The following is a 109,715-nucleotide window of genomic DNA, read 5'->3' on the forward strand; positions in this document are numbered from 1 at the left end:
GGACGACGTGTTTGATACGTTTGTCTGTTCGACATTCTGCCTCAAATCGAACGTCCTTTTTGATATCTGGCTTCTTCTTTCCGTCCTTATCCGATGTGTCGGTTTCCGTTTCCGTGTCGGTTTCCGTTTCCGTGTCGGTTTCAGTTTCGGTTTCAGTTTCAGTTTCAGTTTCCGTTTCCGTGTCGGTTTCCGTTTCAGTTTCCGTCTCAGTGTCGGTTTCCGTTTCCGTTTCCGTGTCGGTTTCAGTTTCCGTGTCGGTTTCAGTGTCGGTTTCCGTCTCAGTGTCGGTTTCCGTTTCCGTGTCGGTTTCAGTTTCCGTGTCGGTTTCAGTTTCAGTTTCAGTTTCAGTTTCAGTTTCCGTGTCGGTTTCCGTTTCAGTTTCCGTCTCAGTGTCGGTTTCCGTTTCCGTGTCGGTTTCCGTGTCCGTGTCGGTTTCAGTGTCGGTGTCGGTTTCAGTGTCGGTGTCGGTTTCAGTGTCGGTGTCGGTCTCCGTGTCGGTGTCGGTTTCCGTGTCGGTATCGGTGTCAGTTTCAGTGTCGGTGTCGGTTTCCGTGTCGGTATCGGTGTCGGTGTCGGTATCGGTGTCGGTGTCGGTCTCCGTGTCGGTGTCGGTGTCGGTTTCCGTGTCGGTATCGGTGTCGGTGTCGGTTACCGTTTCGATAGGTTCGCAGCCGGTAACTGTCGCCATCTGCAGATCGACCCTAGTCTGTGCGTACAGGCATCCGTCGACCCTCGCATCAGTAAGCACGTTGATTTCCGTTTCAGACAGTACAACTCCCGAAAACTGCGCGTTCGTTCCGATCTCTACACCGGCACCGCCAGCAACCTGCCAGAAGATGTTCTCGACCTCGGCACCGCCAGTCAGGAGGACGTTGGTGCCGCTGGCCGTCGTAAGATTGCCATCGATCTGGAAGATCCAGACATCATCTGGACCGCCCGCGAGGGTAATGTCATCGCTCATTGAAACATCCGTACTCCAGTTGTAGATTCCAGGGACCAGGGTCAGACCGCCGATTTCGCCACCGTTCAGGTCTTGAAAGTCAGGAGGTGAGCGGCCGGCGGCGTCGGTATACGCAGATTCCATATCGCCCACAGCTGTGGTCAGGATGGACGGGGTCGGTGGCGCGTAGTCAGCCGCGTATACGCGTCCGCTCACTTGATCCGATGTCGCGAATTCGCCCGATGAATCCAACACTAAATCGAAACCGGTGATGGCGGTCGAGTCAATTGGGCTCACGGCGATATTTCCCGTCACATCGGAATCAGGTACCGTTGAAATTCCTGATTTCGCCAGAATCGTATAATTACTGGCTTCTCCGAGGTCGACTGGACTTCTGTGTTCTTCGCTTAAAGCAGTTGATGCCCCAAACACAGCCAATCCGCTTGCTGACAACAGTTTGAGGTAGGTTCTTCTATTGGTTTTCATTGACCTTTCCAGATCAACTTTCAGTCATTTCCAACCTTGTTATTAGTAACTTACTGGGGCACCTCATGTGTTAACCTCCGTGAAAAACGGCCACTCATGTGTAGTACATTGCGGATTTCAGTCTCCGTCCAGAATCGTCGGATAAAGACGCTCTACGTTCATAGTTGAACGAGTCGAGTACACCGCGAAGAGTCACAGAAACGGGAGATCGTCCCACCAAACTAGTTCATCGAGGTGAGCGTAGTGGTCTCAATAGCAACCCGTGCGCTGTCCGCGTCAATCGGGAGCTATCGCTGACCTAGATCCACAATCTCCGACAGAAGAGCGAGTTGAGAAAGTCTGTAGGATTACCGAGGACTGCTAGAGGTGATGCGTCTCGACACTTGGGTCAGCGGAGTCGAGACCGCCAGGCTACAGCAAGTAACCCGATCATCGCGAGAAGCCCAGCACCGGGCAGGACCAACCGATCGACGACGCCGCTGGACACGGACTCGTGGTCCCTAGTACCGTTGTCGTGATCCACCCTTGCTTCACCGTTCGATAACGGTGTACTGGTGTCTGAACCAGTCGAGTCGTCTTCCTCAGACGACTCCGTGTCGTCGCTAGTCTGTTCCGACAACTCCGCCGACCGTTCGTCGCCCGTCTCTTCAGTACCGAGTTGCAGAACCACGACGACTTGCCCGTGAGACGCCTGTGGCGTGAAGCTCCACCCTCCGCCCGTTTCCCGGTAGGATACTGTGTCCGCGGTCGGATCCACCGCCGAATCCCAGGTCTGTCTAGACTTTTCGATGTACCCAACCAGTTCGATTTTGTGTGCGGATGGTCCATCGATTGACGCCTTCCCGTACTTGATCGTTGCGTTGCTCGACAGCCCGTGGAACTCGATACAATGCGAATCGAGGTATCCATCTCCCTGCGGGAGATCCGGGTTCGTACCGAACTGATCGGCATCAAGCGGACGATCGTAGTGCTCGGTAAGCGGGAATTGGACCGTGATTGGATCCGCCGAGCTATGCCACGCAGTAGAATCACCAGTGGGGACAGTTACTGTCGTATTCGGCACGGTCTTACCGACGATCGGGTTGCCGGCCTCGTTAAGAAGGGTGAGACAGATTTTCGCGGAACCGTTCCCGATGTACGGGCTGCGATACTCGTCGCGCGGGTTGACGTAGCTGATCCACTCACCATCGGGATCTTCGGCTTCGAAATATGGATCACCCGGGGTGGGGACCGGCTCAGCGTACGCTTCTTCGCTCACGTTCTCGGCGGAGATCACCGTAGCGGCACCCCCGATCAGGGAGAAACTCGCGGCGATCAACAGTGCCACGCAAAATGGGACGAGAGAGAAACGCAAGATCTCTCTAGACGGCATCGTTACGGAACCCCCGTTCCGCAACCTTCAGCGGTTCGCGCTTCGGAGCGCGATGATACCACGTGCAGGCGATCCGAATCGTTTGGGTACGCTCCAAGGAGGGGTATCGCTTGAGCTGGTCCCACCTTGAACACTGCGGGGAACTCAACGTCGTTCGGCAGTGAATACATGCGTTGAAACAGCAATCAATTACTTGGCAGATAAGTATGGGGTTCCTACCAGTTCGGAGACGAGAACCTATATCGAGAGTAGTCACAGATACCGGCTATCGTTCTCGTCGAACAAGCTCGTTGCTGGGAGAGCAGGGGTTACAACAGCGATCCGTACCTTGGCCACTTCGACCGAGAGCCAGCGCTGAAACTGATCCCAATCTCCGACAGAAGAGCGTTTTCGAAATCTCGTCCGGGCCTACTCTTCAACAGCGAGAGAGTTCTCGCCGTTCACGGCAGTCGAGGGGGAGAACACTCCCCATGGTAACTGAGGTCCCTTGCTTCTCGTTCGCGCCCCCGGCTGGCGATCTCGATGCGCATCGTCATCACCCAAACGAACGCCGATCTTGTTCAAAGGCTGATATAGGCCAGTGGATGGCTGGTGACTCGAACTCTTGGGGCCTCCGGGGGGTAGCAACGAATCTGGAATTCACTGATCACAATCCTCACGAGACTGAGAATTCCCCAGGCTAGAGTCTCGCTGAGAGGCCGATATTCGTGGGGGCAAGTTAAATCGGTAATGTAGGTGCGGGGGAGTGGAGCGCCATCGCGTGATTACTGTACATTACATCACGAGAACTGCAGTATTTCGGGCATCAGTCCGTCCACGTCGTGTGGTTTAGTGGTACATCAGATTAGAGTCAATGAACGAGGGGCCGTGGTTCAGATGAGAGGGTTGTCCGGCAAACTCGTATGTACCTGAGGTATCGGCCTCTTCCACCGCTGGTTTCGCTCTCGCTGCTCCAGGAGGAGGACGCCAACATCTCGTCGCTAGCTGAGGGCGTAGATGGCGACGAGCCGGCTATTCGCGAGCGGCTCCCGAAGCTCGCCGACAACGGGCTAGTCCTCCGGGTCCGCGACAACGTCTATACGACCACGGGAGACGGTGAGGAGACGGACGAAAGACGAGGGATCTGGGAGTATCAGCAGTCCGTCGAGAGACCGGTATCGAGTGGTTCCGGCGGTCCGGACGACGGCTGATCCGAGGCTGTTCAGCCCGGTCGCTCATCCGGCGTCGGCGGCGTCGCCACCGCTGGACCCGTCGCCGTCCTCATCCGTTCTCTCGCCCGACCGCGAGGATTCGTCGCGCTGGGGAACCTCGTCGAGTTCGGACCGGGGATTGGTTCCGACCGAATCGCCCATCTCCACGGTGGGGGTGACGTCCTCGCCGTGGATCAGCGAGGGGAGCACGATGCGGACGACTTCGAGCATCAGGATGAACAGAATGGGGAGGAGGAAGAAGCCGTACCAGCCGAACAGCACCGGGCCGAGCAGGTAGGCGAACATCAGCACGACCACGTCGAGTTGCCGGCCCGTGATGTAGGGCTGGAGGAACGTCTGCGGGAGGATGTCGAGGACGAGGAAGTAGGCGACGAGGGCGGCGGCGACGAACCCGAACTGGCCGCCGCCACTCACCGCCTGGAACGCGAGCAGGGCCACCACGGGGAGGTAGATCACCTTCCCGACGACGACGGGGATCAGGCTCGTGATGCCGGTGAGAAAGCCGAGGACGAAGATCATCGGGACGCCGAGTCCCTCGGGCGCGAGGAGGTTCGTCACCCAGTACGTGACCGTCGCGATGACGGCCATCAGCAGGAGGAAGAGGAAGTTGCCGAAGAAGACCGACTCCAGGTCCTCGTCGACGGCCGAGGCGTAGGCGTAGGCCGTCGCGTCGCGGCCGCCGACCAGCTGGCGGAACCCGTCCTCCAGTTCGTGGTCGTTCTCCAGCAGGAAGTACGACAGCGTCAGCGCCAGGCCGACGAGCAACAGCCCACCGAAGAGAGACGACGCCGCCTCCACCCCCGTCTGCAATATCGTCTGCGTTGTCCCCTGGGGATCCGCGAGGATCTGTCCAGGGTTCTCGAGCAGCGCGGGCAGCGACGAACTCCCCTCCGCCGGGAGTATCCCGAGCCCGTCTTCGAGCGCGCCGAGGGCAGTCGCCCCGCCCAGTGCCTCCCGGGCCTGCGTGAATATCCGGGCGCCCGCGTAGAACAGGACGGCGACGAGCGGGACGAGCACGACGAGCACCGTCAGCGAGGCCGCAAGCCCCTCGGAGTCGACGACCGACTCCATCCGCCGGTCGATCGGTCGCGTCGCGTAGTAGCCGAAGACGCCGAGGACGATCATCCCGACGAAGGAGTAGGCGATGAACCCCGCGACGGCCGTGAGCGCGAGGACGAACAGCCACCAGCCGATCCGTGCCCGGTCCGGTGGGTCGTCGAGTCCTGATCCGTCCATTTTCGTCTCCACCTACGGCGCTCACGCTGAAATGGTTTGTCGGCGAGAAGACAGTTCTGCGTTCGTGCCGGCCGGGTCAGTAGTCGCTACCGACGTGGCGCTCGATGGTCCCCACGTTGCGCACGTTCACCTTCAGGAACGCGTCGACGACGGTCCCCAGAACCGGGACGGACCCGACGGTGAAGTCCAGTGCCACGTAGGCGACCATCTTGGCGAGCGCCAGCCTGGACACGCCGAGTCGCAGGCCGACGAACACGATGTACAGCGAGGCGACGGCGGCGACGGAGTCGCCGGCGATCGGGAGGATCCCCAGGATGGGATCGAGACCGACCTTGAACCCTGTCCCGGGCACCGTAATCGACTCGTCGAGGACGGTGCCGACCACGCGGGCGCGCTCAAGCGCTGCCGGTTCGGCGGCCGCCGTCTCGGCGGTGTCCGTCGCAGGCTGGGACGTCTGGGCCATAGCCACGATTGGGACTGGACGCTGATAGAGGTTTATCGTTTGACCGCTAGCTGTCCATCTTGTGGCTCATCCGCGGCGCGACCGCCCGGTCGGGGCGCTGGAGTTTGCGGTACAGCATGTTGGCGATGACCGTCTGGTGGCCCCGGCGGAGCCGCTCCGAGAGGGCCTGGTGGGAGACGTCGAAGGACTCGGCCAGTTCCTCCTGGTTGATGCGCCGCGGGACGTCGTAGTAGCCCGCCTCGTAGGCGTGGGAGATAGCCTGGTACTGTTCCTCGGTCAGTCGGATCCCGTCCTGCTGGTAGGAGTCGGACATGTCGCAGATCCGTTCGAGGGTGACGTCGATCCCGTACTCCTCGCAGAAGTCGTACACCGTCGACACGGAGTCGTGGTCGGGGAAGAATATCTGGAGGCGCCAGGTTCCCTCGCGGGCGTGGGCGTCGAGTATCGTCGCGTCCTCCTCGCTGACGATGGAGACGAGCACCCGAATGCGGGCCTGCCAGTCCACCTGGACCAGGCTCTCGTCCTCGAACTCGGCGAGGACGTCGACGTCGCCGACGGTGGGGTCGTCCTCGAGCGCCGCCGTGAGTTCCTCGTCGTCCGCTGGCTGGGCCCACAGGAACGGCATCACGCTGTCGCCACCGTGCGCGACGAGTCGGACCATCCGGAATTCAGCGTCGGGAAGCGCCCGCAGGGTCTCCGACAGGGCGAACTGCTCGGCCGGCACGTGCGCCTCGACGATAGTACTCATTGACAGTTTACTTTGCAAGGACCGGGTATATGCGTACGCCCTAGCTCTTTAGGATAGCGTCGTGCACTCGCAAGCCGCCCGGAATCGACCGACGGCGCCGTGATAGCTGGCAACTACCTGGGATGGGCTTCATCGCGGAAGCCGCAGCTCACGACGGCGACTCCGGCGGGCCCTGTTACAGGGTTCGGAATGGAAGTGGGGCGTACATCGCCGGGATCAGCGTTCAGATTCAGACGCTTGTAGAAGTTGACTGTCCATACCACAGTGTGGAAGCAATGGACATAAGTTACGGCGAGGATCACCTTAACGTAATTATTTAGTTCGGATGCGTAATCGACGACTCGCGGTTGGTATAGCGTTCGTCATCATTGCCGTCGGTAGCCTCACGGTCGCAGGCCTCGGTTTGCACAAGGGACCGTTACAGGGCGAGACGTATCCAGAAGGGACGTATCACGTGACACAGGTCCCGCAATCGGAGGTCCTCGAAGAGATGAACTCGTCGTCGACCGAGACAGTAACGGTCCTGCAGTGGAGGGCGATCAACGAGACGCGGGACTCGACGCTTCTGGGGACACTACTGAAGCGCGCCTCAGTGAACGAAACGACCCGTATCGAGACGACGTCGGAACAGACGCGAGCCATCACGCAGACGCTCGATCCGTTCCTACCGGCGGGAGACGACGTGTCCGTCGTCCTGTTCGTCGAGTACGAGGGCACGATCTACCGGATCACCGGTGGGTTGGATATCTGAACGGGCCAGTTGATTCCTTCAGATCGTTCGTATTCAACCACGATTGTAGGGGGGACAGCCGCGACGTGCTGATAGATAGTGAACTCCGTTGAGATGTGGATTCAGTGACTGCAGAATAGTACCTACGCGAACGACCCCCCGAACTCGCCGACAACGGGCTGGTTCGCCGCGTGGGCGAAGACGCCTCTGTCATCACGGCCCGCGGCGAGCGGAGCGTCGTCGCGCCGAGGGACGGGTCAGCGGACGAGCGGATATACACTCCCGGGGCGGTCGAACAGCGCATCCAGTCCTTCGACCTCTGTCCCCGCCGGGAAGAGGCCGTCCGGAACGCCTTGACCTTTCTCCAGTACTGGGGCGCGGTGACCCGTGGCGCCGTGACATCTTGCGACTATACTGGAAACTACCTGGGAGGCGATTCTGGAATTTCCGGCCTGCTTAACACCGAAACCCGTGTGAAGAGTCAGCGAACTTACCCTAGGCGAGGGCCTCGTCCATCACGACCCGCTCGTAGTCGTCGTCGAGCGCCTGGGCGTCCTCGGGCAGTAGCGCGACGACGAGGAACGGGGCGTAGTCGGCGAAGTACTCGACCAGCGCCGCGATGCGGTCGGCATCGATAGCCTCCAGCGAGTCCAGCACCATCACCGGCACCGACTCGTGGACGTCGTGGACCAGGTAGCCCGCCAGCGCGACGACTAGCCCGATGACCTCGCGCTCGGACTCCGAGAGGTGGTCAACGGTGTCCTCGTACACCGCGCCGTCCTCGGCGGACCGGACGACGTGCAGGGAGAACGTGCTGTCCGACCCCGAGCCGCGCCCGCTCTCGGCGGCTTTCCGCTCGATCCAGACGCGCTCGACGTTCTCGTAGCCGAGGCGGTCGAGCACGGTCTCCATGTGGTCGTTGAACGTCTCGATTGCCGACCGCTCGAGGTTCTCGATCCGGTTCCGCAGCGAGGTCAGCTCCTCACGCAACTGCTCGCGCTCGCTCTCCAGTTCCTCGCGTTCGTCGTCGAGTGCCTCGATCGTCTCGATCTCCGACTCCAGCGAGTCGAGTTTCTCCTCCAGCTGGCCGCGCTCGTACTCCAGTTCGGAGCGCCGTTCGTACCGGTCGAGCAGTTCGCTGTCGCGGAGACTCTCGGACTCGCTGGCCTCGTCTTCGAGGGCCGAGATTTGCGCCTGGAGGTCGTCCTCGCGGGCCGACAGCTCCTCGATGCGGGCCTCGCGCTCGTCGAGCTCTCCGTCTATCTCCTCGACCTTCGCTTCGAGGGACTCCTCCTCGTCGACGGCGTCCTGCAGGTCCGACAGCGTCGCGCGCGTCTCGTCGATCCGCTTCCGAAGTTCGTTTCGCTCGCTGCGGTGGTCCTCCACGACGTCGCGCAGGCCGTCGAGTCGCTCCTCGACCTCGCCCCGGTCGACCGTCGTCCCGCAGGTCCAGCACTCGATCTGTCCCGAGCTGGGGTCGAGTTCGTCGACCACGCCACTGCCGTCCGCGTCGGCGCCGTCCTCGCCGACCCCTGACAGCGCGGCCGCGCCGTCGTCGACGAGCCGCTCGTTGAACTCGACGATGGAGACCAGGTCGTTGACGGTGTTCTCCAGCCCGCGCCGGCGCCGCTGGAGTCGTTCGAGTTCGTCCTGCGTCGCTTCCAGTTCCGCCTCGGGGACGGACAGGTCGTCCAGTCGCTCGCGGGTCTCTTCGCGCTCGGTCTCCAGGGACTCGACCGCGCTGCGCTGGGTATCGAGCTGGTTCCTGACCGACTCGTAGGCCTCGCGCGTCTCGGTGAGCTCCTCGACGACGGCCTCCGCCTCCTCGGCGGTCTCGGCGTCGGCCTCGAACTCGGCGACGGCCTCGCGCACGTCCGCAAGTTCGGACTCCACGTCGGCCAGGTCGTCTTCGGCAGCCACGCGGCGTTCCTTCAGCGCCGCCAGGTTCGACCGGCGCCGTTCGATCTCGTCGAGGCGGTCCTCGATCTCGCGGAGTTCCCGCTGGGTCGACTCGACCTCGGCGGTGATCGCCTCGGTGTCGACCGGCTCCATGATGATCTCCCGCAGTGCGTCTCCGTCGCCGCGCTCGACGGCGCGGCGGGCGGGGTTGACCTCCAGGAGGCTGCTGAACAGGTCGACGAGCGACGCGTCGTCGGCGTAGGGGTCGCCGCTGACGAGGACGCCGTCGCCGTCACGGCGGAAGCGGCGGTCGTAGGTCTCCTCGCCGACGGCGAGTTCGACCTCGCCCGACTCGGCGTCGCTCTTGAGTTCGCCGTACGACCCGCCCAGTCCCGCGGTAACCGCCTGGAGCAGGGACGTCCGGTTCGTGGCGTTCCGTCCCGTGAGCACCGTCACGCCCGGCTCGAACGTCAGTTCGCGTGAATCGATCCCACCCAGGTTCTCGACGGCGACCCGCAGCGGCTCCGATTCGGCGTTAGCTACCATTCATCCAACACTCGGTCAGGAGTTCGTCACATCTCCATTTATACCTTGCCAGTTATCCACGACCGAAGTCGCGACTGCCTCCTCGTTCTCTCCGTGACGACCGCGAGGGCGATAACGTCGGCTTACTCCGCGTTCAGTCGCCGCAGTCACAGCCGCCGCGGTCGACGAACCGGTCGACGGGGTAGGAGGCGCCACAGTCCGAACAGTCGATCCGGACGACGTGGGAGACGTCTACGTCGCCGGCAGCGACCTCCTCCGCCGCGGCGAGTCGCTGGACCGTCCGCTCGACGATGCCCTCGCTGCGCGAGCGGGCCCACTCGATGGTCCCCCGGGCGTCGTCCACGGAGAGCCGGCTCTCGCGGGCGGTCTCGACGTCGAGACACTCCCTGAGGTGGCTCCGAACGGTCTGGTAGGAGACGAACGCCGCCTCCACTGCACCGACGTCGACGCCGGCGTGTTCGAGACGCTCGCGGACCTCCGTCCGCTTCCCGGCGCTGACGTCGTCGCCGGTCAGCGCGTCGTAGATGCCGTCGACGTCGCCGATGACGTCGGCGCCGGCCTCGCGCAGCGCGGCGTCGAGCAGCGACCGGTTCACGAACCGTTCGAGGTCCCGGAGGCTGTCGCCGTCGGCCCGCCGCTGGCGGACCGTCGCGTGCAGGTCCTCGAGCCCGTAGGCCGCGAGGTTCCGTCCGAGCTTGCACGAACAGGGCTCGACGGCGGCGTCGACCGGTTCGCTCTCGTTCATACCGCGGGCTAGGGCCGCCCGGGCTATAAGTTTAACACGAAGTTATCGCCCGGTAACCTCTCTCTGACCGGTGGATCCCGCCGTGACTGCGAGGCTTCTCCGTGACCGCGGGAAGGTCCCGCCGTGACTGCGAGATTCCCCCGTGACCACTGGGCGTCTCTGCGGTTCGACAGGGGGCACCAGAACGTGCAACTCGGAAGAACTCGATAGAGGCGGACTCCACGCCCGTGTTATCGCCAGCCGGATCGAAGTCGGTCGGCCGGCCGTCCGGCACGCTACCACCCCTGGTCCCGGCGCTCTCGTCCAGACTGCTGACCTCCCCTCTTTCGGTCGGACTGCCGGTCGTTCTGTCGGAATTGCGGGTCCTGCTGCGGGAACTGCTGGCCGCTCCGACGGGACCGGGGCTGTCCGCGGTGGGACTCCTGCTGGCCGGTGTCGTGCTGACGCTGGCCAGATTGCGGGTCCTGGCTCGACTGCTGGGGCTGGAACTCCCGATCTGTCGGTCCAGTCCGCTGCTGCTCCGTGGACTGGGACGTGTACCGGAACGAGTACTGGGGACGGGCTGCCTGGTTTTCCTGGCCCCAACGCTGGGGCTGCTGTGGCTGGCCCTGGAACGGCTGCCGGGGCGACTCGCCGCGTTGCTGTGGCGGCTGGCCGGGCTGCTGGGGCGACTGGCTGGACTGTTGCGACGGCTGGCCGGGCTGCTGGCGCTGGGTACCCGGCTGTTCGGGCTGTTGCATCACCGACTGCTCAGGCTGGTGCTGGGCCGGCGCGTCTCGCTGGTGGCCGGTCGACTGTCCAGGCTGCTGGCGCTGCGAACGCTGTTGGGTCTGCCGGGGTTGCCCGGACTGGCCGTGGGACTGGGGCTGTGACTGCCAGGTTTGGGGCTGTGATTGCGACGGCTGGGACTGTGGCTGCGATTGCCGGGGCTGTGTCCGGGACCGCTCGGGCTGTGGCTGCGCTCCTCGCGGCTGGTTCTGCCGGCCGGGCTGGTGCGACTGCCAGCCAGGCTGGTGAGACTGCTGGGACGGGGGCTGGCCCTGCTGCCGGGCTCGCTGTGGTCGAGCCTGGGCGTGGGGCTGTTGCTGGGCCGTCGGTTGTGGTTGCGATTGCGCTCGCCGTCCCCTGACGGCAGGTTGATCCTGCTGGTATTGCACTCCCTGTTTCCGTTGCCGGGGCGCCCGTTGATCTTGCTGACTCTGCTGGGGCTGGAAACCGGGATCTGACGGTCGGCGCTGCTGCGGGCGCTGGTTCGACTGTGACCCGTGGCCCTGGTTGGGGTGCTGGCCGCGGCCCGACTGGGCGGACTGCTGGCCCCGGTCGAAGTGAACTGGCTGCTGGCCCCGGTCGAAGTGGTCCGACTGGTGGACCTGGTCCCCTCGACCCGTTCGGACGCCGCGACGGTGGTCGGCATCCCGCGTTCCCGCGTCGTCAGTCTCGTCGGTCTCCTCGGCCCGGTCCTCACCGTCGATCCGTCCCTCGCGTTCCGATTTCGGGACGAACTGGCCGGTCTCGGGGTCACGCGGCGGCAGCCCCCCGCGCTGCTCCCCCTGGGACGCCTCCTCCCGCTGGTCGTCGTCACGGTGCTGGTCGCCACTGCGGCCCGTCTCGTCGCCCTCGGTGGAGTCGTCTGAGCTCATGCGGATCCGCCAGCCACACGCGTGCTGACAGTTGACAGTGCCGGCCGCGTCTATTAAACGGGGGTGATGGTTCCGGGGTTTCAACGCGCCCGACCCGCGTAAGCGGGAGTTACCGGCGTCGAGCGGCGCGCCGTCCGTCGGTCACTCCGCGTCGAGGTCGTCCGTCTCGAACAGCGTGGCGAACTCGCTGGGGAGACGATCGCGTGCGTCCTCGAGTTCGGTCCGGACGCCGGCGTCGGCCAGGGTCGCCATCACGGCGCGGCTGTGTACCACCGCCTCCTCCTCGCTCACCTCGCCGCCCTCCCGCCTGACGACCCGGTCGACGAACTCGGCGACGTCGTACTCCTCCGGCGAGTCCGTGCTGCGGCTCGTCATCGCGTCGCTGATCTCCGGCGGGAGCTGTGCGGCCATCTGCTGTGATTCCTCCTTCGAGACGTGCTCGCCGAGCGTCGTCATGGTCGCGAGCACCGCCCGTTCGGCGGCTCGCTCCGAGTCCAGACCGGCACGGCGTGCTGTCGCGTCGAGGATGTCGTCACGGTCCATAGTGTGTCTGCGCCGCGAGGCGCTACGTGGGCTATCGGCCCCACGTCTGTTCAATCTACTGTTACGTCCACCGAGGTCGGACCGGCACCTGAAAGCCCGGCCATTATGCCGATTGCAGTCCAACCTCGGGCGAGGAGCTCGACGATGGACATAGCAGAGGCTCTCACGACCGAGTACTTCGAGTTCGACCCGTCGACGGAAGTGTCGAAGTTGATGGGCGCGTTCAAAGAACACGGCTCCAAAGCACTCTTGATCGGGACGGGCGACGATATCGCGGGCGTCGTCACGCGGAAACAGCTCGTCTCCTCTCACCACAACCCCAACGAGAAGGCCGCGAACCTGATGCGAGACGACGTTCCGCAGGTCGACAGGCGCGACGACATCAGGGAAGTCTCGCGCCTGATGGTCGAGAGCGACCTGAACCTGCTGCCCGTGTACGACGGCGAGGTCTTCGAGGGCATCGCAACCGCTTCGAGCATCGTCCGGGCCGTCCGGCCCAACCTGGACGCGCTAGACGTCAACGACGTCTACACGCAGGACCTGGTCTCGGTCGACCCCGACACGACTCTCGGCGAGGTGATCAACACGCTCCGGACCCACGGGATCTCCCGCGTTCCCGTCATCGAAGAGACCGGCGAGGGCGACCGGGCGGCGACGTCCGGACGGACGAGCGACGGCGCCGAGCGCGAGGAACCGACCAGGCGGGAGGCCGTCGGGATGGCCAGCTACTACGACGTCATCGACTTCATCGTCCGCGAGAACCAGCGGATGGAGGGCGGGAGCACCGCCGGGTTCGACGGGCACGGCGGCAGCGGGTCGCGGGGCAACTACCGCACCCACACGGGCTACGGCGACCGCGCCGGCGACGAGCACCGCCTGCTCGACCTCCCGGTCGGGAACGTCATGAACTCGCCCGTGAAGGTGACCGGGCCGACGACGTCGCTGGGCGACGCCGCCGGCGAGATGCTCGACAACGACTACACCTCGCTCGTCGTCGAACTCCCCGAGGAGGGCCCCGACGGCATCCTGACGCTGACCGACGTGTTGCGATCGCTCACCTGGACGCCCGACGAGGCGGAGACGCGCCTCCAGGTGTTCGGCATGAATCTCCTGACCGACCTCTCCCGGGAGGACGTCGCCGAGATGATCGAGGCGGTCGACGACAAGTACGACGAGATGGACGTCATCGAGGCCTACGTCGTCCTCCAGAACCACCGCGAACGCCAGCGCGGCATGCCGCTCATTCGCGCGACCATCCGGCTGTTCACGAACAAGGGCCGCTTCGCCGGCACTGGCGAGGAGTACGGCGCCGCGCCGGCGATCAGAGCGGCCCGTGACCGCCTCGAACGCACCGTCCTGGACGACAAGAGCCACACTATCGAGGAACGGCGTTCCCCCGGCGAGCGCGAGGCGGCCGAGCACCTCGTCAGCTGGTGGCTCGAATCGTAATACGACGTCAGTAAACGCATACACGCGTAACCAGTCAGCCACCGCATCGACACCATCACCATGACACGAGACCCCTACCGGTCCGACGACGAATCGTTCCACGAACAACAGAACCAGACCGACGCTCCCCACCATCGCCAGCAGCGGGCGGGTCAGCAACCCCGCTCGGGCAACCACCACGGGGACCAGGACGTGAGTCACCAGTCCCGCAATCGGAGCCCCGCCCCCCACGAGGAGACGAAACAGCATCACCACGCAAGTGGGCACCAGCAGCACCACGGCGGCAACCAGCAGCGTCAGCAGCATGGCCACCAATCCCAGCGGGCCCAGCAGTCCGGGCAGCACTCCTCCCCGCAGCAGTCCCACCAGCGAGGGGGTGGTCACCAGCAGACTCGGTCCGGACACCACCAGGGACAGTCCAGTCACCAGCAGGGTGACCAGTTCCAGCGCACGTCCGAACAGCAGCCGCCGAACCAGCAATCCGGACAACCCCAGCGTCACCAGCAGCAGGGTCGTCAGCAGCAGCGCCACCAGCAGCAGCGTCACCAGCAACAGGGGCAACGATATCAGGGTGGTCAGCGGCTGTACACCGGCCACGAACACGGGGGCGAGAGCGATGGGCAGGTCCGAATCGCATCCGGGAACTGGCAGCAGAACCCGCAGTCCGACCAGCACCAGCGCGGCCAGGGGCGCGGGCAGGGACACCAGCAGTCTCAGCAGCACCAGCAATCCCACCAGCCCCCCAGCCAGCAGCAGACCCACCGGGGAGGTGACGAACCCCGGAGTCGCCAGCAGGCCGACGACCCGCAGGGCGGCCAGCAACGCGGCGACCTGAGCCACGGCCACCAGGGCCAGCACCGCGGCCACCACGGCGGGAAGCGCCAGCAACAGGGCGGCCACCGCCAGAGCGGCCACGGCCAGGGCAGTCATCACCAGAGCGACCAGCAACGAGGTGACGAGGGGAACGTCCCGCAGGCGCGCGGCGACCGGGAGGCCGACCAGCACCCCCAGCACCTCGCAGAGGAGGGACTGGCTCACCAGCGGCCCGGCGACCACCGCGACGACAGAGCCCGCAAGGGCGAGCGCGGGCCCTGAGGACCGGCGACGAGTCCCGCCTGAAACCCGTTTCTCTCCCTACGTTCCCGCCAGCTCGGCGACCCGTTCGAGGTCCGCCGCCAGCCCCGCCTTCACGCTGTCGTCGTAGAACGTCGCGGCGGGGTGGTACGTCGGGACCACGACGTAGCCGTCCCGCTCGTAGGTCTCGTCACGGAGGTCCGAGATGGGGGCGTCCCGCTCGACGATCTCGCGGCTGGCGAACGCGCCCAGCGGGACGACGACCGCGGGGTCGATCGCCTCGATTTCGGCCCACAGCACCGGACGCCAGGCCTCGATTTCGCCGCTGGTCGGGTCGCGATTCTCCGGCGGGCGCACCTTTACGAGGTTCGTGACGTACACCTGCTCCCGCTCGATGCCGACGTCTTCCAGCAGCGAGTCCAGCACGCGGCCGGCGTTGCCCACGAAGGGTTCGCCCTGCTCGACCTCACTGGTGCCGGGTGCTTCGCCCACGAAGACGACGTCCGCGTCCGCCGGGCCCACGCCGCCGACGAATCGCTCCCGGTCGAACAGGTCGTCGGGAATCTCCGCTAGCTCTGCTTCGAACCGCTCCCGAATGTCGAGTGGCATGGCCGTTCACCTCGGGATTGGGTCGCGCCGGGCTACGGTCTTTCGCCGGGACGGCGGACGAGAGCCTCGCCCCCAGCGGGTTCGGGAACAGGTCTTTCAGTCCGCTGACCCTACCAGGACGTATGAGTAACGACGGGAGCGGTGGCTACGACCCCGACCACGAGCGCGTCCAGGACAGCGCGAACGAGCGGCGCCGCGACCGGACCGAGACCGTCGAGGACGCGCTCGGCGACGTCGGCATGCTCGAGGAGTCGAAGTACCCGGCGACGAGCGAGGAACTGGCCGTCGAGTACGCAGACCAGGAACTCGACCTGGTCAACGAGACGGAGTCGCTGGGCTCGGTCTTCGACCGGCTCGTCGACGAGCGCTTCGAGTCACCGGACGAGGCCCGCGAGGCCGTGCTCAACGAGCTGACCGGCGAGGCGGCCGGCGACGAGGAGTACAACGACGAGCGGGCGGTCGACCCGCTGGACGACGAGGCCGAACCGCTCGGAACCGGGGAAGCGGGCGAAGAGCGACGACAGTAGCCGGCGTCGGTCGCCCCGTCACGCCGCCCAGACCAGTTCGAGCGATAGCTTCGCGCCACAGCCCCCTTGCTGGAGCTGTTCGTCCTCGGACTCGACCTCGGCGGCGTCGTCGTCGAGGACGCCGGTACAGCGCCCCTCCTCGACGATGCTGACGAGGGTGTTGGTCGCGCCGCACTGGGGACAGTCGATGGACGGGCCGCCGTCCCCTTCGTGGATGGCGTCGGGTTCGAGCATCATTCTGGCCGCGTCGCTCTCGTCGGGGGATGACTCTGCCATTGTCTCACCCGTGACGTGGAGCGGCGCGCCGATAAACCTCCCGGCGTGGCAACCAATTTATAACTGGAGAGTGAACATATCCCATGGAAATCCGCACCGCAACGGGGAACGACGACGAGGACATCGCGCAGGCCGCCCGCGCCTCGCTTTCGGAGTCCTACAGCCACTTCGTCGACGAGGAGACCATCGACGAGATGGTCGAGCAGTGGTACGCATCCGAGCGCATCAGGGAGCTCCTCGACGACGACCACGTGGTCTTCGACGTCGTCGAGGTGGACGACGAGGTCGTCGGGTTCGCCCAGGGCGCCACCGTCGAGACGGAGCCGGTCGTCGGCGAGATCCACTGGCTCCACGTCGTCCCGGGCGAGCGCGAGGAGGGGATCGGCGTCCAGCTCCTCGGTCACGTCCAGGAGACGTTCGAAGACAGCGAGGCCGCCGTCCTCCGCGGGCTCGTCCTCGAAGGGAACGAGGCGGGGACGGGGTTCTACACCGACCACGGCTTCGAACGTGCAGAGGCGACGACGATCGAGATCGGCGACCAGGAGTTCGACGAGGTCGTCTTCGAGAAACAGCTGGACGACGAACCCACCGAGCAGGTACTCGAAGGGGTCGCCGGCCCGGACGACCGGGAGCTGTTCGTCAACTTCAGCGAGGGTGAGCGCGGCCTCCGCGCGCCGTTCTACCCCGTCTTCGGGACCCGGAAACTGAGCGAGCGCTACGGCTGGTTCTGCGGCGACTGCGACTCCATCGACAACACGATGGACTCGATGGGCCGCATCGTCTGTAACAACTGCGGCAACAAGCGGAAGGCGACCCGGTGGGACGCCTCCTACCTCTGACCGGGCGGCGATCTTTCCCGACCGCCGTCAGTGGTCGTCGGCACTCGTCGGTGCTCCCCGTTCGTCCCCGCTCGTCCCCGTTCGTCCCCGACACGGCAGCGGAACAAGCGTTTAGGGCGAGACGCCCGTAGCTGGAGTGATGGCACGGTTGCGCGGACTCGTCGAGTCTCGCTCGCTGAACGCCGCCGTCACCTGGACGCTCGTCGGGGTGCTCGTCGCCGGCACGCTCGCGAGTCTGGCCGTCGGTGATCTCCTCTGGGCCGTCTTCGGCGCCACCGTCGTCGCGGTCGCGCTCGTCCCGACCGTGCTCCGGTGGGACGCGACCGTGCTCGTCGCCTGGGAGCCGCTCGCGCTCGCAGCGGTCCCGCTCGTCGCCCAGTGGGCCGGGCTGTTCGTCACGCCGCTGACGTACCTCTCGGTGGCGGCGCTGGCGCTGCTGGTGGCCGTCGAGATCGATTCGTTCTCCGCGACGGAGATGCCGCCCTGGTTCGCGGTGCTGTTCGTCGTCCTGACGACGCTGACCGTCGCCGCACTCTGGGGTATCCTCCAGTACTTCTCCGACGTGCTCCTCGAGACGTCGTTCCTCGCCGGCCGAGTCGCCCTGATGTGGGAGCTCGTCGGCGCGACGGGCGCCGGGGTCGCCGCGGGCGTCCTCTTCCACCTCTACTTCCAGCGCTACGGGTCGATCAGTGGATCGTCGGCGGAGGTGGGAGGTTCGTGATGGATCTCGACCTGGGTCGGGCCCTTCGACTGGCGACGTACGCGATGCAGCTGGCGCTCGGTGCCATCACGGCCTACGCCGTCCTGCAGGTGAGCGCCGGAATGCTGGCCAACGCCGGCCTCCCGTTCCTGATCGCGCTCTTTCCGCTGTACGTCCGCTACCGCTACGACAACCAGCTCAGCCCGGTGCTGTCGCTGTGGATCGTCACGGCGGCGTTCCTGCACGCCGTCGGGATGCTCGGCCTCTACCGGACGTTCGGCTGGTACGATCAAATCGCACACGGTGTGTCCGGAGCGGTGGTGGCGGGGGTCGGCTACGCCCTCGTCCGGGTGATCGAGAACGAGTACGACAGCGTCGAGATTCCACCGAACCTCCGGTTCGTCTTCATCGTCGTCTTCGCCGGTGCGCTCGGCGTGATCTGGGAGGTCGCCGAATTCACGCTCAGTGAACTCGCGGTGGTCTTCGGCGGCAAGCCGCTACTGGCCCAGTTCGGCCTCGGCGACGTCGTCCTGGACATGCTGTTCAGCATCGCCGGCGCCGTCCTCGTCGCCATCTGGGGGACGCGTTACTTCGACGGCCTGCGGTCGGTAGTGGACCGCCACGTCGACGGGACCGGGGAACGTGCTGCGGACCGCGACGACAGCGCGGACCGTCCCGCCGACTAGTCCGACGACACCTCGTCCGCGACGAGTTCGAGGAAGTCGGCGACCCCGTCCTGGTCCGGAACGCGTACCGACGCCGCGGTATCGGGAGTGTCCCCGACTGCCACGCCGAGTCCCTGGGGTTCGACGACCTCGAAGGCGTCCTCGTCGGTCGTGTCGTCGCCGACGTAGACGACGTCCCAGTCGTCGGGGACGTCCTCGGCGAGCAACTCGACGACGCGGCCCTTGTCCCAGTCGACGCGGGGGCGTATCTCGCGGATCTGTTTGCCCGCGAGCACTTCGAACGGCTCGCCGGGGGCGTCCATCCGCGCCGCGACGTCGGCCACGCTCGCGTCGACCGACTCGACGACCTCCGGGACGCGCTCCTCGGGGACCTGCCGGTAGTGGACCGTCGCGGTGACGCCCTTGTGCTCGACGTGGGTGCCGGGGATCGACTCCGTCGCCGCTTCGATTTCGGCGCAGACGTCGTCGATGGCGTCGCGCTGCTCGTCCGCCTCCGGGACGATCTCCGTCTGGTCGCGTCGCTTGAGTTCGAGGCCGTGGTTGCCCGCGTAGACGACGCCGTCGACGTCGACGCGGCCCTGCAGGTCGTCGATGGCCCGGCCGCTGATCACCGCGACGTCGACGGACGGATCCCGGACGAGTCTGCCCACGACGGATCTGCAGTCGGGCGCCATCGCGGCTTCGTCCGGCTGATCGACGATGGGCGCCAGCGTCCCGTCGAAGTCCAGGCAGAGCAGGGCACCGGCCGCGTCGACGAAGCGGTCGTGGAGGACAGCGCGGCGGTCCTCGACAGTCGGCGGCGGGCTAGACGCTCGCATGGTGCTGGTCCTGCGGGGTCGGCTCGCGGAGCGCCTCGACGGTCGCGAAGATAGTGCGGATCCACGTGGAGATGTCGTTCGTCGCGACGTGGCGCCGGAGCGCGTCCATCCGGGGGCGACGTTCCTCCCGGGGCATGGCCAGCGCCTCGTCGATAGTCTCCTTGAACGCCGTCGTGTCGTGGGGGTTGATCGACATGACCCACTCGTGGAGTTCGTCGTGGGCGCCCGCCTGGTCGCTGAGGACGAGCACGCCGTCGTCGTCCTGCTGGGCGGCGACGTACTCCTGGCAGACGAGGTTCATCCCGTCCCGGATCGGGCTGACGATGGCGACGTCGGCGAAGCGGTAGAGCGCGTACAGCGCCTCGTCCGCCAGGTAGTCGGTCGTGTAGACGATGGGCTGCCAGTCGTCGGTGCCGAAGCGCTCGTTGACGTCCGCGACGGCGTCCTCGACCCGCTGCTGGTAGTCGTCGTAGGCCGTGATCTGCGAGCGCGTCTCGGTGCCGACCTGGACGTAGGTGAACGACTCGCGCCACTGCGAGGAGCTCTCCCAGAGGCGTTCGAGCGCCTCGATCCGCTGGGGGATCCCCTTCGTGTAGTCGAGGCGGTCGACGCCGACCCCGACCTTCATTCCATCGTCGATGCCGTGGGTGTCCCTGAAGTCACGCCAGAATTTCTCGGCCCCGGGGCGCTTGGCCTGGCGGTTGATGTCGTCGGCGGGGACGCCCATCGGGAACGCACGAACCGTCGTCACGGACTGCTCGTGGACGACGCGCCGATTCTCCCAGTCGACGTGGGCCTCCGGGAGCGCCGCCGAGACACAGCGCAGGAAGTTGTCGCAGTACCGCGGGACGTGGAACCCGACGAGGTCGTTGCCGAGCATCCCGCGGAGAATCTCGCGGCCGTGCGGACAGGCGCGGAACACGTCCCACGACGGCCACGGGATGTGCCAGGTGTGGATGCAGAACGCGCCCTCGGGGATGCGGTCCCGGACCATCTCCGCGGCGAGGCCGAGGTGGTAGTCGTGGAACCAGACGGCCGACTGGGCGTCGGCGGCGTCGACCACGGCGTCGGCGAAGCGCTCGTTGACGCCCTGGTAGTGGTCCCAGAACCGGGCGTTGCCGTCGACGTTGGTCAGCGCGGAGTGGCAGATGGGCCACAGCACGCGGTTGCTGAAGCCGTAGTAGTAGTTGTCGACCTGCTCGTCGGTGAGCCAGAGCCGTTCGAGGGTGTACTGCCCGTCGCTCTCCCCCGGCGGGACCGTGACTCGCCCGCCGTCGTCGACGACGGCGGCGTCCGCGTCGCCGTCGCCCCAGGCGATCCAGGTGCCGTTCACCTGCCGCATGACCGCGTCGAGACCGGCCGTCAGCCCGCCGGTCGGGGCGTCGACTGTTATCCCGCCGCTGTCGTCGTAGGAGTGGCGATAGGGCTGGCGATTCGAGAGAACGAGAAGTTCCTCGCCCGGGACGCCGGGCGTGGGCCGGGTCGACCCGCGGTCGACCGACCCCTCCGAGAGATGTGACTTCTCCATAGCGGCTACACCATGGTACCTCCTCGACCCAGGTAGACCCCGCCCCTGCACACGCGGGGCATTTAATACGGGGACGACGGCGAACCGCCAGACGGGAGCGGTGCGGAGAGCCACAGAGACGGCGTCCCGCCGCCCGCTGTGTGTCCTTCAAGCGCATGCACTCGCAAGCGACAGGGGTTACCTGTTTCGTGGCCAACACGTACCCGTATGCCAGTCAACTCTGGCGCGAACGGTGCGGACGAGGCACTGAGCAGCGAGCGCCGGCGGTCGAGCCCGCCAGACCGCGCCGACGACGCGGAGGTGGTCTGAGATGTACGCGACGCTGACAGACCTGGCCCTGCAACTCGGCGGCGGTGACTTCCTCACGTGGGCGATCGCCTTCTTCGTCCTCGCCATCGTCGCCGCGGCCCTCGGGATGGGCGGCGTCGCCGGGATCTCCATGGACATCGCGAAGATACTCGTCGTGGTGTTCCTGATCCTGGCAGTGATCGCCTTCGTCCTCTAGCCGGCCGCACCGTTTCCCCGCTAGCCGACGGGCGAACTGCCTGCAGTATATTACCCCGACGTCCGTACAGTTCGGTAGCCGGATGAGCACTATCGTCGAGGCGTCAGTCCCGACCGAACAGTTCGCACTGCAGGAGACGTGTCGGCGACTCCCCGACGCCGTCTTCGAGGCCGTCCGGGTAGTGACCGACGGCACCGACGAGGTGATGCCGCTGGTGTGGGGCTCCGGCGCCGACCGTGGAACGCTCACCGAGACCCTCGACGAGGACCCGAGCGTCGACGGAGTCTCCGTGTGCACGCAGGTCCACGAAGCCTCGCTCTACCGACTGACGTGGACGACGCGAGTGCCGGTCGTGACCGGGCTGCTCGTCGCCGGCCGGGGTGTGATTCTCGGCGCGCAAGCACAGGGCGGCACCTGGACGTTCCGGCTCCTCTTCCCCCAGCGAGATGCGGTCGCGGCCATCGTCGAGTCCTGTGACCGGTACGGCGTCGACGCGCGGATCGAACGGATCTACCCGATGACGGAGTCCTCGCGTGCCGGCCAGTCAGATCTGACGGAGCACCAGCTCCAGACGGTCGAAGTCGCGCTCGAACGGGGGTACTACGACGTCCCCCGGGGGACGACGCTCACGGAACTGGCCGAGGAGCTCGACGTCTCACACCAGGCGCTCTCCGAGCGGTTGCGTCGCGGCCACCGACGGCTGGTGGCGGCCACGCTCGGCGCGCACCTCGACCGCGAATCGCGCCCCTGATAGTAGTGGTTGTAATCCCGTACCGGCGTCCACGCGAACGGAGCGAGCGTGGGCTCGACGGACGAGCAGAGCGAGTCCGTCGGCGTTCGTCGAGGCCGGTGCCACCGAACGCCGGTGAAAAGTTACAACCACCACTACGAATCGCTGTCGCGTCCGGGTCGTCGCCGTGTCGCTGCCCGTTACCGCTCGGTCGCCGGCGAACCGGCGCTCTCGTCGGCGGTCTCGGCGGTCTGCATCTCGCCTTCCGAGACGTAGCCGCCCTCGGCGTCGTCCCTGGCGACGTCGCCGGCCGACTGCTCGGACCAGGCCGACCCGCTGGTCGAGGACATCCGCCTTCGGGCCATGTACGTAATCGCGACGATCGCGAGGACGATCCCCATCGTGGCGAGTTTGGACCGCCCGCCGCCGCCGGAGTGGTCCTGCTGTACGGACTCCTGACCGTGCCAGTCCTCGTCGGTCTCGTCGGCCGTTCCAGACGAGGAACCGGACTCGTCACTCGCGACCGAGACCGAGTCGGCCTCCTCACGGATAGCCTCGCGGACGGCCTGTTTCATCGGTTCCCGGAGGAGTTCGGTCGCTGCGAACCGCGCGCCTTTTCGCATCATCGCTGACGACTTGGATTGGGGGGACATTGCTCCGTTCGTGTAGACGAGCCGAAACCTCAAAGAAGTCCGGGTGGCGGCTATCCCGTGGACGGCACCGGCGCCCCGTGGGGAACGCCGCCGGGCGGACGACCAGCACGCGACAGACGAACGGGTCGGCGTCCGGCCGAACTGCGTGAGGCCGGGCTCGGGAGACGATCGGAGTGAGTCTGCCGGCGCCCACGCGTCCGGGACACGCGCGTTCAGCACGTCCGGAACAGTTGGCTCAGCGGGCTACAGTTCCGCCCCTTCGACCGTCAACACGAGGAGTAAGCTCGTCTTAGGACCCTGAAAGCTTACGTTGAACGCCAGTGTCGAACCGTCCGACGTGAACTGGTACGAAATCTGTTATAATCCGGCGAAGACGGTCGATTTCGGGCCGCCAATGGCCGTACGGCGGCGGGTCGACGTAGCGGAAGAAAACCCATACCGGCAGTAAAACTTTTACTAACACACCGACAACGAACAGAGTGACTCAATCAATGTATCGCAACGGACAACACGTCGAACACAACGCCCCCCAGCAGCAGGCCCGTGATACCCGCAACTACTTCGTCAGGCACGACTTCGACGGCGCCGCGGAGCTGACGACGACGCTCGCCCACGCCATCTCCGACGTCACCGGCATCGACGTCACCGACACCGGATTCACGCTGAACGACCACGTCGACCCCGAGGCGCTGGACCGCCTCTTCGCGCCCAAACCGGACGGGACCCCACGGACGAACGGCCACCTCAGTTTCACCGTCTGGAACCACCAGGTAACCGTCTACAGTAACGGCCAGATCGCCATCGTCCCGCCGCGCCAGTCGCCGCCGGTCCAGCGGTAGCAGCCGATTTCACTCTGCGGTCTCTCTTCTCTCCCCGTCGCGGTCACGTCACCGCTCGCGTCAGGAGCGTCTTACTTCCGGTATCGCCGTCTCCACGCCGCCTCCCACGGGCCCGTCGCGCCCTCCTGGGCCGGACGGACCGGCCGAGAAAACGTCCGTTTTCCGGGGACGGCGCCGACTACTCCGCTGAACGGTATCGGCGATTTATACGGACACCAGCAGTCGAACGGCCTGTCGACGCCCGCGGAGTACAGGCGCCACGAGCGACCGCGCGACCCACCGCCTCCGCCTCGCGTACCCGCGGCCCGGGAAGGAGCGGCGTCGCGCGACCAGGCAATCGACCAAGACCACGTCACTACCAATGAGTCACTCCAACGACCTCGTCAGCAAGGCGATAGAGATGCAACAGGATACGATCGAGAACGGCCAGCGCGCCGTACAGCAGGCAGTCGAGTTCCCCCTGGAACAGACCGTCGAGTTCCAGAAGAGCGCGGCCGAGATGATGCTCAACGGGCTGGAACTCGGGAGGTGGGCCCAGCGCCAGGGCATCGACTTCACCAACGACGCGCTCACCACCTACATCACGACCGTCGAGAACGCGGTCCAGAACACGGAACAGGCCACCGAGTCCGGGATGGCGGCGATGCAGTCCCAGGCCCGGCAGATCCCCCAGCAGATGCAGCAGTTCCAGCCGCCCCAGTACCAGCCTGAAGCGTCTCAGTACCAGCAACAGTCACAGCAACCACTCCAGCAGAGTCGACAGTCTCAGCAGTATCCGCGGCCCCAGCAACAGCAGCCGATGCAGCAACCGCAGTCCCAGCAGCCCCAGTCACCGCAGTTCGGCGAGCAGTCCACACAGGGGATGCAGCAGCCACAGGGCCAGCAACAGCCTCGCCAGCAGCAGCCACCGCAACAGTCCCAGCAGTACACACAGCCACCCCAGCAGTCCCGGCAATACACACAGCCGCCCCAGCAGCCCCCTGCGCAGGAGGCTCAGTCGCAGCCACCGACCCAGCAATCACAGCAACCGCCAACCCAGCAGTCACAGCGACCACCGACCCAGCCGACGCAGACACCCTCCGCGCAGACACCGCCGGGTCAGCCGGAGTCACGGGGGCCCCAGCAGGAACCGCCGACCGACCAGCCCTCACAGTCCCCGACCGGCGGGGACCAGCGCTCCGAGCAGGAGCCCAAGACGTCGGAACTGACCCAGGAGACGTAGCCCCACCGTCCTCGCTGACGCTCCCTGCAGTCCACCGGTCGACCGCTGGCCCCGCTCAGTTGCGTGACGGCCCACCGCTTCCCAGACGCTCCAGTTTTCACTCGGACTGATCCGTGGTGGTGTGACGGAGCGCGCCACTGGACGCTTCAATCCTCACTCGGACTGAATCGCGGTGGTGCGACGGAGCGCACCACTGGGCAATTCAGTCCTCCGTCCAGTACATCAAGTCTTCCTTCTCCGACCCGCAGTTGGGACACGTGTCCGGGAGGCCGCCCTCGATGTCGCCCATCTCGCCGCACTGCGTGCAGCGCCACATCAGTTCGGCCTCGCCGAAGGATTGGCCGGACCTGGCGTGTTCGATGCTCATCCCCTCGATGTCGTCGCGAGTGGTCAGGTACACGCCGCTCTCCTCGATCCCGCGGACGGTCCCGACGGGTTCGCCCTCCTCGTTGTAGAGTGTCTCGCCGATCGAGATGCTGAGCGCCTCCGATTCGTCCTCGGCGTCGGGTTTCTCGCCTCGACCGCTCATACATCTCTCGTAGGAGTTGGTACCGTAAAACGTTGGCACCAAACTACTGATCAGGCGGTTCTCACGTGGGTATCGAAACCGACGAACGGGCAACGCACGAGTGGACTGCCTCAGCTGAAGGATGGCAGTATCTCCGACTCGTAGAACTCGAAGAAGTCCGCCTGGTTCGGACCGATCTGGTGGACGTAGACGTGGTCGAAGCCGGCGTCGACGAACTGCTGGATCTGGTCGAGGTGGTCGTCGGCGTCGGGGCCGCAGACGACGCTCTCGGCGATCTCCGCCTCGGTGACGTCCGCCGCCAGCGCCTCGAAGTGCTTCGGCGTCGGGAGCTCCCAGCTGACGTCGCCGGGGATGGCGCTGTTGGGCCAGTGCTCCAGGGCCGTCTCCCTGGCAGTCTGCTCGTCCTCGGCGTAACAGACCGTCACCTGTCCGTAGCGCGGGCCCTCGCCCGACTCCCGGAACCGATCGACCAGGTCCTCGGCGGGCGCGGTGCTGACGAAGCCGTCGCCGAACTCGCCGGCCTTCGTCGCGGACCTGGGGCCAGTCCCCGAGACGACGACGTCCGGAGGCTCCTCGGGGAGCGTGAACAGCTTCGCGTTCTCGACGGTGTAGTGCTCCCCGCGGTGGGTGACGTTCTGGCCGGTCCAGAGCTTGCGGACGACGTCGACCGACTCCTCGAGCATCGACATGCGCTCGTCGAACGCCGGCCAGCGCTCGCCCGTGACGTGCTCGTTGAGCTTCTCGCCGGTGCCGACGCCGAAGAAGAATCGGCCCTCGAACAGCGACGCCGTGGTCGCGGTGGCCTGGGCCACGATGGCGGGGTGGACGCGGATGATCGGCGCGGTGACGCCGGTGCCGACCCGCAGGTCCTCCGTCTCGCGGGCGACGCCGCCGAGCGTCGCCCAGACGAAGGGCGCCTCGCCCTGGTTCTGGACCCACGGGTGGTAGTGGTCGGAGGCGACGGCGAACTCGAAGCCGACCTCCTCGGCACGGACGGCGTGGTCGACGAGCGCGTTCGGACCGTGCTCCTCGCTGGAGATAGTGTAGCCGAGTTCAGGCATCGGGATCACTCCGTCCGGAACCTGGCGTTTCGGTGCTGTGCGACGGGTGGGTCCGTGACGGCGGCTGGCGTCGAACGGATCGCTGGGGTCGTGACATGGGCTGGGTCGTCGGTCGGTGGGTCGCCAGTCGGTGGGTCGCCAGTCGGTTCAGGTGGTGAGTTGGGGTGGTGACTCCGTGCGCAGCGGGTCGGCCGCACGGGTAGTTCGACCGCGTCGTCCTACGGGGCGCGGTGCTGGCGCTGGTCGCCGGTCCCGCCCTGGAGGTGGGCCTCGACGAGCCACAGCGCCTTCGACACCTCGCGCGAGACCTCGTTGAGCAGGTCCGCGGTGTCGAGGTCGCCCTGCTCCGAGACGGCTTTGATCCGGTCGTACAGGGTCGCGTCGAACCGCGCGAGGCTGGCCGCGAGCGCCTCGAGCAGCGCCTGTTCGTCCGAGAGCGTCGGGGACATCTGGGGGACGTAGGACTGCTGGGCGACGACGGGTGCGGTGCCCTGGGCCCGGCCGCCGAGCGCCGTGGCCCGCTCGGCGATGTCGTCGATGAACGGTTCGAGCGTGTCGGCGACGTCCTCGAACAGCTCGTGGAGCTGGTAGAAGTTCGGCCCGCGGACGTTCCAGTGGGCTGTCTTCGTCTGCATGGTGACCGCCGTGATGTCCGCGAGGACCTGGTTGAGCGCGGTGATGCTCGTCGTCCGGACCTGTTCGTCGAGATAGTTCCGCGTCGAGAACAGCCGCTGGCCCTGCTGCTGGGGCTGCCTCTGGCGTTGCGTCTGCCCGCCCTGGGACTGCATCTGCACCTGCTGCTGGGAGTGCTGTGGTTGCTGGGACTGCTGGGCGTGCTGGGGCTGCGGGGACTGCTGGTCGTTCGGTAGCTGTTCGGACTGCTGGCTCTGGGTGGGTGGCTGTTGCTGGCTCATGGATATCGCCCGACCGCATGCCGACTACTCCGGGCGGCCGTAAGAAAGTTAGCGTCAACGACAGGTACTTAGAGGGATTCCTGGTTTCCGTCTCCCTCGCCGTCCCCGCCGCCACCGTCGCTGTCGCGGTTCTCGCCGGCCATGGACCCGCCGCGGTCGGAGTACTCTTCGCGGCCCTCCGCCTCGTCCCCGACCATGTTGAGGATCGACTGGTGGATCTGGTCCTGTCCCTCGAACTCCTCGCGCCCGAGCGGACCGAGTACCTCCTCGACGGTGCTCTCGCCGCCCGAGTGCGTGACTGTCCGGTCGCCGTATTTCTCCAGCAGTTCCGCTTTCGAGATGGGATACGACTCCTGTTCGAGGTCTTCCTGCAGGTCGCCGAACTCGATCCCCATGTCGCGGTTGTCACTCATGCGAGTTGCCTCGGTCGATTTTGGTGCGGTACGGGCAAAGTAGTTGGGGTGTTGACAGCCGCGACGTTCGGACGAGCCGTTGCAGTTCCAACTCACTGTCCCCTCAGCGTCGAAAAGCCGGCGTTACTCGGGAGTATGGCGACGCATTCACCCAGTATGTTACATTGGGGCGCAGATGACCCCGTGTATAACTATTGGTCGCTGCGGCGAAGCGTCGTCCCGCATGAACTCACTAGTGGTGCTCGCGTTCGACGACATGAACGGGGCCGAGGAGATGCGCGAACAGATGTACGACTTCCAGAAGCGCGAACTCATCACGCTGGAAGACGCTGCGGTCGTGGTCCGCAAGGAGAACGGCCACGCGAAGGTCAAGCAGGCCCACAGCCTCGTCGGGTCCGGTGCCCTGGGCGGCGCGTTCTGGGGGATGCTCATCGGCGTGCTCTTCCTCGCTCCGTGGCTCGGAATGGCCGTGGGCGCAGCGAGCGGCGCACTCGCGGGAAAGCTCGGTGACGTGGGAATCGACGATTCGTTCATCAAGGAGGTCAGCGAGACGATCGAACCGGGGATGTCGGCGCTGTTCCTGCTGACGCGTGACGCCAACATCGACCGGATCCAGGAGGAGCTGTCGGACGCGGAGTTCACCATCATCCAGACGAACCTCTCGCCGGACGACGAGACCCAGCTCAAGGAGACGTTCGCGGCCGAGGAAGTCGCGGGCTGATCCGGTCGTGAACGAACAGCGTCCCGCCCGAGGGGACGGATGAGGCTCGTCCAGGTCCTGATCCCCGAGGGAACCCGCGAGGCCGTCCTCGACGTCCTCGACGACGACGGGGTCGATTACGCCGTCTTCGAGGAAGTCGGCCGCGGCGACTTCGAGGCGATGGTCCAGTTTCCCGTCCCGCCGAGCGGCGTCGAGCCAGTGATGGAAGACCTGGTCGGGGCGGGCATCCGGGAGGACTCGTACACGATCGTCTTGCCGACGGAGACGGTGGTGTCCCAGCGCCTCGCGGCGCTCGTGGAACGGTTCCCGGGGCTGCGGATATCCAGAGAGGAGCTCTACGCCCGGGCGCAGGACCTCGCGCCGGCGAACTCGACGTTCTTCGCCTTCCTGGTGCTGTCGACGATCATAGCGACGACCGGCCTCTTGCTCGACTCCGCCGCGACCATCATCGGGGCGATGGTCGTCGCGCCCCTCATGGGCCCCGCCATCTCGGCCAGCGTCGGGAGCATCCTCGACGATCCGGACATGGCCTCTCGCGGCGTCACACTCCAGGTATCGGGGCTCCTCGCGGCCGTCGCGACCGCCGCGGTGTTCGGCTGGTTCGTCCAGCAGACGATACTCATCCCGCCCGGACTCGACATCCGGACCATCCCACAGGTCGCAGAGCGGACGAGCCCGAACTTCCTCTCGCTCTTTCTCGCGCTCGGGTCCGGCATGGCCGGTGCGATCAGCATCATGCGGGGGGCCGGCTCCGCGCTCGTCGGCGTCGCTATCGCCGTGGCGCTCGTGCCACCGGCGGCGACGTCCGGGCTCGGAATCGCGTTCGGGCTTCCCGGGGTCGCGGTCGCCGCCGCCGTGCTCGTCGTCGTGAACCTGCTGGCGATCAACGTCTCGGCGCTCGTCCTGTTCTGGTTCGCGGGGTTCAAGCCGCTCGAGGCGGGTCGGTACGAGGGCGTTCGCGCGTCAGTGTACTCCCGGATCGTCGTCATCGCCGTCGGCATCGCCGTGCTCTCCGTGGCCCTCGGCGCCGTCACCTGGACGACGTTCCAGACGCAGTCCTTCGAGCAGCAGACCAGGAACGAATTGCACCAGCGCTTTGCCGAAGGGAACGTCGAGGACGTCGAACTCGTCTCGGTGACCGTCGACTACGAACCCGACGACCTGCTGCTCGGGAACGAACCGGTGGTGAACGTCCTCCTTGGCGTCTCACGAACGCAGGAGGTGCCACCCGACCTCGCCCAGCGATGGGACGACGAACTGACGCGGGAGTTCGGGCGGGACGTCGAGGTGCGCGTCGGGTTCATCGAGGCACAGGTCTCGGAGTCAGAGCCGCCGGAGCCACCGCTCGGCTGGCCGAGCACCAGCACGCCGTCGCCCGGCGCCGCGTTGCGGTAAACGCCTCACCGAAGCATAGTCGCGGAACCGCGGTCGTTTCGAGGGCTGAATCACCCAGTCGTGGGCCCTGGACGTTCTTCGCGGTGGGCCTTCCACCAGCCGCCCAGGGCCCCGGCCAGCGCGCCGGGGATCGCCTGGACGAACAGGGCGATCAAGCCGACGCCCGCGACGCTGACCGCCGGGACCAGTCCGGCGAAGAGCGCTCCCGCGAGCGTGACGACGGCCAGCCAGACCAGCCCGCCGAACACCGTGGCGAGGCCGCCGTTGAGGGCGCCGTTCCAGACCCCCGTCACGATGTATCCGGCGATGAACCCACCGACCAGTCCGGGGACGGCCAGGAGCCAGACGGTTCCCGCCGTGATCGGGACGACCCAGACGACGAACAGTCCGAGGACGATCGCGATGACGAATCCAGTTATTACTGCGCTCCAGTTTACACTCATGATACGAGAGACGGTACGCTAGCGACGTCCGTAGTACAACGTTCCTTACACTATCGGTAAGCGCACGAGCAAGGCGAGAATTGAGTCCGTCGAACATGTGATACGTGCATCACATTCTCGAAAGCATACGAGCCACATACGGTGGCGAGTACGAGCCAGTTACGAGACGGGGACGACGTCGAACCGAGGGGGACGCGCGAACCACGGAACGTGACGATGCGAGATCGATCGGTCTGCTCGATGAATCTCGGACTGCTGGCCGGTCGGATTCACCCGGATAATCTCACGTCTTCTCGCACGTACGTAGAGAATACTCGCCCGCGTCCGTCGGCCGAAAAGTGTCGGATCGATTCGATTTATGGGCGCTCGAATCGAATTTTCGCTCTATGTCCTTCGACAAGGCAGAGACGGGATCGGTCCGGGTCGGGATGGCGCGGGAACACCTCGCCTGGTGGGTGCTCGGCGTCGTGTTCCTCGGCGTCACGGCGTTCGTCGCGTTCGAGTACCTCCCCTGGATCGTCTTCGGACTGTTCGTCTACTACGTCGCGCGCCCGATCACTCGCTGGCTCGAATCCCGTATCGGTTCGGCCGGACTGGCCGCCGCCGCGACGATACTCCTCATCGTCGTGCCGTTCGTGGTGTTCGTCGCGGCGTTCTTCGTGATCGCACTCGGCCAGTTCGTGGACGCCCTCGCCGGCGTTCCGGTCCAGGCGATCGTCGAACGGCTTCCGTTTCAGGTTCCCACTCCGGTCCCGAACACGCCCGAAGACGTGTACCAGACCGTCGTCGTCCTGGTCCAGGAACCGTCCGTCCAGTCCACCGTCGTGACCATCGGCGGGGCGCTCGGCGCCGTCGGTGCGACGCTCTACAACGTGTTCCTCTCCGTGCTCCTGGCGTTCTTCCTGCTCGTCAACGACCGCCGCCTCGCGGGTTGGTTCACCACCGAGGTCTTCGACGAAGACAGTCTCGCAACCGACTACTTCCGGGGCGTCGACGCGGGATTCAATTCGGTGTACTTCGGCTACACCCTGACGATATTCGCCATCATGGTTCTGACGGCGCTCATATACACCGCGTTCAATCTCTTCGCACCCGGCACGCTCGCGATTCCGTCGGTCGTACTGCTGGCCGTCGTCACGGGTCTGTTCACGCTGGTTCCGCTCGTCGGTCGGTCCATCGTGTACCTCTTCATCGCGGCGCTCCTCGGGATTCAGGCCGCTTCGGCCGATCCGGTACTGCTCTGGTACCCAGTTGTGTTCCTGCTCGTGATGGCGCTCGTGTTCGACAACGTCGTGCGGACGTACATCCGTCCGTACCTCTCGGGACGGCTGTTCGCTACCGCACTCGTCATGTTCGCCTACCTCCTCGGTCCGGCGCTGTTCGGCTGGTACGGCATCTTCCTCGGGCCCCTGCTGCTCGTGCTGATCGTCGGGTTCATGCGACAGATCCTCCCGGTACTCGCCCACCCGGAGCGAGAGCGGACCCGCGTCTCGTTGAAACGGACTCTGGACGAGTACGTCGAGGAGACGCGGAAAGAACCGCGCACGCCGTCCGAATCGGGAGTGGAAGAGGGGACGCCAGGATGACTGTGCGTAAGTCCACCTGTCGTCGTCGGTCGACCGGATCGGGATCCAGACGGACGCCCTCCCCCAGCAACCCAGTGAGACGGTCGCCGCTCGCCAACCGACGGGGCAGTTTCCGACCGGTTTGTGAGAGGGAACTGCGCTGGCAGGGGCGCCGCTTATATTCGTCTAGAGCCTACCCGATTCACCGAACGTTCCGGCGCCGGGAACCGCTATCGGACCGGCGTCAGCAGTATCCGGCGTGGGCCGTCGAGAACCGGATCCGCCGGTCCTCGCGCCCCGAATCAGCGCACGACCTGTGGGAACCCGAAGAAAATGAACACCCACGACGACAGATCCACCGCACCAGCGTATCCCGACGCGACGCCAGTCGAACAGCACCTCGTCATCGACAGGACGGACTGGGTCCCGGGGAAACATCCCGACCAGCACCGCCGGTGGGACGGCCAGACGGCCTACCGCGAGCGCTACTTCCGCTGCATCAGATGCGGCGCCGAACGCTCCTCGAAGGCCGACTTCCCGCCCGAGTGCGACCCCGAGGGCTGAGCCCCGCGAACGGTCGCTTCGCGGCCGTGTCCCGACGAGACGTGAAACCGCGAGTCAGCGAGCCTCTGGCGCCACGGGTGCGATACGCCCCCTGAGCGCCAGTGCAGGGAGCCGCGCGACCTGCGGTCGGAACCGCTCGCCCGTCCCTTGGTTCCTCCCTTCGGTCGGAACGGCTGCTCGCGGGTCACTTCGTTCCCCGCTCACTCGTCCCTTGGTTCCTCCCTTCGGTCGGAACCAAGCTGTCTACGCCCGCTCCAGGTCTTCCTCGCCGGCCAGCTGCACCTCGTCGTCGGTGATACTGGCGATGTTCTCCGGCTCCAGCGGGTAGGCGTCGTCGTCGTGGCCGCCCCAGTCGAGGACCGACTTGATGCGGTCGGTGAGCGACGGGTGAGCGTCGACGTACATCGTGCCGCCCTCGACGTCGGTGACCATCCCGACCTCCTCGCCGGTGGCGTCGACGACCATCTTCCCCTCGTCGGCCTCCGTCGGCATCACTCTGTGTTCGCCGGCGTCCGCGTCGGCCGACGCGGTGGGGGGTTCCGTACCGGCCGTGGCCTCCGAGTCAGCGGTCGTCTCCATGTCGTCAGCCGTCATATCGTCGTCGGCCATTTCCGTGTCGGCCATCGTCTCCGACCCGCCGATCGTTCCAGTCGTCCCGGTGTCGGCCATGGCCTCCCGGTCGAGGAACTCGCGGTCCTCGTCCGTGGCGATCTCGGTCTCGACGTCCCGGCTGCTGATCGTCTCGGCCGAGAGCGTACTGCCGGTGGTGAGGTCGCCGGTGTACTCCCGCCGGACGCGCAGCTCCTCCTCGACGGTCTTGCGTTCGAGCAACGTCGTCTCGACGACCTCGCCCTCGCGGAACTCGCTCTCGATTGCCCCGCTCTCGATGACCTCGTTGGCACGCCCCCCGGAGGCGAGCATGTCGCCCTCCAGGATCGTCTCCTGGACGCCCTCGATGTCGACGCGCTCCTCGATGGAGTCCGTCTCGACGGTCTCGGTCTCCGTCGCGTCCGTGTCGACGATGCGGCTCTCGATGGTCAGCTGTTCGAGGACCTCCCTGGTCACCGCCCAGTCCTCGTCGACCTCGACCGTGACCTCGATGTCGTCGTCGGTGCTCTCGTAGCCCGTCTCGAACAGCTCGTCGTCGACCATCTCGTCGTCGATGTCGACGGCGGTGACCTCGCAGTGGTCGACCTCGCGCGAGACGAGTTCGGCGTCGACGATGCTCTCCTCGACGACGGCGCGGTCGACGACCTCGCTCTCGACGGTGGCCTCCTCGACGATGGTCTCCTCGATCACCGTCGTCTCGGTGATCGTCGAGGTGACCGTCTCGCCGGCCATCAGCCGTTGCTCGACGTCCTCGGCGTCCAGCCGGCTCACCATCTCGTTCCGTGCGAGGACGTCGAAGGGACGCGAGTCCCGGTTCCGGCGGATCACGACCATCTCGTTCTCGTCGATTTCCCGGTGGAAGTCGTCCCACGTCATCTCTTCGTGGTGCTCCCGTCGGTCCGATTCCGGGAGGATCTCCACGGTGTCCTCCCCGCCACTTTCGCGCCTGACCGGCGTCGCTTCGTGTTCGTCGGCCCAGGTCTCGATGCGGTCGGGATCTGTCGTTACCTCGCTCTCGCTCGGTGTGTCGTCGTCTCGGGGCATGGCTACACACATCAATTGATCTTCACGATTCATAAGTATGCGCCCACCCCCGTACCACCGGTAAAATTGCGAGACGATATCGGTGTGCTTACTGAATTTTGGCGACAAATACGACCTGCCGTATTTATCTGGGTCGATAGGTTAGTGTGTAATGGAGACACAATGACACGAACGACAGCGCTGGCGTTACAGGTCGACGTTCCGCAGTATCTGGAGAACACCGTCGCAGACATCGTCGCGTTCCTGCCGAGACTCGTCGCGGCACTGGTCGTGTTGCTCATCGGCTGGGTCGTCGGCGTCGCGGCGGCCAGAGTCGTCAGCAGACTGACCGATGCGGTCGAACTGGACAGAATGGTCCTCGATACACCTCTCGGCCGGATAATGGGCGGATCGCGCCAGGCCGTCTCGGACACCTTCGGTGCCATCGCGAAGTGGTTCGTCTACGCGCTGGCCATCCTCGCGGCGGCGAACGTCCTCGCGATCCCGTTGCTGTCCCAGTGGATAGGGACCGCAGTCTCGTACCTGCCCGCGTTCATCGCCGGCCTGGCGGTGATCGTCATCGGCTTCGTCGTCGCGGACTTCATCGGCGACACCATGATGAAGACGCGGGCAGCGACGGAGACGGCCTACACGTCGTGGTTCGCCACCGGAACGCGCGTGTTCCTCTACTTCACCGCGATCGTGATCGGGCTGGACACGATGGGGATCGACGTCAGCATCCTCTACGTGTTCGCCAACGCCATCGCGTGGGGCGTCGCCGCAGCCCTCGCCCTCGGCGTCGGTCTCGCCATCGGCTGGGGCGGCCACGAGTACGTCGCCAACAACATCAACCAGTGGATGGGACGCGCGTCCGAGGGGACGCCCACCCCGGAGGAGCCACGCCAGACCGACGGGGGGAGCGAATCGCGCAGCTAACGACGACGAACGCGCAGCGGCACCGAACGCGGCGCTGGCTCCCCCACAGCCAAGGCTCACTCCTCGGGGCGGAACCTCGCGTCCCCGTCCTGGGAGATAGTGATGCGGAACCCCTCGTAGGAGAACGACACTTCGACGTCGGAACCGGAGCGTGGCGGTTCGGAGAAGATGTCGTCGACGACGTGGCCGACGGCGTCGTACAGCGGCGAGAGCTCGTCGCTCTCGACCCCTTTCAGCGCAGCGACCGTCTCGGTGACGTCGACGTTGGGCTGGCCCCGCGCCGGGTCGAACGTCGTCTCGTACCCGCCGCCGTCGGCCACTTCGTCTGCCATAATCTACTGTCCCATCCATTCGTTTTAGTTCTTGTCCGTCGCGGAACGGCCCCACCGTCCCGCGTTCACCGCCGCTCGACCCGGCCAACTCACTCGTGGCGCCGGACGTCGAGAGAGACGCCGTCGGCAGACCGCCACTATCCGGTCGAAGATACAGCCTCGTCGGGATCGAGCAAACGCGAAGCGTTTGCGATGTGTGACGAGTCTCCGGCCGACCTCGTGTCATTCTGCAAGCCTTTATTGGGGTCTGGGGCGAACCGTCAGATAGTCGGCCGCCCCAGCAGCAGCGGCCGACGGAGACCTATGACACCGTACCAGGGAAATTCCCCCAGCCAGCCACGGGGACGGCGACCGTCGGGTACCGAGTACCAGCAACCGCCAGCGCGCGGCCCGCAGCAGCCGTCGGGCGGTCAACCCCAGGGCCAACCCCAGCAGGGCCGACCGCCACAGGGCGGACAGCAGGGGCCACCAGGACAGCCGATTGGTAGCCAGCCGCAGGGACAACCACCGCAGGGACAACCACCGCAGGGGCAGGGACCGATACCACAGGGGCAGCCGCCACAGGGACCGCCCCAGCAACAGCCCGGCGGAGGACAGCCACAGATGCCCGTCCAGGGCGCGCCACCGCAGGGGAGCGCCCGGATGCAGCCACAGCAGGGGCTCCAGGGGAGCACGCAGATGCCTCAGCCCGGCGGCCAGCCTCCGCGCAGTAGCGGAATGCGCACGCGTCCGATCCGGGTCGAGGAGATCGTCGAGGACGACGTCGTCACGGCCAAGCGCGACACGCCCATCTCGGACGTCGTCGCGAAGATGGCCGCGGAAGACGTCGGCAGCGTGGTCGTGGTCGAGGGCGAACAGCCGGTCGGCGTCGTCACCGACCGGAGCGTCGCCCTCGCGCTCGAGAATACCCCCGACATCGCCAGCAAGCAAGCCGGCGACCTCGTCAGCGGTGACCTCGTCACTGCCACGACGAGTATGAGCGTCTTCGACGCCCTCCAGCAGCTCAGCGACGAGGGGATCCGCCGGTTGCCCATCGTCGACGACAGCGGCGACCTCCAGGGCATCATCACGCTCGACGACGTTCTCGTCCTCCTGGGCAGCGAACTCAACAAGGCCGGCGAGACGATCAAGAAACAGTCGCCACGACTGTAGCCGGCGGTCGACCGAACGTGCAGTCACTTCCCCGCTCGTGACGCCCCGACCAGCGCCTCGATGGGGCGCCGACAGTCGTCCGGTGGTCCGCCCCGGATTCACCGTCTTCCGGCAGCGTCTCCGCCTCGAATCGACCGGGCCGACTAGACGCCGGGGATGCCGATGGCGGAGAACGACGTGATCCCCAGCAGCGCGAGCACGTAGAGGATGACGACCGTGGCGATCCAGGCGATCAGGGCGATACCGATGGCCTCGACCCAGCCGCCGGGGTAGCGGTAGTTGATCACGGCGATGTACGCGAGTAGCGCCAGCAGCGCCCCGAGCAGCGGGACCCAGCCGAGGAACGCGGCGACGATGAACCAGACCAGCGACGCGATGAGCGCCGTGACGATGGCGTAGGTGTAGTCCTCGACGTCGGTGAGGATACTCGCGCCCAGGTAGATCCCGGCCGCACCGATGAGCAGGCTGACGACGAAGCCGATGATGGACTCGACGAGTGCCATACGCTCGTCTGCGGCGGGACCACCTTTAGTTATTAATCGGTTTTCGCACTGAGAGGTACGCGACGGTCCCGGTCTACAGGTACTTCCCCGTTTCTGAGCGGATTGTCGTCGGCTGCATCGACCTGGTTTCGGGTTAGTAGCGGCGTCGTCTGGCGATCCGGGTCGACCCTATCTCCTTAGGCATCCTGAATTTGACGATGGGAGGGAAATAGTGAGATATGTACTCACGCGTCGGTGACAGCATCGGCCGAACCGAGAGAACGGACGCCACCGGACCGCCCGCGGAGGAACTCGCGGACGTGCTCGACGACCCGCACTGCCGACACCTCCTCGACGTCCTTCAAGAGGAAGACGGCCCGGTCCAGGAACCCGACCTGGCGAGACGCGTCGTGGCCCGGATCACCGGGACCACCCCCGACGAGGTGGACGACGACGTGCAGCGCCGGGTCCAGACCTGGCTCCACCACGGCCAGTTGCCGGTCCTCGACGAGTACGGCGTCGTCGAGTTCGACGCCGACGCCGGCGAAATCGGCCTCGGACGAACGCCGCGTCCCTGACCCGACGCGGTCGCGCTGTCACCGACTCTTTTCGCGCCGGTAATCGATTATTATCGCGAGACGGCGATCCATCGCTCGGAGCGCCACCGGGTCACCGGACGCCCCGCCACCCGGCCGGAAAGCCGGCCGTATCGGCGTGGCGGTGGCGATTTGCCGTCGCGTCCGGGCGGTCCGACGCGCCGACGGGACCGACTGGTAACCTGCTGGGGCGAAGCCGACGGCCCAGTGGTTAACAGTGATATCGTTGTTAAGCGGTGGGCGGTGACGAGAAGGGAGCGGCGCTATCTGTCGAGGCGACCGCCAGTGCTGTACACGGACGTCGCCCGCCGCCAGCGGCGGTCACTGTGCGTGCTGTTCCTCGTGGACCGGGAAGGCGACCTCGACGGTGGCCCGGTACTCGGTGACCTCGCCGTCTTCCACCGTCGCCGTCTGGTCCTCGACCTCGACGCCGCGGATGTCGTCGATGGTCTTGCTCGCCTCTCGCACCGCCTCGTCGGCGGCGTCGTCCCACGATTCCGCTGACGTCCCGAGAACCGTGACTACTTTGACGGCTGTCATACCGACTCGAGATACGCGAGCACGAGACTATAAGGTCGGTACAGAGACAGTTTCGCCGGCGCCGAGAATTGCCACGTCGGCGCGTCAGCTGATCCGCCGCGTGAGCACGAACACCAGCACGGCGACGAGCAACTGGCCGAGCAGCGCCTCGATGCCGGCCAGTCCCCGGGCGAAGTCGCCGACGGGGCGGACGTCGCCGTATCCCAGCGTCGTGAACGTGACGATGCTGAAGTAGAGGCTCTTGTAAAACGCCGCGACCAGGACGAACTGCGGCGCCGTCTCGGGGTCGTCGATGGACCAGGTGATCGACTCCGGTTCGCCACCGCCGCCGCTGACCGTCTCCACCAGGCCGCCGGTGAGCGGGTAGAGCAGCGCCGAGGCGACGATGATCACGGCCGCCGTCGCCAGGACGCGCCACGGACTCATGCCGTAGCCCGTGATCCAGCGCGCGCCCTCGGCCATCACTGCTCGCGTGCGGTGCCCCGACTCCCAGGCGAGACGGCGGCGGACGTCCTTCTCCTTCAGGTAGTACTGGCGGGCCTCGTAGGGCAGCGCGTTGTTCTCGTGGATGTTGTGGATCTCGCGATAGGCCCAGACGGCCGCCTGGGCGTTCTCCTCGAAGGTGGCCGCGTCCTCGGCCGCCGCCAGTTCCTCCTCGTAGACGACGGCGTCGCCGAACCTGGTGTCGCGATTGATGCGGACGTTCGAGAGCACCGTCTGGTCGAAGCGGGCGTGCCGGAAGTCGGCACCGCGCAGGTCGCAGGTCCGTATCGACGCGTCCTCGACGTTCACCCGCGAGAGGTCGGCCCGGCGGGCGTCGACGTTGTCCAGCGTCGACTCGCGCAGGTCCGCGCCCGCCAGCGACGCCGCCCGCAGGTCGACGTGGCTGAACTCGACGCCGATCAGGGAACACTCCTCGAACCAGTCGACGCCGTCGAGGTCGGCCGTGTCGACCGTCGCACCGTCGAGGCACTCCGGCCCGTCCGGGGCCTGTGTCGCGAAGTCGTCGTGGAACTTCGGAACGCCGGTCGCGTGCCAGACGCAGCGGTCCTCGCCGCTCCAGGTGGGCCGCCAGCAACAGGAGTCGCCGATGTCGTGGAGCGTGCTCACGCTGTACTCGTAGCCACATCGGTCCGCGGGAACTGCGTCGTCGTCCATCGGTGCTACGGGGTCTGACCAGTCACGGGTCGCGCACGAGGTGCGTCATTCTGGCGATCGATTCCCCTCCGGGTTCGGCGTCGGTTTCGCCGCCTCCGACTGCCCGGCGAGTACGACGTTGACCGCGACACCGAGCAACAGGACGAGCGCGCCGAAGTAGAGCCAGGTCACCAGCAGGATGACGCCACCGATGGCCCCGTACAGTTCCGCCGTCGAGGAGTACGACGTGTACACCCGGAAGAGGCTCTGGAGCAGTGCCCAGCCGACGGCCGCGACGACTGTCCCGGGAAGCACGTCGCGCACGGAGACGTCCACGTCGGGGAAGACGTAGTATATCGGGAAGAAGGCGAGCGTCAGCGCCCCGATGAGGAAGACGAAACTCAGCGCGCCGATGTACGGGATCTCGGGGAGAAACCTGACGAGGAAGCCGGCGGCGACCATCGCGCCGATCGCGACGGTGACGCCACCCAGAACGATGACCCCGTCTTTCACCTGGTCGAGGATACTGGTATCGCCTGGCGAGTGGTACAGCGACGAGAAGGCGACGTCGAGCCCGCGGAACACCTTCAGCACCGACCACAGCAGTGCCGCGATCCCGATGATCGAGAAGCTGGCGGCGTTGCTGGCCTGGGTGATAGAGTCGGTCACTATTCCCTGGGCAGCGGGCGTCAGGTACTGCTGGGTCAGGCCGATCACGGCGTCGGCGAACGCCTGGCCGCCGACGACGGACGCGACCAGCAGCGCGAGCAACAGCAGGGGGAACATCGAGACGAACGCGTAGTACGCGATGGAACCGGCCATGAAGGTGATGTTCTCCTCCTTGAACTCGGCTGCGATGGCCCGCAGTACGGACGTGGCGCGCCCGCTACTGCCGCCGAGACTCAGCGACACGGCGCCCGATCACCCCGTTCCGGACCGTCCCGACTGGCGCTAAGCATACGTCCGAAGTGACGGGCGCCTCACACTTATACTGTCGGCCCGGAGTCGTCGCTCGCGAGCCACCCGGAAAAGGCCCCTGCGACGGCCGGGTCAACCTTCAATGGCGCTCCGGGCGACCGTACACGGGCATCGGCCGACGGAGCGTGTGGTCCCCGACCGCCGACAGTCGGGGCCGCCGCGAGCGGCGTCGCCGGAGGCGACCGATGAACTCTGACACAGCATCCCGTGACGGTCACCGGGGAACGCACGAACCGATCTGGATAGACCGGTCCGAATCGACCGACTACGACCCGCTCGACGGCGGTCTGGACGTCGACGTCGCTGTCGTCGGCGGCGGCATCGTCGGCGTCACGACGGCCCTGAAGCTGAAAGAACGAGGGAAGTCGGTCGCGCTGCTCGAACGCGACCGGATACTGCTCGGCGTGACCGGCCACACCACGGCCAAGGTCACGGCGTTACACGGGCTGATCTACGACTACCTGACCGACCACGTCGGTGAAGAGCAGGCCCGTCTGTACGCCGAGGCCAACGAGGCAGCCATCGACGACGTCGCGGAGACCGTCGCCGAGTACGACGTCGACTGCGACTTCGAGCGGGCGCCGGCGTACACGTACACCCCCGAGCGGGCCGAGGACCCGGACTACCGCCGGCACCGGCGAGAGATACGGGCGGAGGTCGAGGCCGCCAGGCGCGCGGGCCTGGACGCGTCGTTCGTCGAGGAGACCGACCTGCCCTACGACGTCGGCGGTGCGGTCCGCGTCGCCGACCAGGCCCACTTCCACCCCCGGAACTACCTGCTCGAGCTCGCCCGGCGAGTCCCCGGCGACGGCAGTCACGTCTTCGAGGAGACGACGGTCGAGGACGTAGACGGGGGCGATCCCTGCACCGTCGAGACGGGTCGGGGAACCGTGACGGCCGACGACGTCGTCCTCGCGACGCACTTCCCCATCCGCGACGACGCCGTCTACTTCGCGCGGCTGACCCCGAAGCGCTCCTACGTCGTCGCCGCGACCCTGAACGAGGACGCGCCCGAGGGGATGTACTACCAGCCTTACGACCCCTACTTCTCCGTCCGTCCCTACCCGGCCAGCGACGAGCCGATGGTCCTCGTCGGCGGCCAGAACCACCGAACGGGCGAGGGTGGCAGTACGGAGACGCGGTACGAACGCCTCGAAGCCCAGGCCCGCAACCACTTCGACGTCGACTCGATCGAGTACCGGTGGTCGACGCAGGACTACCGGTCGGTTGACCGGCTGCCGTTCGTCGGTCCCGCCGGCCCGGGGACCAGCAACGTCTACGTCGCCACTGGCTTCGGCGGGTGGGGGATGACCAACGGCACCGCCGCGAGCATCCTGCTGGCCGACCTGATCACCGGCCGAGGGAACTCGTGGGAGTCGGTCTACACGCCGACCAGATTGCGGGCGGGTGCCTCGAAGACGGAACTCGTCTCGCACAACGCTCACTCGATGACCCACCTCGCGAAGGACGTCGTGCGGCAGCGCCCGGACGTCGACCTCGATTCGCTCGACGCCGGCGAGGCCGACGTCTTCGACGGCGGGGACGACCCCGTCGCGGTGTATCGCGACGACGACGGCGATATCCACGCGGTGTCGGCCGTCTGCACGCACATGGGCTGCCAGGTGTCCTGGAACGACGGCGAACGCTCGTGGGACTGCGCCTGCCACGGCTCGCGGTTCGACGTCGACGGGACGGTCCTGGACACGCCCGCCAGCGACCCGCTCGAACCGATCGACCTCAGTGACGTGGCCCGTCGCGAGCCACCCGCCCGCCGACCGGACCCCGATGCCCCAGACCGCGACGCCCCGGGTCCCGACTCGCCTGACTCGACCGCCGGCGACGATTAAAAGGGGTCGCTGGCTAAGCTCGCCTTTCCAGCGACGTGTCGCTTCGCGTGACGGTTGGCCCGACCGAAGCTGTTTTTACGCCTGCCGTAAACAGAACCATAATGGCACGACGCGAAAGGGATTACCTCGGTAGGATGGTCCGAACCCATCCGGTCAGAACGGTACTGTTCACGGTCGGTCCGATCGTCTTCGGCCTGCTCCAGTTCTTCAACAGCTTCCTCAACGACGGCTCCATCCTGTTCGCGCTGGCGTTCTGCGTGGCGATGGGAATCTTCTCCGCGATGGTGACGCGCTATCACCTCGTCACCTTCCGACTCTCACAGCTGACGGAAAATATCGACCTGGCGGAGTGAGCGGTCCCGCCGCGCCAGACGAACCGCCCGCCGCCTCGCCGGCCGGGCCATCTTCGGGCCTTCCTCCTACGTGCGCGCGGGACGTGCGACGTCGGCGTCGCGGGCCTCGTACGCGCTGTACGCGCCGAGTATCACCACGAGTGCGCCGACGACGACGTCGTTCCAGAACGTCGCGCCGGTCGCCTCGGAAGCGCCGCCGTCGACGCCGAACACGAACGGCGCGGCGAGAAGCCACAGGCCGAGCAACGCGACGAACGCGCCGACCGCGACGCTCCCGAATCGCTCGTCCGCGCGCCGATAGTAGTTGTACGCCCCGAGCGCGATCAGCGCCAGGCCGACGATGACGTCGTTCCAGAAGTTCACCGCCGTCATCTCGAACAGGAACGGCTCGACGACGAGCCACAGGCCGAGTAGCGCGACGAGGGCCGAGATCCACGTGCCCCGTTCGGTGGGATTGGTGTCGACCGCCGGCGCGTCGGAGTCGTCGCGGTCGTAGTCGTCGTCGCGGTCCCGCACCTCGGTTCTGTCGTCGTATGCGTCGCTGTCGCTCATGGTTCTGCCTCCAGGTCCAGGTAGGGATTCGACGCGTAAATACAGTGACAGCCGTCCAGGCTCTCCCGCACGGAAACGCCGGCTTAGGCGACCGGAACGATCGTCCCGTCTCGTCGAACCCCGCTCACGGTAGTGGACGAGTTGCGGGAGTGACCGACGGCGAGCGTCGCCTCGTCTCAGCGGCCCGTGGAGAGCCGGGGAACGGCCCGTGGGTCACCGGCCGCTCAGAACTGCTGGTCGCGCTGCTGGCTCTGGCCCTGCTGTCCCGGACGCTGGAGGAGTTGCTGGCCGCGCTGCTGCTGGGACTGCTGGTGCTGTTGCTGTGGCTCCTGGCGCTGCTGCTGGGATTCCCGACGTTGCTGATCGTCGCCCTGCTGCTCTCCCGGGAGGAACCGACCGGTCTCCGGGTCACGCGACCGCTGCTCGGCCAGGTCGTGCATCCGCTGGCGGAACTGCTGGGAATGGCGCTGGTCCTGGGAGCGCTGGCCCCCTGAACGACCCTGCTGCCCTGGAAGTTCGGTCTGCTGGCCGAGAGGCTGTTGCTGCCCGGGGGCCTGGCGCTGCTGGCTCTGGGGCTGTTGCTGGATGGGCTGTTGCCCGGCCTGCTGCGCCTGGGGCTGCTGGTGCTGCGGTTGCTGTGACTGGTACTGTTGGGATTGCGGTTGCTGCAGCTGCTGGCTCTGGAGCTGTGGTTGCTGCATCTGCTGGCTCTGGGGCTGTGGTTGCTGCGTCTGGGGCTGTGGTTGCTGCGTCTGGGGCTGCTGGGCCTGCGGTTGCTGCATCTGCTGGGGCTGTCGCATCTGCTGGCTCTGGGGCTGCTGCATCTGCTGGCTCTGTGGCTGTGGTTGCTGCGTCTGGGGCTGCTGCGTCTGGGGCTGTTGCAACTGCTGGTGTTGCGGTTGCTGGGACTGCTGGCGCTGTTGCTGGGGCTGTCGCATCTGCTGGGCCTGCGGCTGTTGCAGCTGCTGACCCTGGGACTGCTGACGCTGTTGCTGTGGCTGCTGGCCCAGCTGACTGCCAGCGAACTGACTGCCCTGCCCGCGTGTGGGCGTCTGTTGCTGGTATTCCGACGGCGCGCCCGACAGATCCGGGGCGCCTTGCTGCTGGCCGGCCTGTTGCTGGCCGCTCCGTCGTGTCTGTCGCTCCTGTCCCTCCTGGCCGAACTGGGTCTGGTTGTCCTGATAGCTCATAGTTTGTCACCTGTCGCTGCGTGCCGGTTCGCAACGGACGGTTCGAACGACGGGCTCGACACCGGCAAGCCCGACAGCGGAACGCCCCGGTGGGCGCCCGCCGTCCGGGGATCCATCCGTCGATCCCACTGGGCGCAACGCGGGAAGTCGTTAAAGTGATGGCGTCAGTTCAGCAGGTCTAGAATCGTCGTTACCGCCGCAACACCGCGTTAAAACGCCCGTCGGTGTGGAAGGGAGCCGGTACGAGCGTCGCCGGTCGCGGACCAGGACGGCGCGTTCGCTCGCTCCCGGCGTGAGCGATAGCGGATGGCACCGGCTACTCCCCTGCAACGCGATCGACGCCGTCGCGCGGCACCGTCGTGCGGCGAAATCCGGCGCCAGCCGTCGCGTTCAGCCGGCGGGAACGCCGGAGATCGTGACAGATAATTAAAGAGTGGCGCCCGTTTCTCCGGACGATGATCCGATCGAGGTTGACGGTGGACGAGCGGCATCGCGAGTTCGACGACAGCGGCCGACGCGGGCCCGGACGGCAGCTCTGGGTCGGCGTCACAGGCGGGCTCGTCGCGACACTCGTCATGACGGCGTTCCGGCTCCCGATCAGTCGGTCACTCCCGCCGGCGGACGAGTTCTGGCGGCGGTACGTGCGCAGGGGCGGGTCGGACAGCGCGACGGTCCCGGCGTTGCTGTTGCACCTGCTCTACGGCGCGGGGGCGGGCGTCGCGTACGTGGCGCTGGAATCGCGATTCGCCGGGACAGACGCCGACCGGCCGTCCGAGGCCACCGCCGAACTGCGCGGGGTCGTCACGGCGGTCGGCTACAGTCTCGTCCTGTCGGCGTTCGGACTGCGAGTGCTACTGAACGGGCTGCTGGACGAAGAGCTATCGCCCGACGAGGAGCTGATCTTCCACCTCGGGCACGCGATCTATGGCATCACGCTCGGGGCGTGGCTGGGGTCGAGAGGGACGCCGGAGTGAGCGGCTGAGGGTGCCTCGGCGCGCTACCGCATCGCCATCTGCTGGCTCTGTTGCTGGGGCTGCTGCTGGAGCGACTGGGTCGCCTGGATCACCTGTGAGAGGACCTGCGCGCACTCCTGGCAGTGGGCGTGCTGGTGGCGGCCGCACTCCTGGGCACAGGCCTGTAGCGCCCCCTGGAACGCCTGGAGGACCGGCTGGGTGTACCGCGAGTTGCGCGGGGCCAGCGCCAGCACCGTCTCGCCCAGCTCCGCGACGTCTTCGCACAGGCGGATGCACTCTATCATGCTGGGGTCGGCCTCCTGGACGCACTGGTCGGCGCACCACTCGCACACCTCGATGGCCTGGGTGACGTTCGTGAGCGCGCTCCGCTGCTGGGCCGAGAGGCGTCCCTGCATCTGCTGTCCGCCTCTCCCCTGGCCACCCATCTGCTGGCCACCTGTCTGTTGACCGCCCGTCTGCTGTCCGCTCATTCGCTGGCCGCTCATCTCCTGACCGCCCGTCTGGTGCTCGAACTGTGCTCCTGGCTGGAACTGTGGGTTTTGCTGTGACATTGGTACTCGTGGCTCCGGGGAGCCATCCGGCGGTACTCCGATGAGTCCGGTATAACGGACCGATCGTTCGCAGTCGTAGTCGAGCGTTAGACCGAGTAAGTGTGGTCGTGGTCGGCGAGCGGACCGGTCGCTTCGAGGGGGGTCGGGACCGCTGGTGGAGCGGTGCGACGGCCGACGACACCGAGCAGTGAGCACTCGAACGTACACGAGAAAACCGGGAGACGGCGAGGTGTTCGCAGGGTAGTTTCCAGTTGCTTCCGACCGTCGTCGCATACCTAATTGGTTACGGGAAGGGCTTACCTCCCCGTCTGTTCTCTACCCAGGTACACCACGCGATGGGTGTGGACGAGAGCAACAATGAGCAACACTGTACCCACGGACTCCGACGTCCGATCGGTCGCGACCGACGAATCGTCCGTCGACGAACTGTTCGACGTACTCACCACGGAACGGCGTCGTCGCGTCCTCTCGATCATGGGGGGCTACGATTCGCCAGTCCCCGTCGAGCGGCTGGCACAGGACGTCGCCGCCCAGGAGGCGGACGTCGCCGCGATGACCGTCCCGGAGTCGACGGTCCGCGACGTGCACGTCTCCCTTCACCACCGGCACCTCCCGAAGCTCGACGACGCGGGACTCCTCGACTACGACCACGACGACCGCACCGTCGCTCCGACGACCGCCACCGACGGCGTCCCCATCGACATCGAGTGACGCGGCGACCCATCGCCAGCGAACGAGGGGGCGCTCCAGGGCCTCCCAGGCTTGGTACCCCCTGTCACGTTTGTCAGCGCAACCCATTACTCTAGAAACTGAGAAGTCCGACGTTCGGTGGTGCGCGACTGGCGAGGGCCACGACAGCGTCCGTCGTCGTGGAACGCCCGTTGAACTGCCGTGAGATGGGATTTCGGTGCGAGATTTTGGAGGGGCCACCTACAGCGGACGGGCCGAACAGACCGGGGGTACCACCCATCGAGGGGAAGCGACGGGGCGTCGACAGGGCGGTTCTGCGGTCGATGTGACCCGGTAGCGGAACGGTGACGGGCCTCTCCGTGGCCCGCTGTCGGTGGTGGTCTACCCGCGCGGGCCGCGTGTCGGAACGTGTAATTCCAGCTTCAGTAATTTTTAGACGTAATCGAAACTAGATATTGGGGCCGCCCGTCACGCTCCGTCGAACAACGACGTTAGGGAAGGGCCCGTCTGGAGAGGGCCTGTCAGGGCCGATCAGGGCACGGAACGACAGTCTCAGGTCACGGCAGTCCCGGGTTACGGTAGTCCCGGGTCACGGCAGTCCCGGGCCGGTCGTAGGCAGGGCGTACCCACCGGCGGCGACGCCCCGGCACGACAGGAGCACTCGGCGCCCATCCGGCCGCCTTCCCGTCCTATGGCGAGTGTACTCCCGGATAGCGACTGAGTAACCAAACGGGCATCGCGCGTCGGTTTGCGTGCGCTCTCTGCGCGATCCATCGATGCCCGACCCTGTTCAGGCGGACCACGCCACGACGCAGCAGACGACGAACGACTCGCCCCCGGACCGGTCCGGCTGGGGGGTGTTGACGACGACTCCCGTCGTCGGCGCCGTCTGCGCCCTGGGCGCCGCCGCGGTCCTCGGCGACCTCGTGACGACCGTCTACGGGCTCGGAATCGGGTTGCGCGAGCAGAACCCGTTCGTCCTCGCCATCCTCTCGCAGTACGGGGTCGCCGGACTGGTCGGGCTCAAACTCGTCGCCGTCTCCTGGGTCGCGACCATCTGGCACGTCCTGGGGCGGCGCTACGGCGTCGCCGCGATGGCAGGCCTGGCGCTCCCACAGGGAATCGCCGTCACGCTCAACGTCCTCACCATCCTCAACGCCGGCTAGACCTCCTCGAAGGCGAGCGACGGGTCCGCGTTCCCGTTCGCGGCCGACTCGAGCGACCGGACCCCGTCTGCCAGCGACTTCACGGTGCCGTCGACCTGCCGGGGATACACCTCCTGCAACTGGCCGTCGTCGTAGAGCGCGAGACATCGCTGGGGGAGGACGACGCGCCGGAACGAGTCACCCGAGAGCGACGACTCGACCGTCGACCAGGTGAAGAACGGGTCGATCGACGTCCGTCCGTCCACACACCAGCTGTGGAACTCCCGGACGCGGTCGGCGACGTGCCTGCCCGTCCCGACGGTCGCGCTGGCACCGTCGAGACAGACGGCGTCACCCCACACCGTGAGGTCGACGTCGTCGACGACATCGCGCCGTTCGAGGTCGCGCAGTCGCTCGACGATCTCGTTCTGTTCGGTACTCGTTCCGCACGGCGCGAGCGAGCGGACGTACAGTTCGACTCTCCGTTGTGTAGTGCCTTCCATCGTCGGTGGTCCTCCTGGTCGCGTTCGCAGTCGGTTCGGCCACGTGAGTCCTCGGTCCCGGCCCGCACGACTGCGGGTCGCGCCGAGGCCGTCGTCGGAGCGCTCGCATCCACGTCTCGCTCGGCGAGTCCGAGGCGACACCTCGCGGCCGGACGGAACGGGGCGTCGCTGTTCGTTCACGGTCGAACTGGATCGAGCGCACTGGCCCACGTCAGCGCGAACGTCGTGCCCGACACAGGGGGACACCGTCTATTAAACGCGCCCCACTGTTCAGTACACCTGGTGGATACTACTGGACCCTAAGCCACGGCTGACGTTCGTGAGCGTTTCGAGTAGGTGCGGGAAAACACGAACACGTGACGGAATCGGACGGACGCGGTGGGGGATCAACGCTGTCACCCCGGCCCTGGATGGGGTGGAACCGGATATCGTGAGCGCAGCCGCGGACACGAAAGAGCGGTAAAAAGGGGCACTTGGGGTGGGATTCAGGGTGGGGTGAGAGCGTGCTGGGGTGGGCAGTCACATCGCGCAGGGAAGCGATAGCCGACTTCCCCAGTGGGGGACAGGCGAGCCATCCCTATTGTTATAACTCAGTTATCCGAATTCGTGCGGTGCTATGGGCTGATTTCGACCTGGCCGTCCGCGATCTGTCCAGCGTCTCGGTAGTCCGTGACACGGTCGCTTCGAATGAGGTCAGGCGCCGAACATCCCACGAATTGGGGCTTCTCCGTAGCGATCTCCGGTATCTATAAGGCAGCGTTACCACCTCGAAAAAGGCGTCATAACAATACCCCGCCGTCTCTGAGGAGGTTCCAATGGGTCAGGATACTACGGCGCAGCGTGACGTACCAGACCGACTTCCGAGTTCGGTTCTTCGGTTACTCGCGCCGGAACGCCGTCGGGCAGTCATGCGGGCGCTGATGGACGAGCCCAACACGACACATCGCATCGACGACATCGTCAACGCCATCGAAGAGACCTACAGCGACATCGGGCAAGAATCGTCGAACCGCACGTACCTGCGGTCCTCGCTCCACCACACCCACCTGCCGAAACTCGACGACGCGGAAGTCGTCGAGTACGACCCCGACGACGGCACCGTCCAGTACCGCGGCGACCCGCACATCGAACAGTGGGTCGACCAGATCGACCGGATCGACGAGGACTGACGGTCGGCCGAACGCGAGAAGCTCTCTTTGTGACGCGGCCACGGCCAGAACAGTCAGCAGAAGCGGCTGTCAGCGGAACCCGTTCTCAGCGGAGCCGCTTGTACGTCTTCGCTGCGAGCGACATGCCGGGGCTGGACTTCTCCAGGCCGTCGTAGGTCTCGAGCGTCGGCGCGAACTTCGCCTTGTACCGGGAGAGTCGCGGCTTGTTCGCGCCGACGAGGTCGTACCGGGTGACGCCGCGCTCGGCGGCCTCGTTGATGACGTGCCAGTGGACGACGTCGTTGACGTCGAGGTCCACGTCGGGTTTGACGACGCCCTGCCACCCGTAGGCCGTGTCGCCGTGTTCGAGCGTGAGCGAGCCACCGACGGCCCTGCCGTCGACCTCACAGACGTAGGGCCGGACGACGCCCTCGGGCGCCCGCTCGTACAGGTCGGTGACGAAGTCGGTCGTCAGGGGATACCACTCGTCCTGTTCCTCGTGGCGACGGCGCACCTGGTCGACGATCGTGCGAGCGGCGTCGGCGCCGCGCTCTTCGACGACGCAGTCGGCGTCCCGGGCGTCGCGGACGTTCTTGCGCGCGTCGCGGCTGAACCGGTCGAACAGCGCGTCCGGCCCGTCCGACAGGTCGACGACGTAGGTGAAGTTCGGCGTCGACTCGTACCCCTTCCAGGTGAACGGGCGGGTGTCGCGGTAGCGCGTGTGCGTCCGCACGTGGACGTAGCGCGGGCCGAACTGCTCGTCGACGTAGTCGAGACAGCCCTCGACGAACCGGCGATTGCGACGCTCCGCCTTGCTCGGTTTCAGCTTCGCGACGTTGAGTAGCGTCGGGCCCAGGTAGGTGATCTTCAGACTCGGTGGCGGCGAGAACGCCGTCGCGACGGGCCCCTTCCGCACGACGAAGACGGGGAAGAGCCCGACCGGTTCCTGGCCCTTGTACCCCACGAGGGGGTGGAGGGTCGCACCCGCGTGGTCGGCGACGACTGCCAGGAGCGCGAACCGGTGGAACGGCGTCGCGCCCGGCGACTGCTCGACCAGCCGGTCCCACTCCGAACGCTGCTCGCGCGTGAACTCCTCGATCTCGATACTCATCGCGTGGCCACCCTACGTCCTGGCCGGTGTCGTGAAGCACCCATTCAACACACTGTCCCACGCCCCCCGGTAGAAATGTTATTTGCCGGCGTCTCCGGCGAAGGGTATCTATAACAAAACGCTCGTTGCGACTAGGTCGTCGTAACCACTGATGATCGGGACACAGCAGTCGTACGCACCGACCGCAGCGGCCACGGGCGGTTCCGGGGCGGGTGATGACCGATGACGACAGCACCGTCGACTGACAGCGAATCGGGGCGGATCCGCTCGCTCCTGACGGGGTTCCCACTCGACCTCCTGGCCGTCATCGTCCTGGCCGCGCTCGTCTTCGCGGTCCTGCTGGGCTCGGACGCCGGCTACTCGTGGCCGCGGGCGCTCGTCGGTTCGGTGTTCGTCCTCGTCTTGCCCGGCTACGCGCTCGTCTCGGCGCTGTTCCCCGGACGCCCCACCGGAACGCGCTCGCACCCGGTGAGCGCGTCGGCGTACAGCCCCGGGACCATCGAGCGGTTCGGGCTCTCGTTCGGCTTCAGCCTCGCCCTCCTGCCGATTCTCGCGGTGGTCCACGGCCTGCTCGGGATCCCCTTCGAGACGGCCACCGTCGTCACCAGCGTCACCGTCCTGGTGGTCACGCTCTCGGTCGTCGGCATCGTCCGGCGGGTCGCGCTGTCGCCGAGCGAGCGGTACAGCCCGCCCTCGCTACTCGGCTACGGCGCGCGGACCCGGGACTGGCTGGCCGCCGGCACGGCGACCGACACCGTCCTCAGCGCCGTCCTCGCCGTCGCCGTCCTGCTGGCCGTCGGGAGCCTCGCGTTCGGGCTGACGGGGCCGACCCAGGGCGAGTCCTACACCAGCGTCTCGCTGGTCACCGAGACGGCCGACGGCGACTACGTCGCCTCCGGCTACCCGACGAACCTCACCGCCGGCGAGGCCCGCGACCTCACGCTCGAAGTCGAGAACCACTACGAGGAACCCGCCGCCTACACCGCCGTCGCCGAACTCCAGCGAGTCGACCGCAACGGGACCGACGGCGTGGCGGTGACCGAGCGAGAGCGCCTCCAGACGCTGGAGTCGCAGGTCCCGGCCAACGAGACGTGGCGGGCAACCCACCAGGTCGAGCCGTCGATGTCCGGCGAGGACCTCCGCCTCGCCTACTACGTCTACCGCGGCGAGGCGCCGGAGACGCCGTCCGCGGCGAACGCCGAGGGCCACGTCCACCTCTGGGTGACGGTAGAGTAAGGCGAGCGTCTCACGCGGCCAGAAGCGGTTTTCTCGTCAGGCGCCATCGTTCCCCAGCTTCTCGGCGACGTGTGCGGAATCGCGCCGTCGCTCCTCCCGGAGAGTCACCGATGGGTACTCCTCGTCGTCCAGGTCAGCACTCGTCGCGAGTGCCCCCCTGATCTCGGCCGGAGGCTTCACCCGTCGAAGCACGACTTCCCCGTCGTCGGTCTCCACGAACGTGATTCGGCCTGTTCCCTCCAGGCCGAGAGTGTCGCGAACCCGCCGAGGTATCGTGACCGTCCCGTCGCAAGCGACGGATGCTGTCGGTTCGTTCGATGACCCAGTCATACGCGACGGCTCGTCGCCCTCCTACCTGGGTCCACCTGTGGCCCCGGTCCCTGGTCGCGCCGGTACCCGAAACGACCCGTATCGGCGGAACGACAGTGAGCGGCCGGCGAACCGACTGCTGCGGCGAAAAAGAGGAACGGGAGCGACTACAAAATCCGGATCAGTCCCACGGCGCCGATTACCAGGATGCCGAGGCCGGCGAGGGCCAGTTCCGTGCTCTGGCTGCTGGTCGGCGCAGCGTCCGTGCTCTCGGTATCGGTGCCCGAACTCTCGGCGTCGCCCCCGGTGACGGTGTCGCCCTCCGTGTCGGTGCTACCGTCGGCCGACGCGACGGTGATCGTCTCCTCGGTGCCGGCCACCGAGACGCGCGCGTCGCCCGCCGCGTCGAACGACGTCTCGAAGGAGACGGTCACTGTCTCGCCCGCGGGGACGGTAACGTTCCGCGAGTCGACGAGCGTCCCCTCGACGGTGAGATTCACCGTCCGGTTGGCGTCGAGGTGGCCGTCGTTGGCGAGCGTCGCCTGGACGGTCGCTGACTCGCCGGCCGTCGCCGTGCCGTTGGTGCCGATGGCCGTCGCGGTCACGTCGGACGCGACGGCCGCGACCACGACTCGATCGGCGTCGGCGGTCGTCGCATCGAGGACGGTCGTCGACCCGTGCTCGACGACGGTGTGGTTCAGCGCCGTCACGTTCGAGCCGTCACTCGCCAGGACCCGGAGTTCGCCCGACTCGCCGATGGCGGCGCGGTCGACCGCGAACCGGTAGGTGACGTTCGCGACGGTCGACCCGTTCTCGGTGCGAACCTCGTACAGCCCGGCGTCGGTTCCAGTGGGTGCGCTCACCTCGTCGCTGGGGACCAGCGTGAGGTTCAGCTGGTCGGCGTCGGTGTCGGGAACGAGTTCGACGGAGCGCAGGCCCGTAGCGTTCTCGGCACCGAGGACGTCGGCCGAGACGGCCTCGCCCTCGGCGGCGTTCTCGACGGTGACGACGAGTCGCCCGTCGTCGGTCTGGGAGACGCTCGCGCTGGACGACTCGGCAGCGGGTGGCACTGCGCCGCCGGTGCCCCCGGAGCTCCCGTCGCTGCTGGGGCTCCCGCCACTCGGGCTACTGCTGGGACTGTCGTCACCGGAATCGTCCGTCTCGTCCGACCCGTCCGAGTCGTCGCCATCGTCGGCGTCGTCGGCGTCCTCGGAGCCGTCCGACTCGTCGTCACCGCTCTCGTCCTCGGAGCCGTCGTCGGTCTCCTCGGCTTCCACGGTCACCGGCACGGTTGCGTCGTCGGTGTTGTTCGCGTCGTCGGTCACCGTGAGGGTGGCCTCGTACTCGCCCGTGCTCGCGTACGCGTGTGAGACCGTGGCGCCGTCGCTCGCGTTCCCGTCGCCGAAGTCCCACTCGTAGGCAGTTATCTCGTCGTCGTCCGTCGACGCGGTACCGTCGAACGCCACCGGCTCGCCGGGTGCGACGGTCGTCGGGTCGGCGCTGGCCGCGGCCGTCGGGGGCGCGTCGGGTGCGGTCTCGACGGTCACTTCCGCGGTCGTTGCGTTCGTCTGGTCGCTCCCGTCGACGACCGTCACGCCGACGGTGTGGGTGCCGGCGTCCGCGAAGGTCCGTTCCAGCGTCGGGCCATCGGCGTCGACGGTCGCCCCGTCGACTGTCCACTGGTACGCGACGATCCCCTCGTCGTCGGTCGAGCGGCGCGCGTCGAACGTCGCTGGCTCGCCGGCCGTCACTGGCTCGGGGGCGTCGAGGACGGCCGTCGGTGCTTCGTCGGTGTCCTGGGCCTCGACGGTGACCGGGACGGTGGCGGTGTCCGTGTTGTTGGCGCCGTCGGTCACGGTCAGCGTGGCCTCGTAGGACCCGTTCTCCGCGTAGGCGTGCGTGACCGTCTCGCCGGTGACCGGCTCGCTGCCGTCGCCGAAGTCCCACTCGTAGCCCTCGACGCCGAGGTCGTCCGTCGACTCGCTCGCGTCGAAGGTGACGTCCTCGCCGGGCGCGACGGTGGTCGGCGAGACGTCCGCGTTCGCCTCGGGGGCCGTCTCGTCCTCGCCGCAGATACCGCGCTGGATCGTGATCGGCTCGGTCATGTCGAGTTCGGTCTCGGTGCCGTCGCCGGAGCGAGCGACCCAGCTGGTCGTCCGGTTGTCGTCGTCGCCGGACCAGTTCCACTCGCCCCAGGCCCGGGCCTCCTCGTTGAAGGAGGGATCGACGGTGATGGCTCCCTCGGCGTCCATCTCGTGGAGGCCGCGGTAGGCACCGCCGTCGGAGCGGTCGGGCTGCCACATCCAGTCGACTGTCGTCGACGAGTCGTCGATCTCCCAGTTGTCGTCCTGACTGTCGTTCTGGTACGTGTCGTCCTGGACGGCCCACGCCCCCTCGGGGAGGTCCGAAATCTGCATCGTGATGGTGCCACCGAAGGGCTGGGGTTCGCCGTCTTCCCGCGCGTCGTGGAGGAAGACGAGGCTCGTCCCCTCGGACCCCTCGTAGACGAACACCTTGCTCACCTGGTTGTCCTGCAGGTGTTCGGTGCCGTAGGAAGAGTAGTCCCAGGCAAACGCCTCCGTGTACGGAGTGCGATAGTCGTAGAACGCTTCGACCGTCTCCGTGCCGTCGCCGTGGGGTTCGAGCAGGACGCACTCGCCGCCCTGCTCGACGACGTACGTGTCGGCCGTGTCGGAGGTGTTCGCTGCCGTCGCAGGCGCGCTCGCAAACGTGAGCGCGGGTGCGGCCACCACCAGGATCAGCACTGAGACGACGCGAAGAGAGCCGGGTTTCGAATGTGTCATTGTTTGGAGGACACGCCGCATCGGGCGTTAACGGGTAGTTGTCACTGAACATCCCTTTGTTATGGTTAGGTGACCGCAGCCAAGGGACGTGAACGTCGCATTAAACACGCACCTACGACCGGCACCCGCCGCCGTCAATCCTGGTCCATCGGCCGCTGGGCGACGACCCTGGGCTCGTCCTCCACGGCGCTCTCGCGGATCGTCTCCATGATCTGGATGGTCCAGTGGGCCTCCTCCAGCGGCGAGGGTAGGTCCCGATCCTGGATGAGCGCGGCGGCCTCGGCGTCGAACTGGTAGTAGTGCGGGACGGCGTCGCGCTCGACCTCCCAGCTGTCGTCGCGCTTGCGCTCGACGACGTCGTAGACGTTCTCCAGCGTCCCCCTGACCCGGTCGATGACGTGGTCGACGTTCGTCATCGCGCGCATGACCGGCGAGGACTGGTAGTCCCGGTCGAGCGTCGTGACGGTCTGGGAGACGACGTCGACGACGATGCTGCCGTCGTCGCCGTGGATGGTGAGCGTCTTGTGGGGGATCTCGCTGGCGACGATGGTGCCGCTGCAGAGCACGTCGTCCTCGCTCGTGAACTGGAACTGGACGCCGTCGTAGGCGAACTCGCCGTCGTACTCGCGCCGGCGCTGGGAGCTGGCGTCGATGTCGTCGGCGCTTCTGGGATACCCCCCGAGATTCAGCAGCATGTAGATGGGGTGGGGGAACCCCTCCTCGAACTCGCCGCCGGGGAGTTCGTGGGCCCAGGCGCCGCGTTTGACCTCGTCGGGCCAGGTCTCGCCGGCGTACAGCATGTCGACCGAGCGGATCTGCCCGATGTCGCCGCGCTCGATGGCCGCCCGGGCCTTCCGCATCGCCGGGTCGAAGTTGTGGTTGTGGACCACGGAGACGGGCACGTCGTGGCGCTCGGCGACGCGGGCCAGCTCCTCGGCCTCGGCCACCGTCTCGGTGACTGGCTTCTCGATCTGGACGGGGACGCCATCCTCGATGATCGTCGTCGCCAGGTCGAGGTGCGTCTGGACGGGGGTACAGAGGTGGACCCAGTCGAGGTCCTCCCGCGCCAGCATCGCCTCGACGTCGGTGTAGGCCTTGAGGTCGTACTCGCGGGCCTTCTCGCGGACCGTGTCCTCGTCGACGTCGCAGATGGCGACGAGGTCGGTCATCGCGAGTTTGTCCAGCCCGTCGAGATGCCTGTCTGAAACAGTCCCGCCACCGACTACCGCAGTCGTGAGTGACATTGTAGGCATCAGCGCCACGTGAGGCCATTGTTATGGTGGGGGTTGCGTCCGATAACCCCGATATACCGCCACTGCGTCGCGTATCGGTCGCCTTCGTATACGAAGTCCTACAGCGTCACACGCTTCGCGGGTCGACGGCGCGGACGATCGACGCGACCCCCGGCCAGCCGTCCCGACGCCACAGCAGGAGGGCGACGCCGAGCAGCGATAGCTCGACGAGGAGGAAGGTGATCCCCTGTGGCGTCCGCAGGAAGGCGAGGAACTGGACGACGAGTTCGAGGACCCGGCCCGCGAACGCGTCCGTCTGGGACGGCGGGATGTCGACGAACGGCCAGAAGAGAAAGGCCAGGTTCGGCGGGTCGCCCAGCACCATCGGGTAGACGACGTCCGCCGGGAGGTGGACGAGGTACGCCAGCGAGAACGCCGCGCCCACGTCCGCCCGCCCGTACCGGCGTGCGACGAGGTAGACGACGACGGCGGTGGGGGCGGCGACGGTCAGGGAGTGAGCCAGCGAGTGGCCCGAGGGGAGCAGCGACGTCCGCCAGCCCAGTGGCTTGTCGATCAGGTCGGGCAGCTGCGAGCCGACGACGGCCGCGATAGCCTCGGCTTCACCCGGCGGGCGCCTGCTCCGTCCGCGACGCCACAGCGAGACGGCGAGGTAGCCGATGGCGAGGTGGTCCCACGGCCACATCGCTACTGGCGGCTACTCACCCTGCTACGGTCGGAAGTGCTCATCGTCGTCTCCTGGGTGACGGAGCGGTATAGTTAGCTGGACTGTACACGCACGCGGCGGATGGCGTCGGCGTCCGGGCCTGCGGCAGACGGCGTCGCTCGCACCCATTTCGCGAGCCAGGCGACTAGACCCACCTTACCGGGCCTCCCGAGATGGATAACAAAGGGTACAGCCCGCGCGCTGTCGACAATATGCCCATCGAACGGACGAAGTTCCAGGAGACGGCGGGGATGGTGCCGACGGGGGTGGCGGTCGTCACGTTGCCGCCGGCCGCCTGCCCGCACGGGGTGACGGTCAACTCCTTCGACATGGTGTCGCTGTCGCCGCCGCTGGTCTCCATCGCACTGCCCGACGGGACGAAGGCCCACGAACTGCTCCGGGAGACCTCCATCGACGGGTTCTGTCTGAACGTCCTCACCGCCGACCAGCGCCGCCTGGGCCGGTACTTCGCGGACGTCTCCGACCTCTCGGAGAACCCCTTCGTCGCCGAGCCGGTCCGGACGGCGGCCTCGGACGCGCCCGTGTTCGAGGACTCGCTGGCCTACATCGACTGTTCGGTCCACGACAGCTACGAGACCGGCGACCACACCATCTACGTCGGGGCCGTCGAGAGCGCGGACGTGCTGAACCGGACCGCGACGCCACTGACCCACTTCCGCAGCGACTGGCACGCCGCCCCGGAATGAGCGGGGAAAGAGCCCGTGCGACCCTACAGGTCCTCCATAACAAACCACCTCTCACGGCCATACAGACACCAATGACGCGACTGAACAGATCGACGGTCGACGCGCCACAGACGACATCGTCGTTCACGCACAGGGGGTCCGATGTACAACGATAAGACCGTCGCCGTCGTGATCCCGGCGTACAACGAGGAAGCGTTCATCGCCGGCGTCGTCGAGACCGTCCCCGACTTCGTCGACCGCGTCTACCCCGTCGACGACTGCTCGACGGACGGCACCTGGGCGGCGATCCAGGGGGCCGCCGAGCGAGTGAACGACGCCGGCCTCGACCGGGACAGCCCCTTCGAGGACCGCGTCGTCCCCATCCAGCACGCGGAGAACCGCGGCGTCGGCGGCGCCATCAAGACCGGCTACCTCCGGGCGCGCGAGGACGCCATCGACGTCACCGCCGTGATGGGTGGCGACGGCCAGATGCGCCCCGAGGCCCTGGAGCTGATCGTCGAACCCGTCGCCACGGGCCGGGCCGACTACGCCAAGGGCAACCGCCTGCTCGACGAGCAGTTCCACGAAGACATGCCGCGCTTCCGGTACGTCGGTAACCGCATCCTCACGCTGCTGACGAAGATCGCCAGCGGCTACTGGAACGTCGGCGACCCCCAGAACGGCTACACGGCCATCTCGCTCGAAGCGCTCGAACGGGTCGAGATCGAGGAGATGTACGAGTTCTACGGCTACTGCAACGACCTGCTCGTCAAACTCAACGTCGCTGGCATGCGCGTGGTCGACGTCCCACGCCAGGCCGTCTACGACGACGAGGAGAGCCACATCGACTACCGGACGTACATCCCGAAGGTCTCGGGGATGCTCGCCCGGAACGCCCTCTGGCGAGTCTGGGCGAAGTACGTCGTCAGCGAGCGCCACCCGGTCGCGCTGCTGGCCGGCGTCGCGGCGCTGGCCGGCGTCGCCGGCGTCGGCAGCCTCCTCAAGCGCATCACCGGCTTCGGCGACGGGGCGTCGCGTCTCGGGACGCTGGCGACGCTGTTCGGGACCGCCGTGTTCGCCATCCTGGCCATCGACCGCGAGCACGACGACCACCTCGACGGCCAGACCGAGTGGAAACCGGAACCGGACTCCGTCGAGCAGTCGATGGTCGAGGAGGCCGACCAGCGGACCCAGATTCGCCACCAGGATTGAACGGTAAGGTCGTTTCCGACACGGATTGCCCCATCATAACAATCAGGGATCGCACCAGAGAGACGGACAAGTGACTGACGACAACCGAACCCGGCGTCGATACCTGAAAACGCTCGGCGGCGTCGCGGGCCTCGCAGCGCTAGCGGGGTGTTCCTGGCTCGATCCGGGTCCGGGGCCGTCGGAGACGGAGACGCCGACGCCAGACGGGGGGACAGAGACGCCTGGGCCCGACGGGACGGAGACGTCGTCGGAGCCGCCCAGCGGCGAGAACGTGATCGACATCGTCGAGGCGGGGGCCAGCCCCGACGGCGACGAGCCGACCGTCCCCGTCCTGGAGGACGCCGTCGGCGACGGGAAGACGCTCTATTTCCCGCCCGGCGAGTACCTCCTCACCCAGGAGTGGCGTGTCAGGGACCTCACCGACCTCAGCGTCGTCGGCCGGGACGCGACGCTCCGCGTGGAGGAGGGGTTCGACGACTCCCTGTTCGTCCTCGGGAACGCGGACAGCGCGACCGGCCTGACCATCGAGGGCCTGGCGTTCGACTTCAGCGCGCCGAACACGGGCGGTCGGCCTATCCACGGCATCGTGACGGACGGCCTCTCGGTGACGGACGTCAGCGTCACCGGCACCGTCGACGTCGACATGGACGTCATGCGCTTCGACGTCACCGACCCGCAGGGGAACGGCGTCGTGAAGCGGATGAATCTGCCCGACGGCGCCTCCGCCGAGTACCCCATCACGGGCTGTTACGTCGGCGAGAAACACACCGGGACGTTGCGGTTCGTCGACTGCCACATCGCCGGCTTCCCGGACAACGGCCTCTACGCCTCCTCGGCGACCGGCAAGGTGGTCGTCGAAGGAGGTCTCTACGAGAACAACAACGTCTCGAGCGTCCGCGTCAGCGGCCCCGCGGAGGTCCGCGGCGTCACCGTCCGCTGTGACCGGGCCCCGAAGGGGTTCGGCAACATGCGCGGGATCCGGCTCCGCGAGGGCTCGAACGTCCTGGTCGAGAACTGCGAGGTCGAGATGAAGAAGGTCACCGGGAGCGACGGCGCCATCACCATGTCGAGCTGGCTCGACCGGGCGACCATCCGCGACACGAACGTCACCGTCGACGCGAACGACGTCGCGGCCATCCTCGCGAAGTCACCCAACGACCGCCCCGACGGCCCGGACGGCGACGGCGACGACTTCCGCATCCGCGTCGAGAACGTCACCATCTCCGGGTCGGCCGAGAACACCGCCGCCGTCCGCCTGCTCGAACGTGAGGGCTGTCTCGTCGACAACGCCTGCATCGTCCAGACCGGCTCCGCCCGCGACGGCATCCAGTGCACCCGCGTCAGCGACTCGACGCTCTCCAACAGTTCGATCAGCGTGACCGGCAGGCCGGTCGTGCTCAACGACGCCACGGTCACCCGCGAGGCGCTACGGACGAGCCGACTCGGCGCGAACGCGGCCGCCAGCAGTGGGAACTGCCAGCGAGAATAGGCGGACAGCTAGCCGCTGCTCGTTCCGCTTTTCTGCTTCGTCACTCCCCGGAGAGGTAACCCAGGTGCGCGAGGCGCTCCTCCACGTCCTCGTCGTCGGTGTCGGTCCGTTCCGTCGCTTCGAACTCGGGATAGCGGCGCACGGGCGTCTCGTCGACGACGGGGAGGGGGTCGCCGTCCATCCGGTCGCTGCGCGGGACGCCCAGCGACGTGAGCACCGTCGGGGCGACGTCGAAGAGGTGCGCGTCCGCGAGCGACGCGGTCTCGTCGAAGGCGTCGCCGGTGGCCGCGACGATGCCGTCCCGTTTGTGATTCCAGGGTTCGAACGGCTCGTCGTCGAACAACTCGCCCAGCAGCGAGACGTTCAGCGTGTGCTCGAAGTCGGTCGGGACGGTGACGACGTCCGGCGCGCGCTCGACGAAGGGGCCCGAGAACACGTCCTCGCGGGGGAGGACGTCCTCGAAGGCGGGCTCACCGTCTGGCGTCTCCAGCGCGCTGAGCGCGTCGATCAGCTCGTCCCGGTGGTCGTCGTAGGCCTCCGGCGGGACGACGCCGTCGGGCTCGCGGCCCGCGACGTTGAGCCGGACGCCCAGTTCGATGCGGTCGCGGACGAACGCGCGCGAGCTGGAGAAGTCGACCTGCTCCGTTCCCGCACGCACTGCGTCGGTGGGCGCGTGGCGCGCGACGAACTCCGCGAGGCCGAGCGGTTCGAGGACGGCCTGGATGCGCTGGCTGGTCACGCCGAGCTTCGAGGCCGTCGCGGCCAAACGCTCGGCGGCGCCGGGGGACGGTTGGCCGCCCTCCTCGCCGTCCTGGAGCTGGTTGCGCGCGATGGCGTCCCAGGACGGCATTCCCGTCCCTTCCGTCGTCGATTCGACGAACCCGGTCTCGCGGAGGTACTCGTTGAGGCGGACGTCGTACCCGTCGTACTCCCCCATCCCGTGGTCGCTGACGAGGACGACGTTGTCGGGGTCGCACTCGTCGAGGACCTGCCCGACCGCGTCGTCGACGGCGCCGTAGATTCGCCGGACCGCCTCGTCGTCGTCCGGGCACGCGTGGAACACGCTGTCGGTCTGCTGGAACTCCAGGAAGCCGAAGTCGGGGTCGTACCGGTTCGCGAGGAAGCAGAACGCGTCCCCCCGGCTGCGTGCGTGGGCGGCTGCCTCGTCGAGGTCCGTCTCGCCGGGCCTGTCAAGCGGACTGTACACGTCGTAGTCGCCGACGGCGTCCTCGACCTCGCCGAGGATCCCCTCGGGGTGGCACGCCGGGTTCTCGGGCGCGATGTAGCCGGGCAGGAGCGCGCCGTCGAACTCGCGCGCTGGATGGGTGACCGGGACGTTGACCACGACGCTCGTGAGGCCGTGCCGGTCGAGCAGTTCCCAGAGCGCGAACTCCTCGACGTCGGAGCGGTTCACCACGTCCCACTCGTAGCCGTCGAAGCGGAGGAAGCCGAACACGCCGTGCTTGCCCGGATTCACGCCGGTGTACAGCGACGGCCAGGCGCTCGGGGTCCACGGCGGGAGTTGTGACGTGAGCGGACCGCTGGTCCCGTCACCGAACAGCGCCTCCACGTGCGGCATCACCCCGTCCTCGAACAGCGGCGCGAGGATGGACCGGCAGGTCCCATCCAGCCCCAGTAACAGCGTCTGCATCTACCAGAACTGACGGCGGCCAGCGGTTTGTAATGGCCGTCATTCCGACCGTTCAGACCGCGTTAATCCGCCCTTAGACCCGGCTCGGATCCGCAGTACGACTGCCATACGGACCGCTCCGATCCGGTAATACGATCCTAGCGCGGGGAGTCCGTCTGACGATTCGTGACTGCAGTCCGGCGCGGAATTTACGCAGCGTAGGAGATAATTAACGACCGGTGCCACGCATCTAGCCTCCAAGTGGTACGTATCTGGCCGAAAGTAGGGCCCTATTACCGACTTAGTAGCCCCTTCTGGTCAGAAGCGTTAATGAGGTAAGTCCAGGCTACCCGACTATGGCACGACGAAGTGCGGAAGAGGAGACGCCCGACACGAGCAAAACAAATCGACGCGCGTTCATGAAGACGGTCGGCCTGGCCGCGACGGCCGCGGTCGGAACCGTCGCCGTCGGCAAGCGCGGATCGGCCGCCACGACCGTCGACCTGGCCGATAAGGGGCTCACTAACGGCGATAACATCGACTCTTACCTCGAGGAACACTTCGTGAGCGGCAACGAAGTCCACATCCCGGCCGGCGAGTACGAGTACACCGGCGACGGCATCGGCGGCGACAAGTCCAACTGTGCGCTCGTCGGCTCGCCCGAGGGCGTCACGTTCAAGCGACCGGGCACGGACACCGTCATCCGGCCCACGCTCTGGGCCAGCTCCGGAACGGTCCGCATCGAGAACATCACGGTCAAGGGCAAGACCGGGGAGGAGCAGTCCCGCTGGCGCGTCGGCGCGGCCCCCGACGCGGAAGTCCAGATAGTCAACGTCAACATGCCCGACGGCACCGTCGACGGCTCGGACTCGACCGGTATCTACGCCGGGACCGACCACGCGGGCACGCTCACCGTCCGGCACTGCTACTTCTCCGACTTCGGCAACATCGCGCTGTACGTCTCCGACCCGTACGTCGAGGGCAACGGCAAGGTCGTCGTCGAGGACTGCGACTTCGTCAACACGGGCATGTCCGCGCTGCGCCTGGCCCCCGACAACAGCGAGGTGCGGCGCTGTTACTTCGAGTCCACCGAGAAGGCCGCCTCCAGCCACGTCGGCTGGAACCAGCGCGGCATCAAGATCGACGACGCCGGCGACGACGTCCTCATCGAGGACTGCGACTTCCTCTGGCACGACCCGGGGACGATGGCGATCAACTTCGACGACAAGGGCGAGGGCGGCTCCGGCGTCATGCGGAACCTCCGCATCGAGAACCAGAGCTCCAACCCGACCTTCATCGACGAGTGGGGCGCCGGCAGCAACTGGGAGGGCGAGAACATCCACCTCACCGGCAGCGGCACCCACGACGCGCCGAGTAGCTTCGACACGGTGACCGGCTCGAACGCGAAGTCCCCGAACACCGACTACGCCATCTGGACGCCCCAGAACGGCGACGGCAGCTCCAGCGGCTCCGACGGGTCGACTGCCACCGCGACGGCCACCGCCACCGCCACGGCCATCGCGACGGCCGACTCCGGTTCGTCCGAGGCCATCCCGGTCGACGGCCAGACGCTCGTCCAGGCCGAGAAGGGGACGGTCGGTGGCGACTCGAGCGTCCGCACCGTCCACGACGGCTACTCTGGCGACGGCTTCGTCGACCTCGAACCGCCGTCCGGCGGCTCAGTCGAGTGGACGCTCGATGTCGCAGCCGCCGGCACCTACGACGTCTTCTTCACCCACTCGCAGGGCGACAGCGCGGCCCGGACGGCCGACCTGACCGTCAACGGCGAGACCAGCCAGATAACCTTCGAGCCGACCGGCGGCTGGAACACCTGGGAGCGCTTCGCGGTCACCGCGACGCTCGCGGAGGGCGAGAACGTCCTGCGCGTCGAGACGACCGGCGAGGACTCCGGTCACATCGACCAGCTCGAGTTCGTCCCCGTCGACGTCGAGACGGAGACGCCCCAGCAGACCGAGACGGAAACGGAGACGAGCGACGGCGGGTCGGGCGGCTCCGGCGACGTCGACTACGACACGGTCCTCGTCATCGACGGTACCGGCGACGTCGAGGAGACGGCCCGGTACACGTTCACCGTCTCCGGGGACGTCGTGCGCGACGAGAACCGCTCGGAAGTTCGTGACGACGGCATCGCCTGGGACCGACTGTCAGACAGCGTCAGCGGCCAGCGCGTCGTCGGCGTCGTCGGCAACGGCGTCGACGCCTTCGGCTACACCGGGAACGTCACCGACATCGACATCCGGGGCGAGGCGACGTTCACTATCGTTCACCTGTGATCTCGATGTCGAGTAATTGGCAACGTGTTCCGGAAGACCCGGACCCGAAACAGGACCTGGGCTACGACATCGAGGACCTCACCGTCGTCGAATCGCCGACGGAGTCCCACGTCGTGTTCCTCCCGGCGGCGGAGAGCCACCTCGACGACGAGGCGTTCATCATCGCGGACGCCGACGCGGTCTGCACGCCCGACCGGTGAGTACCGTTCGCTGAGCCGGTACTCGCTCCGTTCCGTCCTCCGCTGACGCCCCGGTCGCCCTCCACTGCCACGCTCTCTCTCCCGCTCTCTCTCCGTTCTCTTCGGCAGGTCCGCGAGTATCCGGCAGCTACAGCGCCGGCGAGGGTGCTCGCCGGGCCGGAAGCCTCCGCATACCAATGGTCACGGATCACGGAACAACTGGACACATGCACGCGGTCATTCTCGCGGCGGGCCAGGGGACGCGCCTCCGCCCGCTGACCGACGACAAGCCGAAGGGGATGGTCGAGGTCGACGGCAAGCCCATCCTCACCCACTGCTTCGAACAGCTGGCCGCGCTCGACGCCACCCAGTTCCACGTCGTCGTGGGCTACCGGAAAGAGGACGTCATCAGCCACTACGGCGACGAGTTCGAGGGGATACCGATCACGTACGCGCACCAGCGCGAACAGGCCGGCCTCGCTCACGCGCTACTCACCGTCGAGGACCAGATCGACGAGGAGTTCATGCTGATGCTAGGTGACAACGTCTTCGACGCAAACCTGGAGGACGTCGTCCGGCGCCAGCGCGAACAGCGCACGGACGCCGCCTTCCTCGTCGAGGACGTCCCCTGGGAGGAAGCCTCGCGCTACGGGGTCTGCGACACCAACAAGTACGGCGAGATCACCGAGGTGCTGGAGAAACCCGACGACCCGCCGTCGAACCTCGTGATGACCGGCTTCTACACGTTCACGCCGGCGATCTTCCACGCCTGTCACCTCGTCCAGCCCTCCGACAGGGGCGAGTACGAGATCTCCGACGCGGTCGACCTGCTGCTCAAGAGCGGGCGCACCATCGACGCCATCCGGATGGACGGCTGGCGCATCGACGTCGGCTACCCCGAGGACCGCGAACGGGCCGAAGCGCGTCTCCAGGAGCAGGCGCCGGCCGCCGACTGACAGTGACCCACGTCGAGCCCACGAGTCCGTTTCGTCGAAACCACGGTACAGAGCGAGCGACGCGTCCGCCGGGAGTGCGGACGGCAACGACCGGCGTGGGTCGCTATGACGTGTGCCGGGACAGATCGGGGGAGGCTAACGTGACAAAATGTCGTCAGGGGACCAATAACAAAGCCCAGTCTGTGGGTGTGTTGGTACCGACGCACCCGAGGGTGCCAGTATGGAGTTGACAGCAATGTACGTTGGAAATCCAGCCAGTCGGAAGCGAACGGACGCCGCGGCAGCGACGACGACCACCGGGGGGAGCCGATGACCGACCTGCGCCTCGGCGACGGCTGCGTCGTCGACGACACGGTCGACGTCCCCAGTTCCGGCGACGGGGAGGCCCCGCGGATCGGCGACGACGCCACCGTCCGGTCGGGGACGATCATCTACCCGGACGTCGTCGTCGGCGACGGCCTGCAGACGGGCCACCACGTCGTCGTGCGCGAGCAGACGGTCGTCGGCGACGACGTCGTCCTGGGGACGAAGACCGTGCTCGACGGGCGCTGCGAGATCGGCGACGGCGCCAGCCTCCAGACGGGCGTCTACGTCCCGCCCTACAGCGACGTGGGCGACCGGGTGTTCCTCGGGCCGAACGCGGTCCTGACGAACGACCCCTACCCGCTCAGGCAGGACTGCGACCTCGTGGGCCCGACGCTGGGCGAGGACGTCAGCGTGGGCGCGAACGCGACCATCCTGCCAGACGTGACCGTCGGCGACCGGTCGTTCGTCGCCGCCGGCTCGGTCGTCACGGAGGACGTCCCGCCGGAGACGCTCGCAATCGGCGTCCCGGCGGAGCACCGCCCGCTGCCACCGGCACTCGACGCCACGAACCTGCAGGAATGACGCGGGACTTCACCTATCGAACCTACGCGCGCATGCTCGACGCGGCCGTCGACGCGGGCTACGAGTTCCTGACGGTCCGAGAGTACCTCGAGCGGGAGACGCTGCCGCCGCGCTTCCTGATCCTGCGCCACGACGTCGACCGGAAGCCGGCCAACGCGCTCGACTTCGCCCGGATCGAGGCCGAGCGCGACGTCGCGGCCACCTACTACTTCCGGACCGTCGACCGGACGCTCGACCCCCACGTCATTGGGCGCGTCGAGACGCTCGGCCACGAAATTGGGTACCACTACGAGGACCTCGACCGGGCCAACGGCGACCCCGCCGAGGCGCACCGGTCGTTCGCGACCAACCTCGCACAGCTACGCGAGTACGCCACCGTCGACACCGCCTGCATGCACGGCAACCCGCTGACGACCTTCGACAATCGCGAGATGTGGGGCGACGACCCCGACTTCGACCGCTACGACCTGCTCGGGGAGGCGTACCTCTCGGTCGACTTCGCGGACGTCACCTACTTCTCCGACGCGGGGCGGACCTGGCGTGACTGCCCGCTGAAGGGCGACGACCACGTCGTCGGCCAGCGGTTCAAGACGGTCCAGGCCGACCGGACCGCCGACCTGGTCGACCTCTTTCGCAAGCGGCGGGTCAGTCGCGCCTGCCTGCACGCACACCCCAACCGCTGGGCGGACAGCTACCCCGAGTTCGTCGCAGAGCGGACGAGAGACGCCGCGGTCAACGCCGCCAAACGAGGGCTGCAGTTACTATGATGAAGGTTCACTTCGACGTCGGTCACCCGGCGCACGTCCACCTGTTCAAACACGCTATCGACGAGGTCGAGGCACGCGGCCACGACACCCTCGTCACCTCCCGCGAGAAGGAGGTAACGACCCAGCTACTCGACGCCTACGGCGTCGACCACGTCCCCATCTCGAAGAAGGGAACGTCGACGTTCGACCTGGCCAAGGAGTGGCTCGTCCGCGAGTTGAAGCTCGCCTGGCACGCCCGGCAGTTCGACGCCGACGTGATCGCGAGCCACTTCAACCCGGGCGCGGCCCACGCCGCGGCCGTCACCGGCACGCCGAGCGTCATCTTCAACGACGACGAGGTGGCCGTCGAGACACTCGGGTCGGTCACGCACCCCTTCACCAGCGTCGTCGTCACGCCCGCCTGCTTCCGGAACGAGCTGAACGGGGACCACCGGACCTACGAGGGGTTCCACGAACTGGCCTACCTCCACCCGGACCGGTTCGAACCCGACCCGGACTGCCTGACCGAGCGCGGCGTCGTCGTCGACGAGCCGTACTACGTCCTGCGGTTCGTCGCCTGGGGCGCCCACCACGACGTCGGCGAGTCCGGGTTCTCGCGGTCGGCCAAGCGCGAACTCGTCGAGTACCTCGACGAGCGGGGCCAGGTGTACATCACCAGCGAGGACCCGCTGCCCGCGGCGTTCGAGGAGTACCGGCTCCCGGTCGACCCCGCTGCCATCCACGACCTGCTGTACTACGCCGACGGCTACGTCGGCGACTCCCAGACGATGGCGATGGAAGCGGGCATCCTGGGAACGCCGGCCGTCCGGTCTAACTCCTTCGCCGATAGCGACGACGTCTCGAACGTCACCGCCCTGGAGGAGGAGTACGGCCTGCTGCACTCCTTCGGCGACGAGCGGGCGGCCGTCGAGATGACGAAAGAACTCGTCGCGGACCCCGATACCCAGGCCCGGTGGGAACAGCGCCGGCAGGAACTGATCGACGAGAGCGTCGACGTCACCGACACCATCGTCGACGTCGTCCTGGAGGTCGGTCGCGATGAGTGAGAGCGAGTGGGTCCCGGGGGACCACGAGTTCGCCCTCTGTCTCACCCACGACGTCGACCGGCCGTACAAGACCTACCAGTCGCTGTACTACGCGCTCAAGGAGCGGGACCCCTCCCACCTCCGGGGCCTGCTGCCCGGCTCGAACCCCTACTGGACCTTCCAGGAGATGCTCGATCTCGAGTCCGAACTGGGGGTCACGTCGGCCTTTTACTTCCTCAACGAGCAGGACCTGTTCGCCGACCGCCCGCCCCGGGACTGGCTCTCCGGGACGGCCTGGCAGCTCTACGCCGGCCGGTACGACATCGAGGACCCCGAGATCATCTCGCTCATCCGGGAGATCGACGACCGGGGCTGGGAAGTCGGCCTCCACGGCTCCTACGAGTCCTACGCGGACCGCGAGATGCTCGCCACCGAGAAGCGCCACCTCGAGGACGTCCTCGGTCACGAGGTGATCGGCGGCCGCCAGCACTACCTCAACATCGAACGGCCGGAGACGTGGACCTACCAGCGCGCCGCCGGCCTCCAGTACGACGCGACCCCGGGGTCGAGCCTCGACTACGGCTTCCACGACGGCTACGACCCCTACCGGCCGTTCGACGACGCGTTCGTCGTCTTCCCGCTGACGCTGATGGAGTGTGCCCTGCCCGACCCGGGGGCGAACTTCGAGAAGGCCTGGCAGATCTGCGAGCGGTTGCTGACCGAGGCCGCGGCCAACGACGCCGTCATGTCCGTCCTCTGGCACCCGCGCTTCTTCAGCGACGACTACCCCGGCTACGACGTGATCTACCGGCGCATCGTCGAGAAAGCCCTGGAGATGGACGCCTGGGTCGGCGCGCCGGGGACCCTGTACGAGAACCTCGACCACCAGTCGGCGCCGCAGGCCGTCGCCGAAGAGCGCGCCAGCCAGTCGGCCGACTGACCGGTCGTCCCGTCGCGTCCCAGCTGCTACGTGGATTTCAGACTGATCAATCGAGCAACGAACGAGCGAACACCCACACACCTCTTTTCCCGAGAGTTCCCAAACAGAAGCGTTCGCTTCTTCCAATAGATAGGCTCGTGGGGAACCGATCTCTCGGGAAAAGCGGTGTGTACTCCATGTCAGCTGTACTGGCACGAAGTTCCCCCTCTACTATCCCCATTGCTACTCGTAGCGGAGCGTGAACTCTCAGGAAATAAGGTGAGGGGGAGGATGAATCGATGGCACGCGAACGAACCATCTCGTAGGGCGAAGATAACAAAGGACGCACCGGGCGGCGTCACTGATACGCCGAATGCAAATCGAACAACTCGACCTGTCGGAGTGGCGCGGGGCGCTCCCGGACACCGGGATCGAGGTCTTCCATCGCCCGGAAGCGCTGGCGACACTCGACGACCACGCCGCCGGGGACCTGGAGCTGTACGGGGGATTCAAGGGAGACGAACCGATCGGGCTGTTGCCCGTGTTCACGTCCTCGAAGTTCGTGGGGACCACGGTGACGTCGCCGCCGCCGTCGATGAACGTGCCGCGCCTGGGCCCCGTCGTGATGCCGACCAGCCCGAAGCAACGCAAGCGAGAGCGCGTCAACCGGGATTTCACCGAGGAAGTGCTCGCGGAGATGGACATCGACGGGTCGCTCTCGCTGTTCCGGACGATCTGTCACAGCGACTACGCCGACCCACGGCCCTACCGCTGGGCCGAGTACGACCTCTCGACGCAGTTCACCTACGTCCTCGACCTCGCGGACAGGGACGCCGACGACGTGCTCGCCTCGTTCAGTAGCGGGCTCCGGCGCGACGTCCGCGACGCCGAGGACCTGCCCGTCACCGTCGAGATCGAGGGCATCCACGGCGCCCGCGACGTCTACGAGCAGACGAAAGCGCGCTACGAGGAACAGGGCCGCGGGTTTCCGCTGTCCTGGGAGTACGTCCGTGACCTGGTCGAGACCCTCGGCGAGCACGCCCGGGTCTACGTCGTTCGCGGCCCCGAGGGCGAGTTTCTCAGCGGGATCACGGTGCTGTACTCGACGGACGACGCCTACTTCTGGCAGGGCGGCACCCGCGCCGACTACGACGGCACGAGCGTCAACAGCCTGCTCCACTGGCGGATCATCACCGACATCCTCGAAGACCCTGCCCTCGACCACGTCACCGGCTACGACCTGATGGGGGCGAACACGAAACGGCTGTGCAAGTACAAGTCCAAGTTCGCCGCCGACCTGGTCCCCTACTACGTCGTCGAGTCGGACTCGGTGGGGATGGACGTCGCGAAAGCGACGTACCAGACCCTGAAACGGTGACTCCGATGCGCGTCCTGAACCTCGTCACGAACGCCGACTCCCAGTTCTACCGGACCCAGGTGTCGATGCTGGAAGCCCGGGGCGTCGACAGCACGACGCTCGCGGTCCCCGGCGACCACCAGTACGGCGTCGCCGACGAGGACACCGAGGGCTCGGCCTCCCGGTCGCTCGTCGACTACGTGAAGTTCTACCCGCCGGTGTTGCGGCGTTCTTTCGAGGACTACGACCTCGTTCACGCCAACTACGGGCTGACCGCGCCGGCGGCCATCGCCCAGCCGAACCTCCCCGTCGTCCTCTCGCTGTGGGGCTCGGACCTGATGGGCACCTACGGCGCCGTCTCGAAGTTCTGCGCGAACCACTGCGACGCCGTCATCGTGATGTCCGAGGAGATGGCCGACGAACTCGACCGCGAGTGCCACGTCATCCCCCACGGCGTCGACCTCGACCGGTTCGAACCGATGTCGCGGACGGCCGCGCGCGACGAGATGGGCTGGGACCCGGACGCCCACCACGTGCTCTTTCCCTACCCGAAGGGACGCGAGGTCAAGAACTACGCGCGCGCCGAGCGCGTCGTCGATCGAGTTCGCGAGCGCGTCGACCGGCCAGTCGAACTCCAGATCGCCAGCGGCATCCCTCACGAGTTGATGCCGACCCTCTTCAACGCCGCCGACGTCCTGTTGCTGACCTCCGAACGCGAGGGGTCGCCCAACACGGTCAAGGAGGCGATGGCCTGCAACCTCCCCGTCGTCGCCACCGACGTCGGCGACGTCCGGGCCCGCCTCGACGGCGTCGCGAACGCCCACGTCGCCACCGACGACGAGCGCCTGACCGACGCCGTCGAGGCCGTGCTCAGGCGTGGCGAGCGCTCCGACGGCCGGGACGCGATCCGGCCCCTCAGCACCGAGCGCATGGCCGAGCGGATCCACGGCGTGTACGAGGAGGTGCTCGGACGGGCGGTCCCGGGGCCCGGACGCAACGACGGCGGCGGTGGCGACGGCGGGGGCGGCAACGACGAGTCCCGTTCGGAGCGAATCGTCGAAAACTGACCGCCCGCGCGGGAACCGGGGGAAGTGAAACCGCTCGCTGGACACATCGCTGGACTGCGGGGGGGAAACGGCCTCATACGATTCTGCAACGACAGCATAACAATGGACGTGCTGGGGATATCGCCGGCAACGAACCAGATGACGAGCACTAGCCTCCCGCGGTCGAGACGGCGACGGTTCATCGGCGTCCTCGCGGTCGGATTCCTCGCACTGACGGCGGCGATCCTGGCGGCGCGCTCGACGCCCATCGACGGCTACGAGCTGTCCATCTACGAGGCGACGCCGCTGACGTTCTGGGCCGGCGTCGTCGTCGCCGCTATCGCGGCGGCCATCGTCGCGCTCAGCGCCCCACCGAAGAGCGTCCCGCGCCGCCTCGGCCTCCTCCTGGGGCCGATGGCGGTCGTCTCTGTCGTCGCGCTCCCGGTCCTGCGCGGCTACTACTTCTTCGGGGCCGGGGACGCGCTCTCCTACCTCGGCTGGGCGCGCCTCATCGCCGACGAACAGCTCAATCCCGTCGAGTTCCTCTACCCCGGTATCGAGAGCACGGCCGTCTTCCTCGCCCAGACGACCGGCATCTCCCTCCGCCGGTCGCTGATGTTGATCCCGCCGCTGCTGTTCGCCTCGTTCGTCGTCTCGGTGACGCTCGTGGTCGGTCGGATCTCGACGAGCCGAAACGGCGTCGTCGCCGGCTGTTTCGCCGCACTCCTGCTCCTCCCGATCAACAACGTCCACACCTACGTCGTCGCGTACCCGACGACGGCGGCCATCTTCTTCACGCCGCTGGTGCTGTACGTCCTGTTCCGGTTCGTCACGGACGACGGTTCGGTGGCCCGTCTCGGTGACACGACGCTCCTGACCCCGTTCGGCGTGTTGCTCGGAATCGCCGGTATCGCGGCGATCCTGTATCACCCGCAGGTCGGCGCCAACGTCATCGCCATCCTCGGCACCGTCCTCGGTCTCCAGGTGCTCGCCCGGGTGTCGCGCAGGTGGGTCGGGTCGACGGCGATCAGCGCCCACCGCGCCATCGTGGTTCCGGCGGCCGTCGTCGGCGGGTTCTTCCTGCTGTGGACGCCCCGCTTCGACCGCGCCCAGGACACCGCCGGGACGCTCGTCACGCTGCTGGTGTCCGGCGCCGACCCCGGCGGGACCATCGAGGCCAAGGGGACCTCGCTGGCGACGCTCGGCGGCGGCATCGAGGAACTGTTCCTCAAGATGTTCCTCGTCAGCGGCGTCCTCTCGCTACTCGCCGGCCTGGTGATGCTCGCGACGCTGACCCGGCGCCTCGACGACGCGCCGGACCGCAACGCGCTGTTGACCTACCTCACCGTCGCGTTCGTTCCGATATTCGGACTGTTCGCGGCGTTCTTCGTCGCGAGCCTCTCCGTCCAGCAGTTCCGCTACCTGGGGTTCATCATGGTGTTCGTCACCATCTTCGTCGCCGTGGCCGTCGCCGACGGGATCCCGTTCGGGCTGCCGATACGGTCGCCGACGACGCGGACGACGCTGGCGGTTGGCGTGTTCGCCCTCCTGCTGGTCCCCCAGCTGGCGATGGTGTTCACCTCGCCGTACATCTACCAGCCCTCCAGCCAGGTGACCGAACGGACGATGGAGGGGTACGAGACGTCCTTCGAACAGCGCGATCCGGAGGTGTGGCACACGGGCGTCCGCGGCGGCCCGCGCCGCTACGTCGACGCCTATCACGGCACGACCGGGACTGAGACGGCCGCCGACGGGACGACCTTCGAGGGGAAAGACGAGATGATACCCTTCGGGGTGTGGGGGAACAACGTGACGGAGTTCTACTCCCGGTGTCGCTACGTCGCCCTCGAGCAGTCCGACTACCAGCGGGAGGTCGGCCTCTACGAGGGGTTCCGCTACAGCGAGGCGGGCTTCGAACGGATGGAGACCGACCCCCGCATCCACCGGGTCCAGTCGAACGGTGACTTCCGACTGTACGTCGTCGCCCCCGACGGGTCCACGTGCACGACATGACCTGTGAGGGAGGAGCGTGAGCCTCGCCGAGCGCGTCGCCCGCGGCGTCAAGGCGTCGCTGATAGCCCGGGTCGTCTACATCGCGACCAACTCCGCGCTGCTGATCGTCCTCACGCGGTACCTGCTCGAACCCGGCGAATACGGCCAGCTGTACTTCGCCCTGTCGGTGCTGGGGATCGCGCTCCTGTTCTCGGCGCTGGGCATCCCCAAGGCGACCGCCCGCTACGTCACCGAGTACGTCGAGACGGACGAGCGCCAGATACCGTACCTGATCGAGCGGTCGCTGCTGGTCCTGCTCGTCCTGAGCGGGCTCGTCGCGCTCGTCCTCGCCGGCAGCCGCGGCTTCATCGCGGGCCTGCTCGGCGAACCCGGCCTCGAACCGTTCCTCCTGATCGGCGCCGTCCACGTCGCCGCGAAGTCCCTCCAGACGTACGTGAAGACGCTGTTCCAGGGGTTCAACCGCGTCACCTACAGCGCCCTCGTCAGCGCCACCAACGGCGTGGCCAGGCTCGTCCTCGCGACCGTCTTCGTCCTCGCGGGGTACGGCGCGCTCGGGGCGCTCGCAGGGTACGTCGCCGCCTACGTCCTGTCCAGTCTCCTCGGCCTGGGGATCCTCTATGCGAAGTTCTACCGGCGCTACGAGCGCGCGGCCGAACCCGAGGCCGGGCTCCTTCGTCGCCTGCTGGAGTACAGCATCCCGACGGCGGCGACGCGGGCCGGCGTCGTGCTGGACAGCCGGGTCGACAGCCTCCTGCTGGGCGTCCTCGCCGGCCCCGTCTCGGTCGGGTTCTACACGGTCGCCCGCCAGATCGCCGACGTCTGCATCGTCCCGGCCCAGTCACTCGGCTACACCATCACGCCCGCGCTGGGCGAGCAGAAGGCCGCCGACCAGAGCGCCCGCGGTGCGCGCCTGTACGAACGATCCCTGGAGAACGTCCTGCTGCTGTACATCCCGGCGGGCGTCGGGCTCGTCCTGGTCGCCGAGCCGGCGATCCGGTACGTGTTCACCGAAGACTACCTCGGCGCCGTCCCCGTCGTCCAGCTGTTCTCGCTGTTCATCCTGGTCCGGGCCATCCACAAGATCACCGGCAGCGGGCTGGACTACCTCGGCCTGGCCCGGATCCGCGCCATCGCGCGGACGACGACGGCGCTCGGCAACGTCGGCCTGAACGTGCTGTTGATCCCCGAGTACGGCGCCGTCGGCGCCGGGCTGGCCACCGTCACGACGTATACGCTGTACACAGCTGTAAACGTCTACTACATCAACCGCGAGTTCTCGCTCCGTCTCGGCTTCCTGGCGAAGCGGGTCGCCCACATCATCGCCGTCACGTCCGTGATGGCCGGCGGCGTCGTGCTCGCGCTCCCCTACGTCACCGGCCTGGCGACGCTGGCCGGCGCGATACTGCTCGGCGGGGTCGTCTGGGCCGTCCTCGTCGTCCTGAGCGGCCTGCTCGACCCCGCAGAGATCCGGACGTTCCTGGGCTAGCGACGGCAGCCACGCCTGCCGCGCAGGCGGCGTCGCACGGGCCCGGGTGTACCGACCGGCTACGCGCTGGTGTCCCGGCCGCTGTGAGCGTTTTACTAAGTGGTTTCCGGGAATTGACGACCACATGCACGGCGACGGAACCGATCGGAGAGGATCGGTCGTCATCTCCATCGACGCCGAACTCGGCTGGGGCTTCCACGACCTCGAGTCACCGCCCCGGGAGCGCATCGAGCGCAGTCGCGAGGGGTGGCTGGTGCTGGCCAATCTCCTCGACGAGTACGAGATTCCAGCGACGTGGGCCATCGTCGGCCACCTGTTGCTCGAGGACTGCGACGGGACTCACGCGGACCATCCCGCTGGCGAGGAGTGGTTCGCCTGGGACGGGATGGGACGGCGCGACCTGCGGTTCGACGACGGCCTCGTCGATCGCGTCGTCGACTCGCCCGTCGACCACGAGATCGCCTGTCACACCTTCAGTCACGTCCTGTTCGGCGACGGCGACACCTCGCGCGAGGTCGCCGTGGCCGAACTGGAACAGTCCCGGACGGCGTTCGCCGAGAGGGGGCTGGAGTTCACCTCGTTCGTCTTCCCGCGCAACCAGGTCGGCCACCGCGACGTGCTCGCCGAGTTCGGCGTCGAGGCCTACCGCGGCGGGCGCGCCCCCGACGGGTCCACGCTTCGGACGGCCGCCGAGTCGCTGCTGGGGACGTACGACCCGCACCTCCCGGAGCCGACGGTCGACGAGTACGGCCTCGTCTTCGTTCCGCCCTCGCAGTACCTCTTCGGCTTCGAGGGAATCTACCACGAGGTCGCCGAGGCGACCGTCGGCGACCCAGTCGTCGCCCAGGCCCGTCTCGGCATCGACGCCGCGGCCGAATCCGGCGGCCTCTACCACGTGTGGTTGCACCCGAACAACCTCACCAGTCCGCTCCAGCGGCGCCGCATCGAGCGAATCCTCGCTTCCCTCGACGCCAACCGGCACCGGGTCAGGATCGAGACGATGGCCGACGTTGCCAGCCGAGTACGGTCGAGCGAACCGACCGCCGTCTCCGAGTAACGGTGGATGAGGCGACCGCCGTCCCCGGATAACGACTGGAAACACGATTATAACAATAGCCGCTGCCGGCGTCGATGCTGGCACCCGCGGCTCTCAGTTTCCCATGTCCCAGCGTCCCTCCACTCGACAGGCGACCGGTGACACCGACCAGTACGAGATCCGCCCCTTCGAACCCGGCGACCGGGCGGGGTATCTCACTCTCTTCGACCGCGTCCTCAGCGGCGGCGACGACGAGTGGTTCGCGTGGAAGTACGCGGACAACCCCTTCGCCGACCACGTCCCGATCGTCGTCGCGACTGACGGCGACAGCGTCGTCGGCGCCAAGTCCGCCGTCCCCCAGCGAGTCCGTGTCGGCGACCGGGCCGTCGACGCCCTCCAGCCCGCCGACACCATGGTCGACCCCGACCACCGCCGACAGGGGCTGTTCTCCCGCATGACGGAGGTCATGAAGGAGCGCTACGCCGACCGGTCCCAGCAGCTGTTCTTCAACTTCCCAAACGAGATGACGCTCGCCGGCGGCAAGAAACATGGCTGGGTCGAGGTGGGCCGGGTCCCCACCTACTACCGGATCCAGCGCGCTCGCGGAATGGTCGATGGGGAACTCCCGGCCCCGCTCGACCAGGGCCTTGACCTGCTCGACCCGGTCTTCGACGCCTACCTGACGGCCCGGGCGAAACTGTCCCCGTCGTCACCGCCGGGCGTCACCGTCGAGGAGAACGAGGACGTCCCCGCCGACGTCCTCGCCGACCTCTACGAGCGAGCGGTTCCCGACGAACTCCACGCCGAGCGGTCGGCGACGTTCTACGACTGGCGATTCGAGAACCCGAAGTGGACGTACCAGACCTACCTCGCCGGGCCGGCGGACTCGTCGGGAAGGCTCTCCGAACCCGACGTTGACGTCGGCGTCGTCGTCGGTTCGGGCACCAGGAATGGCCAGTCGATGGTGAACGTCGTCGACGTCGCCCCGCTGGCCGGCGCCGCCCGGCTCCCGGCGCTGAAAGCCGCCCTCGAACGGGTCTGCGTGCGCCACGCCGACGCGGACGTGATCGCCGTCAGCGGCCACGCGATTCCCGCGGACCTGCTGTCCTCGTTCGGCTTCCTCTCCGACACCGACGTCCCGCTGTCGCTCGTGTCCTCGCCGAGTGCGATGGCGAGTTACCCGCTGACCGAGAACGGCTCCTGGTCCATCGACGGCCGCAACATCCGCCGGATAGACGACTGGCTGGTGACCTTCGCCGAGCAGGACACGCGGTGAGGGACTCGATATCGAGTCGGCTGGACTCAGTTCCTGTCAACGCTGGGTTCGCGCTTCGTAGAGCGCGTAACAGAACGGGAATCGGGAATCGCATCGTTGCTTCTCCGTGGATACTCTCGCTCGCCATGGATACCCACAGTATCCACTGCGTTAGATGCTTTGAGTGAGCCGTATCGCTAGAGCGTCGGCAGGGCTACCCCTGGAAGTTCTACCGGCTGACCGACGAGGGCCGGCGGTTCCTCGACGACCACAACCTGCTCCAGGCCGAGGAGACCCTCCAGCGGATGTACGAGACCATCACCGACAAGCCCGAGAAGATGGTGAAATACGAGAACGCGCCGCGGCCGGAGGTGGCGTGACTAAGATCGACATTCTATCATATAAATGAAGGGTCCTCTAGCTCACAGCGTACACATAGAAACTGCTAAGTTATCAGGCTCACATTGTACACACAATGAGTTCAGACAAGAAGCGCGTTCAATTCCGCGCGCCTCACCGACTGATCGATAGGACTGATGCGCTCGCGTCGGTTCTCGGCGAGGACCGGACGGATGTTCTGGTGACAGCGCTACGCGAGTATCTCCAGGAAGCGGCGCACGACGACGCGCTCACTCAGGAGATAGCGGCTGCGTACTACGACGACGAGATTACGTTCGACCAGCTCAAGGCGCTCGTCGGAGCCGAGGAAGCCGCTAACTTTCGCGTGCTGAAACAGCAGTTGGACGAAGGATTCGTCGACGAGGTTGCCGAGTTATAGATGCAGGTACTGGTCGCAGATACCTCGGGGCTCGTGAGCCTAGGAATCGTCGCAGAACAGGACCCCGATCCGCTCGAGATCTGTCTCGCCACTTACGATGTGCGAGTGCCAGAGACAGTTATCGACGAGCTTCGTGAGACTGCATCGTACGATGACGAGCACGGCGAGGCCGCCGACGCAGTACTCGAACGAACTGCTGATCTCACCATACAATCCGTCGTACTGGACGCGGATTTTCCACTCGACGACGGGGAGAACGCCGCAGTGACACTCGCAAATGACGTCGAGGCCGCACTCTGTCTCTGTGACGAGTTCAACTCGCTCGGGCTGGTTCACGCCTCGCTGGCGAACACGCGACTGGTTACGACGCCAATCCTACTCTCAGTCCTCGTGCGGACGGGGCAGATGGCATCGGATGAGGCGCTGTCCCTCCTCGAACAGATCAGTCTGGCTCGAAGCTGGGAGACGAACAGCTACGTCCAGCGGGCAGAATCACTTCTGAATAATTCGACACCCAGGGAGTAGATACCTGACTTCCAACGGAGACCGCGGACCCATGAAAACGTACGGAACAATCGAGATGGACGGCCGGGGACGGCTCACACTGCCCAAGCCTCTCCGCGAGGAGTTGCACCTCGACGGCGATACGGAGTTCGAGGTCGTTAGCGACGGAAGTGACATCCGACTCGTGAGGCATCCCACCGAACTCGAAACGCTCACGCGCGGTGAAGAATGGGGAGACGAGGCGTTCCGGGACGCTGGAGATGCGACGTTCGGCGACCAGTGACGACGATAGTCACCGATCGTTCCCTGTAGACCGGCGCCGGTAGCCGGTAGCCGGTCGGTTACGGCGTTACGACCGAGGCCGCGGCGCCGCAGGCCGCCTATAACAAACTCTCCAGATCCACTAGCGATTAGCAGATGACGTCGATAGCGTTCATGGGCAGTCACCCGCTCGGCGAGCAGTGTCTCGAAATCGCGACCGACCATCCCGACACCGACGTCGAACTCGTGGTCACCTACGGCCCCGACGAGGACAACTGGTGGGACGGGTCGCTGTACGACCTGGCGACTGAGCTGGGCCACGACGTCGTGACCATCGACGAGGAGTCCCAGGTCCTGGAGCGCGACGTCGACTACCTGCTGTCGGTATACTACCCCAACATCCTCGGCGCAGAGATGCTGAACCACCCCGAGAAGGCCTCGATCAACCTCCACCAGGCCGAGTTGCCGCGCTACCGCGGGTCGAACGTGATCAGCCACGCGATCATGAACGCCCGCGACGACGACCACTGGCAGTACGGGACGACGATGCACTTCATGGCCGAAGAGGTCGACGCCGGCGACGTCATCGCCCGCAACTTCGTCGAGATCGGCGAGGACGACACCGCCCGCGAACTGTACGAGCGCATCGAGGGCGCCTCTGTCGACCTGTTCGAGGAGATGCTCCCCGCGATGGTCTCCGGCGAGATCCTGGAGATGGGCACGCCCCAGGCGGAGTACCCCGGCGAGCGCTACTTCTACACCAAGGCCAGCCTCGACGGCGAGAAGGCCATCGACCCCGAGACGCTGACCGACCCCGAGCGCCAGGACGAGGTGTACGACAAGGTCCGGGCGCTCGACTTCCCGCCGTTCGAGCCCGCGTGGGTGGAACTGGAGGACGGCCGGAAGCTCTACCTGACGGCGTCTGACTACGAGTACGTTCTAGAGGAGGTAGCGGCGGGCGACTGAAGGTAATGACATCCTCCCCAGTGTGAACGCCGAGACTCTCTCGGTGTGAAAACGTAGGTAGCCGACGGCGTTCGCTGGTTAGTCAGAAAAATACTCTAGAGTATCATACTTCAGAGTATCATACTCTGGAGTACGTTTTGGGAATCGTGTTCACGGTCGACGACGTCGGGGACGTATTGACTGCGTAGCGAAAACGACGGCCGAGGGGCCAGAAACGCGAGTGGATCCGGATTCGACTCGGCGTCGTACTCCGCGATCGTCCGTGGAACAGCGAGACTGACGAGCGCGCTCGTGTCGGCCACGACCGAGCGCAGTTGCGGCCGGTCGCTCATGCCCCGTCCGCGTCGTCGACTGGGTCGTCAGGGTCGACTGTGCGAACCTCGCCGTCGTACACGTCGACGTCGTCCGGAGCGGCGATGTCGAACGCTTCGCCGTTCAAGTCAGCCTTGAGGAGACGGAATCGCTGGGCGCTCTCGGCGCCGACCAGCTGTTTGACCGTCTCGAACTCCAGTTCGCCCTCGTAGTACTTCGTCGCGACCAGCTGCTGGAACGTCTCGTTCTCGGCGGTCTCCTCGACGTACTCACGGATGGCCTCGACGAGGAGGTCGGTCCGGTCCGTTCCGAAGAGGTCGGCTATCGCGTCGAGTCTGTCCACCAAGTACTCGGGCGACTGAAAGTGGGCCCGGCGGGAGTCGTCGCGCTTGCCCATACATGAGCACGTATTGCACAGAGTGGCGTAACGATTGGGGGGCCTGTACAAACCCTCACACTCGCGAACGATGACGATAAAGGGCAGCAGTCGGGCGAAGAGAACCGACGGCGCTAGTCGTCGCTGCTTTCGGAGTTCACGGCGGAGTTAACGGCGGTCGGCTGTCGTTCGGGACGACCGACGTCGGTCGGGTGGACGACGCGCCCCTCGTCGGCGGACTCCTCGGCGCGTTCGAGCAGTTCGACGGTCTCAGCGCCGACGCGGCCGCTGGCAGGTGGATCCTCGCCCTCCAGGCTGGCGTCGACGAACGCCTCGATCTCGGCTTTCAGCGGCTCGCGCTTCTCCGTGGTGTGGACGATAGAGCCGTCGTTCCGGGAGGTGAGCTGGCCGTCGCGGTCGGAGTACACCTCCGCGTCGAAGATCTCGAGTTCCGTGTTCTCCAGGTAGTCCAGCCGCGCCGAGCGGTTGGAGCCGACTACGACGAGGTCTCGGGTCTTGCCGAAGGCGGGGACCTGCCAGGAGGAGTTGATGACGCCGGTCGTGTTGCCGTAGTCCAGCGTCATCGTCGCCGTCTCGTCGATGCCCTCGCGGACGAAGTCGTCCATCTTGCAGTGGATCGACTCCGGCAGGCCGTCGAGCAGGTAGTTGTACGTGTCGACGTCGTGGACCGCCAGCGAGTAGAGGACACCAGTGGTGGCCCGCGGGATGCGGAACGTGTACCGGCGCGTGTGGAGGTACTTGATGCGGCCGAGTTCCCCGCGGTCGATACGGCGCTTGAGTTCGCCCAGTGCGGGGTGGTAGCGGAAGATGTGGCCGACGCCGAGCGAGCAGTCGTTGTGCTCGGCCGCGTCGACGATGGCCCAGGCCGCGTCGCTGTCCAGCGCGAGGGGCTTCTCGACCAGGAGGTCGGTGTCCCGGGAGAGGAGATCCGTCGCGATGCCCTCGTGGGTAGTGGAAGGCGTCGCGACCGTCGCGGCGTCGACGTCGAGGTCGCCGACGTCGGTGACGTAGTCGACGCCGTAGGTCTCGGCCATCTCCGAGACGCGGTCCTCGTCGACGTCGCAGAGGACGATGTCGTCGATGCGGCCCTGGTCGCGCAGCTCCGCGGCGACCCGGACGTGGTTCTTTCCCCAGTAGCCCGTGCCGACGACGCCGTAGTTCATCGTTCACCGTAGAAGTTCTCGATCGCGTCACACACGCGGTCGACCTCTTCGTCGGTGATTCGCGGATGCATCGGCAGCGAGAGGATGCGGTCGACGATGCGTTCGGTCCGGGGCAGCGTCGGCACCGACGCCATCTCGGCGCGGACGGCCTCGGTCTGGTGGACCGCCGTCTCGTAGTGGATGCCCGTGTCGATGCCCTGCGATTCGAGGTGGTCCCGGAGCTCGTCGCGCTCGTCGCTCTGGATCACGAACAGGTGGTAGACGTGCTCCACGTCGCCCCGTTCGTGGGGGAGGCGGACCGCCGTCACCGATTCGAGGCGGTCGCGATAGCGCTCGGCCGCTCGCTGGCGTCCGGCGTTCCAGTCTGCCAGGTGCGAGAGCTGTTCGAGCGCGAACGCAGCGCTGACGTCGCCCATCCGGTGGTTCAGCCCCAGGCGGACGTGCTCGCCGTCGCCGTTGCGGCCGTGGTTGCGGTACTGGCGAGCGCGCCGGGCAATCTCGGCGTCGTCCGTGGTCAGGATGCCGCCGTCGCCGCCGACGGTCATGTTCTTCGACGGGTAGAAGCTGAAGCAGCCCACGTCGCCCAGGCCTCCCGTCGGCTGGCCCTCGTAGGTCGCGCCGTGGGCCTGACAGGAGTCCTCGACGACCGCCAGGTCGTGCCGACGCGCCACGCGCCGGATCCCCTTCATGTCCGCCGGATGGCCGTAGAGGTGTACGGGGACGATGGCCTCGGCGTTCTCGCTGCGCTCGGCCGCCCGGCCGAGGTGGTCGACGTCGATGGTGTAGGTCAGCGGGTCGACGTCGACGAACACCGGTTCGGCGCCGAGTTCGAGTATCGGGCTCGCGCTCGCGAAGAAGGTGTGGGCCGGGACGATGACCTGGTCGCCCTCGCCGACGCCGACCGACTTCAGCGCCAGGTAGATGGCGTCCGTCCCGCTGTTGACCGCGACGGCGTGCTCGGCGTCGCACGCTTCCGCAAACGCCGCTTCGAACTGTTCGACGAGCGGTCCCTTGACGAACCGCCCCGAGCGGAGAGCCTCCTCGACGCGAGCGACCATCTCGTCGTCAACTGCGATGTCTGTAAACGCAACCGATTCCGTCATCGACTATACCGGCCACTCGCGGACGGTTTGTTATAGAGAAAGTACCCCAGAGCCGCCGTTTTTAGGCGTCGCTGAACGGGATCGGAGGATGTTGCCGGTAACTGACGGCGATCTGGAAGCGCGAGGGAGCGAGCGGCAGGGAGTGCCTGTTCGCGAGAATTGAGTTTGGCTTGCCGGCGAGTGGGGTTAGGCTTCGTCCCACTGGTCCCGATTCTGGCGAACTGTCTCCAGACGTTCGATCTGCTCGCGAATGGTCTGCCAGTCGACGAGGTCCCGCCTCACGGCCTCGACGTCGACACGGTCAGCGTGTTCGAGCGCGTCGACGTCGGACGGTCGATCGGCGTCGAACCGTTCCCGTAACGACGCCGCCTGATTCGCTAATTCGTGCAATCGGTCCCGAAGTTCGGCCCGTGACAGTTGAGCCAGGCGGTTTCGCTTTCGCCACTCGAAGTACGAATCGTTGCGAGCGAACGTGTCCGGACTCTCGCCCGTCTGTTCGAGGACGCCGATGTCGGCGAGTTTGCGAAGGTGTCGGCGAGCGGTGTCGACGGCACAGTCGGCCCGCTCCGCGATAGTCGCGACTCGCGTCGGCTCGTGAAGCTGGAGCGCCGCGCGATAGACGCGTTCGTCGGCCGGCTGTGACGCCAACTCGTCCGCAAATTCGTTGGAGAGCGACGAGTCGACGGGCGGTGTCGGCTCCCCTGGCATGCGCGAGTATTGCAGTGTGGGGACTATAGTAGTTGACGGGCGGGTGCGCGTTACTCGTCGCTCCGTGAGTCGACAGTGAGGCGGCAATTGTCGAATTCGCGCGAAGGCACCGACTTCCGGCCGGCGGAACATGTTGGTAGCGGTATTACTTTACGCGTTCATCGAATCGTCGGGGACAACATGACCGACGGCGACCTGACCGGGCAGACGGTACTCGTAACCGGCGGCGCGGGGTTCGTCGGGAGCCACCTCGCCGAATCGCTGACCGACGCGGCCGAGGTGCGCGTCCTCGACGACCTCTCGAACGGCGACGCCGGCGACGTTCCCGCGCACGCGAGACTGATCGAAGGAGACGTCCGCGACCGGGCGACGGTGCGGGAGGCGATGGACGGTGCGGACGTCGTCTTCCACGAGGCGGCGATGGTCTCCGTCCCCGCCTCCGTCGAGGCGCCGATGGACTGCCACGGCGTGAACGGGACGGCGACGCTCCAGTTGCTCGACGTCGCCCGCCAGACCGACAGCCGAGTCGTGCTGGCGTCGAGTGCAGCGATCTACGGCCACCCCGAGTCGGTCCCGGTCCCGGAGTCGGCTCCCAAACGCCCCACCTCGCCCTACGGCGTCGAGAAGCTGGCGAACGACGAATACGCGCGCGTGTACGCGGAGCAGTACGGACTGGAGACAGTGGCGCTCAGGTACTTCAACATCTACGGGCCGCGCCAGACCGGCCAGTACAGCGGCGTCATCAGCGTCTTCCTCGACCAGGCCCGCGCCGGCGACCCGATCACCGTCGAGGGCGAGGGCGACCAGACGCGCGACTTCGTCCACGTCGACGACGTGGTGGCGGCGAATCGGCTGGCGGCGACGACGGCAGAACGGGGCAGCGCGTACAACGTCGGCACCGGGTCGAGCGTCACGGTCCGCGAACTGGCGGAAATCGTCCGCGACGTCGTCGGCGCGGACGTCCCTATCGAACACGTCGACCCGCGGCCCAACGACATCCAGCGCAGCTGCGCCGACGTCTCGAAGGCCAGGGACGAACTCGGGTTCGAACCGACCGTCTCGCTCCGGGACGGACTCGCGACGACGATCGCGTAGTGGCTACCAGCCGCTGATCACGTTCTACGCAGGCGCGCGCCACTCCGGGCCGAGACGAGGGACCGAACCCGCCTGACCGCCGACGTCGAATCGCCGGATAGGACCGGATCGGTCGTCCTCGGTCGCGAGCGGCCATCCTCGGAGCGCGCTCCCGACCGGCCGAACCGACGAGTCGCCGATCCGTGAACGCGTTCCCTGATAAATGACCCGACCGTTCGTTCGGTAAGGAGGTCGCTACTGCCGGGAGCCGCCGGATCGAGTTCGCCGGACGCGGAGCGGGCCGATTCGAACGACCAACAAACACATATAGGGAAACGAGTGATCGAGAGGATATGACCTATCCCAGTACCGATGGTGGGGAAGGGGTGGCAGCACCTGCGAGCGAGAGCCGTTCGAACCCACCCAGCACGCGCGTGGCGTATCGACTGGCCGAGGAGAGCGACACAGCGATCGAGGCGCTCCGGCCGCTGGCCGAGTCCGTCGACCCGGAGGCATTAGACGCGCTCTTCGACGGCCGAGCGGCGGAGAACGCCTACGTGACGTTCCGTCACGAGGGATTCACGATCACGGTCACCGGAAACGGGGACGTGCTCGTCGATCCCGTCGACGTCGAGTAATCGGTACTTGACTGCAGGTCCGATTGGCTACCGGTCTGCACCCACTCGCTAAGCAGGACATTACTTTCGGCCCGAGACCCCTGTGATCGCGTGTTCATGAACGGTCGATTGACGGAAAGCGAATGGCAGCGTATCGCGGAGTTCGCGGAGACACCGAAGCACCAGCGCTGTCCCGAGCAGTTGCTCCCGGACTGCAGCGAGGCGCTCTCGGAGACCAGAGACGGTGCCGAGGGCGCGCGTCGGGACAAGTGACGACCAACAGTTGTGCAGTACCGACCGAGGGGTGCGTCGTTACGGCCGACGCTCAGGTCATGTTCTCTGTCTCGATCGTCTCCCACACCTGATTGCCGCGGTCGGTGATGCCGTAGACGCGTCCCTTCTTCCTGTCTTCCGAGACCAGGAGCTCGACGAGTTCGTGGTCCCGTAGTTCCTGGAGCGCACGCGAGACGTGCGCGACGCTCAGGCCGGTGTCGTCCGCGATCCGCGAGGGCGTCGCCGGTCCGTCGGACAGACGCCGAAGCGTTGCGATCCTGTACCGGGAGCTGATGACGTAGCTCACGTCGTCCCATTCGGTCGCGACCATGTCAGTATCCAGATCCTCCCCGACAGTAGCGCCGGACGCTGGCTCGCCCGCTACGGTCGGCGCGTGCTATCGGTCGGTCTCCGTCTCGGAGTTCGAGAGTGTCGTGTTTAGTCATTTCGTCGTTTCTGGTTTCCCGTTCACAGTAGGCAGACGTTTGTCGGTACGAGCGCGGAACCACCACTCACTCCGGCGGCATCTCGATGTGCTGGCGAGCGGTCGAGACGTAGTGGGCCACCGAGAGAACCAGAAAACTCGCCACCAGGAGGCCACCGACCGCCAGGAGCGGGATGGCCCCGAACAGGCCGACCTCGAGCCACGCGAGTACGAACACGAGCGCGCCCACGGCCGACAGTCCCAGGTACAGGTAGTGCCACGGAATCGACGAATCGCTATCGGTGAGATAGTCGTCGATGACCGAGGTCCGGTCCGTGAGGTGCACGGTGCCGCTGTCCTGGTCGTACTCCACGAGCCCGACGTCGGTGAGCTTCGGGATGTGGGTCTGATACAGTGAGACGTACACTCGCTTTCGATCCTGGTCTGTGAGTTCCGATTCGTCGGTGTCGTTCTCCCACGCAGCGATCGCCTTTGCCAGCTCGTTCAGTTCGACTGTATCGTCGATCTCACGCAGATAGTACAGGACGAACCGACGTCTCGGATTGCTCAAGACGTCGAACACGTCACTTTGTGAGATGTCTGGGTGTTTTGACGACATCAGGACCTACGAGTGGTTTTCACCGGGAGTACGCTGGTTGCGGGCAGTCAGTAGGCGAAGCGATGACCACACCGACGAAACAAGTGTCCACCCCTTTGTTACAACCAGCTTATCAACAATCAATCAGTAAAGGCGCCGCATTCGATCGGCCGCAGGAGGCCCCTGCGACGGGAATGGGGCGGCTGTTCAAGACGGGCTTATTTCACCAGTTCTGGCGGTAAGACCGCCGTATCCCCCGAAGCGGCGCTTTACCGCCGAAAACGCGCACATAACAAAACGTCATTTGATCGATAGCTGTGACTGTGACGGAACGCACTACAGTCGCAGTGATTTCCACTGTCGCCGACGGAAGACGGCCAGTTCGGCGGCGTAATCCCGAATTTACGGGCCGCCGCCCGGGGCCCTCCCGGACCACTTCGCCGCCCGGAGGTGGGCGGACGTGACCGCCTCGCAGGACGTCCGACCGACGGTCGCTATCGCCGACCCGGACGTCGGTGAACGCGAGATGGCCAGCGTCCGCGACGTACTCGCGTCGGGCCAGCTCAGCGCCGGCGAGACCGTCCAGTCGTTCGAAGCAGAGTTCGCCAGCTACTGCGGCGTCGACCACGGCGTCGCGACGAGCAACGGAACGACGGCCCTCCACACCGCACTGGAAGCCCTCGACCTCGGCGAGGGGGACACGGTCCTCACCACGCCCCTGTCGTTCGTCGCGACGGCGAACGCCGTCCGCCTCGTCGGGGCCGAACCGGTCTTCGCCGACGTCAACCCGTCGACGTACAACCTCGACCCGAGCGCGGTCGAGGCGAAGATTCGTGCCCTGGACGGCGACGTCGACGCCATCCTGGCCGTCCACCTGTACGGGCTCCCCGCACCGATGGACCGCCTCCGGGACGTCGCCGACCGCTACGACGTCCCGCTGATCGAGGACGCCGCCCAGGCCCACGGGGCCGAATTCGACGGCGACCGGGTCGGCTCGCTCGGCGACGTGGCCTGTTTCTCCTTTTACCCGACGAAGAACATGACCACGGGCGAGGGCGGGATGATAACAACCGACTGCGCGGACGTGGCCGAGCGCGCGGCCGCGTTCATCAATCACGGGCGCGACGACGACAACCGCCACCAGCGCGTCGGTCACAACTTCCGCATGACCGACCTGGCGGCCGCCATCGGCCGCGTCCAGCTCCAGAAGCTCTCCGGGTACGTCCAGGCCCGCCGGGAGAACGCCGCCCGGTACACGGACGCGCTGCGCGACAGCCCGATCCGGGCGCCGGTCGAGCCGGACGGATATCGCCACTCGTACCACCAGTACACGATCCGGGCCGAGGACCGCGACGACCTCCAGGCGCATCTGAGCGAGTACGGCGTCGACTCGGCGGTGTACTACCCGACTGCCATCCACGAACAGCCCGCCTACGAGGACGTCGACCACGGGGCGCCCAACGCCGAGCAGGCGACCGAGGACGTCCTCTCGATCCCCGTCCACCCGAACCTCACCGACCGCGACCGGACCGCCGTCGCGACTGCACTCGCCGAGTACTCACATGACTAACAGAGAGATACTGCGGGCTGGCGTCGTCGGCGTCGGCTCCATGGGAAGTCACCACGCACGGGTCTACAACGAACTGCCGAACGTCGAACTCGTCGGCGTCGCCGACGCGGACGCCTCGCGTGCGGAATCGACTGCGAACACCTACGGGACCGAGGCCGTCCCGACCGAGGAGCTCCTCGACGCCGTGGACGTGACATCCATCTCCGTCCCGACCGGCTACCACCACGACGTCGCCACGTCGGCCATGCAACGGGACGTGTCCGTCCTCGTCGAGAAGCCGTTCGTCACGGACGCCGAGAATGGCCGGGACCTGATCCGCATGGCCCGGGATCGGGACCTGACGCTCCAGGTCGGCCACATCGAGCGGTTCAACCCGGTCGTGGACGTCCTCGCCGACCTGCTGCCCGACCTGGACGTCATCGCCGTCGCCGCCCGGCGGCTGGGCCCGCCGGTCGACCGCGACGGCAACGACGACATCGTGATGGACCTGATGATCCACGACATCGACCTGGTCCTCTCACTGGTCGAGCGCGACCTGGAGGCCGTCTCCGCCATGAGCGCGCGCGGCAAGGACCACGTCGCCGCCCAGTTGCAGTTCTCGGGCGACGTCGTCGGGTCGCTCACCGCCAGTCGGGTCACCCAGGAGAAGATCCGCGACCTGTCGATCACGGCCCGGGACTGCCTGGTCCACGTCGACTACATGGACCAGTCGGTGGAGATCCACCGCCACTCGTCGCCGGAGTACGAGACCGAGGACGGCGACGTGCGCTTCCGCCACGAGAGCGTCGTCGAGCGGCCGTCGGTCGACAGCGGCGAACCGCTCAAGCGCGAACTGCGGTCGTTCGTCGACGCGGCCCGGAACGGTCACGAGCCAGAGGTGACCGGCGCCGACGGGCTCCGGGCGCTCTCGGTCGCCGAACAGATCAGCGACGTCGCGACGTCGCGCGTCCACGGGGAAGCGGAGGTGAACCCGAGTGAAGTCACGACAGTCTGAGCGGGGCCTCTACGGCGCCGACCTCGACGAGGCGCGCCAGCGAGTCGCGCTCGTCAGCGGCGAGGTGCCGGTGGCCGTCTACGGCCTCGGCAAGATGGGGCTGCCGCTGGCCGGCGTCTACGCCGAGGTGACCGGCAACGTCGTCGGCGTCGACGTCGACGAGTCGGTCGCCGAGACCGTCGATTCCGGCGGCTGTCACGTCGAGGGCGAACCCGGCCTCGCCGAACTGGTCGAAGAGCGGGTGAACGAGGGCGCATTGTCGGCGACCCACGAGCCGACGGTTGCTGCGTCGGCCGCGAGCGTCCACGTCGTCATCGTCCCGACGCTGCTCACCGACGACAACGAACCCGACCTCGCGACACTTCGGGCCGCGGTCGAGTCGATCGGTGCGGGGCTGAGCGAGGGAGACGTCGTGGTCATCGAGTCGACGGTCCCGCCGGGCACGTGTCGGGACGTCGTCCTGCCCCTGCTGTGTGAGGAGAGCGGGCTCGACGAGGGAGCGTTCGGCCTCGCCTTCTGTCCCGAACGGACCTCCAGCGGCCGGGCGCTCGAAGATATCAGGGGGTCGTACCCGAAGGTCGTCGGCGGCGTCGACGACGAGAGCACGCGCGTCGCCGCGCTGATCTACGACCAGGTCACCGACAACGACGTCATCGAGACGGACGACGCGACGACGGCGGAGTGCGTGAAGGTGTTCGAGGGCGTCTACCGCGACGTCAACATCGCGCTGGCCAACGAACTCGGCCGGCTCACCGACGACCTGTCGGTCGACGTCACCGAGGCCATCGACGTCGCGAACACCCAGCCGTTCTGCGACATCCACACGCCAGGACCGGGCGTTGGCGGCCACTGCATCCCGGTGTACCCGTACTTCCTCACCGAGCAGGTCGACTACGACCTCCCACTGGTCCGGACCGCGCGAGCGGTCAACGACCGGATGTCGGAGTTCGTCGTCCGGAAAGTCGACCAGTTGCTCGCGGACCGACGCCAGGCCCTGGAGGATTCGTCCGTGCTGTTGCTCGGCGCCACCTACCGCGCGGGCGTCGCCGAGACGCGCAAGGCACCGGCACGCGCAGTCGCGCGCCACCTCGTCGAGCTCGGCGCCGACGTCACGCTGACCGACCCGATGCTCGAGGCCGACGACGTCGCGTCGTGGCCCGGGACCTTCGTGCCCACGACGGCCGTCGAGACAGACGCCTTCGACGCCGTCGCGCTCCTGACGGCCCACGACGAGTTCGAGTCGCTGGATCCGGCGGCGTTCGGCGACGCGGCCATCCTCGACACGCGCCGCGCGCTGGCGTCCGGGACGCGCGATCGGCCCCATTACGCCCTCGGACGCGGCACGAAGTAACGTATCGTTAGCCCCGGAGTCCATCGGGACCGTTCTCGGCTCGCTTCGCTGAACGAGACATCACTACCTCGATAGATAGCGTGACTCAGCGGAACCGGGGACACGGGCCGTCGTCACCCGTTCTATCGGATAGTAATGGGGCGTTACCCCGCATTTGGACTCGATTACCACGAGTTGGGTAGAGAGTAACACATGTATACCAGTCTTAAAATTACAAACCATTAAGTGTCTGAGCTTCGGTAACTTGGACGCACTCGGGGGCTCGCCCCGGTGGGCAAATCGGAGAGAGATCATCCGGAATCGGATCGGCCCGGTGTGCGTCGCACCGATGGCGCGTACTACTCTCGGCGTGTAACGCCGAAATACGAACTGACGGTCACACATCGTGCGGCCGTGAGGGGGTCACAAAATGAGCGCACAGAACACAGCACCACAACGAAGCCAGGAATACGACGTCGACTCAGAGGACGTAGAGAACGAAAGCGAACAGACGGAGACGACAGCACCCGCCGAACCCGAAGAGCTGTCCCTCGACCTGATATTCGAGGTCCTGAAGAACCGCCGTCGGCGTGACGTCATCCGGTATCTCGAGGAACGGGGCGAGCGAACGTCGCTCAGCGACCTCGCCGAGCACGTCGCCGCCCTGGAGAACGACACGACGACGCAGGCGCTGACGTCGAGTCAGCGCAAGCGCGTCTACGTCGGCCTCTACCAGTGCCATCTGCCGAAGATGGACGACATGGACATCGTGAACTTCAACCAGGACCGTGGCTACGTCGAGCTCGGCGCCAACGTCGACCAGCTCGACCCGTACCTCGACCCCGTGACGACGGACGAGCAGCGCTGGCACACCTACTACCTCGGGCTCTCCGGGCTCGGGATCGCCGCCATCGCCCTCTCGCTCGCCGCCGGCCTGACCGCGGCGCTCACCCAGGTGCTCCTGGGCGCCGTCGTCGCCGCCTATCTCGGCCTCGCCGCCTACCAGACGTACGCGGCCTCGGTCGACGAGTAGCGTCATCGGGCTCGCCCCGTCCTTTCCTCGAGATTCGACCGCATCCCGGCCTCGAAGGGGCCGTTGTCGGACGCCGGCCGATCGTCCCACCCGGGGCACGTGGGACCGCGGCGTCCGCCCACGATGCGTATCCTGTCCGACCGCGCCCTGGGGACGGCCCTCAGTTTCCCAGGGCGCCCGCTGTCCGCCCGCCTCCGGATTCGTTCCGGACGCCGTCCGACTCCAGACCACCGACGCACCGGTTCGACGGACTGTGACGGCGCCACCGTCGCGGGGGGACAATCTCTCCATCCCACCGGTCCGGTGGGAGCGGCGCGATCCAGTCCCTCCTCATTATTGACATCAACAGACATATTGAGTGTCGGGCGCTCGTTTCGTTCACAGTTTATTCCATGGATGGAATCTCCATCGAATACGATGCCAGTGCAGACCAGTATTACGTCGATATGCCGCTCGACGGGTCGTCCGACGTCGGCAGAGCGGTCGTCGTCGGCATCGGAGAGATACTCGACCAGGACCCGGTTTCGCTACCGCCGCTCGGCAAGGTCATCGACACGGAGTCCCTGACAGCAGTCTTCGAGGGACGAACGGCCGAATCGGAGAGCGACGCGTCCGTCTCCTTCGACTACAGCGGCTTCGCCGTGACCGTTCACAACAGCGGCCGTATCATCTTCGACGAGAGGCACTAGCCCCGATCGCGTGGGAACTCGAACGGGGAGTTCGGATCTTCCAGCGGGGGAAACTGGTCGTTTCGCCGAAGTGAGTCCGGTCGTTTCGTGGGTCGGCCATCGTACTTCGTCCAGTGGGTCGGTCGGCGCGCTGTACCCACCCCCCGTGTGCGAAATGAAATGTGCAGAAAACCGTCGATACAGAGGACGTACTGGAAGGATTCAGATCGGAGTATCCGGGTTGGAGAGTCTGAGTAGGAGTGGTTTACGGCGAGATAAACGGCCTCCTACGGGTCCACAGGGCAGGTTGCGACAGACCCTCAGTGCACCCGGGGACAGGTTCGGAGACCGCGCACGACCGAACGGCGGTCACTTGCTGAGAAAGTCCGCGACCTGCGCGTTGACGACGGAGCGGACCAGGTCCTCGTCCGCCTCGAGGTCGGAGAGACGCGAGTCCTCGCGAAGCGTCTCGGCGACGACGTCCGGGTCGTCCGTGAACGTGTACTCCTTGTGGACGCCGCGGCCGAATCCGCGACTCCGCCGTTCGGACGTGACCATCCCGTACGTGTCGAGTTCGTTCATGTACCGCAGGTAGGTGTCGCGGGACTTCTCGTCGGTGTCGAGCAGGTCGGTGAGGTACTCGTACACCGCGAAGCCGACGGTCCCCGGGACGGAGTCGATGTCCTCCTCGGAGTACACCTGTACCGCGGCGGTCGCGTACAGCGAGAGCTTCTTCTGGGTCGAGAGGCCCTCGATCTGGGTGAGCGTCCGGTCCTTCTCGAACTCCTCCTGGGCGTTGCGGGCGTGGGGCTCCGTGACGACGTCGGCGTCGTTCCGGTTGGCGATCTCGCCGGCCTTCCGGAAGAGGTCGATGGCCTTCCGCGCGTCGCCGTGGCTCTGGGCCGCGAACGCGGCGATGAGCGGGATGACGTCCTCCTTGAGCGCGTCCTCGCGGAACGCGTCGCGCCGACGGCGGAGGATCGACCGAAGCTGGTTGGCGTCGTAGTCCGGGAACGCGACGTCCTGGGGGTTGAACGAACTCTCGGCGCGCCCGTCCAGGTCCTCCATGAACCCCGGGTCGTTGGTGAGCGCCGCGACGGAGACACAGCCCTCTATCTTCCCGAGTTTCTCCGCTCGCGAGAGCTGGTAGAGGAGCCGGGAGTAGGCCGGTTCCTCGTTGGTACCGCGGCGCCGACCGTGGAGCAGGTCGATCTCGTCGAGGATGATGATGACGGAGTCGAAGTTGTCGTTGATCAGCTCGTAGAGCCGGTCGAGTTTCTCGTCCGTGGAGATGCCCTTGCGCGGGACGCCGGGGTCGATGCCGATGCTGTCGGCGGCCGTCTCCACGAGCTTGTACACCGCGCGGTCGTGGGACTTGATCGTCTGGCAGTTGATCTCGACGACGCCGAAGCGCTGCCCGTTCGAGTCGGAGATCTCGACGATCTGTTCGCAGACGGCATTTATGATGAGGGACTTCCCCGTCCCGGATGGGCCGTACAGGAGCATGTTCGGTGGCCGGTCCCCCTGGATCGAGGGGCGGAGATAGGTGATAATGTCGTCGAGCTGGTCGTCCCGGCCGACGATGCGGTTCTCGTCGATGATGGTGTCCGGCTCGACGAGGCTCTTGTCCCGGAACACCGACTTGTGCGTCCCGGCCTGGAGCCGTTCCTGGATGGACTGCTGGTCGTCGTCGACCGAGACCTGTTCCTCCCCCTCAGACATTGGAGAGTACTGGTAGTGGAAAGTATAAAAAAGTACGCCAACCGTGTGCGATGGCAAATATTTCTGAATTCGACAGCTCCGGTCTTCTATCCCCCGTATAGGATTTCTTACAATACACCGCGAACGAGTTCATGAATTCCCGCCAGTCTGCCGAGGGGAGTTGTTCCCGGCCGGGGACACACCCCGTGTGCGAAATGAAACCCCGAGGGGTTCGACCGCTGGCGAGACATCGTCGGAGAGACAGTGACCCACCCCCCGTGTGCGAAATGAAATGTGACGTCTACGGACATCAGAAGTGGGAAGAGACGGCCGGAACGATCCGTCGAACCCGATTTGGATCCGGCTGGAACCGGTTTCGGCTAGTTGGGATACGGCATCGCCCGAGTAGTCTCGATCGAGTGGGCTGGTTCGAGGGGACTCGAGCGAACTGGGAGGACTCCAGGGGGAGGGGACACACACCCCGTGTGCGAAATGAAATCGGCGGAGGGGTGTAGCGGTTCGAACGAGGCAGCAGTGGGTCAGTCGGAACGACGCACCGTGAAATCGAGGAGCAGCATCTCTTCCGAATGTTTTGGTGGATTTCTCGATATACCTCTAGAGAATAGACATTCAGGTGATAATTTTTGTGAAGCGATGTCCTACGGGTTTGGTTTGATGCCCTAGTAAATAAACTTTTCTCTAATTTAGAGTTTTCACTGCAGGGGTCCCCTTGACCACGTCTTCCCTCGAAGTTCATCGGCCGAATTCGATACCCTGACGCTCGGACTCCGTCTGATCACCCACCCCCGCTGTTTTCCCGTTTCATTTCGCACACGGGGTGTGGGTGTGTTTTTAAACCCTCTTCGCGGGGACTCCTGTTTCACCCTCGTATTCAAGAGACAAGTGAGGATTGCCCAGAACAGTTCCTCTCTATGGCAAACTCGAAGATCCCTCTCGAAATCATTTCGCACACGGTGTCCCGCCACGGATCATCTTCCAGGGTCGGTCGACGTCTCTCGAACGATCATCTCCGCTCAGGAACCGAATTACGTGTGACCGACACCATCCAGATCCTCGGAACGCTTCATCCAGCCACCGTCCGAGAAACGTTCACGATACGTGAACCGTCCTCGGGGACACACACACCTGATTCCGAGTTAGTTGGGTATCGAGCGAGGGGGAGGAGCCGAGAGCGGTATGAACTAACTCGGAATCAGGTGTGTCGTTCCTAGTTACTAGTTTCTAGAATAGGCTAGAAGAAGAGAAGAAGTAGAGATGAGAGAGAAACGAGAATGGAGGACGAGACCGGACCGAGCGAAGTCGTCCAGCTTCCACTCGATCTTTGCTGCTACTCGTCCTCCTCTCTTCACCACTCCACCCTCTCGACCGAACTAACTCGGAATCGGGTGTGTGTGTCCCTCTTCGAATCCTCTTCACCTCAAATCACTCCCGCGGCGATCCAAATTTCCCGGAATTACCGATTGAAACGGTTGATATCGCGCTCCCCGTCGTTCGGACGTCTGGCTCCCTCACATCTCGTTCGTTCGACCGTCGCCGCCGAGCCGACCGGGCTACTAACTCGGAATCAGGTGTCTCTCTCGTTGGCCTCCTCTCCAAAGCCGTTTCGTCGGCCGATAACTAACTCGGAATCGGGTGTGTCGTCAATCCGCCGAACGAATGGGACGCGATCCGGTCGTCCACCAGACGTTCGATTCAGTCGATTCGTTCGATTCGCTCCTTCTGGTATTCGACCACGTTTCACCGAGGTTGCCTCTCGAGGTCCCCATCGATTCACCGCCATCTCGATATCACCGTGGGACCCCCGCACACAGCCGCTAACTCGGAATCAGGGGGGTGTCGACCGAATTCGTAGTTACCCCGAAAACCGCTGTACTGGCCCTGGATCGGCGCGAGGGAGTGGATCTAACTCGGAATCTAGTGGTAACGTTTTTGAGTACGGTCGTGGATAGCGATGGTATGGACGAGGGGAGCGACGGGGGGACCAGGGGTGACAACCTCTTCAGCGACGTCGACGCTGGCGGAGGGAACGACATCTTCGCGAACCGTGAGCTACTGAACATCGACCACGTTCCGGACCAGAACCGGATCGTCGGTCGCGACGACCACATCCAGGAGCTGGCCAACGAGGTCGGTCCGGCCGTGACGGGCGTCCCACCGAACTCCGTCATCCTGTACGGGAAGACCGGGTCGGGGAAGTCGCTCGTCGCGAATCACGTCATGGAGCGCGCTCGCAACGAAGCCGAGCGGCGTGGAAACCGGCTCGCGACCGTCACCGTCGATTGCGCACAGGCCAAGGGAGAGGCGGACACCATCCAGACGGTCGCCGACAGCATCAACCGCCCGGGCACCGGCGTCAAGGTGCCGACGCGCGGTATCTCGACGAACGAGTACTACAACCGACTCTGGGAGATCCTGGACCGCGAGTACGACGCCGCGCTGATCACGCTTGACGAGGTTGACCGGCTCGGCGACGACAACGTCTTGATGCTCCTCTCACGCGCCCGCGAGGCCGGGAAAGTCGACGTCCCCATCGGCATCATCTCCATCTCGAACAAGGTCAACTTCCGCGAGCAGATGACCGAACGCGTCAAGAGCAGTCTGGGACACAACGAGTTCATCTTCGACCCCTACGACGGCGAGCAGCTGCGCCAGATCCTCGAAAACCGCAAGGACGCGTTCCAGGACGGGGTCCTGAAACCGGGCGTCATCCCGAAGACGGCGGCGCTCGCGGCCCAGCGACACGGGGACGCACGCAAAGCGATCCGCCTCCTTCGGCACGCCGGCGACTACGCCAAGAACAACGGTGTCGGCGAGGTCAGGGAGGACCACCTCGAACTCGCCCAGGAACAGGCCGAGGTCGAGCGTCTCAAAGAACTCATCGCCGGGCTCCCGCCCCACAGCAAGTACGTCCTCTACGCGCTCGCGAACCTCACGTCGAAGACGCCCGACGACCGCGACTGGTTCCGGACCACCGTCATCTACGACGTCTACCGGAAGGTCTGCGAGTCGGAGGGGACCGACGACCTGACGACCGACACGGTCCGCGGGCTCCTCAGCGAACTCGCCTTCCTCGAGGTCACCGAGTCGAACCAGGAACACGGCGGCATGGGGAAGGGGACGTACAAGGAACATCGGCTTCTCTGGGAGCCCAGCGTCGTCTTCAAGATGGACCCCGACCCCGCGCGCGTCGACGTGGACCAGTAACGCGGCCGTCGTCACCCGTTCTGATAGATCGTCGTCGGTCCGCTACTCGCCGCCGTGGCCGCCCCGTTTCCATCCCGGGTGACCGACGACAGTCACGTTATCGGTCCCGGAGAGGCCGTGCTCACCGGATTCGTCCCGTTCCCACTCGAGGCGGGCCTCGGATTCGTCGCCGTCGAACCCGGCGTGCCAGGTTGGGAACAGCAAGAGGAGGTCCGCTCGGCCGTCTCCGTCGACGTCCAGAGGATAGCCGTCGTGGACCGGTCGTGCACCGCCACCGTCGCTGACGACGTCTGGTGCCCCGAACCGGTAGCGAACCGGTTCACTCGTCGGGTCGAACGCGTCCGTCTGGCGGACGGCCACCGGGACGAAGCCGTGTCCCTTCGGTGCGATCAGGTTCTCGTCACTGTGCGGTTTGACGTCGACGGAAAGGTCGTCCGGGAAGTGCGCAGCAGCCTGGCCACTGAGCGCTGGCACCGCGACTGCGGCGGCTGCCGCGCCGGCGCCCAGGCGGAGTACGTCCCGCCGGTGTTTCGAATTCGATTCGGTTCCGTTTGTCTCGTCACTGCTTGATTCAGTTGTCATGTATGACGAACAACCATTTTTGCCAGACGCGATTAATTTTTGTGGTTCAATTGACGAAAAGAATACGACATCGAACATCGACTGCGGGTCTGGTTCTACGGCACCACGTCTGGAGTTCGTCCCCCGACTGACGTGATCGTTTGCAACAGTCGGTACAAACAGATGTTTGTAACAGCCATTTGTACCGGTGCGTCTCGGTGCCTGAGTACGTCCCCGTCAGAATGGCCCCGAACGGACGCTCCATGATCCGGGGGCCGCCACCGCTCTCACGGGAGTCGACGCTCGCCGCCCACGCCGGCTGCTAATTCGTTCCCCCTTTCACTCCTCTTCTCACCGGCCGGTGTTTCATTTCGCACACGGGGTGTGTGCGTCGTTCACGTCGGTTCGCTTCGCGGCGTTCAGTGACCCGGGAACGCGACTCAGCCACGTGGACTATCGGTGTCCATGGCGTAGTCGCTCGCATGGCGACTGTACTGGAGTTCACCAGCCCGGCCGACGAGTTCCCGCTGGGAACGATTTTCGAGAACCTGCCGACGGTGACGGTCGAACTGGAGCGGCTCATTCCCCACGAGACCATGATCATCCCGTACTTCTGGGTTCGTGGCGCGGACGCGGTCGACGTCGAAGCCGCCTTCGAGGCCCACGCCGGCGTCGTCGACGTCGAACGCATCGACAGCGTCGATAGCGAATATCTCATGCGTGCGGAGTGGGAGTCTGCGTACTTCGGCATCCTGAGTGCACTCGCCGAGGCGAGCGTCGTCGTTCTCACAGGCGTCGGGACCAGCGACGGCTGGGACTTCGAGGTTCGCGGGGAGGATCGGACGGCGATCAGCGAGTTCCGAACGCTCTGCCAGGAACACGACATCCCTATCGAGATCACCGCCGTCCACGCGCTGCTCCCGGTCAAGGGCGACGGCATCGAACTGACGGACGCCCAGCGGGAGGCGCTGGTGCTGGCGTACGAACGCGGCTACTTCGACTCACCCCGCGAGACGACGCTCGACGAGATGGCGTCGGAACTCGGGATCAGCCAGCAATCGCTCTCCTCACGCCTCCGTCGCGGCCACCGACGCCTCATCGGCGGCACGCTGGTCAACTCGTAAACTGGTCAACTGTCGACTACATATAAAAACCTCCTGTATAATCAGGGGAATTCATCAATTGCGTTCGGTCCCTCGTTACGGTAGATTCCTTTGATCGCCACTTATCCGAATACCGAACTGGAGTCGCTGACGTTCGACCGCGACTCGGGAACGTACAGGGCGGAGTTCGACCAGCAACGTACTTCTGCGAGTGCGGCAGTCACCGCGTTGCTGTCTGCGGTACGGGACTGCGCCCCGACCGAACTCTCGCCGCTCTACGAGTCTGTCGACCCGGACGCCCTCGACTCGCTCACCCGGGTTCGGAGTGGCACCAACGGTGACGTCACGGTCGCGTTCTCCATCGGTGAAATCGAGGTCACCGTGTACAGCTACGGGACGGTCGCGATCACGTCCCCCGACGCCGATGGACTCGAAAGCCCGACCGAACAGCCCGCGCTCGACTGACCGCCCGACGGACTAGACGCCGAGCCACTCGTCGTTCCGGACCTCGTAGCCGTTCGAACGGCAGAACTCTGCCGCTTCGCGGCGCACCGCCCGGGATCCGGGCAGCTTCTCCTTCTCGCGGATCTGCTCGACGATCCAGTCGCCCATGACCCGGATTCCCTCGTCGTCGTCGTCCGCGTCGATTGCCGCGAGTTCTCGGAACGTCTTCTCGTAGGCGTTGCGCTGTGACCCGCCGAGGTCCGCGCCGGAGAGTCGGTCGGTGGCCTCGACGACGCGTTTCATGGCCGTCGCGACCGTCGGTCGCTGGACCCGGACCCGGACGTCGGTGGGTGCCTCGAACGTCTCCGCGTCCGAGTCGGGGACCAGCTCCGCGACCGCGTAGCTTTCGTCGGTCGCGTCGACCTCGCGGTCGCCGATGGCCGCGACGACGTCCGCCCCCGTCGCCGGGAACGACACCGCCTCGAGGTCCGACTCGACGTCGTCGAGGACCCCCTCGTCGATCGGTGGCTCGGGTTCGTCGCCGCGTTCCAGCTCGGTTTCGATGGCACGCTCCCGCTGGCGCCGCTCTTCGTCGTCGGCCTGTTTGTCTCTACCCGATTTGTTATCTGCCATTCTACATTTTTGGCGCCGGAGCCGGATAGACCTGTGGTCGCTGGCGGACGTTTGGCGTTCGGCTATCGTCGACATCCCGACCGGAATCGACTCGCTCAGCCCCTGAGCGCGTCGACCGGGCGGTCGTTGGCCGCCTTCCAGGCCGGGTAGAGCCCGCTCAGCAGGCTCGCGAACACCGCGAACCCGAAGCCGTAGAAGAGGTACCGGAAGCTGGACCAGCCGAACACGAGCAACGCGTCGTCGGCGATCAGGTCGAACATGAGCATGCCGACGCCGAGCGAGACGAGGGCGCCGAGGAATCCGCCGATGACGCCCAGGAAGGCGGCCTCGGTGAGGATCATCCGGAGCACCTCGCCGCGACGGATCCCGACCGCCCGGAGGACGCCGATCTCGCCGCGGCGTTCGATCGTGCTCATCAGCATGACGTTGAGGATGGCCACGCTCGCGACGACCAGCGAGATGGAACCGATCCCCAGCAGCGCCAGGTTGAGCGTGTTCAGGAACGAGTCGATGTTCTCCTGGACCCCCGCGAAGTTGGTGACGCTGATCACTTCCTCGTCCCCCTCGTTGAACCGCTCCTCGAGGTCCTTCGAGATGGCCGTGGCCTGGTCGCCGTCCGACGCCTCGATCGTCACCGAGTCGTAGTACTGCTGGTCGGAGAGCGCCGAGAGCGGTAACACGAGTTCGTTGCCGCCGCCACCGAACCCGCCGCCGGACTCGATGAGCCCGCGGATACGGTAGAGTCGCCCGTCGTACTCGACGGGATCGCCGATCTCGAGCCCGAGCTGTTCGGCCGTACTGGCGCTGATCAGCGCCCCCGACTCCAGGCGGTCGGGTGAGTCCCCCGTGGTCACGTTGTACAGCACGTTCGCCTGCTCCACCGCGGTGACGCTCACGAACACCTCCTCGCCGCTCCGGGAGGTCAGCCGCGTCGCGTTGGACTTCTGGGGGACGACGGGCGCGTCGCCCGCGATGGCTCGCATCTCCGCCACCTGGTCGTCGGTCAGGCCGTCCTGCTCGCTGTCCTCGCCGGCCGAGACCGTCACCTCGCTCGCCAGGCCACCCAGGTCCGTCGTCGCCTGCTGCTGGATGGCGGCGCCCGCCATGCCGAGCGAGGCGATGGCGATGACGCCGATGACGATGCCGAGCGCGGCCAGTCCCGTCCGGACGCGGTTCCGGCCGAGGTTGCGCCAGGCCATCAGGGCGCTGGGGAACCGCCAGAGGACGTCCGCGACGCTCACGCGGGGACCACCTCCTGGATCACGCCGTCGACGATCCGGACCGTGCTGTCGGTGTACCCGAGCATCTGCTCGTCGTGCGTGACCGCGACGATGGCGACGTCCTCTTCCTCTTTCAGTCGCGTCAGCTCTTCGAGGATCGTCTCGCCGGTGTCCTGGTCGAGGTTCCCCGTCGGCTCGTCGGCCAGCAGGATGTCGGGTTCGTTGATGAGCGCCCGCGCGATGGCGACGCGCTGTTTCTGGCCGCCGGAGAGCTGCTTCGGCGTGTGCTCGAGTCGGTCACCGAGGCCGACCCGCTCCAGCAGGTCGATGGCCCGGTCGTGCCGGTCGACGCTGGTGTCCCACATCGAGGGCAGTTCGACGTTCTCGGTCGCGGTGAGCATCGGCAGCAGGTGGAAGTCCTGGAAGACGAAGCCGATGCCCGACCGGCGCTCCTCGGTGAGTTCGTCCTCGCTGAAGTCGGTCACGTTCCGGCCGTCGAGCCGGACCGTCCCCTCCGTCGGCGTGTCCAGCAGGCCGATGATGTTGAGCATCGTGCTCTTGCCGGAGCCGGACGGTCCGATCACGGTGACCATCTCGCCGCGGTCGGCCTGGAAATCGACGCCCTTCAGCGCCTCGATTATCTCCTCGCCGCTCCGGTAGCGCTTGACGACGTCCTCGAGTTCGATGACGTTCATCGTCGCCAGAGGAAGACCGCGACGCCGGCCACCGCGAGGATCACGAGGACGACGCCGATGGGAAGCAGCGGGAGGCCGCCCGACCCGGCCTGTCCGTCCGGCCCGCCGGTCCCGCTGGCGGGGTTCTGCCCGTCACTGCCGGGCTGGGCGTCCCCGCCGGTGGCGGCGCCGGCCCCACCGCCCGACCCGACGTTGACGGCCTGCGTCGTGGTCACGCGCTCGCCGTCGACGATGTAGGTGATCTCGATCGGGACCGTCGACGTCCCGGCGTCGACCTCGCCGGTCAGCTCGAAGGTCGCGAACTCGCTGGCCTCGATGGCGCCGATGAAGTACTCGCCCGACGGCGCTACGGGGCGAACGCCGCTCTCGTTCGGGATGCTGACGAGCACGGACTCGGTGTCGGTGCTCCCGATGTTCGCGGCGTCGCCGTCGACGGTGACACGCGAGCCGGTGCGCGTCGTCTCGACGCCGGTCAGCCGAATCTCGCCGTCGACCTGCTTGACGTTCTGCAGGTTGACCGTCTCTTCGGTGGTGTGGCTCTGGCCCGCCGCCGTGTAGCTGGCCGTGAACGTGACCCGGTCGGACGAGAGGTTCTCCGTGTCGAACGTGGTGGTCTGGCTCGACCCGGGCGCCACGTCGAACAGGAAGTTCCGGTCGAACTCCTCGCCGTCCGCGCTCGCCGCGATCTCGACGTCCGACAGCTCCGTGTTGCCGAAGTTCGTCAGCGAAACCTCGGTGGTCCCCGACTGGTTGCCCGCTGTCCGCGTCGAGATATCCGCCTTGACGACCGGGTCCTCGACGTCGACGTACACCGGGTACTCGTAGGAGTTGTGGTTCCCGTTCTGGTCCCGGACGACGACGTGGGCGGTCAGGCGCTTCTCGCCCGCCTTCTCGAACGTCGTCGTCAGCGGGATGGTGACCGAGCCGCCCGGCGGCACCGACCCGACGTCCTCGATCCGTTGCTGGGTGTCGGCGTCGCCCGACGTCCGGAGGTAGATGTCGGTGATGTAGACGCTCCCGTTACTGCTCTGGAGGTTCGACACCGTCGTCTCCAGGGTGACGGGCTCGCCCGTCACGGTCTCGTTCGACGTCACCGACACCGACGTGATCTGTACGTCGGTCTGGGCCGCCACGACGGCCGTCGCGGCGACTCCCGTGCTGACGAGCACGGCACAGACGACGAGTGCCCGCAGGGCCCGGGACCTGGTCATCGGGTGACCCCGCTGGTGGTCGTGTCGCGGCCGGTCGCTGGTCGACGGCGATGCCGACGGCGTGGGAGAGGGCGCGCGGAGGAGTGCCGTTTACACGTCTCGCTATCAGGGCTCATACAGTGCCACTGGACGTGGAGCCATAAATGATATTCCAAATTCAACTGAGGGTGCGTGGGAAGAAAGCGCTCGACGGCCAGCTGACCGGTATCGTGGTACGGGACCGGTGCCGCTCGCCGACGGAGCCAGACCCCCCGTCTGCGAATTGAAATCCGGACCGGTCTGGGCTACTCGTCCTGCTTGCTCGCCTCGTCCAGCAGGACGACCGCGCTGCCCAGTAGCGCGACGTTCTTCAGGAAGTTGATCTTGTTGGCCTGCCGTTCCTGTCCCTCCATCGTCCAGAAGTCGTGGATGGCCGGCGTCGTCCCGAGGAAGAACACGATCAGCGCACCCGCGGAGGCTCGCGGGAACTTCCAGAACAGGACGCCGAGGTTGGCGACCAGCAACATCCCGGTGACGAACGGGACGAAGACGTCCGCCATCGGGACGCCCTTCTCCGCGGCGATAGCGACGCGCTTCTCGTTGTTCTGGAACCCGTCGACGGCCATGTACGCCAGGATACCGGCGTACAGCGTTCGCCCGAGCGCCGACGGCGGGCTCCCGGGCGCGTCGGCGTCGGTCACGCCTCGACCACCCCCATCCGGCTGACGTTCGCACTGACGCGCCCGACCGTCTCGTACTCCCCACCGTCGATCCGGCGCATGATGCGGCCCTCGACGTCGTCGCGCTGGTCGGGGACGTCGAAGAGCCCTGACCCGCAGAGCACGTCGCCATCGTGGACGGCCCACGTCTCGACGACCTCGTGGGGCTCGCCGGGGTAAGCGACGCGCTCCCAGTCCCGGCCGAAGTTCGTCGACTCGAACAGGGCGACCCCGTGCTCGTCGTTCACCCAGGCGGGTGGGGCCTCCTCCCCGCCGCCGAAGAAGACGGTGCCGTCGTGGACGAACACCTCCCTGACGTACGAGAAGTCGTTCCCGCCGTCGATCCGTTCCCAGGAGTCGCCGGCGTCCGTCGTCCGCCAGAGGCCGCCCTCACCGACCGCGTGCCCGAGGCCCAGGTTCTCCAGGTCGTGGTCGAGGTAGCCGGTCGCGGCGAGCCAGACGTCCTCCGAGATGGGGAGGACCTGGTGGACGTCGTCGACGATGGCGTCGCGTCGGTCGACCCACGTCCGGCCGCCGTCGTGACTCAGGTGGACCCCGCCCGCCTCGACGCCGGCGATCAGCGTCTCGGGGCGACCCGGGACCGTTTCGAGCGCCCGGAGTCGGGCGTAGTGGGGGTCGATTGGCGACTCCCAGTGGCCCCTGGACGGAAGCTCGCGGAACCTCTTCAGCTCCGACCACGTCTCGCCGTCGTCGACGGAGCGGAACAGGTAGGGGTCGTTCGTGCCGGCGTAGAGCGCACCGTCGCCCGTCGCCAGAATCGACCACACCTCGCTCTGGCCGGCGTGCCAGAACCGGTCGCCGAGCGGGACCCCCAGGTCCTCCCACGTCCGGCCGCCGTCCCGCGAGCGGTACGCCCCGGTCGAGGACGCGACGAACACACCCTCCGCGTGGTCCCACGACTCCACCGCCGTGACCACCTCGCAGTCGAGCACCTTCTCGGGTTCCTCGCGCTCGAAGGGCACGTCGCCGACCCGGTACAGGCCCTCGTCTGTCCCGATCAATAGTGTCATACGTGAACGTGTGCGTTGCACTCCTAATAAACGTTTACCGCCCTGTAAAATCTAAGTGAGAGGGGCGTCAACCGGCAAACGACGATTCACCCGCGGTGAGGCCGCTCCCGGCCCGATCACCGCTCCTCACCAACGACGCCATCCCACCGATGACACCATCCCACCAATGACCCCACCCCACCAATGACACCATCTCACCCGACGAAACGTCCGACCGACGCAGCGCATCTCGACGACCGGGACGACGACCAGGCCGACGACTTGCCCCGGGAGCTCCTGAACCTCCCGTGGATAGACCCCCACAACCACGCTCACACGCTCTCGTGGGAGGACCGAGAGCGATACGCCCTCTCCGGATGCCGGTCGATGCTCATGGTCGCGTCGGGCTACCACTGGACGCCGTACCGGCCCGTCGAGGCCGACGACGTCCGGTTCCTCTGGGACGACGCGATCAACCGGCGCGCGGCCATCGAGCGGAACCACTTCTTCGAGGCCAAACTCGGGCTGGGGATCCACACTGGGGTCCGCATCGAGAACCCCGACGACCTGCTGGACGCGATGGCGGGCTACTGCGAACTCGACGAGGTAGTGGCGGTGGGTGAGACCGGCGTCACACCCTCCCAGCACGTCAGTCGGTGGGACCTCGACGGCCAGCGCGCCGTCGTCGGGGCGCAGATGGAGTTGGCTGCCGATCACGACCTGCCTGTCATCCTGCACACGCCGAACACGACGACCGAGCGCCGCCGCGAGTACCAGCGCCCGCCGGGGACGCCGGGCTACGAGAAGAACGCCGGCCTCGGGCAGGAGCCGGTGATCGACGCGGAGAATCCACAACTCGAAGCGGTGAAGATCGACGTCGAGGCCGCGAACGAGGCCGGCCTGGACGAAGAGCGAGTGGTCGCCTCCCACGCCGACCGGAACAACACCGCGTGGCTGATGGCGGAGACCGACTGCTACCTGAGCTACACCATCGGCCACTCGTGGCTGATCGGGGTCACCGCCGCCGACGTCGCGAACGCCATCGACGAGTACGGGCCCGAGCGGATCATGGTCGACACCGACTGCGCGAACGTGTTACGGACCGATCCGTTCGCCCTGAAACGGGCTATCTTCGAGCTGTACCGCTACGGCATCGACGTCGACGACATCCGGCAGGTAGTCCTGGAGAACCCGCGGGACGTGTTCGACTTCGAGGAGTAAATCTCGGGATAGCCGCCACTGAAGGTTTCGAGGACCGATTTCCGTGGGTCAGTCGAACGTGCAGGGGTTCGTCAGTTCGCCCAGTTCCTCGATGCCGACGGTGACCTCGTCGCCGTCGTCCAGGAGCACGGGCGGGTCGCGGTACACGCCGACGCCGGGCGGCGTCCCGGTGAATATCAGGTCACCAGGTTTCAGCGTGAAGGCCTGACTGCAGAAGGAGACGATCTCGTCGACGCCGAAGATGAACTGGTCGGTCGAGGAGTCCTGCAGGCGCTCGCCGTTCACCTCGGTCCAGATGTCGAGGTCGTGGGGGTCGTCGACCTCGTCGGTCGTCACCAGTTCCGGGCCGACCGGGGCGAACGTGTCCAGGCTCTTCCCGCGGACCCACTGGCCGTCGCCGTGTTGCAGGTCGCGGGCGGAGACGTCGTTGCCGACGAGGAAGCCGGCGACGTGGTCCATCGCGTCCTCGGTGTCGACCCGTCGGGCCTCCTCGCCGACGACGATCACCAGTTCCGCCTCGTAGTCCACCTTCTCGGTGAGCTCCGGATCCCAGGTGATCGGCTGGTCGGGGCCGTTGACGGCCGTCGGGAACTTCGAGAAGAGGACCGGTTCGTCCGGGATGGGGTTGTCGCCCTCCTCCGCGTGGTCGCGGTAGTTGAGTCCGACGCACACCACCTTCTGCGGGTCGCTGACGGGGGCTCGGCGCTCCACTTCGTCTTCCTGGTGGAGGCCGACGCCGGTCTCCTCGGCGTACTCGACGGCCATCTCGGCCTTGCGGCGCCATTGCCACGTCGCTAGCAGGTCACTCGTGCGGTGTGGGACGTCGACGCCGGCGGCCGCGCCGGCCGTCGGCAGGTCGACTACTGTGTCGTCCGGGCGCAGGACGCCACACCAGGGCTGTTCACTCTCCGTCGTCGCGTATTGTCCGATTCGCATGTATCTACTCTCGGTCGTCGGTTCTCGTTCGGTACCCTTCGCTATTGGGAAGTCAGTGTGCCCAGTTCTGCATCGCCCTGCGGCACAGTTCCGTCTACAGCTCGATTCCCGCCTCCTCGATCAGCCGGTGGCCCGACTCGCAGAACCGGTCGAACTCCTCGTCGACCAGCGGGTTCAGGAGTTTGCCGTCGCGCTTGACGACCTCGCCGTCGACGAGGACGGTGTCGATGTGGGACGGCTCGGACTGGAAGACGGCGGTCTGGACCGGGTCGTGGGACGGCGCCGTCAGGAAGTCGTTCTCCTGCAGGAGGATGATGTCCGCGCGCTTACCGGGCGTGAGCGTTCCGATCTCGTCCTCCAGCCCCAGCGCCTTCGCGCCTTCGATCGTGGCCATCTCGAGGGTGTCACGACAGGAGATCGAAACCTCGGTGACCTCCTCGTGGCCCTCGAGGATCTCCTGGTTGTCGAACATCCGCTGGACCTGCATGCCGACTCGCATCTGGCTGCTCACGTCGCCGGCGATATTCGAACAGACGTCGACGCCCCAGGTCGGGCGCCCCCCGGCCTCGAGGACCTTCCCGGTGACGGGGATGCCGTGGCCCATCTGCATCTCGACCTCCGGCGTCGACGAGAACGAGGCGCCGGCGTCGACCGCGTGCTGGACGTCCTCCTGCGAGAAGTGGTTCCCGTGGGCGATGTTGACGTCCGGGCCGAGCTCGTCTTCGAGACAGCCAAAGCCCTGGTAGTCCTCGCTGTAGACCGACGACGGCCACAGCGCCGCGCCCATGTGGATGGTCGCCAGCGCGTCCAGCTCCCGGGCGAGTTCCAGGTCCGCGAGGGCGGTCTCGTCGACACAGAAGTCCGGCCCCCGTAGCCCGAGTGCCAGGCTGAGCAGGTCCTCGTCGCGGATATTCTCGTCGTACAGCGCTCTGATGTTCTCCTCGGGGAGGCCGACGTCGCTCTCGAACCACCACTTCGCCGCGTCGTCGCCCGGCGGGCCGTAGGTGTACACCGCACGCAGCCCGGCGTCGTCGAGCGCGTCGACGGCCCGCTCGCCGTGTTCGAGGGTGTTGGGATACGACCAGTCCAGGACCGTGGTCGTCCCCGTGTGGAGCTTCTCGAAGGCGCCGAAGAGCCCGCCGAGGTACATGTCCTCGGGCTGGTAGAGCCCGGTGATGTTGCCCAGCATGTGGTCGAAGTACTCCCCCATGAGCGACCAGTCCCCGGCGATACCCCTGACCTGGGTCTGTGCGAGGTGGATGTGCGAGTCGACGAACCCGGGGATCACGATGTGGTCCGTCGCGTCGATGACCTCGGCGTTCGACGCCGAGAGGCCGCGTCCGATCTCCAGGATCTCCCCGTCCTCGATCAGGACGTCCGCGTCGTCGAGCTGGCCGATCTCCGGGTCCAGCGAGACGACCGTCCCGTGTTGTATGATGGTCCGTGACATGGACAACTATAATGATTGACCAGTAGGGTATAACTTTACCGGACGGTAAATCGGAGGTGTGTCGCCGTCGACGCCACGAACTCTCGGGAAGTCGTGCGAGACCGCCCATGCGGAACGGCGGTACGCGATCTCTCCCCGCACCGAATTCACAGATGATAATCAGGGAGGTAGAGTAAAGGTGAGAAATCGGCCTCGTTCACGTATGGCACGAGTGCTAGTCGATGCGGAAAACTACCGGATCGAATACGACCACGAGAGCGGCGCACTCCTCCACATCTGGACGGAGTACACGTCCGGACAGGAGTTCCGCGACGGCTGTAACGAACTGCTCGACGTTATCAAAGAGGAGAACGCGACGAAACTCATCGTCGACACGAGCGAGATCAAGGCTCACGATACGGAAGACAAGCAGTGGCTCCAGGAGGAGTGGATGCCCCGGGAGATCGAGGCGGGCATCGAGTACAGCGCGTCGGTCCCGTCGGCCGATAGCTCTATCTCGAAGATGGAGACGGAGAAGCTCGTCGACCAGGCGACCGACCTCCCGATGACGTACGTGATGGCGGAGAGCCTGGCGGAAGCGCGCGAGTGGATCGCCGACCAGTAGGCCGACCAGGGAGCAGTCCTATTATATAGCCCATGATCGGAGTAGTGGTATGAGCGAGCCGGACGAGACGGTCTCCTCGAAGGACACCCGCGAGGTCATCATGGAGGCGACCTTCCGTGCGCTGCGGGAGCGGGGGTACGGCGACCTCCGGATGCGCCACATCGGCGAGGAGATGGACCTGACCAGGCAGGTGATCCACTACCACTTCGACGGGAAGGACGACCTGATGGCCTCCTTCCTCGAGTACATCGCCGAGCAGTACGAGGGGAGCGTCGAGGTGGACGACGACATGGACCCCCGGGCCGAACTCGACGCCCGGATCGACCAGTGCCTCTTCGGCCCCGAGTTCGACGAGTTCACCCACTGGGACCGCATGAAGGTGTACCACGAGCTGTTCGCCCACGCCCAGAACGACGACCGCCACCAGGAGATCCTCGACGATCACTACGAGCAGATCAAGGGAAGCATCGTCGCGGTCATCGAGCGCGGCATCGACGAGGGCGTCTTCCGCGACGTCGACGCCGACCGCTTCGGCCAGCTGGTGACCGACGCCATCCACGTCGGTCGCGAACGGCGCATCTCACTGGGCCACGAGGAGGCCCCCGAGGAGGCCCGCGAGGCCATCGACGAGTTTATCCTCGATTCGCTGTCCGTCGACGAATAGCCCGGCCGGGGTGCTCCGGCCCGGGCGGTCCCGGGCCGTCCCGCCGCGTTACTCCCCGCTTGCTTCTTCGCTTTCGTCCTCGCCCGGCTCACCGAACACGCCGGCCTCGGCCAGCGAATCGATCTCGGCTTCGTCGTAGCCGAGTTCGCGGAATACCTCCCGGTTGTGCTCGCCCAGCAGCGGCGGCGGGAGGTCGAACCCGCTGTCGGCCTCGCCGTACCGGAGCGGGTGTTCGATCACCGGCACCTCCCCGAGTTCGGGGTGGTCGATCGACGTGACGGTGCCGCGGGCGTCGATCTGTGGGTTGTTGAGTGCCTCCTCGACGTCGTACACCGGCCCGGCCGGCACGCCGGCGTCCTCCGCGATGATCTCGATCCACTCGTCGGTCGTCTGCTCCCGCAGCGTCGACTCTATCTCCGCTTCCAGTTCGTCCAGGTGGTCGACGCGGTCGGCGTTCACTTCGAAGCGCTCGTCCTCGGGCAGGTCCGGCCGGTCGATGGCCTCGCACAGCTCCCCCCAGAGCTTCTCGTTGAGGATGCAGACGTTGATGTAGCC

Annotated in this window: 114 protein-coding genes and 1 pseudogene (1 of these 115 running past the window's edge); 65 read left to right on the forward strand and 50 right to left on the reverse strand. The window is 66.4% G+C overall.

Annotation, left to right across the window (positions count from 1 at the left end; all coding sequences use genetic code 11):
• On the reverse strand, positions 1-1,426 hold a 1,426-nt coding region (locus AC5FRV_RS14810; protein ID WP_493561865.1), incomplete at its 3' end, for an ice-binding family protein.
• Positions 1,427-1,814: 388 nt separating this feature from the next.
• Complete coding sequence (locus AC5FRV_RS14815; protein ID WP_493561866.1) at positions 1,815-2,753, reverse strand: PGF-CTERM sorting domain-containing protein; 939 nt, start codon at positions 2,751-2,753, stop codon at positions 1,815-1,817.
• 947 nt (positions 2,754-3,700) lie between these two features.
• Between AC5FRV_RS14815 and AC5FRV_RS14820 the strand changes: the two genes are divergently transcribed.
• Complete coding sequence (locus AC5FRV_RS14820) at positions 3,701-3,988, forward strand: hypothetical protein (protein WP_493561867.1); 288 nt, start codon at positions 3,701-3,703, stop codon at positions 3,986-3,988.
• Positions 3,989-4,012: 24 nt separating this feature from the next.
• Here the strand turns inward: AC5FRV_RS14820 and AC5FRV_RS14825 are convergent, their stop codons facing one another.
• The 3 genes from AC5FRV_RS14825 to AC5FRV_RS14835 form a co-directional block, all read right to left on the reverse strand.
• Positions 4,013-5,245, reverse strand: coding sequence for an AI-2E family transporter (locus AC5FRV_RS14825; RefSeq protein WP_493561868.1), 1,233 nt, complete (start codon positions 5,243-5,245; stop codon positions 4,013-4,015).
• 76 nt (positions 5,246-5,321) lie between these two features.
• Positions 5,322-5,708 carry a DUF4112 domain-containing protein gene (locus AC5FRV_RS14830; RefSeq protein ID WP_493561869.1) on the reverse strand — a complete coding sequence of 129 codons (387 nt, stop codon included), beginning with the start codon at positions 5,706-5,708 and terminating at the stop codon, positions 5,322-5,324.
• Positions 5,709-5,754: 46 nt separating this feature from the next.
• Positions 5,755-6,456 (reverse strand): helix-turn-helix domain-containing protein, encoded by a 702-nt coding sequence (locus AC5FRV_RS14835; RefSeq protein ID WP_493561870.1) that lies wholly within the window; start codon positions 6,454-6,456, stop codon positions 5,755-5,757.
• A 454-nt stretch (positions 6,457-6,910) separates the two neighbouring features.
• On the opposite strand from AC5FRV_RS14835, the gene AC5FRV_RS14840 reads away from it, so the two are divergent.
• Entirely contained in the window at positions 6,911-7,207 is a 297-nt protein-coding gene (locus tag AC5FRV_RS14840; RefSeq protein WP_493561871.1) for a hypothetical protein, read from the forward strand.
• A 474-nt stretch (positions 7,208-7,681) separates the two neighbouring features.
• On the opposite strand, the gene AC5FRV_RS14845 is transcribed toward AC5FRV_RS14840, so the two are convergent.
• On the reverse strand, positions 7,682-9,631 hold the full coding sequence (locus AC5FRV_RS14845; RefSeq protein ID WP_493561872.1) for an archaea-specific SMC-related protein: 1,950 nt from the start codon (positions 9,629-9,631) through the stop codon (positions 7,682-7,684).
• A gap of 133 nt (positions 9,632-9,764) precedes the next feature.
• Positions 9,765-10,376 carry a rod-determining factor RdfA gene (gene rdfA, locus AC5FRV_RS14850; protein WP_493561873.1) on the reverse strand — a complete coding sequence of 204 codons (612 nt, stop codon included), beginning with the start codon at positions 10,374-10,376 and terminating at the stop codon, positions 9,765-9,767.
• Between the two features lie 227 nt (positions 10,377-10,603).
• Here rdfA and AC5FRV_RS14855 point away from each other — a divergent pair, with 227 nt between their 5' ends.
• Positions 10,604-11,248 (forward strand): hypothetical protein, encoded by a 645-nt coding sequence (locus AC5FRV_RS14855; protein WP_493561874.1) that lies wholly within the window; start codon positions 10,604-10,606, stop codon positions 11,246-11,248.
• A 393-nt stretch (positions 11,249-11,641) separates the two neighbouring features.
• Complete coding sequence (locus tag AC5FRV_RS14860; protein WP_493561875.1) at positions 11,642-12,010, forward strand: hypothetical protein; 369 nt, start codon at positions 11,642-11,644, stop codon at positions 12,008-12,010.
• A gap of 147 nt (positions 12,011-12,157) precedes the next feature.
• On the opposite strand, the gene AC5FRV_RS14865 is transcribed toward AC5FRV_RS14860, so the two are convergent.
• Positions 12,158-12,559: a DUF2267 domain-containing protein gene (locus AC5FRV_RS14865; protein WP_493561876.1), complete on the reverse strand. Its 402-nt coding sequence runs from the start codon at positions 12,557-12,559 to the stop codon at positions 12,158-12,160.
• 144 nt (positions 12,560-12,703) lie between these two features.
• On the opposite strand from AC5FRV_RS14865, the gene AC5FRV_RS14870 reads away from it, so the two are divergent.
• Both AC5FRV_RS14870 and AC5FRV_RS14875 read left to right on the forward strand, forming a co-directional pair.
• A complete protein-coding gene (locus tag AC5FRV_RS14870; RefSeq protein ID WP_493561877.1) occupies positions 12,704-14,008 on the forward strand; it encodes a CBS domain-containing protein in 1,305 nt (434 codons plus the stop codon).
• A gap of 60 nt (positions 14,009-14,068) precedes the next feature.
• Entirely contained in the window at positions 14,069-15,103 is a 1,035-nt protein-coding gene (locus AC5FRV_RS14875; RefSeq protein ID WP_493561878.1) for a hypothetical protein, read from the forward strand.
• Positions 15,104-15,142: 39 nt separating this feature from the next.
• On the opposite strand, the gene AC5FRV_RS14880 is transcribed toward AC5FRV_RS14875, so the two are convergent.
• Positions 15,143-15,691 (reverse strand): uracil-DNA glycosylase, encoded by a 549-nt coding sequence (locus tag AC5FRV_RS14880; protein WP_493561879.1) that lies wholly within the window; start codon positions 15,689-15,691, stop codon positions 15,143-15,145.
• A 122-nt stretch (positions 15,692-15,813) separates the two neighbouring features.
• Between AC5FRV_RS14880 and AC5FRV_RS14885 the strand changes: the two genes are divergently transcribed.
• Positions 15,814-16,218, forward strand: a complete 405-nt coding sequence (locus AC5FRV_RS14885; protein ID WP_493561880.1) for a DUF5789 family protein — start codon at positions 15,814-15,816, stop codon at positions 16,216-16,218.
• 18 nt (positions 16,219-16,236) lie between these two features.
• Here the strand turns inward: AC5FRV_RS14885 and AC5FRV_RS14890 are convergent, their stop codons facing one another.
• Complete coding sequence (locus tag AC5FRV_RS14890; protein WP_493561881.1) at positions 16,237-16,494, reverse strand: hypothetical protein; 258 nt, start codon at positions 16,492-16,494, stop codon at positions 16,237-16,239.
• Between the two features lie 83 nt (positions 16,495-16,577).
• Between AC5FRV_RS14890 and AC5FRV_RS14895 the strand changes: the two genes are divergently transcribed.
• The 3 genes from AC5FRV_RS14895 to AC5FRV_RS14905 all read left to right on the forward strand — a co-directional run bounded on the left by AC5FRV_RS14895 (position 16,578) and on the right by AC5FRV_RS14905 (position 18,719).
• The gene (locus tag AC5FRV_RS14895; protein WP_493561882.1) at positions 16,578-17,333 is read left to right on the forward strand and encodes a GNAT family N-acetyltransferase; all 756 of its coding nucleotides are present in this window, start codon (positions 16,578-16,580) and stop codon (positions 17,331-17,333) included.
• A 139-nt stretch (positions 17,334-17,472) separates the two neighbouring features.
• A complete protein-coding gene (locus tag AC5FRV_RS14900; RefSeq protein ID WP_493561883.1) occupies positions 17,473-18,054 on the forward strand; it encodes a hypothetical protein in 582 nt (193 codons plus the stop codon).
• Positions 18,054-18,719, forward strand: coding sequence for a DUF2238 domain-containing protein (locus AC5FRV_RS14905; protein ID WP_493561884.1), 666 nt, complete (start codon positions 18,054-18,056; stop codon positions 18,717-18,719). The genes AC5FRV_RS14900 and AC5FRV_RS14905 overlap by 1 nt, the downstream gene beginning before the upstream one ends.
• On the opposite strand, the gene otsB is transcribed toward AC5FRV_RS14905, so the two are convergent.
• Entirely contained in the window at positions 18,716-19,537 is an 822-nt protein-coding gene (otsB, locus tag AC5FRV_RS14910) for a trehalose-phosphatase (protein ID WP_493561885.1), read from the reverse strand. The genes AC5FRV_RS14905 and otsB overlap by 4 nt on opposite strands.
• Complete coding sequence (locus AC5FRV_RS14915) at positions 19,524-21,065, reverse strand: alpha,alpha-trehalose-phosphate synthase (UDP-forming) (RefSeq protein WP_493561886.1); 1,542 nt, start codon at positions 21,063-21,065, stop codon at positions 19,524-19,526. Before AC5FRV_RS14915 ends, otsB begins: the two co-directional genes overlap by 14 nt.
• Positions 21,066-21,375: 310 nt before the next feature.
• Between AC5FRV_RS14915 and AC5FRV_RS14920 the strand changes: the two genes are divergently transcribed.
• Positions 21,376-21,570, forward strand: a complete 195-nt coding sequence (locus AC5FRV_RS14920; RefSeq protein WP_493561887.1) for a DUF1328 domain-containing protein — start codon at positions 21,376-21,378, stop codon at positions 21,568-21,570.
• Between the two features lie 82 nt (positions 21,571-21,652).
• Positions 21,653-22,321, forward strand: coding sequence for a helix-turn-helix domain-containing protein (locus AC5FRV_RS14925; protein ID WP_493561888.1), 669 nt, complete (start codon positions 21,653-21,655; stop codon positions 22,319-22,321).
• A 179-nt stretch (positions 22,322-22,500) separates the two neighbouring features.
• Here the strand turns inward: AC5FRV_RS14925 and AC5FRV_RS14930 are convergent, their stop codons facing one another.
• Entirely contained in the window at positions 22,501-22,953 is a 453-nt protein-coding gene (locus tag AC5FRV_RS14930) for a hypothetical protein (RefSeq protein WP_493561889.1), read from the reverse strand.
• Between the two features lie 479 nt (positions 22,954-23,432).
• Here AC5FRV_RS14930 and AC5FRV_RS14935 point away from each other — a divergent pair, with 479 nt between their 5' ends.
• Together AC5FRV_RS14935 and AC5FRV_RS14940 are read left to right on the forward strand one after the other, a co-directional pair.
• The gene (locus AC5FRV_RS14935; protein WP_493561890.1) at positions 23,433-23,792 is read left to right on the forward strand and encodes a HalOD1 output domain-containing protein; all 360 of its coding nucleotides are present in this window, start codon (positions 23,433-23,435) and stop codon (positions 23,790-23,792) included.
• Positions 23,793-24,153: 361 nt separating this feature from the next.
• Positions 24,154-25,014, forward strand: coding sequence for a hypothetical protein (locus AC5FRV_RS14940; RefSeq protein WP_493561891.1), 861 nt, complete (start codon positions 24,154-24,156; stop codon positions 25,012-25,014).
• A 202-nt stretch (positions 25,015-25,216) separates the two neighbouring features.
• Here AC5FRV_RS14940 and AC5FRV_RS14945 read toward each other — a convergent pair whose 3' ends face one another.
• The 4 genes from AC5FRV_RS14945 to AC5FRV_RS14960 form a co-directional block, all read right to left on the reverse strand.
• Complete coding sequence (locus AC5FRV_RS14945) at positions 25,217-25,543, reverse strand: DUF7130 family rubredoxin-like protein (RefSeq protein WP_493561892.1); 327 nt, start codon at positions 25,541-25,543, stop codon at positions 25,217-25,219.
• A gap of 110 nt (positions 25,544-25,653) precedes the next feature.
• Positions 25,654-26,604 carry a TIGR03557 family F420-dependent LLM class oxidoreductase gene (locus AC5FRV_RS14950; protein WP_493561893.1) on the reverse strand — a complete coding sequence of 317 codons (951 nt, stop codon included), beginning with the start codon at positions 26,602-26,604 and terminating at the stop codon, positions 25,654-25,656.
• A gap of 218 nt (positions 26,605-26,822) precedes the next feature.
• Positions 26,823-27,518 carry a DNA starvation/stationary phase protection protein Dps gene (dps, locus tag AC5FRV_RS14955; RefSeq protein ID WP_493561894.1) on the reverse strand — a complete coding sequence of 232 codons (696 nt, stop codon included), beginning with the start codon at positions 27,516-27,518 and terminating at the stop codon, positions 26,823-26,825.
• A gap of 68 nt (positions 27,519-27,586) precedes the next feature.
• Positions 27,587-27,931, reverse strand: coding sequence for a DUF5789 family protein (locus tag AC5FRV_RS14960; RefSeq protein ID WP_493561895.1), 345 nt, complete (start codon positions 27,929-27,931; stop codon positions 27,587-27,589).
• Between the two features lie 256 nt (positions 27,932-28,187).
• On the opposite strand from AC5FRV_RS14960, the gene AC5FRV_RS14965 reads away from it, so the two are divergent.
• Together AC5FRV_RS14965 and AC5FRV_RS14970 are read left to right on the forward strand one after the other, a co-directional pair.
• Complete coding sequence (locus AC5FRV_RS14965; RefSeq protein WP_493562073.1) at positions 28,188-28,652, forward strand: DUF1269 domain-containing protein; 465 nt, start codon at positions 28,188-28,190, stop codon at positions 28,650-28,652.
• A gap of 39 nt (positions 28,653-28,691) precedes the next feature.
• Positions 28,692-30,047, forward strand: coding sequence for a TIGR00341 family protein (locus AC5FRV_RS14970; protein ID WP_493561896.1), 1,356 nt, complete (start codon positions 28,692-28,694; stop codon positions 30,045-30,047).
• 50 nt (positions 30,048-30,097) lie between these two features.
• Here the strand turns inward: AC5FRV_RS14970 and AC5FRV_RS14975 are convergent, their stop codons facing one another.
• Positions 30,098-30,490 (reverse strand): DUF5518 domain-containing protein, encoded by a 393-nt coding sequence (locus AC5FRV_RS14975; RefSeq protein WP_493561897.1) that lies wholly within the window; start codon positions 30,488-30,490, stop codon positions 30,098-30,100.
• A gap of 386 nt (positions 30,491-30,876) precedes the next feature.
• Between AC5FRV_RS14975 and AC5FRV_RS14980 the strand changes: the two genes are divergently transcribed.
• Complete coding sequence (locus AC5FRV_RS14980; RefSeq protein WP_493561898.1) at positions 30,877-32,076, forward strand: AI-2E family transporter; 1,200 nt, start codon at positions 30,877-30,879, stop codon at positions 32,074-32,076.
• A gap of 312 nt (positions 32,077-32,388) precedes the next feature.
• Complete coding sequence (locus AC5FRV_RS14985) at positions 32,389-32,619, forward strand: hypothetical protein (protein WP_493561899.1); 231 nt, start codon at positions 32,389-32,391, stop codon at positions 32,617-32,619.
• Between the two features lie 243 nt (positions 32,620-32,862).
• Here AC5FRV_RS14985 and AC5FRV_RS14990 read toward each other — a convergent pair whose 3' ends face one another.
• A complete protein-coding gene (locus AC5FRV_RS14990; RefSeq protein WP_493561900.1) occupies positions 32,863-34,272 on the reverse strand; it encodes a DUF8593 domain-containing protein in 1,410 nt (469 codons plus the stop codon).
• Positions 34,273-34,434: 162 nt separating this feature from the next.
• On the opposite strand from AC5FRV_RS14990, the gene AC5FRV_RS14995 reads away from it, so the two are divergent.
• Entirely contained in the window at positions 34,435-35,187 is a 753-nt protein-coding gene (locus AC5FRV_RS14995) for a mechanosensitive ion channel family protein (protein WP_493561901.1), read from the forward strand.
• 56 nt (positions 35,188-35,243) lie between these two features.
• Here AC5FRV_RS14995 and AC5FRV_RS15000 read toward each other — a convergent pair whose 3' ends face one another.
• Positions 35,244-35,519: a HalOD1 output domain-containing protein gene (locus AC5FRV_RS15000; protein ID WP_493561902.1), complete on the reverse strand. Its 276-nt coding sequence runs from the start codon at positions 35,517-35,519 to the stop codon at positions 35,244-35,246.
• A 603-nt stretch (positions 35,520-36,122) separates the two neighbouring features.
• Here AC5FRV_RS15000 and AC5FRV_RS15005 point away from each other — a divergent pair.
• Positions 36,123-36,671, forward strand: a complete 549-nt coding sequence (locus AC5FRV_RS15005; RefSeq protein WP_493561903.1) for a CBS domain-containing protein — start codon at positions 36,123-36,125, stop codon at positions 36,669-36,671.
• Between the two features lie 143 nt (positions 36,672-36,814).
• On the opposite strand, the gene AC5FRV_RS15010 is transcribed toward AC5FRV_RS15005, so the two are convergent.
• Entirely contained in the window at positions 36,815-37,174 is a 360-nt protein-coding gene (locus AC5FRV_RS15010; protein WP_493561904.1) for a hypothetical protein, read from the reverse strand.
• Positions 37,175-37,392: 218 nt separating this feature from the next.
• Here AC5FRV_RS15010 and AC5FRV_RS15015 point away from each other — a divergent pair, with 218 nt between their 5' ends.
• Complete coding sequence (locus AC5FRV_RS15015; protein ID WP_493561905.1) at positions 37,393-37,731, forward strand: DUF7344 domain-containing protein; 339 nt, start codon at positions 37,393-37,395, stop codon at positions 37,729-37,731.
• Between the two features lie 339 nt (positions 37,732-38,070).
• Here AC5FRV_RS15015 and AC5FRV_RS15020 read toward each other — a convergent pair whose 3' ends face one another.
• The 3 genes from AC5FRV_RS15020 to AC5FRV_RS15030 form a co-directional block, all read right to left on the reverse strand.
• Positions 38,071-38,289: a dodecin family protein gene (locus tag AC5FRV_RS15020; protein ID WP_493561906.1), complete on the reverse strand. Its 219-nt coding sequence runs from the start codon at positions 38,287-38,289 to the stop codon at positions 38,071-38,073.
• 84 nt (positions 38,290-38,373) lie between these two features.
• On the reverse strand, positions 38,374-39,447 hold the full coding sequence (locus AC5FRV_RS15025; protein ID WP_493561907.1) for a pentapeptide repeat-containing protein: 1,074 nt from the start codon (positions 39,445-39,447) through the stop codon (positions 38,374-38,376).
• 45 nt (positions 39,448-39,492) lie between these two features.
• A complete protein-coding gene (locus AC5FRV_RS15030) occupies positions 39,493-40,338 on the reverse strand; it encodes a YihY/virulence factor BrkB family protein (protein WP_493561908.1) in 846 nt (281 codons plus the stop codon).
• 251 nt (positions 40,339-40,589) lie between these two features.
• Between AC5FRV_RS15030 and AC5FRV_RS15035 the strand changes: the two genes are divergently transcribed.
• Positions 40,590-42,251, forward strand: a complete 1,662-nt coding sequence (locus tag AC5FRV_RS15035; RefSeq protein ID WP_493561909.1) for an FAD-dependent oxidoreductase — start codon at positions 40,590-40,592, stop codon at positions 42,249-42,251.
• A gap of 101 nt (positions 42,252-42,352) precedes the next feature.
• Positions 42,353-42,604: a hypothetical protein gene (locus AC5FRV_RS15040; protein WP_493561910.1), complete on the forward strand. Its 252-nt coding sequence runs from the start codon at positions 42,353-42,355 to the stop codon at positions 42,602-42,604.
• Positions 42,605-42,670: 66 nt separating this feature from the next.
• Here AC5FRV_RS15040 and AC5FRV_RS15045 read toward each other — a convergent pair whose 3' ends face one another.
• Entirely contained in the window at positions 42,671-43,156 is a 486-nt protein-coding gene (locus AC5FRV_RS15045) for an SPW repeat protein (protein ID WP_493561911.1), read from the reverse strand.
• Between the two features lie 149 nt (positions 43,157-43,305).
• Here AC5FRV_RS15045 and AC5FRV_RS15050 point away from each other — a divergent pair, with 149 nt between their 5' ends.
• The 3 genes from AC5FRV_RS15050 (at position 43,306) to AC5FRV_RS15060 (ending at position 45,320) form a co-directional block, all read left to right on the forward strand.
• Positions 43,306-43,650 (forward strand): hypothetical protein, encoded by a 345-nt coding sequence (locus AC5FRV_RS15050; protein WP_493561912.1) that lies wholly within the window; start codon positions 43,306-43,308, stop codon positions 43,648-43,650.
• Positions 43,651-43,806: 156 nt separating this feature from the next.
• A complete protein-coding gene (locus tag AC5FRV_RS15055; protein ID WP_493561913.1) occupies positions 43,807-44,505 on the forward strand; it encodes a hypothetical protein in 699 nt (232 codons plus the stop codon).
• A 296-nt stretch (positions 44,506-44,801) separates the two neighbouring features.
• A complete protein-coding gene (locus tag AC5FRV_RS15060) occupies positions 44,802-45,320 on the forward strand; it encodes a hypothetical protein (RefSeq protein WP_493561914.1) in 519 nt (172 codons plus the stop codon).
• Between the two features lie 23 nt (positions 45,321-45,343).
• Here AC5FRV_RS15060 and AC5FRV_RS15065 read toward each other — a convergent pair whose 3' ends face one another.
• Entirely contained in the window at positions 45,344-45,871 is a 528-nt protein-coding gene (locus AC5FRV_RS15065) for a four-helix bundle copper-binding protein (protein ID WP_493561915.1), read from the reverse strand.
• 357 nt (positions 45,872-46,228) lie between these two features.
• Here AC5FRV_RS15065 and AC5FRV_RS15070 point away from each other — a divergent pair, with 357 nt between their 5' ends.
• Both AC5FRV_RS15070 and AC5FRV_RS15075 read left to right on the forward strand, forming a co-directional pair.
• Positions 46,229-46,582 carry a DUF7344 domain-containing protein gene (locus tag AC5FRV_RS15070; RefSeq protein WP_493561916.1) on the forward strand — a complete coding sequence of 118 codons (354 nt, stop codon included), beginning with the start codon at positions 46,229-46,231 and terminating at the stop codon, positions 46,580-46,582.
• Positions 46,583-47,337: 755 nt separating this feature from the next.
• Positions 47,338-47,727 (forward strand): hypothetical protein, encoded by a 390-nt coding sequence (locus AC5FRV_RS15075; RefSeq protein WP_493561917.1) that lies wholly within the window; start codon positions 47,338-47,340, stop codon positions 47,725-47,727.
• Here the strand turns inward: AC5FRV_RS15075 and AC5FRV_RS15080 are convergent.
• Complete coding sequence (locus AC5FRV_RS15080; RefSeq protein ID WP_493561918.1) at positions 47,724-48,209, reverse strand: HTH domain-containing protein; 486 nt, start codon at positions 48,207-48,209, stop codon at positions 47,724-47,726. The genes AC5FRV_RS15075 and AC5FRV_RS15080 overlap by 4 nt on opposite strands.
• Positions 48,210-49,024: 815 nt before the next feature.
• Here AC5FRV_RS15080 and AC5FRV_RS15085 point away from each other — a divergent pair.
• Complete coding sequence (locus tag AC5FRV_RS15085; RefSeq protein ID WP_493561919.1) at positions 49,025-49,378, forward strand: DUF7344 domain-containing protein; 354 nt, start codon at positions 49,025-49,027, stop codon at positions 49,376-49,378.
• Positions 49,379-49,463: 85 nt separating this feature from the next.
• On the opposite strand, the gene AC5FRV_RS15090 is transcribed toward AC5FRV_RS15085, so the two are convergent.
• Entirely contained in the window at positions 49,464-50,468 is a 1,005-nt protein-coding gene (locus AC5FRV_RS15090) for a GNAT family N-acetyltransferase (protein WP_493561920.1), read from the reverse strand.
• A gap of 222 nt (positions 50,469-50,690) precedes the next feature.
• On the opposite strand from AC5FRV_RS15090, the gene AC5FRV_RS15095 reads away from it, so the two are divergent.
• Entirely contained in the window at positions 50,691-51,704 is a 1,014-nt protein-coding gene (locus AC5FRV_RS15095) for a DUF1616 domain-containing protein (RefSeq protein WP_493561921.1), read from the forward strand.
• Between the two features lie 36 nt (positions 51,705-51,740).
• On the opposite strand, the gene AC5FRV_RS15100 is transcribed toward AC5FRV_RS15095, so the two are convergent.
• The 4 genes from AC5FRV_RS15100 to AC5FRV_RS15115 all read right to left on the reverse strand — a co-directional run bounded on the left by AC5FRV_RS15100 (position 51,741) and on the right by AC5FRV_RS15115 (position 56,752).
• Positions 51,741-52,034: an AbrB/MazE/SpoVT family DNA-binding domain-containing protein gene (locus AC5FRV_RS15100; protein ID WP_493561922.1), complete on the reverse strand. Its 294-nt coding sequence runs from the start codon at positions 52,032-52,034 to the stop codon at positions 51,741-51,743.
• 146 nt (positions 52,035-52,180) lie between these two features.
• Positions 52,181-54,817 carry a PKD domain-containing protein gene (locus AC5FRV_RS15105; protein ID WP_493561923.1) on the reverse strand — a complete coding sequence of 879 codons (2,637 nt, stop codon included), beginning with the start codon at positions 54,815-54,817 and terminating at the stop codon, positions 52,181-52,183.
• A 134-nt stretch (positions 54,818-54,951) separates the two neighbouring features.
• Entirely contained in the window at positions 54,952-56,061 is a 1,110-nt protein-coding gene (locus AC5FRV_RS15110) for a Gfo/Idh/MocA family protein (protein ID WP_493561924.1), read from the reverse strand.
• A 115-nt stretch (positions 56,062-56,176) separates the two neighbouring features.
• Positions 56,177-56,752, reverse strand: a complete 576-nt coding sequence (locus AC5FRV_RS15115; RefSeq protein WP_493561925.1) for a metal-dependent hydrolase — start codon at positions 56,750-56,752, stop codon at positions 56,177-56,179.
• Positions 56,753-56,946: 194 nt separating this feature from the next.
• Here AC5FRV_RS15115 and AC5FRV_RS15120 point away from each other — a divergent pair, with 194 nt between their 5' ends.
• The 3 genes from AC5FRV_RS15120 (at position 56,947) to AC5FRV_RS15130 (ending at position 60,160) form a co-directional block, all read left to right on the forward strand.
• Complete coding sequence (locus AC5FRV_RS15120; RefSeq protein ID WP_493561926.1) at positions 56,947-57,480, forward strand: flavin reductase family protein; 534 nt, start codon at positions 56,947-56,949, stop codon at positions 57,478-57,480.
• A 141-nt stretch (positions 57,481-57,621) separates the two neighbouring features.
• Positions 57,622-58,671: a glycosyltransferase family 2 protein gene (locus AC5FRV_RS15125; RefSeq protein ID WP_493561927.1), complete on the forward strand. Its 1,050-nt coding sequence runs from the start codon at positions 57,622-57,624 to the stop codon at positions 58,669-58,671.
• Positions 58,672-58,741: 70 nt separating this feature from the next.
• Complete coding sequence (locus tag AC5FRV_RS15130; RefSeq protein ID WP_493561928.1) at positions 58,742-60,160, forward strand: right-handed parallel beta-helix repeat-containing protein; 1,419 nt, start codon at positions 58,742-58,744, stop codon at positions 60,158-60,160.
• Between the two features lie 40 nt (positions 60,161-60,200).
• On the opposite strand, the gene AC5FRV_RS15135 is transcribed toward AC5FRV_RS15130, so the two are convergent.
• A complete protein-coding gene (locus AC5FRV_RS15135) occupies positions 60,201-61,811 on the reverse strand; it encodes an alkaline phosphatase family protein (RefSeq protein ID WP_493561929.1) in 1,611 nt (536 codons plus the stop codon).
• A 335-nt stretch (positions 61,812-62,146) separates the two neighbouring features.
• Between AC5FRV_RS15135 and AC5FRV_RS15140 the strand changes: the two genes are divergently transcribed.
• From AC5FRV_RS15140 to AC5FRV_RS15225, 18 genes and pseudogenes are all read left to right on the forward strand, one after another.
• Positions 62,147-64,084 (forward strand): hypothetical protein, encoded by a 1,938-nt coding sequence (locus AC5FRV_RS15140; RefSeq protein WP_493561930.1) that lies wholly within the window; start codon positions 62,147-62,149, stop codon positions 64,082-64,084.
• A gap of 5 nt (positions 64,085-64,089) precedes the next feature.
• Positions 64,090-64,284: a hypothetical protein gene (locus AC5FRV_RS15145; protein ID WP_493561931.1), complete on the forward strand. Its 195-nt coding sequence runs from the start codon at positions 64,090-64,092 to the stop codon at positions 64,282-64,284.
• 206 nt (positions 64,285-64,490) lie between these two features.
• Positions 64,491-65,219 (forward strand): UTP--glucose-1-phosphate uridylyltransferase AglF, encoded by a 729-nt coding sequence (gene aglF, locus AC5FRV_RS15150; RefSeq protein WP_493561932.1) that lies wholly within the window; start codon positions 64,491-64,493, stop codon positions 65,217-65,219.
• A gap of 309 nt (positions 65,220-65,528) precedes the next feature.
• On the forward strand, positions 65,529-66,107 hold the full coding sequence (locus AC5FRV_RS15155; RefSeq protein ID WP_493561933.1) for an acyltransferase: 579 nt from the start codon (positions 65,529-65,531) through the stop codon (positions 66,105-66,107).
• Positions 66,104-66,874: a hypothetical protein gene (locus AC5FRV_RS15160; protein ID WP_493561934.1), complete on the forward strand. Its 771-nt coding sequence runs from the start codon at positions 66,104-66,106 to the stop codon at positions 66,872-66,874. The genes AC5FRV_RS15155 and AC5FRV_RS15160 overlap by 4 nt, the downstream gene beginning before the upstream one ends.
• A complete protein-coding gene (locus AC5FRV_RS15165; protein ID WP_493561935.1) occupies positions 66,871-67,920 on the forward strand; it encodes a DUF354 domain-containing protein in 1,050 nt (349 codons plus the stop codon). The genes AC5FRV_RS15160 and AC5FRV_RS15165 overlap by 4 nt, the downstream gene beginning before the upstream one ends.
• Complete coding sequence (locus AC5FRV_RS15170; protein WP_493561936.1) at positions 67,913-68,839, forward strand: polysaccharide deacetylase family protein; 927 nt, start codon at positions 67,913-67,915, stop codon at positions 68,837-68,839. Before AC5FRV_RS15165 ends, AC5FRV_RS15170 begins: the two co-directional genes overlap by 8 nt.
• Positions 68,840-69,191: 352 nt before the next feature.
• Positions 69,192-70,196, forward strand: coding sequence for a GNAT family N-acetyltransferase (locus AC5FRV_RS15175; protein ID WP_493561937.1), 1,005 nt, complete (start codon positions 69,192-69,194; stop codon positions 70,194-70,196).
• 5 nt (positions 70,197-70,201) lie between these two features.
• Positions 70,202-71,242 carry a glycosyltransferase family 4 protein gene (locus tag AC5FRV_RS15180; protein ID WP_493561938.1) on the forward strand — a complete coding sequence of 347 codons (1,041 nt, stop codon included), beginning with the start codon at positions 70,202-70,204 and terminating at the stop codon, positions 71,240-71,242.
• Positions 71,243-71,380: 138 nt separating this feature from the next.
• Entirely contained in the window at positions 71,381-73,234 is a 1,854-nt protein-coding gene (locus AC5FRV_RS15185) for a hypothetical protein (protein ID WP_493561939.1), read from the forward strand.
• A gap of 16 nt (positions 73,235-73,250) precedes the next feature.
• Positions 73,251-74,720 (forward strand): flippase, encoded by a 1,470-nt coding sequence (locus AC5FRV_RS15190; protein WP_493561940.1) that lies wholly within the window; start codon positions 73,251-73,253, stop codon positions 74,718-74,720.
• Between the two features lie 124 nt (positions 74,721-74,844).
• Positions 74,845-75,777 (forward strand): polysaccharide deacetylase family protein, encoded by a 933-nt coding sequence (locus tag AC5FRV_RS15195; protein WP_493561941.1) that lies wholly within the window; start codon positions 74,845-74,847, stop codon positions 75,775-75,777.
• Positions 75,778-75,880: 103 nt separating this feature from the next.
• The gene (locus tag AC5FRV_RS15200) at positions 75,881-77,032 is read left to right on the forward strand and encodes a GNAT family N-acetyltransferase (protein WP_493561942.1); all 1,152 of its coding nucleotides are present in this window, start codon (positions 75,881-75,883) and stop codon (positions 77,030-77,032) included.
• Positions 77,033-77,211: 179 nt separating this feature from the next.
• Positions 77,212-77,391 (forward strand): annotated as a pseudogene (locus tag AC5FRV_RS15205) (PadR family transcriptional regulator); the annotation flags it as partial.
• A gap of 95 nt (positions 77,392-77,486) precedes the next feature.
• The gene (locus AC5FRV_RS15210; protein WP_493561943.1) at positions 77,487-77,789 is read left to right on the forward strand and encodes a hypothetical protein; all 303 of its coding nucleotides are present in this window, start codon (positions 77,487-77,489) and stop codon (positions 77,787-77,789) included.
• Positions 77,790-78,314, forward strand: a complete 525-nt coding sequence (locus AC5FRV_RS15215) for a PIN domain-containing protein (RefSeq protein WP_493561944.1) — start codon at positions 77,790-77,792, stop codon at positions 78,312-78,314.
• A gap of 31 nt (positions 78,315-78,345) precedes the next feature.
• Positions 78,346-78,576 carry an AbrB/MazE/SpoVT family DNA-binding domain-containing protein gene (locus AC5FRV_RS15220; RefSeq protein ID WP_493561945.1) on the forward strand — a complete coding sequence of 77 codons (231 nt, stop codon included), beginning with the start codon at positions 78,346-78,348 and terminating at the stop codon, positions 78,574-78,576.
• 134 nt (positions 78,577-78,710) lie between these two features.
• Positions 78,711-79,520: a methionyl-tRNA formyltransferase gene (locus AC5FRV_RS15225; RefSeq protein WP_493561946.1), complete on the forward strand. Its 810-nt coding sequence runs from the start codon at positions 78,711-78,713 to the stop codon at positions 79,518-79,520.
• A gap of 328 nt (positions 79,521-79,848) precedes the next feature.
• Here the strand turns inward: AC5FRV_RS15225 and AC5FRV_RS15230 are convergent, their stop codons facing one another.
• The 4 genes from AC5FRV_RS15230 to AC5FRV_RS15245 all read right to left on the reverse strand — a co-directional run bounded on the left by AC5FRV_RS15230 (position 79,849) and on the right by AC5FRV_RS15245 (position 83,203).
• On the reverse strand, positions 79,849-80,229 hold the full coding sequence (locus tag AC5FRV_RS15230; RefSeq protein WP_493561947.1) for a hypothetical protein: 381 nt from the start codon (positions 80,227-80,229) through the stop codon (positions 79,849-79,851).
• 113 nt (positions 80,230-80,342) lie between these two features.
• Positions 80,343-81,392, reverse strand: coding sequence for a Gfo/Idh/MocA family protein (locus AC5FRV_RS15235; RefSeq protein WP_493561948.1), 1,050 nt, complete (start codon positions 81,390-81,392; stop codon positions 80,343-80,345).
• Positions 81,389-82,495: a DegT/DnrJ/EryC1/StrS family aminotransferase gene (locus AC5FRV_RS15240; protein ID WP_493561949.1), complete on the reverse strand. Its 1,107-nt coding sequence runs from the start codon at positions 82,493-82,495 to the stop codon at positions 81,389-81,391. Before AC5FRV_RS15240 ends, AC5FRV_RS15235 begins: the two co-directional genes overlap by 4 nt.
• Before the next feature lie 186 nt (positions 82,496-82,681).
• A complete protein-coding gene (locus tag AC5FRV_RS15245; RefSeq protein ID WP_493561950.1) occupies positions 82,682-83,203 on the reverse strand; it encodes a DUF7342 family protein in 522 nt (173 codons plus the stop codon).
• 180 nt (positions 83,204-83,383) lie between these two features.
• On the opposite strand from AC5FRV_RS15245, the gene AC5FRV_RS15250 reads away from it, so the two are divergent.
• The 3 genes from AC5FRV_RS15250 to AC5FRV_RS15260 all read left to right on the forward strand — a co-directional run bounded on the left by AC5FRV_RS15250 (position 83,384) and on the right by AC5FRV_RS15260 (position 85,167).
• Positions 83,384-84,298, forward strand: coding sequence for an NAD-dependent epimerase/dehydratase family protein (locus AC5FRV_RS15250; protein WP_493561951.1), 915 nt, complete (start codon positions 83,384-83,386; stop codon positions 84,296-84,298).
• A gap of 332 nt (positions 84,299-84,630) precedes the next feature.
• The gene (locus AC5FRV_RS15255; protein ID WP_493561952.1) at positions 84,631-84,915 is read left to right on the forward strand and encodes a HalOD1 output domain-containing protein; all 285 of its coding nucleotides are present in this window, start codon (positions 84,631-84,633) and stop codon (positions 84,913-84,915) included.
• Between the two features lie 96 nt (positions 84,916-85,011).
• Entirely contained in the window at positions 85,012-85,167 is a 156-nt protein-coding gene (locus AC5FRV_RS15260; protein ID WP_493561953.1) for a hypothetical protein, read from the forward strand.
• Positions 85,168-85,219: 52 nt separating this feature from the next.
• Here AC5FRV_RS15260 and AC5FRV_RS15265 read toward each other — a convergent pair whose 3' ends face one another.
• Both AC5FRV_RS15265 and AC5FRV_RS15270 read right to left on the reverse strand, forming a co-directional pair.
• Positions 85,220-85,498: a winged helix-turn-helix domain-containing protein gene (locus tag AC5FRV_RS15265; RefSeq protein WP_089818571.1), complete on the reverse strand. Its 279-nt coding sequence runs from the start codon at positions 85,496-85,498 to the stop codon at positions 85,220-85,222.
• A gap of 181 nt (positions 85,499-85,679) precedes the next feature.
• Positions 85,680-86,210 (reverse strand): DUF7344 domain-containing protein, encoded by a 531-nt coding sequence (locus tag AC5FRV_RS15270; protein WP_143117755.1) that lies wholly within the window; start codon positions 86,208-86,210, stop codon positions 85,680-85,682.
• A 505-nt stretch (positions 86,211-86,715) separates the two neighbouring features.
• Here AC5FRV_RS15270 and AC5FRV_RS15275 point away from each other — a divergent pair.
• The 5 genes from AC5FRV_RS15275 (at position 86,716) to AC5FRV_RS15295 (ending at position 91,805) form a co-directional block, all read left to right on the forward strand.
• The gene (locus AC5FRV_RS15275; RefSeq protein WP_493562074.1) at positions 86,716-87,759 is read left to right on the forward strand and encodes a DegT/DnrJ/EryC1/StrS family aminotransferase; all 1,044 of its coding nucleotides are present in this window, start codon (positions 86,716-86,718) and stop codon (positions 87,757-87,759) included.
• Complete coding sequence (locus AC5FRV_RS15280; protein WP_493561954.1) at positions 87,752-88,753, forward strand: Gfo/Idh/MocA family oxidoreductase; 1,002 nt, start codon at positions 87,752-87,754, stop codon at positions 88,751-88,753. The genes AC5FRV_RS15275 and AC5FRV_RS15280 overlap by 8 nt, the downstream gene beginning before the upstream one ends.
• Positions 88,734-90,104, forward strand: coding sequence for a nucleotide sugar dehydrogenase (locus AC5FRV_RS15285; RefSeq protein ID WP_493561955.1), 1,371 nt, complete (start codon positions 88,734-88,736; stop codon positions 90,102-90,104). Before AC5FRV_RS15280 ends, AC5FRV_RS15285 begins: the two co-directional genes overlap by 20 nt.
• A 409-nt stretch (positions 90,105-90,513) precedes the next feature.
• Entirely contained in the window at positions 90,514-91,116 is a 603-nt protein-coding gene (locus tag AC5FRV_RS15290; RefSeq protein WP_493561956.1) for a DUF7344 domain-containing protein, read from the forward strand.
• Between the two features lie 392 nt (positions 91,117-91,508).
• A complete protein-coding gene (locus AC5FRV_RS15295) occupies positions 91,509-91,805 on the forward strand; it encodes a HalOD1 output domain-containing protein (RefSeq protein WP_493561957.1) in 297 nt (98 codons plus the stop codon).
• A 348-nt stretch (positions 91,806-92,153) separates the two neighbouring features.
• On the opposite strand, the gene AC5FRV_RS15300 is transcribed toward AC5FRV_RS15295, so the two are convergent.
• Complete coding sequence (locus tag AC5FRV_RS15300; RefSeq protein ID WP_493561958.1) at positions 92,154-93,506, reverse strand: Cdc6/Cdc18 family protein; 1,353 nt, start codon at positions 93,504-93,506, stop codon at positions 92,154-92,156.
• Positions 93,507-95,462: 1,956 nt separating this feature from the next.
• Between AC5FRV_RS15300 and AC5FRV_RS15305 the strand changes: the two genes are divergently transcribed.
• Positions 95,463-96,710 (forward strand): orc1/cdc6 family replication initiation protein, encoded by a 1,248-nt coding sequence (locus tag AC5FRV_RS15305; RefSeq protein ID WP_493561959.1) that lies wholly within the window; start codon positions 95,463-95,465, stop codon positions 96,708-96,710.
• Positions 96,711-96,752: 42 nt separating this feature from the next.
• On the opposite strand, the gene AC5FRV_RS15310 is transcribed toward AC5FRV_RS15305, so the two are convergent.
• The gene (locus AC5FRV_RS15310; RefSeq protein WP_493561960.1) at positions 96,753-97,292 is read right to left on the reverse strand and encodes a hypothetical protein; all 540 of its coding nucleotides are present in this window, start codon (positions 97,290-97,292) and stop codon (positions 96,753-96,755) included.
• Positions 97,293-97,753: 461 nt separating this feature from the next.
• Between AC5FRV_RS15310 and AC5FRV_RS15315 the strand changes: the two genes are divergently transcribed.
• Complete coding sequence (locus tag AC5FRV_RS15315) at positions 97,754-98,395, forward strand: helix-turn-helix domain-containing protein (protein WP_493561961.1); 642 nt, start codon at positions 97,754-97,756, stop codon at positions 98,393-98,395.
• A gap of 90 nt (positions 98,396-98,485) precedes the next feature.
• Complete coding sequence (locus tag AC5FRV_RS15320; protein WP_493561962.1) at positions 98,486-98,839, forward strand: HalOD1 output domain-containing protein; 354 nt, start codon at positions 98,486-98,488, stop codon at positions 98,837-98,839.
• 12 nt (positions 98,840-98,851) lie between these two features.
• Here the strand turns inward: AC5FRV_RS15320 and AC5FRV_RS15325 are convergent, their stop codons facing one another.
• The 6 genes from AC5FRV_RS15325 to AC5FRV_RS15350 all read right to left on the reverse strand — a co-directional run bounded on the left by AC5FRV_RS15325 (position 98,852) and on the right by AC5FRV_RS15350 (position 104,306).
• A complete protein-coding gene (locus AC5FRV_RS15325; protein ID WP_493561963.1) occupies positions 98,852-99,451 on the reverse strand; it encodes a DUF5789 family protein in 600 nt (199 codons plus the stop codon).
• A 95-nt stretch (positions 99,452-99,546) separates the two neighbouring features.
• Positions 99,547-100,692 carry an ABC transporter permease gene (locus AC5FRV_RS15330; protein ID WP_493561964.1) on the reverse strand — a complete coding sequence of 382 codons (1,146 nt, stop codon included), beginning with the start codon at positions 100,690-100,692 and terminating at the stop codon, positions 99,547-99,549.
• On the reverse strand, positions 100,689-101,366 hold the full coding sequence (locus tag AC5FRV_RS15335; RefSeq protein WP_493561965.1) for an ABC transporter ATP-binding protein: 678 nt from the start codon (positions 101,364-101,366) through the stop codon (positions 100,689-100,691). The genes AC5FRV_RS15330 and AC5FRV_RS15335 overlap by 4 nt, the downstream gene beginning before the upstream one ends.
• Entirely contained in the window at positions 101,363-102,577 is a 1,215-nt protein-coding gene (locus AC5FRV_RS15340; protein ID WP_493561966.1) for a COG1361 family protein, read from the reverse strand. The genes AC5FRV_RS15335 and AC5FRV_RS15340 overlap by 4 nt, the downstream gene beginning before the upstream one ends.
• 284 nt (positions 102,578-102,861) lie before the next feature.
• Positions 102,862-103,257 (reverse strand): DoxX family protein, encoded by a 396-nt coding sequence (locus tag AC5FRV_RS15345; protein ID WP_493561967.1) that lies wholly within the window; start codon positions 103,255-103,257, stop codon positions 102,862-102,864.
• On the reverse strand, positions 103,254-104,306 hold the full coding sequence (locus tag AC5FRV_RS15350; protein WP_493561968.1) for a WD40/YVTN/BNR-like repeat-containing protein: 1,053 nt from the start codon (positions 104,304-104,306) through the stop codon (positions 103,254-103,256). The genes AC5FRV_RS15345 and AC5FRV_RS15350 overlap by 4 nt, the downstream gene beginning before the upstream one ends.
• Before the next feature lie 183 nt (positions 104,307-104,489).
• Between AC5FRV_RS15350 and AC5FRV_RS15355 the strand changes: the two genes are divergently transcribed.
• Positions 104,490-105,506 (forward strand): TatD family hydrolase, encoded by a 1,017-nt coding sequence (locus AC5FRV_RS15355; protein WP_493561969.1) that lies wholly within the window; start codon positions 104,490-104,492, stop codon positions 105,504-105,506.
• A 48-nt stretch (positions 105,507-105,554) separates the two neighbouring features.
• Here the strand turns inward: AC5FRV_RS15355 and AC5FRV_RS15360 are convergent, their stop codons facing one another.
• The gene (locus tag AC5FRV_RS15360; protein ID WP_493561970.1) at positions 105,555-106,442 is read right to left on the reverse strand and encodes a fumarylacetoacetate hydrolase family protein; all 888 of its coding nucleotides are present in this window, start codon (positions 106,440-106,442) and stop codon (positions 105,555-105,557) included.
• Positions 106,443-106,536: 94 nt separating this feature from the next.
• A complete protein-coding gene (locus tag AC5FRV_RS15365) occupies positions 106,537-107,892 on the reverse strand; it encodes an amidohydrolase family protein (RefSeq protein WP_493561971.1) in 1,356 nt (451 codons plus the stop codon).
• Positions 107,893-108,094: 202 nt separating this feature from the next.
• Here AC5FRV_RS15365 and AC5FRV_RS15370 point away from each other — a divergent pair, with 202 nt between their 5' ends.
• Both AC5FRV_RS15370 and AC5FRV_RS15375 read left to right on the forward strand, forming a co-directional pair.
• On the forward strand, positions 108,095-108,496 hold the full coding sequence (locus tag AC5FRV_RS15370; protein ID WP_493561972.1) for a hypothetical protein: 402 nt from the start codon (positions 108,095-108,097) through the stop codon (positions 108,494-108,496).
• Positions 108,497-108,545: 49 nt separating this feature from the next.
• Positions 108,546-109,160: a TetR/AcrR family transcriptional regulator gene (locus AC5FRV_RS15375; RefSeq protein WP_493561973.1), complete on the forward strand. Its 615-nt coding sequence runs from the start codon at positions 108,546-108,548 to the stop codon at positions 109,158-109,160.
• 48 nt (positions 109,161-109,208) lie between these two features.
• Here AC5FRV_RS15375 and AC5FRV_RS15380 read toward each other — a convergent pair whose 3' ends face one another.
• A protein-coding gene (locus AC5FRV_RS15380) for a CaiB/BaiF CoA transferase family protein (RefSeq protein ID WP_493561974.1) crosses the window boundary here: on the reverse strand, positions 109,209-109,715 show its 3' end. The gene runs 732 nt beyond the window's last position; only the last 507 of its 1,239 coding nucleotides appear in the window; the start codon falls outside the window, past its right edge — the gene reads right to left on this strand; the stop codon is at positions 109,209-109,211.

This window comes from Halomicrobium sp. HArcel3 (genome assembly GCF_058933135.1).

What these genes read in the sequence shown, in the direction of transcription:
- AC5FRV_RS14820 (WP_493561867.1), top strand. Translation starts at nt 3,701, where the DNA reads ATGTACCTGAGGTATCGGCCTCTTCCACCGCTGGTTTCGCTCTCGCTG.
- AC5FRV_RS14825 (WP_493561868.1), bottom strand. Translation starts at nt 5,245, where the DNA reads ATGGACGGATCAGGACTCGACGACCCACCGGACCGGGCACGGATCGGC.
- AC5FRV_RS14830 (WP_493561869.1), bottom strand. Translation starts at nt 5,708, where the DNA reads ATGGCCCAGACGTCCCAGCCTGCGACGGACACCGCCGAGACGGCGGCC.
- AC5FRV_RS14835 (WP_493561870.1), bottom strand. Translation starts at nt 6,456, where the DNA reads ATGAGTACTATCGTCGAGGCGCACGTGCCGGCCGAGCAGTTCGCCCTG.
- AC5FRV_RS14845 (WP_493561872.1), bottom strand. Translation starts at nt 9,631, where the DNA reads ATGGTAGCTAACGCCGAATCGGAGCCGCTGCGGGTCGCCGTCGAGAAC.
- rdfA (WP_493561873.1), bottom strand. Translation starts at nt 10,376, where the DNA reads ATGAACGAGAGCGAACCGGTCGACGCCGCCGTCGAGCCCTGTTCGTGC.
- AC5FRV_RS14865 (WP_493561876.1), bottom strand. Translation starts at nt 12,559, where the DNA reads ATGGACCGTGACGACATCCTCGACGCGACAGCACGCCGTGCCGGTCTG.
- AC5FRV_RS14870 (WP_493561877.1), top strand. Translation starts at nt 12,704, where the DNA reads ATGGACATAGCAGAGGCTCTCACGACCGAGTACTTCGAGTTCGACCCG.
- AC5FRV_RS14875 (WP_493561878.1), top strand. Translation starts at nt 14,069, where the DNA reads ATGACACGAGACCCCTACCGGTCCGACGACGAATCGTTCCACGAACAA.
- AC5FRV_RS14880 (WP_493561879.1), bottom strand. Translation starts at nt 15,691, where the DNA reads ATGCCACTCGACATTCGGGAGCGGTTCGAAGCAGAGCTAGCGGAGATT.
- AC5FRV_RS14885 (WP_493561880.1), top strand. Translation starts at nt 15,814, where the DNA reads ATGAGTAACGACGGGAGCGGTGGCTACGACCCCGACCACGAGCGCGTC.
- AC5FRV_RS14890 (WP_493561881.1), bottom strand. Translation starts at nt 16,494, where the DNA reads ATGGCAGAGTCATCCCCCGACGAGAGCGACGCGGCCAGAATGATGCTC.
- AC5FRV_RS14895 (WP_493561882.1), top strand. Translation starts at nt 16,578, where the DNA reads ATGGAAATCCGCACCGCAACGGGGAACGACGACGAGGACATCGCGCAG.
- AC5FRV_RS14900 (WP_493561883.1), top strand. Translation starts at nt 17,473, where the DNA reads ATGGCACGGTTGCGCGGACTCGTCGAGTCTCGCTCGCTGAACGCCGCC.
- AC5FRV_RS14905 (WP_493561884.1), top strand. Translation starts at nt 18,054, where the DNA reads ATGGATCTCGACCTGGGTCGGGCCCTTCGACTGGCGACGTACGCGATG.
- otsB (WP_493561885.1), bottom strand. Translation starts at nt 19,537, where the DNA reads ATGCGAGCGTCTAGCCCGCCGCCGACTGTCGAGGACCGCCGCGCTGTC.
- AC5FRV_RS14915 (WP_493561886.1), bottom strand. Translation starts at nt 21,065, where the DNA reads ATGGAGAAGTCACATCTCTCGGAGGGGTCGGTCGACCGCGGGTCGACC.
- AC5FRV_RS14920 (WP_493561887.1), top strand. Translation starts at nt 21,376, where the DNA reads ATGTACGCGACGCTGACAGACCTGGCCCTGCAACTCGGCGGCGGTGAC.
- AC5FRV_RS14925 (WP_493561888.1), top strand. Translation starts at nt 21,653, where the DNA reads ATGAGCACTATCGTCGAGGCGTCAGTCCCGACCGAACAGTTCGCACTG.
- AC5FRV_RS14930 (WP_493561889.1), bottom strand. Translation starts at nt 22,953, where the DNA reads ATGTCCCCCCAATCCAAGTCGTCAGCGATGATGCGAAAAGGCGCGCGG.
- AC5FRV_RS14940 (WP_493561891.1), top strand. Translation starts at nt 24,154, where the DNA reads ATGAGTCACTCCAACGACCTCGTCAGCAAGGCGATAGAGATGCAACAG.
- AC5FRV_RS14945 (WP_493561892.1), bottom strand. Translation starts at nt 25,543, where the DNA reads ATGAGCGGTCGAGGCGAGAAACCCGACGCCGAGGACGAATCGGAGGCG.
- AC5FRV_RS14950 (WP_493561893.1), bottom strand. Translation starts at nt 26,604, where the DNA reads ATGCCTGAACTCGGCTACACTATCTCCAGCGAGGAGCACGGTCCGAAC.
- dps (WP_493561894.1), bottom strand. Translation starts at nt 27,518, where the DNA reads ATGAGCCAGCAACAGCCACCCACCCAGAGCCAGCAGTCCGAACAGCTA.
- AC5FRV_RS14960 (WP_493561895.1), bottom strand. Translation starts at nt 27,931, where the DNA reads ATGAGTGACAACCGCGACATGGGGATCGAGTTCGGCGACCTGCAGGAA.
- AC5FRV_RS14965 (WP_493562073.1), top strand. Translation starts at nt 28,188, where the DNA reads ATGAACGGGGCCGAGGAGATGCGCGAACAGATGTACGACTTCCAGAAG.
- AC5FRV_RS14970 (WP_493561896.1), top strand. Translation starts at nt 28,692, where the DNA reads ATGAGGCTCGTCCAGGTCCTGATCCCCGAGGGAACCCGCGAGGCCGTC.
- AC5FRV_RS14975 (WP_493561897.1), bottom strand. Translation starts at nt 30,490, where the DNA reads ATGAGTGTAAACTGGAGCGCAGTAATAACTGGATTCGTCATCGCGATC.
- AC5FRV_RS14980 (WP_493561898.1), top strand. Translation starts at nt 30,877, where the DNA reads ATGTCCTTCGACAAGGCAGAGACGGGATCGGTCCGGGTCGGGATGGCG.
- AC5FRV_RS14985 (WP_493561899.1), top strand. Translation starts at nt 32,389, where the DNA reads ATGAACACCCACGACGACAGATCCACCGCACCAGCGTATCCCGACGCG.
- AC5FRV_RS14990 (WP_493561900.1), bottom strand. Translation starts at nt 34,272, where the DNA reads ATGCCCCGAGACGACGACACACCGAGCGAGAGCGAGGTAACGACAGAT.
- AC5FRV_RS14995 (WP_493561901.1), top strand. Translation starts at nt 34,435, where the DNA reads ATGACACGAACGACAGCGCTGGCGTTACAGGTCGACGTTCCGCAGTAT.
- AC5FRV_RS15000 (WP_493561902.1), bottom strand. Translation starts at nt 35,519, where the DNA reads ATGGCAGACGAAGTGGCCGACGGCGGCGGGTACGAGACGACGTTCGAC.
- AC5FRV_RS15005 (WP_493561903.1), top strand. Translation starts at nt 36,123, where the DNA reads ATGCCCGTCCAGGGCGCGCCACCGCAGGGGAGCGCCCGGATGCAGCCA.
- AC5FRV_RS15010 (WP_493561904.1), bottom strand. Translation starts at nt 37,174, where the DNA reads ATGGCACTCGTCGAGTCCATCATCGGCTTCGTCGTCAGCCTGCTCATC.
- AC5FRV_RS15015 (WP_493561905.1), top strand. Translation starts at nt 37,393, where the DNA reads ATGTACTCACGCGTCGGTGACAGCATCGGCCGAACCGAGAGAACGGAC.
- AC5FRV_RS15020 (WP_493561906.1), bottom strand. Translation starts at nt 38,289, where the DNA reads ATGACAGCCGTCAAAGTAGTCACGGTTCTCGGGACGTCAGCGGAATCG.
- AC5FRV_RS15025 (WP_493561907.1), bottom strand. Translation starts at nt 39,447, where the DNA reads ATGGACGACGACGCAGTTCCCGCGGACCGATGTGGCTACGAGTACAGC.
- AC5FRV_RS15035 (WP_493561909.1), top strand. Translation starts at nt 40,590, where the DNA reads ATGAACTCTGACACAGCATCCCGTGACGGTCACCGGGGAACGCACGAA.
- AC5FRV_RS15040 (WP_493561910.1), top strand. Translation starts at nt 42,353, where the DNA reads ATGGCACGACGCGAAAGGGATTACCTCGGTAGGATGGTCCGAACCCAT.
- AC5FRV_RS15045 (WP_493561911.1), bottom strand. Translation starts at nt 43,156, where the DNA reads ATGAGCGACAGCGACGCATACGACGACAGAACCGAGGTGCGGGACCGC.
- AC5FRV_RS15060 (WP_493561914.1), top strand. Translation starts at nt 44,802, where the DNA reads ATGATCCGATCGAGGTTGACGGTGGACGAGCGGCATCGCGAGTTCGAC.
- AC5FRV_RS15065 (WP_493561915.1), bottom strand. Translation starts at nt 45,871, where the DNA reads ATGTCACAGCAAAACCCACAGTTCCAGCCAGGAGCACAGTTCGAGCAC.
- AC5FRV_RS15070 (WP_493561916.1), top strand. Translation starts at nt 46,229, where the DNA reads ATGAGCAACACTGTACCCACGGACTCCGACGTCCGATCGGTCGCGACC.
- AC5FRV_RS15075 (WP_493561917.1), top strand. Translation starts at nt 47,338, where the DNA reads ATGCCCGACCCTGTTCAGGCGGACCACGCCACGACGCAGCAGACGACG.
- AC5FRV_RS15080 (WP_493561918.1), bottom strand. Translation starts at nt 48,209, where the DNA reads ATGGAAGGCACTACACAACGGAGAGTCGAACTGTACGTCCGCTCGCTC.
- AC5FRV_RS15085 (WP_493561919.1), top strand. Translation starts at nt 49,025, where the DNA reads ATGGGTCAGGATACTACGGCGCAGCGTGACGTACCAGACCGACTTCCG.
- AC5FRV_RS15090 (WP_493561920.1), bottom strand. Translation starts at nt 50,468, where the DNA reads ATGAGTATCGAGATCGAGGAGTTCACGCGCGAGCAGCGTTCGGAGTGG.
- AC5FRV_RS15095 (WP_493561921.1), top strand. Translation starts at nt 50,691, where the DNA reads ATGACGACAGCACCGTCGACTGACAGCGAATCGGGGCGGATCCGCTCG.
- AC5FRV_RS15100 (WP_493561922.1), bottom strand. Translation starts at nt 52,034, where the DNA reads ATGACTGGGTCATCGAACGAACCGACAGCATCCGTCGCTTGCGACGGG.
- AC5FRV_RS15105 (WP_493561923.1), bottom strand. Translation starts at nt 54,817, where the DNA reads ATGACACATTCGAAACCCGGCTCTCTTCGCGTCGTCTCAGTGCTGATC.
- AC5FRV_RS15110 (WP_493561924.1), bottom strand. Translation starts at nt 56,061, where the DNA reads ATGTCACTCACGACTGCGGTAGTCGGTGGCGGGACTGTTTCAGACAGG.
- AC5FRV_RS15115 (WP_493561925.1), bottom strand. Translation starts at nt 56,752, where the DNA reads ATGTGGCCGTGGGACCACCTCGCCATCGGCTACCTCGCCGTCTCGCTG.
- AC5FRV_RS15120 (WP_493561926.1), top strand. Translation starts at nt 56,947, where the DNA reads ATGGATAACAAAGGGTACAGCCCGCGCGCTGTCGACAATATGCCCATC.
- AC5FRV_RS15125 (WP_493561927.1), top strand. Translation starts at nt 57,622, where the DNA reads ATGTACAACGATAAGACCGTCGCCGTCGTGATCCCGGCGTACAACGAG.
- AC5FRV_RS15135 (WP_493561929.1), bottom strand. Translation starts at nt 61,811, where the DNA reads ATGCAGACGCTGTTACTGGGGCTGGATGGGACCTGCCGGTCCATCCTC.
- AC5FRV_RS15140 (WP_493561930.1), top strand. Translation starts at nt 62,147, where the DNA reads ATGGCACGACGAAGTGCGGAAGAGGAGACGCCCGACACGAGCAAAACA.
- AC5FRV_RS15145 (WP_493561931.1), top strand. Translation starts at nt 64,090, where the DNA reads ATGTCGAGTAATTGGCAACGTGTTCCGGAAGACCCGGACCCGAAACAG.
- aglF (WP_493561932.1), top strand. Translation starts at nt 64,491, where the DNA reads ATGCACGCGGTCATTCTCGCGGCGGGCCAGGGGACGCGCCTCCGCCCG.
- AC5FRV_RS15155 (WP_493561933.1), top strand. Translation starts at nt 65,529, where the DNA reads ATGACCGACCTGCGCCTCGGCGACGGCTGCGTCGTCGACGACACGGTC.
- AC5FRV_RS15160 (WP_493561934.1), top strand. Translation starts at nt 66,104, where the DNA reads ATGACGCGGGACTTCACCTATCGAACCTACGCGCGCATGCTCGACGCG.
- AC5FRV_RS15165 (WP_493561935.1), top strand. Translation starts at nt 66,871, where the DNA reads ATGATGAAGGTTCACTTCGACGTCGGTCACCCGGCGCACGTCCACCTG.
- AC5FRV_RS15170 (WP_493561936.1), top strand. Translation starts at nt 67,913, where the DNA reads ATGAGTGAGAGCGAGTGGGTCCCGGGGGACCACGAGTTCGCCCTCTGT.
- AC5FRV_RS15175 (WP_493561937.1), top strand. Translation starts at nt 69,192, where the DNA reads ATGCAAATCGAACAACTCGACCTGTCGGAGTGGCGCGGGGCGCTCCCG.
- AC5FRV_RS15180 (WP_493561938.1), top strand. Translation starts at nt 70,202, where the DNA reads ATGCGCGTCCTGAACCTCGTCACGAACGCCGACTCCCAGTTCTACCGG.
- AC5FRV_RS15185 (WP_493561939.1), top strand. Translation starts at nt 71,381, where the DNA reads ATGACGAGCACTAGCCTCCCGCGGTCGAGACGGCGACGGTTCATCGGC.
- AC5FRV_RS15195 (WP_493561941.1), top strand. Translation starts at nt 74,845, where the DNA reads ATGCACGGCGACGGAACCGATCGGAGAGGATCGGTCGTCATCTCCATC.
- AC5FRV_RS15200 (WP_493561942.1), top strand. Translation starts at nt 75,881, where the DNA reads ATGTCCCAGCGTCCCTCCACTCGACAGGCGACCGGTGACACCGACCAG.
- AC5FRV_RS15210 (WP_493561943.1), top strand. Translation starts at nt 77,487, where the DNA reads ATGAGTTCAGACAAGAAGCGCGTTCAATTCCGCGCGCCTCACCGACTG.
- AC5FRV_RS15215 (WP_493561944.1), top strand. Translation starts at nt 77,790, where the DNA reads ATGCAGGTACTGGTCGCAGATACCTCGGGGCTCGTGAGCCTAGGAATC.
- AC5FRV_RS15220 (WP_493561945.1), top strand. Translation starts at nt 78,346, where the DNA reads ATGAAAACGTACGGAACAATCGAGATGGACGGCCGGGGACGGCTCACA.
- AC5FRV_RS15225 (WP_493561946.1), top strand. Translation starts at nt 78,711, where the DNA reads ATGACGTCGATAGCGTTCATGGGCAGTCACCCGCTCGGCGAGCAGTGT.
- AC5FRV_RS15230 (WP_493561947.1), bottom strand. Translation starts at nt 80,229, where the DNA reads ATGGGCAAGCGCGACGACTCCCGCCGGGCCCACTTTCAGTCGCCCGAG.
- AC5FRV_RS15235 (WP_493561948.1), bottom strand. Translation starts at nt 81,392, where the DNA reads ATGAACTACGGCGTCGTCGGCACGGGCTACTGGGGAAAGAACCACGTC.
- AC5FRV_RS15240 (WP_493561949.1), bottom strand. Translation starts at nt 82,495, where the DNA reads ATGACGGAATCGGTTGCGTTTACAGACATCGCAGTTGACGACGAGATG.
- AC5FRV_RS15245 (WP_493561950.1), bottom strand. Translation starts at nt 83,203, where the DNA reads ATGCCAGGGGAGCCGACACCGCCCGTCGACTCGTCGCTCTCCAACGAA.
- AC5FRV_RS15250 (WP_493561951.1), top strand. Translation starts at nt 83,384, where the DNA reads ATGACCGACGGCGACCTGACCGGGCAGACGGTACTCGTAACCGGCGGC.
- AC5FRV_RS15255 (WP_493561952.1), top strand. Translation starts at nt 84,631, where the DNA reads ATGACCTATCCCAGTACCGATGGTGGGGAAGGGGTGGCAGCACCTGCG.
- AC5FRV_RS15260 (WP_493561953.1), top strand. Translation starts at nt 85,012, where the DNA reads ATGAACGGTCGATTGACGGAAAGCGAATGGCAGCGTATCGCGGAGTTC.
- AC5FRV_RS15265 (WP_089818571.1), bottom strand. Translation starts at nt 85,498, where the DNA reads ATGGTCGCGACCGAATGGGACGACGTGAGCTACGTCATCAGCTCCCGG.
- AC5FRV_RS15270 (WP_143117755.1), bottom strand. Translation starts at nt 86,210, where the DNA reads ATGTCGTCAAAACACCCAGACATCTCACAAAGTGACGTGTTCGACGTC.
- AC5FRV_RS15275 (WP_493562074.1), top strand. Translation starts at nt 86,716, where the DNA reads ATGGCCAGCGTCCGCGACGTACTCGCGTCGGGCCAGCTCAGCGCCGGC.
- AC5FRV_RS15280 (WP_493561954.1), top strand. Translation starts at nt 87,752, where the DNA reads ATGACTAACAGAGAGATACTGCGGGCTGGCGTCGTCGGCGTCGGCTCC.
- AC5FRV_RS15290 (WP_493561956.1), top strand. Translation starts at nt 90,514, where the DNA reads ATGAGCGCACAGAACACAGCACCACAACGAAGCCAGGAATACGACGTC.
- AC5FRV_RS15295 (WP_493561957.1), top strand. Translation starts at nt 91,509, where the DNA reads ATGGATGGAATCTCCATCGAATACGATGCCAGTGCAGACCAGTATTAC.
- AC5FRV_RS15300 (WP_493561958.1), bottom strand. Translation starts at nt 93,506, where the DNA reads ATGTCTGAGGGGGAGGAACAGGTCTCGGTCGACGACGACCAGCAGTCC.
- AC5FRV_RS15305 (WP_493561959.1), top strand. Translation starts at nt 95,463, where the DNA reads ATGGACGAGGGGAGCGACGGGGGGACCAGGGGTGACAACCTCTTCAGC.
- AC5FRV_RS15310 (WP_493561960.1), bottom strand. Translation starts at nt 97,292, where the DNA reads ATGACAACTGAATCAAGCAGTGACGAGACAAACGGAACCGAATCGAAT.
- AC5FRV_RS15315 (WP_493561961.1), top strand. Translation starts at nt 97,754, where the DNA reads ATGGCGACTGTACTGGAGTTCACCAGCCCGGCCGACGAGTTCCCGCTG.
- AC5FRV_RS15325 (WP_493561963.1), bottom strand. Translation starts at nt 99,451, where the DNA reads ATGGCAGATAACAAATCGGGTAGAGACAAACAGGCCGACGACGAAGAG.
- AC5FRV_RS15335 (WP_493561965.1), bottom strand. Translation starts at nt 101,366, where the DNA reads ATGAACGTCATCGAACTCGAGGACGTCGTCAAGCGCTACCGGAGCGGC.
- AC5FRV_RS15340 (WP_493561966.1), bottom strand. Translation starts at nt 102,577, where the DNA reads ATGACCAGGTCCCGGGCCCTGCGGGCACTCGTCGTCTGTGCCGTGCTC.
- AC5FRV_RS15350 (WP_493561968.1), bottom strand. Translation starts at nt 104,306, where the DNA reads ATGACACTATTGATCGGGACAGACGAGGGCCTGTACCGGGTCGGCGAC.
- AC5FRV_RS15355 (WP_493561969.1), top strand. Translation starts at nt 104,490, where the DNA reads ATGACACCATCTCACCCGACGAAACGTCCGACCGACGCAGCGCATCTC.
- AC5FRV_RS15360 (WP_493561970.1), bottom strand. Translation starts at nt 106,442, where the DNA reads ATGCGAATCGGACAATACGCGACGACGGAGAGTGAACAGCCCTGGTGT.
- AC5FRV_RS15365 (WP_493561971.1), bottom strand. Translation starts at nt 107,892, where the DNA reads ATGTCACGGACCATCATACAACACGGGACGGTCGTCTCGCTGGACCCG.
- AC5FRV_RS15370 (WP_493561972.1), top strand. Translation starts at nt 108,095, where the DNA reads ATGGCACGAGTGCTAGTCGATGCGGAAAACTACCGGATCGAATACGAC.
- AC5FRV_RS15375 (WP_493561973.1), top strand. Translation starts at nt 108,546, where the DNA reads ATGAGCGAGCCGGACGAGACGGTCTCCTCGAAGGACACCCGCGAGGTC.